Annotated in this window: 105 protein-coding genes and 4 tRNA genes (1 of these 109 running past the window's edge); 18 read left to right on the top strand and 91 right to left on the bottom strand. The window is 54.8% G+C overall.

Features of this window, described 5'->3' with window-relative positions; genetic code table 11:
- Positions 1-155 precede the first annotated feature (155 nt).
- Together PKY88_00005 and PKY88_00010 are read right to left on the bottom strand one after the other, a co-directional pair.
- Positions 156-467: a hypothetical protein gene (locus tag PKY88_00005; protein ID HOQ03584.1), complete on the bottom strand. Its 312-nt coding sequence runs from the start codon at positions 465-467 to the stop codon at positions 156-158.
- A 150-nt stretch (positions 468-617) separates the two neighbouring features.
- Positions 618-1,808: a saccharopine dehydrogenase family protein gene (locus PKY88_00010; GenBank protein HOQ03585.1), complete on the bottom strand. Its 1,191-nt coding sequence runs from the start codon at positions 1,806-1,808 to the stop codon at positions 618-620.
- A 159-nt stretch (positions 1,809-1,967) separates the two neighbouring features.
- Here PKY88_00010 and PKY88_00015 point away from each other — a divergent pair, with 159 nt between their 5' ends.
- Positions 1,968-2,393, top strand: coding sequence for a hypothetical protein (locus PKY88_00015; protein HOQ03586.1), 426 nt, complete (start codon positions 1,968-1,970; stop codon positions 2,391-2,393).
- Between the two features lie 26 nt (positions 2,394-2,419).
- Here the strand turns inward: PKY88_00015 and PKY88_00020 are convergent.
- From PKY88_00020 to PKY88_00030, 3 genes are all read right to left on the bottom strand, one after another.
- A tRNA-Ala gene (locus PKY88_00020) sits at positions 2,420-2,490 on the bottom strand.
- 42 nt (positions 2,491-2,532) lie between these two features.
- Positions 2,533-2,760 carry a hypothetical protein gene (locus PKY88_00025; GenBank protein ID HOQ03587.1) on the bottom strand — a complete coding sequence of 76 codons (228 nt, stop codon included), beginning with the start codon at positions 2,758-2,760 and terminating at the stop codon, positions 2,533-2,535.
- Positions 2,761-2,925: 165 nt separating this feature from the next.
- The gene (locus PKY88_00030; protein HOQ03588.1) at positions 2,926-3,438 is read right to left on the bottom strand and encodes a nitroreductase family protein; all 513 of its coding nucleotides are present in this window, start codon (positions 3,436-3,438) and stop codon (positions 2,926-2,928) included.
- A 145-nt stretch (positions 3,439-3,583) separates the two neighbouring features.
- Between PKY88_00030 and PKY88_00035 the strand changes: the two genes are divergently transcribed.
- Together PKY88_00035 and PKY88_00040 are read left to right on the top strand one after the other, a co-directional pair.
- Positions 3,584-4,699 carry an MraY family glycosyltransferase gene (locus PKY88_00035; GenBank protein ID HOQ03589.1) on the top strand — a complete coding sequence of 372 codons (1,116 nt, stop codon included), beginning with the start codon at positions 3,584-3,586 and terminating at the stop codon, positions 4,697-4,699.
- Positions 4,696-7,011, top strand: a complete 2,316-nt coding sequence (locus tag PKY88_00040; GenBank protein HOQ03590.1) for an O-antigen ligase family protein — start codon at positions 4,696-4,698, stop codon at positions 7,009-7,011. The genes PKY88_00035 and PKY88_00040 overlap by 4 nt, the downstream gene beginning before the upstream one ends.
- An 11-nt stretch (positions 7,012-7,022) precedes the next feature.
- Here PKY88_00040 and PKY88_00045 read toward each other — a convergent pair whose 3' ends face one another.
- The 11 genes from PKY88_00045 to PKY88_00095 all read right to left on the bottom strand — a co-directional run bounded on the left by PKY88_00045 (position 7,023) and on the right by PKY88_00095 (position 25,431).
- A complete protein-coding gene (locus tag PKY88_00045; protein ID HOQ03591.1) occupies positions 7,023-7,775 on the bottom strand; it encodes a YebC/PmpR family DNA-binding transcriptional regulator in 753 nt (250 codons plus the stop codon).
- Positions 7,776-7,816: 41 nt separating this feature from the next.
- The gene (gene hisG / locus PKY88_00050; protein HOQ03592.1) at positions 7,817-8,743 is read right to left on the bottom strand and encodes an ATP phosphoribosyltransferase; all 927 of its coding nucleotides are present in this window, start codon (positions 8,741-8,743) and stop codon (positions 7,817-7,819) included.
- Positions 8,740-9,438 carry a hypothetical protein gene (locus tag PKY88_00055; GenBank protein HOQ03593.1) on the bottom strand — a complete coding sequence of 233 codons (699 nt, stop codon included), beginning with the start codon at positions 9,436-9,438 and terminating at the stop codon, positions 8,740-8,742. Before PKY88_00055 ends, hisG begins: the two co-directional genes overlap by 4 nt.
- Positions 9,435-9,851: a 30S ribosome-binding factor RbfA gene (gene rbfA / locus PKY88_00060; GenBank protein HOQ03594.1), complete on the bottom strand. Its 417-nt coding sequence runs from the start codon at positions 9,849-9,851 to the stop codon at positions 9,435-9,437. The genes PKY88_00055 and rbfA overlap by 4 nt, the downstream gene beginning before the upstream one ends.
- Before the next feature lie 45 nt (positions 9,852-9,896).
- A complete protein-coding gene (infB, locus tag PKY88_00065) occupies positions 9,897-12,587 on the bottom strand; it encodes a translation initiation factor IF-2 (GenBank protein ID HOQ03595.1) in 2,691 nt (896 codons plus the stop codon).
- A gap of 63 nt (positions 12,588-12,650) precedes the next feature.
- Positions 12,651-13,880 carry a transcription termination factor NusA gene (gene nusA / locus PKY88_00070; GenBank protein ID HOQ03596.1) on the bottom strand — a complete coding sequence of 410 codons (1,230 nt, stop codon included), beginning with the start codon at positions 13,878-13,880 and terminating at the stop codon, positions 12,651-12,653.
- A 428-nt stretch (positions 13,881-14,308) separates the two neighbouring features.
- A complete protein-coding gene (locus tag PKY88_00075) occupies positions 14,309-17,764 on the bottom strand; it encodes a glycosyl hydrolase (GenBank protein HOQ03597.1) in 3,456 nt (1,151 codons plus the stop codon).
- 15 nt (positions 17,765-17,779) lie between these two features.
- Entirely contained in the window at positions 17,780-19,354 is a 1,575-nt protein-coding gene (locus PKY88_00080; GenBank protein ID HOQ03598.1) for a sialate O-acetylesterase, read from the bottom strand.
- On the bottom strand, positions 19,351-20,727 hold the full coding sequence (locus PKY88_00085; GenBank protein HOQ03599.1) for a glycoside hydrolase family 28 protein: 1,377 nt from the start codon (positions 20,725-20,727) through the stop codon (positions 19,351-19,353). Before PKY88_00085 ends, PKY88_00080 begins: the two co-directional genes overlap by 4 nt.
- 36 nt (positions 20,728-20,763) lie before the next feature.
- A complete protein-coding gene (locus tag PKY88_00090; GenBank protein HOQ03600.1) occupies positions 20,764-22,779 on the bottom strand; it encodes a hypothetical protein in 2,016 nt (671 codons plus the stop codon).
- 27 nt (positions 22,780-22,806) lie between these two features.
- Complete coding sequence (locus PKY88_00095) at positions 22,807-25,431, bottom strand: DUF5010 C-terminal domain-containing protein (protein ID HOQ03601.1); 2,625 nt, start codon at positions 25,429-25,431, stop codon at positions 22,807-22,809.
- A 393-nt stretch (positions 25,432-25,824) separates the two neighbouring features.
- Here PKY88_00095 and PKY88_00100 point away from each other — a divergent pair, with 393 nt between their 5' ends.
- The 7 genes from PKY88_00100 (at position 25,825) to PKY88_00130 (ending at position 33,894) form a co-directional block, all read left to right on the top strand.
- Positions 25,825-26,364 carry a sigma-70 family RNA polymerase sigma factor gene (locus PKY88_00100; GenBank protein HOQ03602.1) on the top strand — a complete coding sequence of 180 codons (540 nt, stop codon included), beginning with the start codon at positions 25,825-25,827 and terminating at the stop codon, positions 26,362-26,364.
- A 5-nt stretch (positions 26,365-26,369) separates the two neighbouring features.
- Positions 26,370-27,947: a FecR domain-containing protein gene (locus PKY88_00105; GenBank protein HOQ03603.1), complete on the top strand. Its 1,578-nt coding sequence runs from the start codon at positions 26,370-26,372 to the stop codon at positions 27,945-27,947.
- Positions 27,890-28,084: a hypothetical protein gene (locus PKY88_00110; protein ID HOQ03604.1), complete on the top strand. Its 195-nt coding sequence runs from the start codon at positions 27,890-27,892 to the stop codon at positions 28,082-28,084. The genes PKY88_00105 and PKY88_00110 overlap by 58 nt, the downstream gene beginning before the upstream one ends.
- A 10-nt stretch (positions 28,085-28,094) precedes the next feature.
- The gene (locus PKY88_00115) at positions 28,095-28,853 is read left to right on the top strand and encodes a type II secretion system protein (protein ID HOQ03605.1); all 759 of its coding nucleotides are present in this window, start codon (positions 28,095-28,097) and stop codon (positions 28,851-28,853) included.
- Between the two features lie 67 nt (positions 28,854-28,920).
- Positions 28,921-30,954: a DNRLRE domain-containing protein gene (locus PKY88_00120; protein HOQ03606.1), complete on the top strand. Its 2,034-nt coding sequence runs from the start codon at positions 28,921-28,923 to the stop codon at positions 30,952-30,954.
- 81 nt (positions 30,955-31,035) lie between these two features.
- Positions 31,036-33,024, top strand: a complete 1,989-nt coding sequence (locus tag PKY88_00125) for a hypothetical protein (protein HOQ03607.1) — start codon at positions 31,036-31,038, stop codon at positions 33,022-33,024.
- A 120-nt stretch (positions 33,025-33,144) separates the two neighbouring features.
- Positions 33,145-33,894, top strand: a complete 750-nt coding sequence (locus PKY88_00130) for a DNRLRE domain-containing protein (GenBank protein ID HOQ03608.1) — start codon at positions 33,145-33,147, stop codon at positions 33,892-33,894.
- A 78-nt stretch (positions 33,895-33,972) separates the two neighbouring features.
- Here the strand turns inward: PKY88_00130 and PKY88_00135 are convergent, their stop codons facing one another.
- A complete protein-coding gene (locus PKY88_00135) occupies positions 33,973-35,931 on the bottom strand; it encodes a glycoside hydrolase family 97 catalytic domain-containing protein (GenBank protein ID HOQ03609.1) in 1,959 nt (652 codons plus the stop codon).
- Positions 35,932-36,046: 115 nt separating this feature from the next.
- Positions 36,047-39,289 (bottom strand): discoidin domain-containing protein, encoded by a 3,243-nt coding sequence (locus PKY88_00140; GenBank protein ID HOQ03610.1) that lies wholly within the window; start codon positions 39,287-39,289, stop codon positions 36,047-36,049.
- Positions 39,290-39,590: 301 nt separating this feature from the next.
- Here PKY88_00140 and PKY88_00145 point away from each other — a divergent pair, with 301 nt between their 5' ends.
- Entirely contained in the window at positions 39,591-43,565 is a 3,975-nt protein-coding gene (locus PKY88_00145; GenBank protein HOQ03611.1) for a lamin tail domain-containing protein, read from the top strand.
- A gap of 219 nt (positions 43,566-43,784) precedes the next feature.
- Positions 43,785-45,890 carry a lamin tail domain-containing protein gene (locus PKY88_00150; protein ID HOQ03612.1) on the top strand — a complete coding sequence of 702 codons (2,106 nt, stop codon included), beginning with the start codon at positions 43,785-43,787 and terminating at the stop codon, positions 45,888-45,890.
- 6 nt (positions 45,891-45,896) lie between these two features.
- Here the strand turns inward: PKY88_00150 and PKY88_00155 are convergent, their stop codons facing one another.
- From PKY88_00155 to PKY88_00425, 55 genes are all read right to left on the bottom strand, one after another.
- Positions 45,897-50,480 (bottom strand): lamin tail domain-containing protein, encoded by a 4,584-nt coding sequence (locus PKY88_00155; GenBank protein HOQ03613.1) that lies wholly within the window; start codon positions 50,478-50,480, stop codon positions 45,897-45,899.
- Between the two features lie 29 nt (positions 50,481-50,509).
- Positions 50,510-52,096, bottom strand: coding sequence for a TolC family protein (locus PKY88_00160; GenBank protein ID HOQ03614.1), 1,587 nt, complete (start codon positions 52,094-52,096; stop codon positions 50,510-50,512).
- A 117-nt stretch (positions 52,097-52,213) separates the two neighbouring features.
- A complete protein-coding gene (locus PKY88_00165; GenBank protein HOQ03615.1) occupies positions 52,214-53,323 on the bottom strand; it encodes an HlyD family efflux transporter periplasmic adaptor subunit in 1,110 nt (369 codons plus the stop codon).
- A gap of 43 nt (positions 53,324-53,366) precedes the next feature.
- A complete protein-coding gene (locus tag PKY88_00170) occupies positions 53,367-54,065 on the bottom strand; it encodes a DUF4956 domain-containing protein (GenBank protein ID HOQ03616.1) in 699 nt (232 codons plus the stop codon).
- The gene (locus PKY88_00175; GenBank protein ID HOQ03617.1) at positions 54,062-54,826 is read right to left on the bottom strand and encodes a polyphosphate polymerase domain-containing protein; all 765 of its coding nucleotides are present in this window, start codon (positions 54,824-54,826) and stop codon (positions 54,062-54,064) included. Before PKY88_00175 ends, PKY88_00170 begins: the two co-directional genes overlap by 4 nt.
- A 477-nt stretch (positions 54,827-55,303) precedes the next feature.
- Positions 55,304-55,377: transfer RNA gene (locus tag PKY88_00180), tRNA-Met, on the bottom strand.
- A gap of 55 nt (positions 55,378-55,432) precedes the next feature.
- A complete protein-coding gene (locus PKY88_00185) occupies positions 55,433-55,849 on the bottom strand; it encodes an HIT family protein (protein HOQ03618.1) in 417 nt (138 codons plus the stop codon).
- Positions 55,850-55,917: 68 nt separating this feature from the next.
- Entirely contained in the window at positions 55,918-56,355 is a 438-nt protein-coding gene (gene rplQ / locus PKY88_00190) for a 50S ribosomal protein L17 (GenBank protein ID HOQ03619.1), read from the bottom strand.
- 40 nt (positions 56,356-56,395) lie between these two features.
- Positions 56,396-57,394 carry a DNA-directed RNA polymerase subunit alpha gene (locus tag PKY88_00195; protein HOQ03620.1) on the bottom strand — a complete coding sequence of 333 codons (999 nt, stop codon included), beginning with the start codon at positions 57,392-57,394 and terminating at the stop codon, positions 56,396-56,398.
- 102 nt (positions 57,395-57,496) lie between these two features.
- Positions 57,497-58,129 carry a 30S ribosomal protein S4 gene (gene rpsD, locus PKY88_00200; protein HOQ03621.1) on the bottom strand — a complete coding sequence of 211 codons (633 nt, stop codon included), beginning with the start codon at positions 58,127-58,129 and terminating at the stop codon, positions 57,497-57,499.
- A gap of 50 nt (positions 58,130-58,179) precedes the next feature.
- Positions 58,180-58,560 (bottom strand): 30S ribosomal protein S11, encoded by a 381-nt coding sequence (gene rpsK, locus PKY88_00205; protein ID HOQ03622.1) that lies wholly within the window; start codon positions 58,558-58,560, stop codon positions 58,180-58,182.
- A 46-nt stretch (positions 58,561-58,606) separates the two neighbouring features.
- Positions 58,607-58,990 carry a 30S ribosomal protein S13 gene (gene rpsM / locus PKY88_00210; GenBank protein HOQ03623.1) on the bottom strand — a complete coding sequence of 128 codons (384 nt, stop codon included), beginning with the start codon at positions 58,988-58,990 and terminating at the stop codon, positions 58,607-58,609.
- Between the two features lie 31 nt (positions 58,991-59,021).
- Positions 59,022-59,135, bottom strand: coding sequence for a 50S ribosomal protein L36 (rpmJ, locus tag PKY88_00215; GenBank protein HOQ03624.1), 114 nt, complete (start codon positions 59,133-59,135; stop codon positions 59,022-59,024).
- 25 nt (positions 59,136-59,160) lie between these two features.
- On the bottom strand, positions 59,161-59,376 hold the full coding sequence (infA, locus tag PKY88_00220; protein HOQ03625.1) for a translation initiation factor IF-1: 216 nt from the start codon (positions 59,374-59,376) through the stop codon (positions 59,161-59,163).
- 31 nt (positions 59,377-59,407) lie between these two features.
- Positions 59,408-60,199: a type I methionyl aminopeptidase gene (map, locus tag PKY88_00225; protein ID HOQ03626.1), complete on the bottom strand. Its 792-nt coding sequence runs from the start codon at positions 60,197-60,199 to the stop codon at positions 59,408-59,410.
- An 11-nt stretch (positions 60,200-60,210) separates the two neighbouring features.
- Positions 60,211-60,864, bottom strand: a complete 654-nt coding sequence (locus tag PKY88_00230; protein HOQ03627.1) for an adenylate kinase — start codon at positions 60,862-60,864, stop codon at positions 60,211-60,213.
- A complete protein-coding gene (secY, locus tag PKY88_00235; protein ID HOQ03628.1) occupies positions 60,861-62,225 on the bottom strand; it encodes a preprotein translocase subunit SecY in 1,365 nt (454 codons plus the stop codon). The genes PKY88_00230 and secY overlap by 4 nt, the downstream gene beginning before the upstream one ends.
- A gap of 26 nt (positions 62,226-62,251) precedes the next feature.
- A complete protein-coding gene (gene rplO / locus PKY88_00240) occupies positions 62,252-62,701 on the bottom strand; it encodes a 50S ribosomal protein L15 (GenBank protein ID HOQ03629.1) in 450 nt (149 codons plus the stop codon).
- 7 nt (positions 62,702-62,708) lie between these two features.
- Positions 62,709-63,200, bottom strand: a complete 492-nt coding sequence (gene rpsE, locus PKY88_00245) for a 30S ribosomal protein S5 (protein HOQ03630.1) — start codon at positions 63,198-63,200, stop codon at positions 62,709-62,711.
- Positions 63,201-63,266: 66 nt separating this feature from the next.
- A complete protein-coding gene (gene rplR, locus PKY88_00250) occupies positions 63,267-63,632 on the bottom strand; it encodes a 50S ribosomal protein L18 (GenBank protein ID HOQ03631.1) in 366 nt (121 codons plus the stop codon).
- 23 nt (positions 63,633-63,655) lie between these two features.
- Entirely contained in the window at positions 63,656-64,228 is a 573-nt protein-coding gene (gene rplF, locus PKY88_00255; protein HOQ03632.1) for a 50S ribosomal protein L6, read from the bottom strand.
- The gene (rpsH, locus tag PKY88_00260; GenBank protein ID HOQ03633.1) at positions 64,229-64,627 is read right to left on the bottom strand and encodes a 30S ribosomal protein S8; all 399 of its coding nucleotides are present in this window, start codon (positions 64,625-64,627) and stop codon (positions 64,229-64,231) included.
- A gap of 36 nt (positions 64,628-64,663) precedes the next feature.
- Positions 64,664-64,849 carry a type Z 30S ribosomal protein S14 gene (locus tag PKY88_00265; GenBank protein HOQ03634.1) on the bottom strand — a complete coding sequence of 62 codons (186 nt, stop codon included), beginning with the start codon at positions 64,847-64,849 and terminating at the stop codon, positions 64,664-64,666.
- 26 nt (positions 64,850-64,875) lie between these two features.
- Positions 64,876-65,415, bottom strand: a complete 540-nt coding sequence (gene rplE, locus PKY88_00270) for a 50S ribosomal protein L5 (GenBank protein HOQ03635.1) — start codon at positions 65,413-65,415, stop codon at positions 64,876-64,878.
- Positions 65,416-65,432: 17 nt separating this feature from the next.
- Positions 65,433-65,771 (bottom strand): 50S ribosomal protein L24, encoded by a 339-nt coding sequence (rplX, locus tag PKY88_00275; GenBank protein HOQ03636.1) that lies wholly within the window; start codon positions 65,769-65,771, stop codon positions 65,433-65,435.
- A gap of 23 nt (positions 65,772-65,794) precedes the next feature.
- On the bottom strand, positions 65,795-66,184 hold the full coding sequence (gene rplN, locus PKY88_00280) for a 50S ribosomal protein L14 (protein ID HOQ03637.1): 390 nt from the start codon (positions 66,182-66,184) through the stop codon (positions 65,795-65,797).
- Between the two features lie 11 nt (positions 66,185-66,195).
- A complete protein-coding gene (gene rpsQ, locus PKY88_00285) occupies positions 66,196-66,459 on the bottom strand; it encodes a 30S ribosomal protein S17 (GenBank protein HOQ03638.1) in 264 nt (87 codons plus the stop codon).
- Between the two features lie 6 nt (positions 66,460-66,465).
- Positions 66,466-66,663 carry a 50S ribosomal protein L29 gene (gene rpmC, locus PKY88_00290; GenBank protein ID HOQ03639.1) on the bottom strand — a complete coding sequence of 66 codons (198 nt, stop codon included), beginning with the start codon at positions 66,661-66,663 and terminating at the stop codon, positions 66,466-66,468.
- Positions 66,664-66,678: 15 nt separating this feature from the next.
- Positions 66,679-67,101: a 50S ribosomal protein L16 gene (gene rplP / locus PKY88_00295; GenBank protein ID HOQ03640.1), complete on the bottom strand. Its 423-nt coding sequence runs from the start codon at positions 67,099-67,101 to the stop codon at positions 66,679-66,681.
- A 30-nt stretch (positions 67,102-67,131) separates the two neighbouring features.
- Complete coding sequence (rpsC, locus tag PKY88_00300; protein ID HOQ03641.1) at positions 67,132-67,917, bottom strand: 30S ribosomal protein S3; 786 nt, start codon at positions 67,915-67,917, stop codon at positions 67,132-67,134.
- Between the two features lie 18 nt (positions 67,918-67,935).
- The gene (gene rplV / locus PKY88_00305; GenBank protein HOQ03642.1) at positions 67,936-68,484 is read right to left on the bottom strand and encodes a 50S ribosomal protein L22; all 549 of its coding nucleotides are present in this window, start codon (positions 68,482-68,484) and stop codon (positions 67,936-67,938) included.
- 55 nt (positions 68,485-68,539) lie between these two features.
- The gene (gene rpsS / locus PKY88_00310; protein HOQ03643.1) at positions 68,540-68,818 is read right to left on the bottom strand and encodes a 30S ribosomal protein S19; all 279 of its coding nucleotides are present in this window, start codon (positions 68,816-68,818) and stop codon (positions 68,540-68,542) included.
- A 42-nt stretch (positions 68,819-68,860) separates the two neighbouring features.
- Positions 68,861-69,715, bottom strand: coding sequence for a 50S ribosomal protein L2 (gene rplB, locus PKY88_00315; GenBank protein HOQ03644.1), 855 nt, complete (start codon positions 69,713-69,715; stop codon positions 68,861-68,863).
- A gap of 15 nt (positions 69,716-69,730) precedes the next feature.
- Positions 69,731-70,009, bottom strand: coding sequence for a 50S ribosomal protein L23 (rplW, locus tag PKY88_00320; GenBank protein HOQ03645.1), 279 nt, complete (start codon positions 70,007-70,009; stop codon positions 69,731-69,733).
- A gap of 12 nt (positions 70,010-70,021) precedes the next feature.
- Positions 70,022-70,654 (bottom strand): 50S ribosomal protein L4, encoded by a 633-nt coding sequence (gene rplD, locus PKY88_00325; protein ID HOQ03646.1) that lies wholly within the window; start codon positions 70,652-70,654, stop codon positions 70,022-70,024.
- 33 nt (positions 70,655-70,687) lie between these two features.
- Positions 70,688-71,338 (bottom strand): 50S ribosomal protein L3, encoded by a 651-nt coding sequence (gene rplC / locus PKY88_00330; GenBank protein HOQ03647.1) that lies wholly within the window; start codon positions 71,336-71,338, stop codon positions 70,688-70,690.
- 47 nt (positions 71,339-71,385) lie between these two features.
- Entirely contained in the window at positions 71,386-71,700 is a 315-nt protein-coding gene (gene rpsJ / locus PKY88_00335) for a 30S ribosomal protein S10 (protein ID HOQ03648.1), read from the bottom strand.
- 371 nt (positions 71,701-72,071) lie between these two features.
- Positions 72,072-74,153, bottom strand: a complete 2,082-nt coding sequence (fusA, locus tag PKY88_00340; GenBank protein HOQ03649.1) for an elongation factor G — start codon at positions 74,151-74,153, stop codon at positions 72,072-72,074.
- 113 nt (positions 74,154-74,266) lie between these two features.
- Complete coding sequence (gene rpsG, locus PKY88_00345; GenBank protein HOQ03650.1) at positions 74,267-74,740, bottom strand: 30S ribosomal protein S7; 474 nt, start codon at positions 74,738-74,740, stop codon at positions 74,267-74,269.
- 56 nt (positions 74,741-74,796) lie between these two features.
- Complete coding sequence (gene rpsL / locus PKY88_00350) at positions 74,797-75,162, bottom strand: 30S ribosomal protein S12 (GenBank protein HOQ03651.1); 366 nt, start codon at positions 75,160-75,162, stop codon at positions 74,797-74,799.
- 33 nt (positions 75,163-75,195) lie between these two features.
- Positions 75,196-79,464 carry a DNA-directed RNA polymerase subunit beta' gene (gene rpoC, locus PKY88_00355; protein ID HOQ03652.1) on the bottom strand — a complete coding sequence of 1,423 codons (4,269 nt, stop codon included), beginning with the start codon at positions 79,462-79,464 and terminating at the stop codon, positions 75,196-75,198.
- Positions 79,465-79,528: 64 nt separating this feature from the next.
- Positions 79,529-83,284: a DNA-directed RNA polymerase subunit beta gene (rpoB, locus tag PKY88_00360; protein HOQ03653.1), complete on the bottom strand. Its 3,756-nt coding sequence runs from the start codon at positions 83,282-83,284 to the stop codon at positions 79,529-79,531.
- 223 nt (positions 83,285-83,507) lie between these two features.
- Entirely contained in the window at positions 83,508-83,915 is a 408-nt protein-coding gene (gene rplL, locus PKY88_00365; protein ID HOQ03654.1) for a 50S ribosomal protein L7/L12, read from the bottom strand.
- 123 nt (positions 83,916-84,038) lie between these two features.
- Positions 84,039-84,566, bottom strand: a complete 528-nt coding sequence (gene rplJ, locus PKY88_00370) for a 50S ribosomal protein L10 (GenBank protein HOQ03655.1) — start codon at positions 84,564-84,566, stop codon at positions 84,039-84,041.
- A gap of 47 nt (positions 84,567-84,613) precedes the next feature.
- Entirely contained in the window at positions 84,614-85,294 is a 681-nt protein-coding gene (rplA, locus tag PKY88_00375) for a 50S ribosomal protein L1 (GenBank protein ID HOQ03656.1), read from the bottom strand.
- Between the two features lie 100 nt (positions 85,295-85,394).
- The gene (rplK, locus tag PKY88_00380; GenBank protein HOQ03657.1) at positions 85,395-85,820 is read right to left on the bottom strand and encodes a 50S ribosomal protein L11; all 426 of its coding nucleotides are present in this window, start codon (positions 85,818-85,820) and stop codon (positions 85,395-85,397) included.
- Between the two features lie 77 nt (positions 85,821-85,897).
- Complete coding sequence (gene nusG / locus PKY88_00385) at positions 85,898-86,437, bottom strand: transcription termination/antitermination protein NusG (GenBank protein HOQ03658.1); 540 nt, start codon at positions 86,435-86,437, stop codon at positions 85,898-85,900.
- Positions 86,438-86,463: 26 nt separating this feature from the next.
- Positions 86,464-86,850: a preprotein translocase subunit SecE gene (gene secE / locus PKY88_00390; GenBank protein HOQ03659.1), complete on the bottom strand. Its 387-nt coding sequence runs from the start codon at positions 86,848-86,850 to the stop codon at positions 86,464-86,466.
- A 63-nt stretch (positions 86,851-86,913) separates the two neighbouring features.
- Positions 86,914-86,986 (bottom strand) — tRNA-Trp (locus tag PKY88_00395).
- Positions 86,987-87,006: 20 nt separating this feature from the next.
- Positions 87,007-87,174, bottom strand: a complete 168-nt coding sequence (gene rpmG, locus PKY88_00400; GenBank protein ID HOQ03660.1) for a 50S ribosomal protein L33 — start codon at positions 87,172-87,174, stop codon at positions 87,007-87,009.
- A gap of 110 nt (positions 87,175-87,284) precedes the next feature.
- Positions 87,285-88,511: an elongation factor Tu gene (gene tuf / locus PKY88_00405; GenBank protein ID HOQ03661.1), complete on the bottom strand. Its 1,227-nt coding sequence runs from the start codon at positions 88,509-88,511 to the stop codon at positions 87,285-87,287.
- Positions 88,512-88,583: 72 nt separating this feature from the next.
- Positions 88,584-88,712 carry a hypothetical protein gene (locus tag PKY88_00410; protein HOQ03662.1) on the bottom strand — a complete coding sequence of 43 codons (129 nt, stop codon included), beginning with the start codon at positions 88,710-88,712 and terminating at the stop codon, positions 88,584-88,586.
- Positions 88,688-88,760: transfer RNA gene (locus PKY88_00415), tRNA-Thr, on the bottom strand. Before PKY88_00415 ends, PKY88_00410 begins: the two co-directional genes overlap by 25 nt.
- A gap of 236 nt (positions 88,761-88,996) precedes the next feature.
- Positions 88,997-91,246, bottom strand: coding sequence for a hypothetical protein (locus PKY88_00420; GenBank protein ID HOQ03663.1), 2,250 nt, complete (start codon positions 91,244-91,246; stop codon positions 88,997-88,999).
- Positions 91,247-91,488: 242 nt separating this feature from the next.
- Positions 91,489-91,818, bottom strand: coding sequence for a hypothetical protein (locus tag PKY88_00425; protein ID HOQ03664.1), 330 nt, complete (start codon positions 91,816-91,818; stop codon positions 91,489-91,491).
- Positions 91,819-91,976: 158 nt separating this feature from the next.
- On the opposite strand from PKY88_00425, the gene PKY88_00430 reads away from it, so the two are divergent.
- Together PKY88_00430 and PKY88_00435 are read left to right on the top strand one after the other, a co-directional pair.
- Positions 91,977-93,023 (top strand): hypothetical protein, encoded by a 1,047-nt coding sequence (locus tag PKY88_00430; protein HOQ03665.1) that lies wholly within the window; start codon positions 91,977-91,979, stop codon positions 93,021-93,023.
- On the top strand, positions 93,016-93,957 hold the full coding sequence (locus PKY88_00435) for an alpha-L-arabinofuranosidase C-terminal domain-containing protein (protein HOQ03666.1): 942 nt from the start codon (positions 93,016-93,018) through the stop codon (positions 93,955-93,957). Before PKY88_00430 ends, PKY88_00435 begins: the two co-directional genes overlap by 8 nt.
- 22 nt (positions 93,958-93,979) lie before the next feature.
- Here the strand turns inward: PKY88_00435 and PKY88_00440 are convergent, their stop codons facing one another.
- The 6 genes from PKY88_00440 to PKY88_00465 form a co-directional block, all read right to left on the bottom strand.
- Positions 93,980-94,672: an L-ribulose-5-phosphate 4-epimerase gene (locus PKY88_00440; protein ID HOQ03667.1), complete on the bottom strand. Its 693-nt coding sequence runs from the start codon at positions 94,670-94,672 to the stop codon at positions 93,980-93,982.
- A complete protein-coding gene (locus tag PKY88_00445; GenBank protein HOQ03668.1) occupies positions 94,669-96,345 on the bottom strand; it encodes a ribulokinase in 1,677 nt (558 codons plus the stop codon). The genes PKY88_00440 and PKY88_00445 overlap by 4 nt, the downstream gene beginning before the upstream one ends.
- A gap of 29 nt (positions 96,346-96,374) precedes the next feature.
- Positions 96,375-98,066: a sodium:solute symporter gene (locus PKY88_00450; GenBank protein HOQ03669.1), complete on the bottom strand. Its 1,692-nt coding sequence runs from the start codon at positions 98,064-98,066 to the stop codon at positions 96,375-96,377.
- A 37-nt stretch (positions 98,067-98,103) separates the two neighbouring features.
- The gene (locus PKY88_00455) at positions 98,104-99,273 is read right to left on the bottom strand and encodes an aldose epimerase family protein (protein HOQ03670.1); all 1,170 of its coding nucleotides are present in this window, start codon (positions 99,271-99,273) and stop codon (positions 98,104-98,106) included.
- Between the two features lie 264 nt (positions 99,274-99,537).
- Positions 99,538-100,200: a hypothetical protein gene (locus PKY88_00460; GenBank protein HOQ03671.1), complete on the bottom strand. Its 663-nt coding sequence runs from the start codon at positions 100,198-100,200 to the stop codon at positions 99,538-99,540.
- A 219-nt stretch (positions 100,201-100,419) separates the two neighbouring features.
- A complete protein-coding gene (locus PKY88_00465) occupies positions 100,420-100,581 on the bottom strand; it encodes a hypothetical protein (GenBank protein HOQ03672.1) in 162 nt (53 codons plus the stop codon).
- Positions 100,582-100,785: 204 nt separating this feature from the next.
- Here PKY88_00465 and PKY88_00470 point away from each other — a divergent pair, with 204 nt between their 5' ends.
- Complete coding sequence (locus PKY88_00470; protein HOQ03673.1) at positions 100,786-101,424, top strand: TlpA disulfide reductase family protein; 639 nt, start codon at positions 100,786-100,788, stop codon at positions 101,422-101,424.
- Between the two features lie 38 nt (positions 101,425-101,462).
- Positions 101,463-101,606: a hypothetical protein gene (locus PKY88_00475; protein HOQ03674.1), complete on the top strand. Its 144-nt coding sequence runs from the start codon at positions 101,463-101,465 to the stop codon at positions 101,604-101,606.
- Here the strand turns inward: PKY88_00475 and PKY88_00480 are convergent.
- From PKY88_00480 to PKY88_00495, 4 genes are all read right to left on the bottom strand, one after another.
- A complete protein-coding gene (locus PKY88_00480; GenBank protein ID HOQ03675.1) occupies positions 101,603-102,976 on the bottom strand; it encodes a right-handed parallel beta-helix repeat-containing protein in 1,374 nt (457 codons plus the stop codon). The two genes, PKY88_00475 and PKY88_00480, sit on opposite strands and share 4 nt — an antisense overlap.
- Before the next feature lie 135 nt (positions 102,977-103,111).
- On the bottom strand, positions 103,112-103,732 hold the full coding sequence (locus PKY88_00485) for a hypothetical protein (protein ID HOQ03676.1): 621 nt from the start codon (positions 103,730-103,732) through the stop codon (positions 103,112-103,114).
- Complete coding sequence (locus PKY88_00490) at positions 103,698-104,768, bottom strand: hypothetical protein (protein ID HOQ03677.1); 1,071 nt, start codon at positions 104,766-104,768, stop codon at positions 103,698-103,700. Before PKY88_00490 ends, PKY88_00485 begins: the two co-directional genes overlap by 35 nt.
- A gap of 178 nt (positions 104,769-104,946) precedes the next feature.
- Positions 104,947-105,117 carry a hypothetical protein gene (locus PKY88_00495; protein HOQ03678.1) on the bottom strand — a complete coding sequence of 57 codons (171 nt, stop codon included), beginning with the start codon at positions 105,115-105,117 and terminating at the stop codon, positions 104,947-104,949.
- 320 nt (positions 105,118-105,437) lie between these two features.
- Here PKY88_00495 and PKY88_00500 point away from each other — a divergent pair, with 320 nt between their 5' ends.
- On the top strand, positions 105,438-105,785 hold the full coding sequence (locus tag PKY88_00500; protein ID HOQ03679.1) for a hypothetical protein: 348 nt from the start codon (positions 105,438-105,440) through the stop codon (positions 105,783-105,785).
- A 59-nt stretch (positions 105,786-105,844) separates the two neighbouring features.
- Here the strand turns inward: PKY88_00500 and folP are convergent, their stop codons facing one another.
- From folP to PKY88_00515, 3 genes are read right to left on the bottom strand one after another with little or no spacing between them, the layout of a single operon-like run.
- A complete protein-coding gene (folP, locus tag PKY88_00505; protein HOQ03680.1) occupies positions 105,845-106,705 on the bottom strand; it encodes a dihydropteroate synthase in 861 nt (286 codons plus the stop codon).
- Complete coding sequence (locus PKY88_00510) at positions 106,684-107,871, bottom strand: 4-phosphoerythronate dehydrogenase (protein ID HOQ03681.1); 1,188 nt, start codon at positions 107,869-107,871, stop codon at positions 106,684-106,686. The genes folP and PKY88_00510 overlap by 22 nt, the downstream gene beginning before the upstream one ends.
- 7 nt (positions 107,872-107,878) lie before the next feature.
- A complete protein-coding gene (locus PKY88_00515) occupies positions 107,879-108,859 on the bottom strand; it encodes a magnesium transporter (protein ID HOQ03682.1) in 981 nt (326 codons plus the stop codon).
- 185 nt (positions 108,860-109,044) lie between these two features.
- On the opposite strand from PKY88_00515, the gene PKY88_00520 reads away from it, so the two are divergent.
- Positions 109,045-110,451, top strand: a complete 1,407-nt coding sequence (locus PKY88_00520; GenBank protein HOQ03683.1) for an MATE family efflux transporter — start codon at positions 109,045-109,047, stop codon at positions 110,449-110,451.
- Positions 110,452-110,468: 17 nt separating this feature from the next.
- Here PKY88_00520 and PKY88_00525 read toward each other — a convergent pair whose 3' ends face one another.
- From PKY88_00525 to PKY88_00545, 5 genes are all read right to left on the bottom strand, one after another.
- Positions 110,469-111,671: a glycosyltransferase family 4 protein gene (locus PKY88_00525; protein ID HOQ03684.1), complete on the bottom strand. Its 1,203-nt coding sequence runs from the start codon at positions 111,669-111,671 to the stop codon at positions 110,469-110,471.
- Between the two features lies 1 nt (position 111,672).
- Positions 111,673-112,416 (bottom strand): tRNA pseudouridine(38-40) synthase TruA, encoded by a 744-nt coding sequence (truA, locus tag PKY88_00530; GenBank protein ID HOQ03685.1) that lies wholly within the window; start codon positions 112,414-112,416, stop codon positions 111,673-111,675.
- Positions 112,417-112,474: 58 nt separating this feature from the next.
- Positions 112,475-113,476, bottom strand: a complete 1,002-nt coding sequence (locus PKY88_00535) for an aspartate-semialdehyde dehydrogenase (protein ID HOQ03686.1) — start codon at positions 113,474-113,476, stop codon at positions 112,475-112,477.
- Positions 113,477-113,609: 133 nt separating this feature from the next.
- On the bottom strand, positions 113,610-114,698 hold the full coding sequence (locus PKY88_00540) for an alanine--glyoxylate aminotransferase family protein (GenBank protein ID HOQ03687.1): 1,089 nt from the start codon (positions 114,696-114,698) through the stop codon (positions 113,610-113,612).
- Positions 114,695-115,343 carry the end of a DUF1015 domain-containing protein gene (locus PKY88_00545; GenBank protein ID HOQ03688.1) on the bottom strand. The gene runs 713 nt beyond the window's last position, so only the last 649 of its 1,362 coding nucleotides appear in the window; the start codon falls outside the window, past its right edge; the stop codon is at positions 114,695-114,697. Before PKY88_00545 ends, PKY88_00540 begins: the two co-directional genes overlap by 4 nt.

The raw sequence follows: 115,343 nt of genomic DNA on the forward strand, positions 1-115,343 counted from the left end.
GCTGATTGTAAATATTACCCCTTCCCCGTTTGTCTTTGTCAAGAAAAAACAAAAAAATTCGAGCCTTTTTTAGAAAACAGATATTCTCCCCTCCACGTATCCGTACTTTTCCGGATAAGGATTAAAGATTCGAAATGGTTTGACAAATGATGTGTTCAGGAAGGTTTTGCGGCTTCGAAGGCCGGACTGGGCAGCCCCTCCGGATGAAAATGCAGTCGAAGCAAGGCCGAAAGCATCATAAAGTCCAGATAATAGTCCAGCGCTTCCGGGTCGGCCTTCAGCCATTTTTCCAGCCGGCGGACAAAACGGTCCTCCAGCAGGCCGTCCTGCAGCTTCAGCAGCAAAATCCCCAACCGCTCCAGCCGCGGCGACGGCGGCGGTACAGGTTCAATCACCTCAGAAAGCAGATTGTTCAGCTCGTCAATCTGCGACTGAATCGACTGAAGTTTTTCCGATTCGTTTTCCAACCCCTTTTTCCTTTTTTTTGAATTCGAAAGCCGACTGATTCAGCCGGATACACTCCTTAGGTATTATCGGCTAACGAACCGCCCCTCTGAACCGAAAAGATAGACCGCAAACCAAGAACCGGACAATGTAAATCTGCTTTGCCTTCTTTTTCAGCCCTCCAGCGTCTTGCCGTCCAGCACCTTCCACGGCAGGCCGTAGCGGTTCAAATCCTCCATAAAGGGATCGGGGTCAAACTGCTCCATATTAAAGACCCCTGCTCCTTTCCACTTGCCCTCGAGCATCATCTTGGCTCCAATCATAGCGGGCACACCGGTTGTGTAGGACACCGCCTGCGCACCGACTTCGCGGTAGCATTCCGCGTGGTCACAAACATTGTAAATCATCATCTGACGGCGCTTGCCGCATTTAACCCCGTCGAAGATGCACCCGATGCAGGTCTTGCCCTTGTATGTAACGCCCAACGAGCCCGGGTCCGGCAAAACGGCCTTCAAGAACTGCAGCGGAATAATCTTGTGCCCTTCATACTCCACCGAGTCGATCCGCGTCATTCCGACATTCTGCAGCACCCGCAGATGCGTCAAATACTGCTCGCCGAAGGTCATCCAGAATCGAATCCGCTTGAGTCCTCGAATATGTCTGACCAGCGACTCCAGCTCCTCGTGATAGAGCAGATACGATGCCCGCGGCCCAACCTCCGGATAGTCGATATCTTTGCGGACGCTCATCGGCTCAATCTCAACCCACCGGCCGTTCTCCCAGTATTTGCCCTTCTGGGTAATCTCCCGAATATTAATCTCCGGATTGAAATTGGTTGCGAACGGATGTCCATGCTCGCCCGCATTGCAGTCCACAATATCCACGTAGTGAATCTCATCATAGAAATGCTTCTGGGCGTAGGCGCAGAAGACATTCGTCACGCCCGGGTCAAAGCCGCTGCCCAGCAGGGCCATAATGCCCGCCTGTGCATACCGGTCATGGTAGGCCCACTGCCATTTGTACTCGAACTTCGCCTCATCCTTCGGCTCATAGTTGGCCGTATCCAGATAATGGGTCCGCGTCGCCAGACACGCCTCCATAATCGGCAAATCCTGATACGGCAGCGCTACGTTAATCACCAGCTCCGGCTGATGCTTTTGAATAAGCGCCGCGACCTGTTTGGCGTCATCCGCATCCACCTGCTCGGTAACAATCGGACGGCTGACTTCCGAAGCAATCTTATCGCATTTGGCTTTGGTGCGGCTGGCCAGAACAATTTCGCTGAAAACCTGCGGCACCTGGGCACACTTTTTTACGACAACATTCCCCACTCCGCCGGCACCAATAATCAACACCTTCGCCATAAAAACCTCTTAAAAGCAATCCTAATTCCATTTATCTGCTTTTGTCTTTCCGAAAATATAACGCCATATAACGAAAAAGCCAGTTTTTTCCCATTGAACTTTTCTTCCTTAAACTTATCCTATAACCAAACTGCTTTGTTTGAAATCAGGGAGGACTGTATGAAAAAAGGATTGTTCCTTGTGCTGCTGATAGAGATTTACGGGTGTTCAAATTATCAGGCTGCGCGGGTTCCGCAACCCCCCGGGTTTTATATTCCGGCCATTTACGCGGCCGCCCAAATAAATGACAGTCCGACCCGCAACCAGGCCCTTCGCAATCTGGCTTACCGCAAAGACCTTACGGAAAAAGAATTGGAATACCTTGTGAATTTGCTCGCTATCCGAAAAGGAACCAGCCAACAGATAAAAGATGTGCTGCTGACCGTCCTGAACCATCCATCTGCAACACTCCAAACCAAACAAAGGATTTCGGTCGTGCTGCCGAACTTGGGACTTCTTCCGCTGGATCAAAAAGAAATCGTCGATGCTTTGGCGGCTAAAGCCGATAGAAAACAAGCTGCCGACGAGACCCTATCAAAGGATTAGAAAAACCATTTTCCTCTACTTGTGATTGGAGCTGGCGGGAATCGAACCCGCATCCCCGCGATGCGACCGCGGTGTACTCCCATTATACGACAGCCCCTCTGCCGACTTTGCTAACACTATACCAGAGCGATTCTTAAAATCAAATGCTTTTTCCCCTCCAATTCACCATTTGTAAAAGACCGGCAAAGAATCCCAAGCCGCTGTCAAACCCCAAACCTGAAACAGCAATCGGCGGCTGCGTGGGGTCTACCCACCTCAGCTGCAGCTGCAACATAATCGGGGGTTCATCCGCAAAGTTCAAAATCCGAAAAACATAACTGCCGGCGGCCGGCTCCATCATCACAATCAGCATCGGCGTAAACAGCATCAGATACGTAGACAGTTCATTGTCATCTCTCCAGAAATTGGTCTTGCTATGGAGGCAATCTCCTTTCGAATTTTTTAAGTTTTGTATAGCACTATAATTATTTCTAATAGTACACCCAAAAAAATATTTCTTTTCAGAAAAAAAGGCAAGAATAGGACGAGATGCCTAAAAACCCCACTTTTCAAAACAGACAATTTTCTCCAGCGAAAGCCGTTGGGGGCTCTTCCACTCATCCGCCGGATACCCGAGCGTCATCAATTCCACAAGTACTGCATCCGTAGGGATTTGCAAAATTCTGCGCACCTCGTGCGGCAGAAATGAACCAATCCAACACGTTGCCAGACCCAATTCGACCGCCTCCAGCGCTATATGCTCCAAGGCAATGGAGACATCAATCGGTGCAATGGGCTGGCCGCACCGCATCATATAGGAACTGACAGAGCAAGCCACTATCACGACCGGTGCCTGGGCCACAAAGGCCTGATTATAGGCCGCCTGGGCCAATTCTCTACGCTTTTGCTCCTCTGTAACAACGACAAAACGCCAATCCTGCAGATTGCGGGCAGACGGAGCCAGCCGTGCCGCATCCAAAATCCGCATCAGTTTCTCTTTTTCAACCGGTTTTGAAAGATAAGCCCTGCAGGAATAACGATTTTCAATCGCTTTCATCACGTCCATTTTTCTCCCTTTCTCAACAAAATCGGTTCTATTTTACCTCAACCAAATGAACCCCCAAAATACACCCAATCAAGAAACAATTTTTTCTTACAGAAAACCTTTTTTTGAAGTATCTTATCGGCTTAACAGCGAAGGAACAAGAACCATGAGTTTGTTTCTGCTTTTTGGAATACTTTTAGGCGTTCTTGCTTTCGGTCTGTCCGCGGGCCTTACAGCCGTAGTCCGGCGGCTGGCTATCCGCATCGGCTTTGCGGCATACCCGCAGGCAGACCGCTATCATCAGTCTGTCGTTGCCTTGGGGGGCGGAATTGCCATTTTCGGCACTCTGCTGCTCCTGCTCTCGGCCGCTCTCCTATTCATCCAGTTCGGCTCTTCCCAAATCAGCGGGGCTTTCCCTTCCCTTGTTCCTTATATAGAGGGGTTCCGGACCAAACGTGTCGATTTACTGCTCGTCCTTGCGTGTGCTTTTGTTTTACACATTTTGGGGCTGTGGGATGATAAAAAACGGCTGGGGCCTTTTTCGAAGCTGACCGTGCAAATCCTCGTTTCCGCCGCGGCCGCAACCCTGGCGGATATACGCCTGGAATTCTTCATCCAAAATCGACTGATTACGATTGTTCTGTCCGTACTGTGGATGGTCATTCTGATTAATGCCTTCAACTTTCTGGATAATATGGACGGCGTTTCCGCAGGCATTGCAGCCATTACAGCAGTCGTCCTGTTAACGGCCGCTATTCGAAGCGGACAGGTCTTTATCGGAGGATTGGCTGTTCTCCTTCTGGGAAGTCTGCTGGGATTCCTGGTCTTTAACTTCCCTCCCGCAACAATCTTTATGGGGGATGCCGGTTCGCTGGTTATCGGCTTTTTTGTGGCCGTACTGACTTTGCGGACAACCTATTATAATCCGGCCCTTGAACTGCACCTCAGTGCCGTTTTTATGCCGCTGATTGTTATGGCCGTTCCGTTGTATGATTTTGCCAGTGTGGTTTTTCTCCGCATCCGTCAGGGCAAAAACCCTCTGACTGGGGATACACAGCACTTTTCTCATCGACTCCGCCGGCGGGGACTGTCCGACAGGCAGGTGGCTTTGACGCTTTATCTGGCAACCCTGTGCACATCCGCCGGGGCCGTTGTCCTGCAGAAAACAGACTGGATGGGAGCTGTTTTGATTTTTCTTCAAACCCTGATGGTGCTTGGAGTCATCGCTGTTCTCGAAAGCAGCGGACAGATGAACGCGAATTCCTTCAGAGAAAGAAAATGAAGAAAGCGTCTCTTTCTGCAAAAGTGAAACCTTCGATTTTTTCGACTTTAGGGGAAAATACGGCTCTGATTCTGATTCTGGGGGTTTTGGTCCTTCGCTCCGTTTTTATCGAAATAACCTATTATTCCGCCCCCGTTACCCCTTCTCTTCTTCTCCCCGGGCCGGTAAACAGTCTGCTGATTTCTTTCCTTCTGCTCCTCATCTTTTTTGTGCATCAGGCCGCTCAGATTCTCCGCCCCCCCGACCGCCAAATCAGCGACCGGCTCACATTCGGAGCAATCCTTTTCATTTTACTGGGGCTGTTTTCCTTTTTCGCCGCATCGAACAAATGCGATGCATTGACGGAACTGACAACGTTGGCCGCACCGCTGCTGATTCTTCCGACGGCCTCCGAATTATTCCGAAAAACCGACCGCATTCTCCTCTTCCTGTGGGTCTTGACCGCTCTCGGGATCACCGCTGTCTATCAGTGCCGGGAACAGGCCATGACCGACAACGAAACCGTCCTGCGCAATTATGAGCAAAATCCGCAGAAGGTTTTGGAGGAACTGGGAATCGAGCCGGGTACTCTCAAACAATGGCAGTTTGAACATCGGCTCCGTTCCAAAGACGTCCGGGGGTTTCTGACCACAAGCAATTCAACCGGTTCTTTTCTGCTACTGTGCATATTCGGCGGTCTGGGGCTCCTGACGTATGCAAGGTACCAGCCCCCTTCTCAGGGACGACTCGTTCAGATTCTTCTGTACCTGCCGATCATCCTTCTTCTTGCCTACGGTCTGTTCCTATGCAGAAGCCGAGGAGCAATCACAGCGGGTCTCATCTGCCTTTTCGGCTGGATTTTCTGTGTTTGGCAGGGCAAGCGGATTTGGCCTCATCGAAAAAAACTGGTAGTCCTCGGGCTGTTTTGCGCAGCCGCAACCGTTCTTTCAGCCATTCTCTATGGAATCCGGCACGGCCGACTGCCGGGTCCCAATGCCATGCTGGTCCGCTGGCAGTACTGGGTCAGCACCCTTCAGATGATTGCGGAACATCCGCTGCGAGGGGTCGGCGGCGGCAACTTTACAATCTGGTATCCGCTGTATAAAATCCCGGCAGCTCCTGAACTCATCCGTGACCCGCACAATTTTCTTCTGTCGCTGGCCGCTCAATACGGCATTCCTGCAGCCCTGATTTTTACAGGCATTCTGCTCCTGCCGCTGTGGACAACCCTCCGGTCGGACCGTCCTTCTTGTGAACCTCAGACAACTAAGGGGCCTTCTCTGCCCACAGGGCTTCTTCTTCTGGCCTTTTCAGCCATAATGCTTCTGATAGTACGTCCTGGGGTAGCCGAACAAACCGATGCGGAAACAGACCCGTTCATTCGCGGGGCCTATTATCTGGTGTTTTATCTGGCTCCGGCCGGGGTCATGCTTCTGACTCTCGGCCTTTTGATTCTGGCCGGACGCGTACCGACAGATCAGCCGCTCCTGCGACGGGCTCTTCTGCCCGCTCTCGGATGGGGCATCTTGTCCGTTCTTATTCACAATTTGATTGATTTCGCTGTTTTCGAAACAGCCGTTTTGACCGCTTTGATGCTCTGTTTGGCCGCCGTCTGGGCGTTTACGGCTCCCTCCCGTCCCTTCCTGCTCGGGAATTTCCTCCGACGAGGGGGTCTTCTTGCCCTTCTGTCCGGCGCTTTTGCCGTCTCGTTCTATTGGGGGATGCTTCTTCCTTTCCGGGCGGGCTTACTCATCCAAGAAGCTTTTCGAAATCCCTCTGAAAGCATCCATCTGCTGCAGAAGGCCGAGGAAAAAGACCCGCTTTCTCCGCAGCCCGCATGGTATCAGGGGCAAATCCTTCTTCAGCAGGCGGAGAGCAGAATTATCGGCAAGCAGATGACTCTCGAAAAAGCTGAAAAAGCTTTTGCCCGTGCCCTAACCCGCAATCCGCACGACTATCGTCTGATGGAAGCGATAGGAGACTTGTTTCTCCTGCGTGCCGAATCCGAAAAATCGGAAGACCTCCAAAAACAATTCCGTCAAAAAAGTTATCACTGGACCCTGCAGGCATGGGAGCATTTCCCCGGGAGCGACCGGCTGGCCTACAAACTCGGACTGCTTTCCGAACAAAATGAACGTGCGGAAGAAGCCGTCGGCTGGTACGCTCTGGCAATAAAAATTGAAGAGGACTACCGCAGACAATTTCAGCAAATGTACCCGGAGTACCCAATATTCAGCCGGCTGGGGGAAGGCCGATATCACTATGCAAAAGCATTTGTTCAATCAAAAACAGAAAACCGTCCCGCACCGGAAACTCCGCCGCCCTCCCCGTAAATCATTCAGCTCTACGATTCAATCCGCCCCAGGATGCTGTCCGGAATGTCAAAATTGGCATAGACATTCTGCACATCATCGTGGTCTTCAATATCCTCCATCAGGCCGAGGATTTTTCGGGCTGTCTCCTCATCCGTCACCTGCACATGGGTTTGGGGTACCATGGCAATTTCTGCAGAAGACAGCGGGATATTCCGCGTCTGAAGAGCCTTCTTCAAGGACTCAAAAGCAGCCGGCGGACAGGTGATTTCATACAATCGTCCGGTGTTCTGCAAATCCTCCGCCCCCGCTGACAAGGCCAGTTCCAGAAGTTCATCTTCTCCGATAGCGGATGTATCGACGGTAATTAATCCTTTCTTCGAGAACATCCAGCTCACGCAGCCGCTGGCCCCCAGCGAACCGCCTCGTCTCTCAAAGATTTTCTTAATTTCGGGAGCCGTCCGATTGCGGTTATCTGTCAGTCCCTCAATCATCACCGCCACTCCGCCGGGTGCATAGCCCTCATACAGCACTTCTTCGTAATGCACGCCGCCCAGCTCACCCGTACCCTTTTTGATGGCCTTTTCAATCGTATCTTTTGGCATGTTGGCCGCTTTGGCTTTATCGATGGCGTATCGAAGAGGCAGATTGGCCTCCGGGTCTCCGCCGCCATTCTTGGCCGCCACAATAATCATTCGGGCAATTTTGCTCCAGAGCTTGCCGCGTTTGGCGTCATTGGCTGCCTTCTTATGCTTGATGCCTGCCCAGTGTGAATGTCCTGCCATATCCGTCTTCCCGCTTTGAATGGTTCCCTTATTTTCGCTGATTAATGAATCACTTTATTGAGAGAATAGGTGATGATCCCGGAAGCGCCCGCATATTTCAGCCGTGGAATCAGCTCACGTTCAACCTTTTCCTCCACCACAATTTCCACAGCCGCATAGTCCGAATCCGCCAGCGGGGAAACCGTCGGGCTCTTTTCCGCCGGAAGAATCTGCAGAACAGCCGGCAAATCCTTTTTGGCGACATTCATCTTCATTCCGACAAGAGTTTTTGCATTGATGGCTGCATTCAGGAGAATGGCCAGATTCTCAATTTTCTGCCTCTTGAACGAATCCTTCCACGCCTGCCGATTGGCGATAAAACGGGTCGTAGAGACCAGAACAGTATCCACAATGCGGAGGTTGTTGGCCCGCAGGGAAGAGCCCGTTTCCGTCAGTTCTACAATGCCGTTGACCAGCCGGGCCTTGACTTCCGTCGCTCCCCAGCTGAACTCCACCTTCACCCGAATTTTTTTACGGCGGAAATACCGCTGCGTGACACCGACCAGTTCCGTTGCAATAATGCCTCCTTCGAGGTCTTCGGGGTTTTGGACTTTCGATTCATTCGGAACAGCCAGAACCCAGCGGGCCGGTGCAGAAGTTGCCTTGCTGTATTCAAGCGGACAGACCTCGTGGACTTTGGAATTGTTTTCCATAATCCAGTCATAGCCGGTAAAGCCCGCATCCAGAACCCCGGCCTCCACATAACGGCTCATTTCCTGGGCCCGCAGCAGAATCGGCTGAATCTGAGGGTCATCGATCTGCGGAAAATAACTTCGATCCGCTCCCGTTATGGAAAACCCCGCCTTCGCAAACAGATCAATCGTGGCATTCTGCAGACTGCCCTTGGGAATTCCCAGTTTCAGAACGGGCTGGGACAGCTGGTTGTCTTTTGATGGATTTTTCATTTGCTCTGACTGTCGTGCACTCATTTTTTCGCTGAATCTTTCCGTTTGCTCTGTTTTGGTTTTTTCTTGTTCTTTGCATCCGAATCCGCAGAACGGCCTTTCTCAGCCGACGACAGAGTTCCCTCCGCCGCCGCCCGCAGAAGGGAATAAAACAGCCAGCCGTCCGCTGCGGCAATCTGACGTTCCAGAAATCCGTGGATCTCCTCTTCGGCGGCCTCCGGATGAATCATCTCTTCCCGAATCAGATACTCTTTCATCTTCCCCGTAAGAGGAATCGCGTGGCCTCCCAGTGCCGTTAAAAAGCAGTAGTCCGCCGCAAAACGGGTAACGCCTTCGATGTCTTCCACGGCCTTGCGCCCCTGCCGTTTGCCGAGATTGCGAAGAGAAATCAGACTCAGCGCATCATAACGGTCACAAACCTGATTCAGCATCCGCGTGAGGGTCTGCGCAGTGGTCTGCGCCTGCGGACTGTGATCGCCCATAACCTCAAGAATCTCCTCGCTGCGGGCGACCCGCAAGTCATTCAGGTCCACAAAGTGGCTCTGAATGCGTTTGTAAATCTTTTTGGCTTCCGCCTCCGGATACATTTCGCTGATCAGCCCCACAACAAGGGCCTCAATCGGGTCCTCATACGTCACAGATTCACAATCAGATCCCTGACGTTTCCAGCTCTGAAAGACTTTTTTCAGCTTGGTACCGTATTCTTTGCTGTTTTTCATAGCCGGGGCTCCTCTTGCGGCCCATTTTCTTCCGGGTTCTGCCTCTCCTCGTCCGTCTCATCCCACTGGCGGCGAATTTCCTCTATCAGCCGCAGCGTCTCCAGGGTCGTATGAAACTTTCGATCCATCTCAAAACGAAGATGGGGCACATATCGGCAGACCAGCACCCGCCCCAGCGCGGCCTGAAAAACTCCGGCCGCATGCCGGATGGCTTTTATCGTCAGTTCCTGGGCCGCTTCATCCACTCCGCTGACACTCAGATAAACGGTGGCCTGACGCAGGTCGGCTGTTACCTCCACTTCCGTTACAGTCACCAATCCCTGAATGCGAGGATCACTTAGACGTGTCAGAATCGTGGAGCTCACCGATTCACGAATCACTCCGGCTATTCGTTCCAGTCTGCGGCTTGCCATGAACATTTCCAACCTGTCTTTCCCAACAAAATCCGCTCGTCCTGCTTACAAATCGCGGGCGACCTGTACAATCTCATAAGCCTCCAGCACATCGCCGGTTTTGACGTCGTCGAAACCGACAATCTTAATTCCGCACTCCAGACCGGCCTTGACCTCCCGCACATCGTCTTTGAAATGCCGCAGCGATTCGATGGCGCAATTGTCCTTGACAACAATGTTGTTGCGAATCAGACGCAGCTTGGCATTTTTGGTAACCACGCCGTTTTCGACAAAGCATCCGGCCACCGTTCCCACTCCGGAAATCTTGAAGGTATTGCGGACAACCAGCCGGCCCAGCGTCTTTTCCTGCTCCACCGGCTCCAGAAGCCCTTTCATCGCTGCTTTCAAGTCCTCGGTAATGCGGTAAATCACATTGTACAGACGAATATCCACCCGGACCGCCTCCGCCATCTGCCGGACTCGGTCTTCCGGAACAACATTAAAACCGATGATGATGGCATCCGAGGCCTGGGCAAGCACCACATCGCCTTCCGTAATGCCGCCGACACCGGCATGAATCACTTTGACTTTCACCTCAGGAGTACTCAATTCCGTCAAATAGCGAACCAGTACATCCACCGAACCCTGCACATCCGCACGCACAATCAGATTCAGTTCCTTGATTTTGCCGGCTTCGATATGCTTGAACAGATTGTCCAGCGTCACCTGAGAACGCCGCGCCAGCGATTCTTCCCGGCTGAGCATCCGGATTTCCTCCGCCGCCTCCTGAGCCCGGTTGATGTCGGACAGACAATAGAACTTATCTCCCGCCTGCGGAACCCCGTCGAGCCCGGTAATCTCCACCGGCATAGAAGGAGTGGCTTTTTTAACGGCATGCCCCCAACTGTCGGTAATGGTACGGACCCGTCCGTAGGCCCCACCTGCCAGCACAATGTCGCCCTTTTTCAGCTCGCCTTCTTTGATCAGAAGCGTGGCCACCGCGCCGCGGCTGGGAGCCATCTTGGCCTCCACAACCCACCCTGTCGCCGGCAAGGTCGGGTCGGCCTGATAGTTCTTTAGCTCCGCAATATAATCCAGATGTTCAATCAAATCCTCAATACCCTGTCCGGTTACGGCACTGGTTTTGACAATCTCTGTATTTCCGCCCCATTCGGCAGGCGTCAGTTCATGCTCCGCCAGCTGCCCATAGATGCGGTGCAAATCAATCCCCGGCAGGTCGATTTTGTTCAGCGCCACCAGAATTTCAACACCGGCGGCCTTGGCGTGATGAATCGCCTCTACTGTCTGCGGCATCACCCCGTCATCCGCCGCCACAACCAGAACGACAATGTCGGTCATCTGCGCTCCGCGTGCCCGCATCGAAGTAAACGCTTCATGACCCGGCGTATCCAAAAACGTGATGCGCTTGCCGTTGATTTCCACCTGATAAGCGCCGATGTGCTGCGTAATCCCGCCGGCTTCTCCGGCCGCCACAGACGTCTTGCGAATCCGGTCCAGTAAACTGGTCTTGCCGTGGTCCACATGGCCGAGCATCGTGACAATCGGCGGACGCTTCTGCAGATGAAGTCTCGGACGCTGTTCAAATTCCTTTTCAATCTGCTCCAGAACGGTACGTTTCCGTTCTACGACCAGTTCTGTGCCGAACTCCATCGCAATCAGCTCGGCCGTATCAACAGAGATTGCCTGGTTGGCCGTCGCAATAACTCCTTCCGCCAGAAGCTTGGCGATAATATCACTGGTCTTTACACCCAAAGCAGCGGAAAGGTCTTTCACCAGAATCGGTTCGGTCACAACGGCCTTAGCGGGCCGCTCTACCGGCGGAGCCGCTTCCTCGGTCTTGGATTTGGTTTCAATCCGGCGAGGCGGACGGTTCCGAACCCATTCCCCTTCCGCAGCCGCCAGTCGAGCCCGCCGCTCCTCCAAATCCCGCTCCCGAATCCGCTTCGGCCCTCCTTTGAGCAGGCGTTCTTCCTCTTCATCGGCATGGTGCTTTCGGCGCCCATGCGTTTTGTCTTTGGGCTTTTTGGCGGTTGTGTCCGGTTCGTCTTCAACCGCTGGAATCAGCGGTTCTGCTATGGGTTTCACCGCTCCCTTCATCGGCGGACGCGGCCGCTTTCCGGCGAACCGGCGCGAATCAACTTCCGGTTTTTCAACCCGGATCACCGTCGGTCCGGTTAGCTGAGCAGGCGTGGGTTTCTCCAGTTTCGGACCGGCCGGCAGAATCGGCTCCGGAGGCGGGGGCGGAGGCGGCGGAGCAGCCATCGGTGTCTCCTGAACTTGCGGCGCAGGGGGCTCCGCCATAATTGTCGGCTCTGCCGAAGCCGCCGCTGCAGGAACGACAGGAGCCGCCTGTTCTGAAACCCCTGTCTCTGACACAGGGACCGTTTCCGTTTCCGGCATCTCTTTCGTTTCCGCCGGTGCTTCCGCTACTTGAACAGATTCAGAAGTCTCTGCAGGTGCAGCCGGAGCAGCTGCGGTCTCTTCCGTCGAAGCGGTACCTTTTTTTCGACGGGGCACCCGCACCTTTTCCAAATCGACTCGTTCGGCGGTCTCCACAGACGTCGTGTGTTCTCCCTCGCTGAACCACTCCCGGATGGTTGCTACCTGACCGGCCGTCAAAGGGGACATATGGGTTTTGATATCCAGCCCTTCGGCCTGACATTTGGCCACGATGGCCTGGCTTTTAACCCCCAACTCTTTCGCCAGAAGATAAACTTTTGTTACCGCCTTTGCCAATTTGGGTTCTCCTGTACAACCTTACGGAAGTCTTTCTCTGCCTTCCGAAAACGTGTACACCTTTTAACTCTTTCGTTTTCTTTCGCTGCGCGCCTTTTCCTGCATCAGCAAGCCTTCGGCCTGGGTCATTTTTTCTTCCGCCGCCATTTCTTTGGCGGCTGCTTCCGCGGCCTTAATAATCCGAAGAGCCAACTCACTCGAAATCTTCAGTTCCTCTACCAGCGGCTCTACCCCCACCTCTTCAAGATCCAAAACGGAAATAATTCCCAAGGCCAGCAACTTATCGACAAAAGAATCATCTACCCCCTCAACTTGACCGATGCAGGCCGAAAGCCGCTCCACCTCTCGGTTATACTCCGGAGGAGTTAAAATATCAATATCCCAGCTGGTCAAACGAGCGGCCAAACGCACATTTTGGCCGTGCTTGCCGATCGCCAAGCTTAACTGGTCTTCGGGTACAACCACCGTTGCTCGCCCCAGTTCAAAACAAATGGCGATTTCACTCACCTTAGCCGGACGAAGTGCGTTGGCAATGAAAACCTGAGAAGAATCACTCCAGGGCACAATGTCAATCTTTTCTCCACCAAGCTCATCGACAATATTTTTGATTCGGCTTCCCCGAACCCCAACACAAGCCCCTACCGGGTCCACTTTGTCATCCGTGGAATCCACGGCAATTTTGGTCCGATAGCCCGCCTCCCGGGCCAGGGCTTTTATCTCAATAATCCCTTCGCTCACCTCCGGTACCTCCAATTCAAAGAGACGGCGGATAAAATCCGGATGGGTTCGGGAAAGAATAATTTTCACCTGACTGGATACATCACGCACATCAAGAATCATCGCACGAATCCGCTCTCCGGGGTGATGCGTTTCCCCGCTGATTTGCTCGGATTTTGGCAAAATCGCCTCTACACGAGGACTTAGGTTCACAACCAGCACCCCGCCTTCAAAACGTGCTACAGTCCCGTTGACAATCTCACCTTTCCGCTGAACATACTCCGCGTAAATGCTCTCCCGTTCATCCGCGCGGAGTTTCTGAATCATCACCTGGCGCGCTGTCTGCGCCGAAATCCGCCCTAATCTTTGGATATCAATCGGACTGCCATCCTTAAAGGCGGAAATATCTCCCGTTTTGCGGTCGATATGAACGGTAATATCACTTTCCGGCGGAGCCCCGAAGTGCTTGCGCGCTGCCGAAACCATCGCGGCTTCAAGGTCCTGGAAGACAGACTCCTTATCAATACTTTTGTCTCGTGAAATACTGTCAACGATTCGTAATACATCCTGATTCATAAAATCCGCATCCTTAATCCAATAAAAACAAAAAAGTGGAAACCTTCAGGTTACCACTTTTTCCCGCAATCCCACGGCCCATTTTTCAATTCCGAACTCACAGTTTCGGGCCGACAAAATTTTTTTCTTTTAGTCGGCCATAACTTCTGTTCTCCAGAATCGCCGCCGTTTCTGCAGGTTCCCTGAAGAATCATTTTCTATAGCAACAAGCCGTCCGTGCACCCTGCACCGCTGCATCACACAGGATGTAATTCTATGCAAACGCACGACTTATATTTCCTCTAACAACCATAACTCACCCTTTCCGCCTATAAATCCAGCGTCGGTTAATACGAATTATAGAACGCTTCAGTCAAAAGTCAAGAAGTGTTTGTATTCTTAAAAAAGAGAAATGATAATATAAGGATATATTCTATCTTGTTATATATTTATTTCAAATAATGCCGAAGTTGGCAGTCTTCTATTTTTCGGATTCCTTCTACCACCATAAGGGCATTCAAACGGGCACCCGCCGATGTCGTATGAGTGTGGTCCTCCAAAAAGTATTCCTGCGTGACCTTCTCCTGTCCCTGCTGTTCATAAACACGGGCAATCGACTCATTTAAATTGATGAAAGGAACCCCCTCGGCCTGTGCAACCTGTGCCGCCCAGGCAGCATAATCGGAACCGGCCCTTGTTAACTTGCCGTCCTTCCAGATGTTGCGAGGAACCGGCGATAAAAGAATCGGCTGAACCCCCTTCTCTTTCGCTTCGCGAATGTATTTTCGCAGGTACCACCCATAGGTATGAACGACCTCTTTCTGCCCCGTTGCTTCTAATACAACTTCTTCCGTCTCCTCGCCGATTCCCTTCAGGGAAGCGCGAGCCCTGCCTGTCCCCAGCGGCCCGCTGTCGTTATGCCCAAACTGAATCATAAGAAAATCGCCCTCCTTCATCTCCTCCAATACCTTCTGCCATCGCCCTTCCGTGAAAAAGGTGCGGCTGCTTCGCCCGCCGATAGCCCGATTTTGGACAGATATCTTCGATAAATCGAAAAAGTCCGCAATCGGGTCCCCCCATCCCTGCAAGCCGCGGGTATTGTTTTTCACGGTGGAATCCCCTATTATAAAAAGAGTCGGCTTATCCGAAATTCGGTTCGGCTCCGTCAGGGGATTCAAACCCCTTGCCGGAATCAGGCGAACCGGCCCCAACAGACCCGAATCTCGAAGCGGCCAGTCTGCCGCATTGAACGGTTTATAGTCGATATTCACTACATTAATATCGTAGAAATATTTCCACCGAATCTGCCGCCTGTCCAAATCCCGGATGCGGTTAGCCGCCAGGTTTGTCACATCAATCTCCAGCTTATTGTGACTTTCACGAAGCAGTCCGCCGATTCGGCACACATACGGCGGCGTCCAGAGAGTTCCCACTTCCTTTCCATTCAGCCGAACCCGTGCGCTCTCGCAAACCGTCCCCAAATCGAGAATCCAATCCTCGGCAGTGCCGGCGGGCTTTTCAAACTCGAGCGTATAACGAGCCGTCCCCGCAAACCGCTCGGTTTCCTCATCACCCCATCGAGTCCAGGAATCCAGCCGCTCAATGTGACACGGCTTCGGCAGAGAAGGGCCGCCCTGGATAAACTCAACCATCCATCGCCCTTCTAAAGAAACCGAACCCGGGCCCAAGCGAAGATACGTCCATTCAGGGCCCTTCGGCAGCTCTTTGGAGAATGTTTTCAAAATCAGCGATTGTCCCGCCGTCATCTGGATGTACACCTGCGTTTGTCCGCCTTCGCTGCGAACAGCCGCCAGACCCACCCACTCCGAATGGAGGGGGTCCATCAAAACAGCGGAACGGGCTGGCCTGCCCAGCGGTATCCACCGCTCCAGCGGTTTTTGGCTCTGATTCACCAGAAAGTAATAGTACCCCTCCGAATGGCTCCTTCGAACGACCTGGATACCCGTATCTGTGCACGCTTCCCGGCCAATCCCGACGGACTGGAGCATCGGCTCGATATTTCCAACCAAAATCTTTCCTTTCCTGCGCACACAAGATCGGAAGGAACCCGCTGCCTCCTCCCGGAAAGCAAGCGATTGCAGAGTGTTGTTCAGCTTCTCCCGTCTCTTCTGCCAATCCTTCAGTCCGGGAACATCCGAAGGCAGACCCGAATCGAACAAAATCACGGCTCCCTTGTCGGCCAGTTTCAGCAGCGTCTCCAGTGTCTCCGTCGGCATCAGGCGGCAGGCCGGAATCAAAACCGCCGAATAGGAATTGCCTCCGAGAACAATTTTTCCATCCCGAACGGTGCTCTTTTGGAGAAACCTGTCGGAAACGGCATCATATCCGTATCCTCGGTTCCACAGGTCCATCGCTGTCTTATAGAAAGAACTGTCATAAAACCACTGTTCCTGATTGTGAATGCGAAAGGCCTGATAGAAGCCCTTTGAATCCTGCCACAAATCATAGACCGGCCAGTACAGCAGAATCTCATTATCCGGCCGGCCCGCCTGGAGGATCGACTGACAGCGGGTCAGGTAGTCCGTAAACGCCGGCAGGTCCTGCCACAGTCCGCCGCCGGGCCCGAAATTGACCGAGGCATAAAACTGCCAGCCCGGCCAGGGGGCCTCCTGCGGCGAATACGGAATCCCGTGAAAGAAAAGGTGATTGACGCCGGACAAAAACAGAAAATCCGCCGCCGCTTTGGCATCCGCCAGTGAGGCCTGAAAATGCTCTTTGAGCCATGTAAAAGACTCGGCGGAGGTCAGGGTCTGCCCTTTCAAATGGGCCGCCGAAGAGGCCATCTTCATCATCGGAATCTGCCGGTTATCCACGGAACGGAAGATTTCGGTTTCCGGAATATCCGCCGCGGCATACAAATCAATCAGATTGGCCGGCGCCCCGTGGGCCTGATTGCGGGAGAGCCCCTTGTATCGATGACACCACTGCGTCCAGTGCTCGATATAGGCAATATGCAGCTCGGAAAGCGTCCGGCGGCAGTCGCACTTCACGCGGGCGGCTGTTTCGGATGAATCCTCTCCGAACAAAAACTCAACATAGTCCCTCAGGTCATAGCCCCGCCGCTTCTGAAACTCCCGTAAGAACTCCGCCGTCCAGTCCGCTTCAAAGTACTCAAACGAATCGTGGAAATGGGCCCGCGGCATCCGTCCGCCGTACCCCGCAAAGGCCTTGTCAAAAGCAGCCAGGTATTTTTCAAGAGCCGACACCGAAAACGGGTCCACGACGTTCCCCGCACCGCCCGGAGCGGCGCGCTTAACCTTCTGCACCGGACGCCGTCCCGCCAATTCATAAATTGTCCAGCTGCCCTGCGGCACTTCCCAGCGGAGTCTGCCGTCTTTGACCTTTGCCGTCAAATCCATCCGGCGTCCATCCGCCGCAACGGCAATCAGGGCCATCAGATAAGCCCTCGGATTTTTCGGAACAGACGCTTCAAAGACCTGCCCGCCGGAGACCGAATACCGCTCGCAAAGCACCTTCATTGAGGCCAGCTCATCCGGCACATACGGTCCGCCGAACGGCCAGCCGGTCCCCGTGGTCAAATCCACCCCCATTCCAAGCCGCTGGGCCTCCGCTGTCGTGTGGGCCAGCATCTTCATCCACTTCGGCGAAAGAAAATCAATAAACTGCTCCTCGTATCCCTTGACGCCGTAAATCGGACAGATTTCGACCCCTCCGATGCCTGCCCGGCTGTACTCTTCCAGCAAAAACGACAAATCGGCTTCGTTGACCGCACTGCCCAGCCACCACCATCGCGTCCACGGCTTGTTCTCCGCCGTCGGTGTCGGCCAGCCAATCGGCGTTTGTGCGGCAAAAACCCATCCGGACAATCCGAGTGCAACCAGCAGCCCGGCCGCCTGCCGAGCCAATCGGTCCCATCGATTCATTTCTTGCTCCTGTTTCTATTCAAAAGAATCTGTACGAAACGGAACGGCGGGCAGTCCTTCCGCGTTATACAAGCTCACAACAGGAAAATCATCCCACGCATAGCGGACCGCCAGCGGTTCCCGGACCTGCGGGGAACAGACTACTATTGTATCGCCGTCAATTCGGACATCCGCCCAAAAAAACGTTCGGTCCGGACCTGCAATCGCAAAGCCGCTCGGGCTGCCTTCTTTCAAAACCAGCCCGCCTCCGATATGTGTAAAAGACAGACGAATGCAATTGTCTTCCACCACCATACTTTCAAAGACGGGACCGGAATATTCTATTGTTTCCCCATAAGCCAGCGAGCGGGCCGCCAGTGCCAAACGTCTGCCGACTTCCTGTTTATTCTTGGGATGAATATTGTCCGACTCACCGATATCGACCGCCGTAACCATCGCAACATTGGGGAGATTGCGATTTTTTGCCTGGGCTTCCCTTACCCGTGTTGTGCCTCCGCCTCGGCAGGGCTCCGCCGGCGGCTTGCCGTAGCCGGCCAGCTGCACATACACAAACGGAAAATCCCCCTGTCCCCAGCGGCTTCTCCAGTCCCGGATGAGCGTTTCCATAATCCGGTCATACACCGCCGCCGTCGGAATATTGGATTCCCCCTGATACCACAAGGTCCCGCGAATTGCATAGGGAATCAGCGGCGAAACCATCGCATTAAAAAGCACGCAGGGGCTGTGCTGGTCCAGATGCGGATTCTTCACAGCGGCGGGTTTTCGCGGCGGTTTTTGTCCGGCAGATTCGGCCTTGGCGGAGGCCTCTTTCCACGCGGCCAAATCCGCTTCATACTTCTTTTGAGCCGCCCCGCTGTCATACTCCTGACATTTTCGGGCGTACTCCTCCAGCAGAAAGTGCAGGTCCGTTTCGGCCTCGAGGGCTTTTCGGCTGATCCAGGCCTCGGCGGTACTGCCCCCGTAAGCCGTTGTAATCAGCCCGACCGGCACATTCAGTTTTTTATGAATCTCGCGGGCGAAAAAATACGCCGCCGCCGAAAAATGCCCGACCGTCACCGGGGAACAGACCTCCCAGCGGCCCTCCACATTATCAAGGGGCTCATCACGAGTGCCGAACGGCACATCAAAGACCCGAATGCCCGGCCAGTTGGCCGCCGCCACCTCCGCCTCCTCGTTGAGCACGCCGCACCAATACCGGTCCTCTCGAGCGACCGTCATATCCATATTCGATTGGCCCGAGCAAAGCCACACCTCACCGAGCCAGACATCCACAAACGTTCGGGTTTCGTGCTTCCCGGAAACCGTCATTTCATACGGCCCGCCGGCCAGCATCGGTTCCAGCACAATCCGCCACCGGCCCGAAGCATCCGCCAGCACGCTTTTGTCCTGCCCGGCCAGCCGCACAGTGATTTCCTCCCCCGAAGCCGCCTTCCCCCAGACCGGAATCGGCCGGCCCTGCTGAAGCACCATCGAATCGCCGAAAATCCCGCACACCTCCAGGGCAAGTGCCGGAGCGGAAAGAACGAAAAGAATCCAAAGGAGGACCGCTGTTCTGTGCGCCGTCCTGCAAAAGAGCGCTGCTGTTTTCATTCAAGCCCCGTCATACTGCGGCAGTTTTCAAACCGAACCTTTGAGCCGTCATCCGCCTGAATTCGGACATTCCGAAAGACCCAGTTTTCCGCATTCTTAATGATGCCCGCCTTTTTGGCGGTGATGTCAATGTTTTCCAGTAAAAAGGAACCGGCCGGCTGATTTTTGCGTCCGCTGACGGAAATCGCCGTTTCCGAATCCACCCCCTTGATGTTGCGAATGGTAATATCCCGAATATAGGGCGTCCCCAAATCCTCCGGCACCTGCTGAAGCAGCGCCTTCCAATGTTTGGGAAATTCCCGGCCTTCTGCCTCCAGCTGTTTGCGCACTTCGTCCGGCACGGTGTTGTACGCCGGATACCAGTCATAATCCAGCTTGATGGCCTCGCGGACATTGTGCATCTGGATGTCGTGAATATAGGCATCGCGCACCGTACCGCCTCGGCCCTGCGTGGATTTGAACCGAATGCCGGTGCTGGTTCCGTAGGCCTTCAGATTGTACGCTTCCACATTGTAGATGCCGCCGGAGGTCTCGCTGCCGAAGGTAATCAGGCCGTGTCCGCGGCGGGCGATGCAGTCCCGAATCACCACATTGTACGTCGGACGGTTCACCCGCAGCCCGTCGGCATCCCGTCCGGCCTTCAGGCAGAAATTGTCATCGTTGCAGTCAATATCGCAGTTCTGCACCAGCACGTTGGAGGACGAATCGATGTCAATCCCGTCTGAACTGGGGCCGACCCGCTCATCGAGGTTGGCCCGAATCGTCAGCCCGTCCACGACAACATTGGTGCTGTAGCAGATATGCACCGTCCAGAAGCCCGGCTCCTGAAGCGTCAGGCCCTCCAGCTTCACATTGGACGCATTGTAAATCAGAATCAGCCGCGGCCGCTTGCAGTCGTAATCCACTACCCAGCGCAGGCCCTTGGGGTCATACTCCCGCCGCATCGTCCAGTATTTATCCCACCACATCGAGCCGGATCCGTCGATGGTTCCCTTGCCGTATATCCGCACGTTGGACACGTTGTGGGCATTAATCAGCGCTGCGGGCCAGTCCGTCTCAATCCCCGCCACGCGTGTATAGATTTCCGGATACTCCGACTCATCCTGAACCCCCTTAATCAGGACCCCTTCGTCCACCCGCAAATCCACCCGCTCTTTGAGAAAAATCGAACCGGTCAGATAGGTACCGGGCGAAAACATCACCGTCCCGCCGCCCGCCTGTGCGCAGGCATCGATCGCTTTCTGAATGGCCCTGGTATTGACCGTTTTGCCGTCCGGCACCGCCCCGTACTCGCAGGCGTTAAACTCTTTGGCCGCGGCCGCCGCTGAAATCCCCAGCAACCCCAGAAACACAACCATTCTTTGCAAATTCATAAAAACTCCTCTGCACAGTTTCCCTATCAGTACGGTTTACGGTTCCGTCGTCTTTTTCAGGTCTTTCGATGCCGCCAAGGCAATCGCCCGGCCCTTCTGGCCGACCGCACAGTAAAAATGATAAACGATTCCGTTCCAATAGACAACCCAGGGCTTGTGGGCATACGTCTCGTCCCACGGTTCGGAGGAGGCAATCAAATCCGGGCCGTCCCACTTGGTCCAGTGCACCAAATCATACGAGCAGGCAAAGGTATCAAAAGCCCCCGGCCGCCAGAACGCCCCGAAATAAAACATCACCCACAGGTCGCCGATTTTGGCAATCTGCGGGTCCCCGCTGATGCCGGGCTTTCCGGCGGGCGATCGGTTTTCCAGAACCGGCCCCGGCCCGAACCGTTTCCACTGCACCATATCGTGCGAAACGGCCATTCCGATCCGCTCTCCGCCTTCGCGGGCGGCCGCATTGTAAAACATCACATACGGCGCCCCAACCGTCTGCTGCGGGTCATAAAGGACATGGCTCTTAAACAGCGTCCTCCTCTCAAAAAGGCGTGCATCCGAGTCTGAAGGACGCAGGACAGGTTCGGACAGACGCTGCCAGGGTTTGGCCGCCGACGGGTCATCCGTCCAGGCCAGCCCGATGGACAGCGGCGGCGTTTCGTATCCTTCCTTTTCTCCGCCCAGATAAGACAGCCAGTATTTGCCGTCATGGGTATGCAGTCCATAGTCCCCTCCCCACCGATAATCGTAGAGGGCAATGCCGCCGGCGGCCTGCGCCCAGTCCCAGGCTCCCTCCTGCCCGTGCGGCAGAATCACCCCCTGCGGGCTCCAGTGCACCAAATCATCGCTCACCGCCAGATGGGTGGTATAACCGGCGGGCTTGTCTTCCATCTGAAAATAAATCATATACCAGCGGCCCTGATGGCGAAAGACTGTCGGGCCGTCCACCATCCTGCCCGCAGGCGGCTCAATCACCACCCCGTATTTATACGGTGTCTTGACCTGCTCATAGACCGCCTGCATGTCCCGGCGGCTTACGGAAGTTCCTTTCAGTTCAATTCTCACCGGCTGGTTGCGGTCGCAGAAAAGCCAGCCGTCTTTCTCAACAAGTTCAGCAACCTGAATCGAGCTGCGCCGCTGTTCAAACCCGTCTTTTCGGACATCCTCTCCCCGCCGGCCGGGATGCGTGAAATAAAACACAAATGCCCGGTCGCCGCTGACCACCACATCCGGATGGCCGCCTTTAACCTGGTCATCCGTACCCATCCCCGGTTCCCGGAGCAGGTTGTCCTTCTGCCGCTCCCAGTTCAAAGCATCAGACGAGCGGTACACCCCCAGCCCGTCCCAGACATCCACCAGCATCCAATAGAACCCCCTCCACCAGAAGACCTTCGGCCCTTCGCCCCGCCACTGTCCGGGCACTTTTCCTTTATCCTCCCACCGATACAAATCCCGGCTGTCCGCATAATAAATGGACTTGCCGTCGCGTTCGTTGTTGTACCACATCCGCCAGGTGCCGTTAGGCAGACGATAGACACAGGCATCAATCACCCGGTCGGAGGAAAGCGAAAGGGTGGATTGATATTCCCAGTCGATTAAGTTCCGGCTGGTCAGATGAAGAATCTCCCGCGGATGGTTCCAGTCGCGGAAAATCCCCGGCACATAGGTCAGATACATATGCCAGGTGCCTTCGTGCTCGACAATCTCCGGGGCCCAGTAGGTATCGTCTCCTTTTTTGTAACCGATATTGGCCGTGCCCCGATAGGTCCAGGTCGCCCCGCCGTCAGCGGATTCAGCAATCCCGATCGGTGTTCCATGCACCCAGCTGACGCCTTCGGCATCGGCGGCGCTGGCCCGGCGGTTGGTATAAAACATCAGCCATTTCTTTTCATCCGGATGCCAGACCAGCACCGGGTCCGCCGCCCCGTCATAAACGGGGTCCCGATACAGGGGTTTGGCGGCCATTTTCTCTTCTCTTGCTCCAGCCGGAGCCTGTGCATTTGCAAGGGCGGCCGCCCAAACACCCAACACCCAAATCCATCGAAATCCTCTCATGCCTGTCCTCCCTGACAAAGACCTTTTCTATGAACCCGGCAGAGGTGAAACCCCTGTCACCGACATCCAGTCGATGTTGGCCAGACCTTCCGACTTTTCCGCAATCAGCCGAATGCGGTTGCTGCCGGCCGACAAAGGCACGGGAACGGCAGCCGTCGTCGTCCAGGTTGTCCACCCGCCGGTGCTCGGAAAACTGACATTCGTCGCCCGAGTCACCCCGCTGACACTCACGGCCCCGGTTCGGTTGCTGGTGCTGCCGTTGGCATACCGCCACTGCAGCTCGTACGTTCCCGCCGAGGCCGCATACACGGACCATTCAATATACATCCCGACGGCGTTGGCTGTATTGGCAAAACCGGTTCCTGTAAAGCCCGCGTTGTTGCTGTCAATCGTCCCCGTAAAGACTCCGATAAAACCCGGCTCATTTTCCTGAATGACAATCGTGGTAATGCTGTCCGGTGCCGCAATGACTTCACTCGAATACGCCGACTCATTGAGCAGGTTGTCCACCGCCGTCACCACATAATAATACGTCAACCCATTCTGGACGGACGTATCGACATACGCCGAAGCCGTCAGCGGCTCCGGATTGAGCAGGATATATCCGCTGCCGGATGTCTCCGAGCGATACACATTATACCCGAGCAGGTCGGATTCCGTATTGTCCGCCCAGTCCAGCGTCACCATTCCGTCGCCGGCCCAGGCCAGCAGGCCCGTCGGAACCGCCGGCGGAATCCGCTCCGGCCCTTCCCAATTTTCGGCAAAAACAGCAAACTCATAATAATTAATCCGGCAGTCCTCATTCAAATCCAGGCCTGGGGTCAGGCCGCAATCATTCAGAAGCCAGATGTCCGCAAACGAAGGCAAATCATCCAGATTCACGACATCGTCATTCGTAAAATCGCCGTACACCCAAATGTCGCCGGCCAAAATGATATCCGGCACCGGCGGAGACGCCATCCCGTCGCCCAGATAAAACCCCGGATGCGGCGGCTGATTGTAAGCCACATTCTGCCAGGCAATCGCCAACCGATACTGGGGGTCATGCATCAGCGTATAGAACCGATAGCCGGCCACGGCTGTGGTTGTATAAATCCGCAATGCCGCATTGTCGTTCGTCCGCCAAATGACTTCCTCCCGCCAGTCGCCGAAGATGTCGGCCGACAGACACGGGGTCGACTTGCTCCCGTTGTTGGCCGAACAACCCGTGGCCGTAAGCAGCGTGCCGACGCCGTATTTGCTGATGACATTGCTGTCAAGAAATTCCCGCAATAAATCCCCATCCCACCAGACCATAAAATTGATGGGGTTGGAGTGACTGCCTAAGTTTACTCCGGTACACGTTGATAACGGTACACCGGTGGAAGCCCAGACCTCGTATCCTCGATAATCCGCCCGGATGTCGCCGGCACAGGCCCGGCCTGTATCCCCGCTGGCCGTATAGCGGAAAATAACCTGACCCGTTGCGGCATCCCGGAAAGAAGCCCCGTAAGGCGAACTCTCGTGGCACTGCCAGACCTCCAGCCCCGGCCGGTCCGGGTCCATATCCGATACATGGAGGGCATCCCCATGACCGAGCCCCGTTGAATACAACCCCTTTCCATTATGGTCAATCGTACAGGAGCCGTAAACAATCTCGTCAAAACCGTCGCCGTCCACATCGGCCACACTCAAGTTGTGATTGCCCTGTCCCATATAAGAGGAATAGCCGTTGTTGGTATCAAATACCCACCGCTGCGTCAACTGACCGTCCCGCCAGTCCCAGGCGGCCAGCACTGCCCGCGTATAATACCCTCGGCACATCACTAGACTGGGCCGCTGACCGTCCAGATAGGCCACACACGCCAGAAACCGGTCCACCCGGTTGCCGTAGGAATCCCCCCAGCTACTCACATTCCCCCGAGGCGGAACATAATAAGTTGTCGCCAGTTCCGCGCCCGTCAATCCGTCAAAAATCGTCAAATACTCGGGGCCGGAAAGGATATAGCCGCTGCTGTTGCGGTAATCCGCCAGCACATCACCGGGCATCAGGACATAATTGCCCTGTCCATCCACTGTATAAGGAGCCGTTTTACAGGCTACCTCCGCCCGTCCATCACTGTCCAAGTCATAGACCATGAACTGAGTGTAGTGGGCCCCGGCTCGGATATTTATCCCCAAATCAATCCGCCACAAAAAGGTGCCGTTCAGTTTATAGGCATCCAGATAAACATTTCCTGTATAACCTGAAACAGAATTGTCTTTGGAATTATCCGGGTCCCATTTGACGATAATCTCATACTGGCCGTCCCCGTCCAGGTCGCCGACACTGCAATCGTTTGGACTGTAGGTGCAGGTATAGCCGTCCGGTGTCGTTACACCGGAAGGCACCTGAAGAGGAATCGTCAGATAAGGCGTGGACCAAACGCTCACCGGCTCCGTGGCCTTCCGCTCAATCCCGTTAATCACCGGAACAATTCGATACGTGCTCGAAAGGGTCCCGCCCGTATCTAAATAATTGGTGGAGTTGGTGATGGGGGTGGAATTCAGTTTGACGGAATCGCGATAGACATTAAATCCGATATCCGCCGGATCTGTTCCAAACAATCTCCATCCGATATAATTGGAATTGCCCGACCGGACAGCAATCACCCCCCTGTCGAGTTTTTCCATATATCGGGGATCTGAAAATCCAGTCGAAGCAAGGATAACAAAAACGACAGCATATGCATAGAAAGTTCCCCTGTGCTCTCTCATAAAACCCCCAGTTGATTGTTTTCGCTGCAGCCAAAACGTATATTCAGGACAAATTAGATATATTATTGTTTTAAACCTACCCCATATACTGGGCTTGTCTGTTAGGGAAATAGAACAGAAATCTTTTTTTTGCCTATTTTTTTGAGAAAAAAGCGAAAAATCCGCCCTAAATACTCCATTTTCTATGCGGGAGTATATCGTGTTTCTATCTCAAAGCAAAAAATGGGTAATTTTTTAAAAAAACCTCTAATTTTTTCGGAAAACTTCTATATCCAAGAACGGATGAATCTCTATGGAACTGGAGTAAATATGCCGGAAGAAAGAAAAAATCTGACATCGGAAGACTACCGGCTTTTTATCAAGCTCTATCTGGCCAACGAACGCCGGCTCTATGGGTTTGTACGGGCCCTGATTCCAAACTGGTCAGATGTAGATGATGTCATCCAGGAAACGGCTGCCGTCCTTTGGTCCAAGTTTGACCAATTTGACAAATCCACAAATTTCTCCGCATGGGCCCTGAAAATAGCCCATTTCCAGATCCTGAATTACTATAAAAATCAGAAAAAGGACAAGGTTTACTTCAGCGAAGATATGCTCAATCTTCTCGCAGAGAAAAACCTCGAATACCCCAATGCGGATGAACGGCTTCCGATTCTGAAAAAATGCCTTCAGCAGCTGAAGGCCTATGAGCTGTCGCTGATTCAGATGCGCTACGAGCCGGGCAGCTCGACACGCCGGGTCGCCGAACAGACCGGCAAGGAGCTCCACGTGCTCTATCGAATGTTCAACAAAATCCATGCAAAACTCCTGCTGTGCATTCGCCGGAATCTTCGGGAGGTGTATTCATAAATCTTATGGAACTTTCCAATATCCAGCTGAATCGTCTGTTTACGCTCCTCGGAGCTTTGCGGGATGAAGTCATTACCCAGGAAGAGTTCGAGGAATTAAGCACTCTTTTAAAAAATTATCCGCAGGCACAAGAGCTTTACATTGACTACGTCTATTTGTGCACCGACTTGTGCAACCTGCAGGCCGCAATTCGCCATACACCGGTCTTGGCCTCGCCGCTGTCCTGCGGAGATGAAGAACCGAACGATTCCGGTGCGCCTCTGACTCTCGAATTCCTTCAGATTTTAGGGGATTATGAAAAAGAAGTCGAGGCCGTCGAACTGCCGCCCGTGGAGATGCCGTCTCCGCAGGTCCCGCGTCCTGCAATTGCCGCCAAATCCAGACCGCAGGTATCCAAGCTGTCCTTGTTCGCTCTCTTCGCTTCGATGGCAGCCCTTTTGATGATTCTGATTTATCCGCTGGTTTTCCCAGCCCCCCAGTCGGGTGTGGCTTCCGTCAGCGACACCCTCGGTGCCGCCTGGTCGTCCCGCGAACCCCTCGAAAAAGGCACTCGTCTGTCGGCCGGAGCCGCTCCGGTTCAGCTGATCAAAGGACTAGTCAAGATTCAAACCGACAACGGTGTGCATCTGGTCATTGAAGCTCCTGCGGAATTCCGCTTCGTGAACTCCGATGAGCTCTCGATGACCTACGGACGGGTTTTTGTCAATATTCGACAGGCCCCCAACGGATTTGCCGTACAGACCCAAAAATCCAAAATTATCGATATGGGCACTCAGTTCGGAGTCTATACCGACATGCGGGGGGATATTGAACTGCACGTCTTTGAGGGCAAAACCGTTCTGATTGCCGGATTGAGCAACAAAACCAAACAAGTCCTGGATGTGATTGCCGGCCAGGCCAAACGCTTCGGAGAATCCGGCACCGAAGTGCAGTCCATCCGGCTCAGTGAGCAGTTCTTCGCCAGGGATATCCAGTCCCAGAACAACCTCATCTGGCGTCAGGAAAAACAAATCGACCTGGCGGATATTGTGGGCGGCGGCACCGGATTAGGCACCGGCCAAAAAGAAACCGGCATCAATCCGTCCAACCGCCCGGCGGATGTCCCCGGTGAAATGCGAGACCGCCGCAGCGGCAATGCATATAACAAAGTCCCCGGCAATCCGTATATCGACGGCGTTTTCGTGCCGAACGGAACCAGCCCGCAGGTGGTCAGCTCCGCCGGCCATCTTTTCCGTGAATGCCCGGTCACCAGCGGGTACTTCTTCGCCGACATCCTTCATTCTCCCGCAGAGAAGCTGCTGCAAAACAGCCAAAAAAATTCCGCTTCTCTGCAGCTCGGTTCGGTCGATTACAATAACCCGGAAAAAACGTTCCTGTGCATGCACGCCAACAGCGGCATTACCTTTGACCTGAATGCCATTCGAAGCCGCCTGCAAACGCCGATTCGGCGATTCACAGCCCAGGCGGGTTTGCTGGACTTTGCCCCCCGCATTTGGACGCCGGCTATGCGGAATGCTGGGTCCTGGTGGACGGCCGAGTCCGTCATCACGCTGCTTTGGCCGCCGGCCGGACCGAAAATATAGAAATCGAACTGTCAGAAACTGACCGTTTCCTGACTCTGATTGCCACCGACGGCGGCAGCCGCGATCCTGAACTGGACCGCAATGCCATCGGATATGACTGGTGCATCTTCGGACAACCCAAACTGATTCTGGAGTAAACGCATCCCTATGAAAAAGGCCTTTACACTCATCGAACTGCTTGTCGTGATTGCCATTATCGCTCTGCTGCTGAGCATTGTGATGCCCTCCCTGAAAATGGCCAAGGAGCATGCCGGACGGCTGGCCTGTGCCGACCACCTGAAAATTATCGGTCAGGTGCTTCACCTCTATACGCAGGCGAACACTGACTCCCTGCCGGAGGCGTACTACACGGAAACGCGAACAGGCGGAGCGGCGACCTACTTCATTTTCAATGTGGACCCGACCAAGCCGCCGCAGACCCGCATCACCGGTACCTTCAACCTGGCTCCCCTGTGGACCCGCGGGTATATCGATGATGGAGCCGTTTTCTACTGCCCGAGCAATAAACGGACGGCCTTCAGTTATGAGGCCTATCTGGGGCCGCAGGACTGGCCTTCCGTGGACCCGGCGTATGTCAACCCGAGCAATCCCAACTCGGTCCGAATCAGCTTTTCGTATCTGCCGCAGTCTTCGCAGCGGAAAATGACTGTCGGCACCAAACAATTCCCCGCCGTAGCCAAGAAGCTTTCCCAGACGCACCCCAGCCGCTCTATCTGCCTGGATGTGCTCCAGGCCCGCGAACGGATGTCTCATCGGCGGGGAGGATATGCCGGAGCCAACCTGCTTTACTCAGACGCCAGCGTAAAATTCCGCCAAAACCCCCAAGTGCTGGATCAGCAGGTGTACGGTTCCGACCCGATGCAGGACCCGGAATTGTGGAGAACCATTGTACAGGGACTGGAATAAAGAAAAGCGTAAATAGGGATGGGTAAGTAAATTTCATCTTATTAACTTTATTGTGGAGGATTTGGTTATGAAAGCAGGTATTGTATGGGTCGCAATTATCTTGTGCATGTTCGGCCTCGCTGCCCGCGCAGCCGTGGTCGTCACGACCGAGGTTGGTCAGGGAGCCGATACCTATCTGACCAATGACAGCCAGCAAGGTCCGACGGTTAACGTCGCCGGGGAGGAGCGAATCCGTGCCTTCCGTCAGCTGGCAAATACTCGCTCTAAAACCGGTTTCATCCGCTTCGATTTAAGCGGCATTGACGGCGACCTCGAGGGCGCCTTTATTACCTTTGACGCCACCTATGTAAAAGGCGGCGAGAAATCCGTCACGGTCTATGGACTGGTTGACGGGCCGATGGATGTCTGGAACGAAAGCACCATCACTTACAACACGGCCCCCTGCATGGTCCCCAATCCGCCGACAACGCTTGGGAATTACCAGTTTGTCGCCAACGCAACGACCCAGCTGGGCACGTTAACCACACCGGCTGCGCCGGCAGACCCAATCACATATCCCATCACCTTCTCTTCGAATCCGACAGCCCTGCCTTTGAAGGATTTCCTCTCCAAAGACACCAACGGCCTGGTTACCCTGATTTTTATCGGGGGCGACAATGAAGTGGAAGTCGCTTCCAAAGAACACGCCACGTTCAATCCGCCGATGCTCACTTTCCCAAATGCCTATGCGGTCAGACGGGCGTCCAGTCCTGTGCCGGCCAATAATGCCAAAATAATAATCAGCGACTATCAAACCCTCAGCTGGACCAATCCGGAACCGAACCTTCCGCAGGGAATCATCACCTGCGATGTGTACTTCGGCGAAACAGAGCCCAACGCCCTGCTGCCGAACTACGGCCTGACCCTGCTGGCCTCCGGCGTCACAGGCAATTCCGTTCCGATGCCGCAGCTGGTACCCTATAAGACCTATTACTGGGTCGTGAACACCAATGACACCAGCCGCCAGCCGTCCTATGTTCAGGGAAAGGTGTGGACCTTCAACACCAACAACAGCGCCCCGGTTGTCAACGCCGGTGCGGACCAGTTTGTCTGGCTGACTCGAACGATTGTAGATACCACAACAGAGTCTGACACCTATCTTCGGGACGCCACCGTTTACGGCGGGCTTGAATATATGGACGTCCGAGGCGGCAGTGTGGATCATGCCAGCTATTTGCGGTTTAATCTTTCCGAACTGGCCGCTCTGGGTCCGGGAACGGTCAAAGACGTAACCTTAACCCTCCGAAAAGTGGCCGGAACCCGGAACGATATAATCAATAATGCACGGTTCTCTCTGCACGGGCTCAACAATGTACCCGGCAATACACCTCAGAACTGGAGTGAAGCAACCCTGACGGAAAACGGCGCCGTTGCAGCCGGCCAGGAATGGAATGGTGCTGTTCCGATGACCACGGCTATCACGAACGGCTGGATCACTGACCTGGATGACAATGTGCCGGGCATTTCGGAGGTTATCGCCAGCGACGTGATTACCATTACCGGTCCGGCCCTGGAAGCATTCATTCAAAGTCGAGTTCAGAATGGCGGGCTGGTTACCTTCATTATTGGCTGCGAAGACTCCAATGACCGCGGGTATGGAATTGCAACAAAAGAGAATTCGAACCCTGCCTACCGTCCCCGTCTGCAGCTGACCTACCTGCTGGAAGGGGCGACCGGAAACGGTGATGCCGTGGTGACCCTGGTCGGAACCGTGACGGATGACGGTCTCCCCGGTGGTCCGGTCACCGTTCAGTGGACGCAGGTCAGCGGCCCTGAAAACTCGGCTCCGGTCGTAATTGACCCCGATGATCAGCTGGAAACCACGGTTACACTGGCATTCGCCGGCTGGTATGAATTTCAGCTGGAAGCCAGCGACGGAGAGCTGAACAGCACCGACAATGTCCGCGTCTATGTCGGCATCAATCCCTGCGATGCAGCCCACCAAGTCCCCGGCTATACGCGGCTGCTCTCTGATTTGAACGATGACTGCTTCGTGAACCTCAAAGACGTGGCGTTTTTCGCTTCTCAGTGGCTGGACTGCACAAGTTTGGTTTGTCCCTAATTGATAACGAATGAACTACTGTCTCCGGGCGGGTCACCCTGACCCGCTCGGATTATTAACATCTATTAGGAGGATTTAGTCATGAAAAGGTTCAAGATGTGCGGAGGACTCATCCTGTTGGCTGCACTGGGATTGACAGCTCGCGCAGAGGTCATCCGGACAACCGCCTTCGGCCGCGGAGCGGACACATACCTGACCAATGACAGTCAGCAGGGGCCGAACACCAATACGGGTACAGAAGTTCGTATGCGGGCCTGGCGGCAGCTGGCCAACACCCGCTGCAAAATCGGCTACATCCGTTTCGACATCGAGGGGGTTGCCGGTGATTTCAGCAATTCTACGCTGACGCTGCACTATACGTATATGAAGGGCTCACAAAGCACCATTACGGTGTACGGGGTGAAGGACGGACCGGATGATTTCTGGATTGAAAGCGGGACCGGCGGCATCACATATAATACCGCTCCGGGCCTTCTTGCCACCACACTCGGAAATTATTCAATCGACACCAACAAGGCCGTTCAGCTGGGAACTTTTATCAGCCCGGGTGTTCAAACCCTGCCGTTTTCCGTAACAACCAACCCGTCCACTCTGAATTTGTCCTCTTTCCTGGCATCCGACACAAACGGTCTGGTCACGTTCTTCTTCATCGGTCCGGATGACGAAGACGAAATCGCCACGAAAGAACGCACGGACGGAACGCCGCCTCCCTCGCTGAATATGCCCAACGCTTCTTTGGGCAAGGCCATCAATCCCAATCCGGATCATGATTCCTATGTCAACCGTTTCTCACTGACCCAGCTGCAGTGGGAGCTTCTGCCGGGAGTGGGCAAATGCGATGTTTATTTCGGAACAGATCCGAATACGGCCACAATGAGCAAGCTGACCTTTGCGCCGGCTGTAACATCCGTGAACATCAATTCCTTCGCCGGCTACAGCGTTCCGCTGGCGGAGAGAAGTTATTACTGGCGAGTGGACTGCTACGATACCCATCCGACGGACCCGAACAAATTTGTCGGACCGTTCTGGAAATTCACCGCCACCGCCGCCCCGATCTTTGTGAGCATCTCTCCGGCTTATCAGGCCAAGTTTGTCGGCGAAACGGCGGACGTCATCACGGCCAGCTTTTCCAGCGGCTCCTCGATGACATACACCTGGTACAGAAGTGCCGACAACGCCACCAACACCGCGGCAGATGACGTAGTCGTAGGAACAAATTCGAACACCCTTGCCCTCGGAACTCTCGCCAAGAGCCATGCCGGCTGGTATTACTGCGTGGCCTCCGGTACGGGCGGTCAGACAGCCAGCAGCACCGTTCGGGTTTCCATCAAGCAGCAGATTGCCTATTACACCTTTGACGGGAATGCGAATGATTCCTCCGGCAACAACCTGCACGGAACCCTCATGGGTGAACCGACGTTTGCCGCCGGCATCTTCGGACAGGCCCTGTTGTTTGACGGCATCGATGATTATGTCCAGCTGCCCGCCGGCTTTGATGACTTCTCGCCGGGCATCACCATCTCCGTCTGGGCCAGACCCGCTGCTGTGACCAACTGGGCCCGGTTTGTGGACCTGGGCAACGGCGCCGCCAGCGACAACATCTATCTGAGCCGAAACAGCACCTCGACAAACCTGACATACAGCCACTATCGGGCCGCTATCAGCGCCGGGGCTGTGACCGCCGCAGGCGCACTGAACCTGAATGAATGGCAGATGTATGCAGCCGTGATGGATTCGAGTGGGAATGTGACCCTGTACCGCAACGGCATACCGGTGCAGACAGGTGCCATTCCCCAGATGCCGAATATTCTTGTCCGCAACAACAACTACATCGGCGAAAGCAACTGGGCGGATGACGCGTTCTACAGCGGCCTGATGGATGATGTCCAGATTTGGAACTATCCGCTGACGGCCGACCAGATTGCCGACATGTATGCCGCCGGCGCCGGCAGCTTCTGCCGGTTCCGTCCGCAGCTGGACTACAGCGGCAACTGCCGTGTGGACCTGGCTGACCTGGCTGTCTTCGCTCAAAGCTGGCTCCAGTGCGGTATCCATCCGGACTGCCAGTAAGAAAAGATTTCTTCTCAGGGCAGGTCTTTCCGGCCTGCCCTGAGAAGATTTGTGTGTGGAGTGTGTGAAAGAAAAACCGTTCGGAATACAAAAAAACGAAAACTTTTTTGGAGGTTGGTTATGGAAAGGAAAATCTTTTATCTGCTCTTAATGCTTTTGTTTTTTGTGCCCTCTTCTCGGGCTCTGGTCATTACCACAGAATACGGCAACGGAGCCGATGCGTATATCGGCAATGACAGCCAGGTAAGTTCTACTTCAACAGCCGGGACAGCTGCAACGGAACTTCGCTCCCGCTACAACGGCGGCGGTTCCCGGTTCCAGTGCACCTATCTTCGCTTTGACCTGAGTGAAATGACAAACGAAACATTTGTCGGCGCCGTCCTGCAGCTGCAAGCCACATACATCAAAAGCTCAACCGGACGCCGACTGGATGTCTACGGTCTGACTGACGAGACGCTGGACAGCTGGACAGAATCGACCCTCTGCTATCAGAACGCCCCCGGAATGCTTCAGCCGTCGCAGGGCTGGAACACCGGGTATTATCTGATTGATGAAACCAAGCTGGTCTGGCTCGGCTTCCTGAACACCCCCGGAACCGGTGGGCAAACCCCCACGTATCCCATCACGTTCAGTTCCAACACCAACGATTTGGGAACCGCATTCAGCAATTTCCTGGCTTCGGACACCAACAAACTGGTCACTTTGGTGATTATCAACTCGACCGGCACCTCTTCGATCAACTGTGAAGACCGCTTCGCCTCCAAAGAACATGCAACCTTCACAGCACCGGCACTGGTTCTTGTACCGGAACCGGCAACACTGGCATTGGTAGGTTTGGGCGGTTTGATTACACTTCGGCGACGCGGATAACCCACCCGCGTGCAGAAAAAAGGGGAACCCGTCGAGAAACGGATTCCCCTTTTCTTTTTAAAGTAGTTTGCAAAGAACCTATCGGGGCTTTGAATACAGCACAAATCCGCCCTGCGGCGGCAGGGAAACGGTCAGTTTCCGCACATCCGCCGCGGAAACGGTTTTGGACTCCAACTGGTCCGGCTGGGCACCGTCGGTTATCAGAATTCCCTGAAAATTCTTCGGCAGGAAAGACAGGTCCAGCGTCAGGGTTTTGGCGGTCTTTTCCCCGTTGATACCCGCCGCAAACCATTGTTTGCCTTTCCGCCGGGCCAGCACAACCTCCTTGGCCGGATAACCGGATACAAAACGCGTCTCATCCCATGTGGTCGGTACCGCCTTAAAATAGTCCACCGCAAATGCCGGCAGGGCCTCCGCCTCAAACGGGGCCAGCCCGAAATGCTGAATCCCCGACTCAAAGATAACCGGCAGGGCCATCTCAAACGCCGGTGTGGTCCGACGCTGCACCCCGCGAATCCGGCGGCTCATCACCACCGGCGTAAAATCCATCGGAGCAACGACATTTCGCGTAAACGGCAGAATACAGCTGTGCTCGGCCTGCCGGTCAGCGTTGCGCTGGTCAAACGTGCAGTATTCCATCCCCATCACCGCCTCGGTCGTCACCAGATTGGGCCAGGTGCGGTGCCAGCCGCGCGGCAGCGTCGCCCCGTGGAAATTGGCCAGCAGCTGATACTCCGCTGCATCCCGCAGAATATCCTGATACAGCTGCATCGCGGCCTGCTTGTCGCCGCCGAAGAAATCCACCTTGATCCCCCGAATGCCCATTTGGCGGAGCCGTGCAAACTCCTCCCGCCGCACGTCCGGCAGATGTACCCGGTTTTTCGGCGTCATCGGCGCCGTATTCCACTCGCCGTTGGAGTTGTACCACAAAATCAGCTCCACACCCTTTTGCCTCGCCTGCCGGGCCAGCTCGGCAATCTTCTCATAACCGACCAGACGGTCCCAATCGGCATCCACCAGCATATATTCCCAGCCGAGTTTGCCGGCCATCTCCAAATACTCCTGCAGATACGGCAGTTTCGTCCCCTCTGAATCATACCGCAACCAGCTCCAGGCCGCCCGGCCCGGCCGAACGAAAGACAGATCTTTGACCTTCGATGGTTCCGCCACATCCGTCGCGAGGGTAGACTCTACAATAGCTCCCAAATCCCGCCCGACGATAACCAGCCGCCAGGGAGTGGAAAACGGGATGACGGCCGAAGGAGCAACCGGGTCCTGGGGGCCGCGGTGCTCATTGACCTGCGGAAAGGCAATCCGATAGACGCCGCCGTCCGAATGCTGCGCCAGCCGGCAGCCGCAGTAATTCTCATCCACCGCCGTCTCACTCAATAAAACCCAGCCGGCCTGCCCCACCCGAAACAGCGCCGGAAATACCCAGCCGGCCGAATACGGTGAAGGAAGCCCGACGGGTTTTTCAATCTCATAGTGGGCCTCATAGGACGGTTGGGTCTTCTCCCAGCCCGTTTTGGCATCATGCATCGGATGCAGCCAGCTGACCGTTCCGGACGGAAAGGCAAAACCGGTCTGTTCGGCCTCCACCGAAACCTTCAGGCCGCTCGGCTCCGGAAAATGATAGCGGAATGCCAGCCCGTCATCGGAGACCTGAAAGACAATCTGAATAAGCTGTCCCTGCGGATTGGCCAGGGTTGCCGTCCGCCGGTTGGCCCGATAGGCAATCCGGCTCTGCTTGCCGTGCGGCATCGTATAATTATCCGATACCTTTTCCGTTTTGGAAAAACGCTGCAGCGTCAGCTGCCCGGTAAAATCCGCATCGCTTCGCCTGACCCCCAGCGGCGATTTCTCCAGCAGAACCTCTTTTCCCAGCCGGACGGAATAAAACGCTCTGCCCTCTTCCATCAGAAAGTCCACTTGAATACGCCCGTCCGGACTCTGAATTGTATGGCTCCGTTCCATGGCATACCCCATCTGAAACAAAGCAGCCCCCAAAAACAAACACACCACCAACCGCAATTTCATACAGACTCCTTTCTTAAAAAAGCCCAATCGATTCATTCTCCCGCCCATCTCCCGCCGTATTCGCAAAAGGAGAAAAGCGGGAATTCAACCCTTTCAGCACAGTTTCATCAGCCCTTTAATCAACCCCTTCAAACATCTCTTCCGTAGCCGTCCGGACCCTTTGATACACTCCTGTCTGCGAGGGCTGCCCGGACTGCGGCATTTCATCGGCAATCACGGCAATTTCGGCAACCGAAGCCGTCAGGTCATCCCCAAAGCCCGACAAGGCCCGAATCTTCATTCTTTGGGCACAAACCGTCCCGCTGAAATCAATTTGCTGCGGATGAAACGTGGATTCCAGACGGCCCTTCAGCGGCTCCGACCATTCCTGCCCGTCCTCGCTGAAGCAGATTTCGTACTCGCGAACATCCCCTTCGTGCCCGCGATGGTCCTGCCGATTCATCCATACCAGTCCCTTCATTCGGACCGACTGTTCAAACTGAATCGTCAGTTCAAACGGATGGCGTCTTTCCCGGCTCGCCCGCCCCGTAAACCAGTATGTATTGGGATTGCCGTCAATGGCATTAGCGGCCGCATTGCGTCCATCCTCCCACTGGGTCTGAATCTTCGCACCCAATTTTTTCATAATTTGGTTGTCAAAAATCAGGCCTCGCAGCTGCTCGACACTGACAGCAGTCTTTGGAGCAAAGCGTTCGCTGTTCATATAGGTCAGCAGACTGGAGCGCAGCTGCCGGGCCGCCGGACGTTCGGAAAGGTTGGTCTCTAAATCCGCCGCACAAACCAGAAGTTTCCCCTCACCGACCCGGCATTCAAAAATCGCCGCCAATTTATAATTCCGATGCCAGTCATCAATCACCTGAACAATCGGCTCCAGTTCCGCCGGCATATCCGCCAGATTCAGTACCCGGCAGGCGGGCTGGAAAACCTGCTCCCATTGCCAGTCATAATAGAACTCCGTCGCAAAGCCCGCAAGGGCCGGATGGCTCGGCTCACAGACGATCCCCAGAAACCGCTCCCAATTCGGCCCCATCAGCCGATTCCAGAATATCGGCAGCCGGCCGATCGGCGGACAATCCCACCGCAGGCGGTTATAATGCGGCATCCAGAGCACCCTGCCGCCCGCCTGAAGCCGTTCAAAGGCCTCCTGTTCCGAACGGGTTATCAGAATATCCGCTCCGGCCGGCTCCGGCAACCCCTTCGGATACACCCAGAAATTCCAGTCATTCTCAAACGGCGTCCCCGTCAGCCCGACTATCAGCCGATACATCGCCGGGGCGGGCAAATCAGCCAAATCCGTTCGGACCCGCCCGAGCGGCAGAGCGCTGCCCAGCTCGACGGCATCCACTCTCCAGCCGCCCTGGCGAACGACGCGTCCGGTCCTGTCAGCAATGCGCCAATAGACCTCCGTCTTGCCCATCGGTTTTGCCCCGTAATGAGCGATTCGAATCTCCGGCTCAAACAGCTCATCCTGCGTAAACGTGCGCTTTTTCAGCACTGCCAGCGGCACCGTCGTTGTGCAGAACCGCCGCCACTGCCGTGCCGAAACATACCCCTTCTCCTCCCAGAAGGCATCCAGCACTCCTACCAGAGCCGTACCCTGCCCGAGGTAGTCATGCAAATCCAGCAGCTGAAAGCCCGCCAGACCGGGTGTTCGCAGGTTGGCTTCAATTTCCTCCTTATAACAGGCCGTCTGAAACTTCCCGCTGGCCAGGGCAAATTGCTTATTTTTGGCCAGCAGTCCGGCCGCCGCTGCAGACTCCCGGAAAATCTCATAATTGCCCGGCCGCAGATACCCCGTAAACTTCCGAATGATGTCGAAATCCGGATACGCGCACCACTGCCCCAGTTCGTGAACGATAATCGGAACATCCACCCCCTCAATCGAGGACAGATAATCGCCGCCGAACCAGGCCCGATTGCCCCGCACCGGCCGCAAACCGACTCGGTGCACAGCCAGAAAATCCGCCCCCTTCACAGGCCCCGGCTCATCAATCAGCGGCCAGCCCGTACCCATCGTATAAAGCCGGCGCGGGTCTTTTTGGCGGTAATACTCCACCCACTTCGGCAGAGACTCCTTCCAGCGTCCGGCCGGCTCGTTGCTCGGGGAACACAGCACAAACGACGGATGATTCCCATACGCCCGAATCATCCGCTCCGTTTCCTCGTACAATCTTGCCTCCATCGCCGTGCCCGGGCTGATGGCGTTCCACATCCCCGCCTCCGGCTGCAGATAAAAGCCCAGCTCATCCGCCGCTTCAAACGCCGCTTCAGGCGGACAGAATGAATGGAACCGCATATGGTTTAAGCCCCATTCCCGGCAAGTCTTAAACAGATTCCGCCAATACGCCAAATCCGTCGCCGGATAGCCCGTCATCGGAAAGTCGCCGCCTGAATGCGTCCCCCGAAAATGACTCCTGTGTCCGTTGACCAGCAGATTGGGGCCGTCCGTAGTGATCTGCCGAAGCCCGATGCGAATCTCCCTGCGGTCATCCGCCCCTCTGCCTTTCAATTCCACCGTCAGCCGATGCAGCACCGGCTCAAATTCATCCCAAAGCCGGGCATTTTTCCCCAACGATACCATCAGCTCGGCTTCTCCGCCTTCCGACGTCCAGGAAACAGGCACATGAACTTTGCCTGCCTTGAGCGTCCCTTTTCCCGCCTGCCCTGTGCTGTTCCCGATTTGCACGTGAACCCGCACCGTCTTGTCCTGAATATCCGGGTAAACCTGCACATCCTCCAGCCAGACCGGCGACGTGGACATCAGTTCTATCCGTCCGACAATCCCGTTCCATGTGCTGCCCAGAGAATCCGAAACACTGTGGGCATCCGGCCGATAATCCATCAGCATTCGATTGTCCAGCCGAATCGTCAGCCGATATCGGCCGGGTTCCAAAATCCCCAAATCAAATATATGCGGCGCCACAAGCGAATTGTCCGACCCGACCTGCCGCTCATTCAGCCAGACCGTCGAAAGCCACCGTGTCCGCTCCAAAAACAGCACCACCCGCCGGCCCTTCCAGTTTTTGGGGATTTCAATGTCCCGCTGATACCAGGCGGGTCCCAGATAATGCCGCGGCGGCTGGGAAAGAAACGGAACCTTCACATCCCCTTCCGCATAGGGCTGATACTCCTTCCTCAGATACCAAAACTTGTCATACAAAGACAACACCCAGGGCATGTCCTTGCTGATTGGGTTGCCGTATCCCTGGGCCTGGAGAACACCGGGCAGCCGAATTTCATCCGAAAGGTCTTTTCGAAACCACTGCTCCCGCAAACCGGCATCCTGCGGGTCCAAAGCAAACCTCCATCTTCCGGATAAATCAAGGGATGTTTGGGCCGCTTGAAGAATTCCTGTCATTATCAAGAGAAAAAGAACAAAATATCTCTTGATTGCCGCCTTCTTGAACAACATTACGACCATCCTTTCCCTCACAAAAATCCTTATTCCCTTTCAAAAGGACCCATTGTATTCAAAAACAGCAGAAAAGCCAGTGAAGGATTTTTCTCTTTTATTCCTTCTTAAAAAAAGGTATAATTTTATAGGACGAAAAAGAACAATTCTGAATGGGGATTTATTTCGTCGTAAACATAGATATTTGTTTTTCCGATGAACCCCATATGTTGGGAAAAAAGGGATATTTCTTAAAATCGGAGGTCTTGTGAAAAGAACTTTCTTCTGTCTTCTCGGAATGCTTTTTTCCGCATACACACCGGCCGAAATGGTTCACCGCTATTCTTTCAACACCAACGCCGATGATTTGGTGGGCTCTGCTCACGGTGTACTGAAAGGTACAGCCGCCGTATCCGGCGGTGCACTGGTTCTGGACGGCTCCAATGCCTGGCTCGAACTTCCCCCTGCCGTCATCGGCATCAACAAATACCACAGCATTACCATAGAGGCTTGGTTTACCCTGAATGTCTCAACGGGCTGGAATCGGCTCTTTGATTTTGGAGACACATACGCCGATCAGGGCGGTTACTATCTTTTTTACAGCCCTTCCGCTGGCGGAAGCGGTTCTCGGTTTTGCATTTCGACAACCGGCTATCCGGGATATTCAACCGGGGAACAATCCGTCGATTCCTCTCTGATCTCTTCAGGAACAAAAACACAGATTGTCTGCGTTTATGACGGGATTAACCGTCAGATGAGAATTTACAAAAACGGCTACCTGGCCGCCTCCGCAAGCAATATCACACACTTACTGACCGATGTTCATCCGGCCTTTGCCTTCATCGGAAAATCCTGCTATACATGGGACCCCCTTCTGAACGGGTCCGTCGATGAATTTCGCATCTACAATATTCCATTTGATGCATCCATGGTCTTGGCCAGTTATCAGGCAGGTCCCAACTCTCCGACGACGGTTTACTCAGTCCCGTCCAATCCGAGCCCGGCTGACGGACAAAACGCCGGAATCCTGCCGACCCTCACCTGGAACGCAGACCCCAACCCAGCCATTTTGTATCACCGGGTTTACTTGGGAACAGACTACCGAACCGTTTTGACCGCTACGACTACTACTGCCGGCGTGTACCAGACCACCAAACCCTCAACGGACAGGACATTTACCCCCTCCGCTCCTCTCGAAAGAGACCAGCTCTATTATTGGCGCATCGAAGAGGTCACTTCCTCCGGATACATTTTCAGCGGCCCGGTGTGGAGTTTTCTGGCAGTCAATCCAAAAGCCAATAACCCCAGCCCTGTACCCGGCACAATCGGAGTTTCTCCGGCCGGAGTGACCCTGCAGTGGCAGGCCGGCTATCAGGCCGCAGGCCATCGCATTTTGCTGGGAACCTCTCCTTCCACGCTGCAGGTGCTGCAGGAAAATTACCCGGACACGAGCTACTGGGTTGGCCCCTTAGAGCCCGGACGTGATTATTTCTGGCGAGTGGATGAACACACTGCCTCCGGACCGGATGTAGAAGGCGACCTCTGGTCCTTTTCAACCAGTGATTCGATTCCTGCCTGCTTGCCGGGAGATTTGGACGGAAACTGCCTGGTCGATCTGAACGACCTGGTTGTTTTTGCTGTCCAGTGGATGCAATCCGTAAACTGCAGCGGATATGATTGTGCTGACTTTGATAAAAGCCGATTTGTGGACTTGGCGGATTTCTCCACACTAGCCGCCGGCTGGCAGGAAACCGCAACCCCCCTGATTGTCATCAATGAAATCCATTATCACCCGGACTCCAACAAGGAACCGGTGGAGTTTATCGAACTGTACAACGCCGGCGCCCAAACCATCGACCTGAACGGCTGGTCCCTCGAAGACGCCGTAGAATATCGTTTTACGTCATCCTATCCGTTTGCCCCGGGCGATTTCGTCGTCATCGCCGCCAATCCGGCCGCTGTGAATCAGAAATTCGGAGTCTCCGCTTTCGGCCCCTGGCAGGGCAAACTCAGCAATGAAGGAGAACGGATTATTCTTCAGGACCCGCTGGGGCAAAAAATCGATGAAGTCAATTACGGTCCCTCCTTCCCGTGGCCGACAGCCGCCGACGGAGAAGGAGCATCGATGGAACTGCTCAATCCCTATCTGGATAATGATTTAGGAGGCAGCTGGCGAAGCTCCGGCTTTCTGCCGACAGCCGCACGCCCGGAGGAGGCCTTTGGGGCCCCCACACCCGGCCGCATCAACAGTGTCTTTACCAGCAATGTCCCGCCGCAAATCCGTCAGGTCAAGCATCAACCGAATGAACCCAAATCCACAGACCCCATCACCATTACCGCCAAAATCACCGACCCGGACGGTGTTGCATCCGTCAACCTGAAAGTCCAAATTGTTCTGCCCGGACAGTACATCCCTGCTTATCTGCCGATTCCTATTTCCTCCCTGCTGGCCAATCCGCACCAGATTCAGCCGCAAAATCCGGCGTTTGAAGACCCCGCCAACTGGCAGACCTATCCGATGCGGGATGACGGAACCGGCGGAGATGCCGTTGCCGGAGATTCGATTTACACCGCGGTTCTGCCGGCCCAAAGCAACAGAACCCTCGTGCGGTATCGCATCGAAGCGGCCGACAACACCGGCCGCTCCGTTCGCACCCCGTATGCCGATGACGCCTCGCTGAACTTCGCCTGTTTTGTGTACAACGGCGTGCCCCCCTACGTAGCAAGCAAAGACACTGTGCAGTCCTCCGGTCCGGGCTATACATACAGCTCCGAGATTCTCACCTCCGTGCCCGTCTATCATCTGATTACACGGGCAGAGGACTTCTTCCAGAGCCACGGCTACAACAGCGCCGACCGAATCGAACAGGGCACCACCAACTACAACAATCAGGAGGCCGGCAAGGTCTATAACTGGTCGGGAACCCTCGTCTATGACGGCGAAGTCTATGACAACATCGGCTATCGCCTGCGCGGCGGAAACGGCCGCTACAACTACGGGCAAGGCGGAAAACGCTCCATGAAATTCCGCTTCAACCGCGGTCATTATTTCCAGGCCCGCGACCTGTACGGAAACAAGTTTCCCGCCCGCTGGCAGCATCTGGTCACCGCCAAAATGTTCGGCAACCGCCTCCAGGGCCGATACGCCATCAACGAAATGCTCGATATGATGCTCTGGAATCAGGTCGGTGTACCGGCACCGATGGGCTGGTGGTTCCACTTCCGCGTCATCGACGGCCCCGACGAAGCCCCCAATACCCTCAACGGCCAGTACGAAGGCGACTTCTGGGGACTCTACCTCGCCTGGGAAGATTATGATGGGGCCTTTTTGGACAACCACGATATGCCCAAGGGAAATCTGTATAAATTGTCCGACAAGATCTACGAAGGCCTCCGGCAGCTGCGGTATCAGGGCCCCGATGCGGTGGATGATGCCTCCGATTATGAAAATATCCGATGGAACCTGAACGCCAATGCCACCGCTGCGCAGGTCCTGGCCTGGCTCGATACGGACATGTGGATTCGCTACCATACCATCGTAGAGGCCGTTCGGCATTACGATGTCTTCTCCGGACCGACTTGTTTCCACTGTCTGAAAAACGCCGCGTGGTATTTCTACCCCGACTATAAGCCGGAAAATCAGTACTGGGGCCGTCTGTGGATTCTGCCCTTTGATGTAGATGACACCTGGGGGCCCTTCTTCAATCAGGGAATCGACCACGGAGCGGCAGCTGTTTTTGACCAATACTATGTCACAGAAGGGCAGCCGGTTCAGATGACCATCCAGCCGGCCAAAGCCCCCATCAAACAGGCCTATCGAAACTTTATCCGCGAGTTCCTCGATTTGCACTGGAAGCCGGAAATTATCAACGGAATGATTGACGAACTGGCCTATCATATCTCTGAACTGGTGCCGGCAGACCGTGACCGATGGCGTTTGAATCCGCTTGCAGAGGGCGCCCGGGACGACGGTCCCCTGAGCAATGTAGTGGCGGATTTGAAAAAATTCGCCTGGCAGGGCGGAAGCTGGACAGGCGACCCGTGGTTTGGCGACCCGTCCTGGCCGGGTACTGTGGCCAACCTCGAAGCCCTCGCCGGGGCCGAAGGCGATTCTACCTCGATTCCTTATACGCCGACGATTTCCTACATCGGCACCGCCGGGTATCCAGTCAATGACCTGCGTTTTCAAACCAGCGCATTCAGCGACCCGCAGGGAAGCGGCACGTTCGGCGCCGCCCAGTAGCGAATTGCAGAATATCGCCTCAACTTTTCGCTTCCCCCCACATCAACGGAACTGACCCTCATTGCTCCTGCAAGCCAGTGGCGATACTTCAAGGGCACCCGAGAGCCCTCCAGTGTTTTTGGAGAATGGAGACAGCTTTCCTTCAATGATCAGGATTGGCTGCTCGGACAGACAGCTCTCGGCTACGGAGACAGCGACCTCAATACCATCCTGTCGGATATGAAAAACAGCTATTACACCGTTTATCTTCGCAAAAAATTTGAAATTCCCGACAAAAATCTAATTCAGTCCTTGAAACTTCGCATCCGTATCGATGACGGCTGCATCATCTGGATTAACGGCGTCGAAGTCGCCCGTCTGTACTGCACCGCCGGGGACAAATACTACAACAGTCTGACGGGCACAACGAATCACGAGGCAGACAACGCGAACGCCTACGAAGAGATTGCCCTGTCAGGACCTTATGACTATCTGATAACCGGCGACAATGTGATGGCTGTCCATGCACTCCAGGCATCAACAACCAGCAGTGATTTCTCCGTTGATGTCGCTCTTATCGCCCAAACCACAGAGCCGGTGAAAACCGGTCTGGCTTCCGAGTCGAACAAATATGAAATCCAGCCGACCTGGCTGAGTGATGAAATCACCGACCCGGCCAATCGAACCATCCAGATTCCCGGTTCGGTCGTCCGGACTGGCTGCACCTACCGAGTCCGCTGCCGGATGAAAGACGACACCGGTCGCTGGAGTCACTGGTCCGAGCCGATCGAATTTACAGCCGGAGAACCCATCGGAGCCGACTTGTTAAATTATCTTCGTGTCAGCGAACTGATGTATCATCCGGCCCCGGACCCCTTCGGCCGCTACGACAAAGAAGAGTTTGAATTTCTTGAACTGACCAACACCAGTACCGGCAAAACGCTGGATTTAAGCACCGTTTCCATCAGCAATGGGATCATCTTCTCCTTTGCCGGTTCTCCCCTCACAACCCTGGCCCCCGGCGAATTTGTTCTGATTGTCCGCAATCAGACAGCCTTCAGCCTGCGGTACCCCGGCCTGTCTTCAAAAATAGCCGGACAGTATTCCGGAAAACTGAACAATGACGGAGAAACAATCGACATCTCCGACACATGGAACGGTGTAATTGTATCCTTCACCTACAACGACGGATTCGGCTGGCCCCAGGCCGCAGACGGCGGCGGTCATTCCCTTGTGCCGGTCGGCTGGTGGACGATGGAAGACCAGCAGGCCGGAATCCTTGACTACGGCACCAGCTGGCGCCAGAGTGCTTATATCGGCGGCTCGCCCGGCGCAGCAGACCCAACCCCGGCCGCGTCAATCGTCCTGAACGAGTTTATGGCCCATACCGATTTCAGCGACCCGCTGTATCCGGGCTATGACAGCAATGACTGGATTGAATTATACAATCCCACTGCATCCCCTATTGCACTGGACGGAAACTGGTATTTGAGTGATGACATCACCAACCTGAAAAAATGGGCAATTCCATCCATAACCGTTCCGGCATCCGGCTTTGTCAGTTTTGATGAAATCTCCGGTTTTCACAATCCTCTGACCAGCGGATTCGGCCTCGACAAAGCGGGTGAGACAATCTTCCTCTCCTATCTGCCGGGAACTGCAGGCACGGACCGAATCGTGGACTGCATCCGCTTCAAAGGGCAGGAAAACAGCATCTCAATGGGACGGTACCCAAACGGCGGTGCCTACTGGTTCCGAATGACCGGCACACGAGGGACATCCAACGCTGTTCCCCTGGCAGGCATCGTCATTTCTGAACTGATGTACAATCCGCCGAACACCACGGGGGCGGAAGAATACATTGAACTGTTCAACCCAACCGGCTTGAGTGTTTCCCTAACCAGTCCCGACGGCTCCGGCAATTGGCGGCTGGACAATGCCGTATCGTTTACATTCCCATCCGGCCTGATTATGGCACCCGGGGCCAAAATAGTCATCGTCCCCTTTGACCCGGTGCTCGAATCCGGACGGCTGAATGCCTTCAATGCTTACTACAACTGCTCCCTGACCCCCGGCGTAAATGTCTTCGGCCCCTGGAGCGGCAATTTGTCCAATGGAGGCGAACGGCTGGCCCTCGAAAAACCGCAGGCGTCCGATATTCCGGGCGATCCGTCGGCAATCTCCTGGGTTGTGATGGACCAGGTCACCTACAGCGATTATACCCCATGGCCGGCGGGTGCCGACGGCTTAGGATACTCCCTGACTCGACTGTATCCTTCCAATCCGTCAAAGTCGGGCGACGACCCGACAAACTGGACGGCCGTTTCGCCGACGCCTGGTTTCTAAAAGCGGCTAATAGCCGGGACTCGGGCTTCCGCCCAGCCAGTTGACAACGTCATCCCCGTACTGGGCGGGATGAATCCGGTGCAGGGAATGTCCGCCGCCGTCCGCGCTGCTCGGCCAGGGAGAGACATCATCATACGAAATCTCTTCCGCGGGAATCCAGAAACGCTCTAACCCATACTCCTGGTCTCCCGGCCGAGCCAGACGAACCGTCTCGCCCCCATTATCCAGTTTTGTTCCATTCGCAAACGGCCCGAAAACCTGCACTCCCGAAGGCATCGAACCGTAATAAGCCGCAAAGGCAGTTGGATTTTCCGCCACAATCAGAATTCCGCCGGCGGGAATTGTCGTGCCGGCCGGAAAGACAAAATCGATTCCTTTATCAAACCGCCACGGAACCGACTCAGTGATAAAATTGCCGGGGGAAATTTCGGTCGAGACCTCATCCTGCAAAACAACCGGCTGTGAACTGATATTGCGAAGCTCCAGATACTCCCCGCCTGTATTAGCGGCAGACGGATGGTACTGAATCTCTGAAATCACAACCGGACCGACCAGCGGATACGCATTGGCGGCCCCCGGTGTCGGACTGCTCATCGCCGTAAAAGCCGTGCCCCCGTCCAGCGCGCTTTTCTGATACCGCCCGAAGGAAACCCCTGTGGCGGAGGCCCCGAAACTCTGTGCCGCCTCATAGCCGCCGATTACGCCGTTTAGACCGCTTCGCAGATAAACGGTTTCGCCGCCTTCACTCAGGGCAAAAGGAATATGAACCCCGGGAGCAGAGGGACTCCCGAAATGCTGATCTTCATAAAAGACAACATATCCCCCCGCCGGAATTATAGTCCCGAGCGGAATTTCATATTTCTTAATACTGACCTCGTCTCCGGCAGCATCACTGAGAAACCAGCCGCCGATGGCAATCGGCTGCGATGTCGTATTGTACAATTCAATCCAGTCGGCGTTCCCTCCATGAGAGTGCGCCAGCAGCTCATTGAACACTATCGCCCCCGGTTCAGGCACCAGCCCCGTATCGTCCGTTCCCGGCGAACCTCCGGCAAATGCACTGGCCCGCCATCCGTCCTTTCGGCTCCACGCCCCCAAATCGGACCCAGCGGGATTGCGGACCGTCAGCGAAAACCCCTGCCCGTCCGTAATCGGATACCAGCCGTCCTTGTAGGCAAACTCCTGAATCACCGCCCCCAGTGCATCCTCCAGACGAATCGTCTCTCCGGCATTGTCCAGCCGGCCTGTATATTCGCCGGCAATCCGGCTGCTGAACGAAGGATACCGCTGGAGAAAAGCCGCCTGATTGACAACGGCGACAATCCGCTCCCCGGGAGCAAGCGTCTGGGCCCCAAAGACAAAATCAACCCCCTTTGTAAATCGAACCAGATTCAGATTGATGGTCTCCAGACCGATATTGACCAGTTCGATGAATTCGTGATTCGGGTCCGGCGGATTGTACATCAGTTCCGAAATCCGCAGGTTCTGTTTGACCGGTCCGATGGCATAAACCGCTTCACTGAGCACACTCCATTGACCTGTGCCGCTTCGAATCCTTGCCTTGACGGGGACGCTGGCCGTCAGCGGGATTGGACCGGTATAGACTGCCGCCGTCGGAGAAATGCCCGCCGGAATGGTTGTATAAACGGAAGGTGCTTCCAATTCCGCCGAAATCAGAAAATCAGAACTGGTAGTGTTTACATTCAGGCCGTGAATGGCCAGAATATTCGTCCCGGCCCGCAGCGCGCTTTTATACGCGGAAATGTCAAAGGAATCCCACGCGGAGGATGCCTCTCGGTTGGCGGCGGCCGCCGAGTTCCAGCTTAGGGCAGAAGGGGCATTTACCCGCTTGACTTCCGTTCCGTTCAAAAAAGCGACAAAACCGTCATCATAGCGGACGCGCAGCGTCAGCGTGGTATAATGCGGCAGTGCAGCGCCATCCAGGCTGAACGGAATGCGGATATAACAGGTCGCATTCTTGTTATACATCGCCGCCCCAACATCAATCCCGATCATGCTCTCATAGCCGGTCTGCTGTTCGTAGCCGACCCCGCCCGTGCCGCCGGTCCAGCCGGCATCGTTGAATGGTTCGCTGCTGCCCCGCCAGGCCGTCCCGATATCCCCTGTGGGGACCAGCACTTTCTTGGGGGCGCTGTCGGGCACGACAAATCCCTGCGCAACCAGTTGGGTGGAAGCAGGCATGCGAGGGTCTGTCCCGTCCATCGTATAATACAGAGTGCCCGAAGGGGTGGACTGGGTTATCGTCAGAATCGAACCCGAAGCCGCATACCCGCCGTGCTGATAGACCCCGTTGATTTGGAAAATCGGATAGCCGAAACTCGTATCGAACAGATTATTATTCGCAAACGACGTCAGCACATACGGTTCACGCCTGGGGATAAAAACATCCGGCACGTAGCGCACCGGAAAAGCCGTTTTTTCCGGCAACACGGCGGATACCTCACCGAAGACCTCCCACCACTTCGACAGGAGATTGGCCTGAGTCAGAACTCCGCCGTTTCGAAAATGACGGTGCACACGATCCGCAAAGGCCAGCCGAAACTCCGGATTGTTCCGCAGGGCCCGGTACAGCTGGGAAATCGGACACCAGGACAGATTGTTCAGACCCGTCGGAGAAGCCCAGCTGGGAAAATCTTCAAAGGAATTTTTCTGCAGATTCTCCCCGTTGTTTCCAAATATCCACGTTTCCGCCAGCCCTTCGGCATCCCAGATGCTGAATGCAAATTTTCCGTCCGGAGTCCTTCGCCGATGCACATCCCAGTTGTTGCCGGGCCAGTCAAAATTGCCGATGTAATTCTGAAGAATCAGCAGGTCGATGAAGGCGGGAATGTCCAGCCGGCTCGCTACATACTCATAATCCGCCATATTGCTCAGATTGCGGCTGTTGGCATAACTGAGCAGAGCATTCCAGGCGAGATCATCTCCGTCCCTCACACCCGCCTGCGTAATCACATCAAACTCATCCTCCGTGTCATACCACTCCTGATAAAACTCCTTATCCCCCCGAGCCGTCGGATTGTAATAACCGCGGTAAACCCCATTGATATACAGATTCACAAAAATACCGGTTACCTGGGCATGTCCCATCTGGCAGAACAGCCGTCGAGCCCACTCATCCTTCATAAACGGTGTGCAGGCGTCATTATGGCCGGCCCGCAGGACGATGCTCTCAAACGAATCAGCCCCAATAAACGGAAACAGCGGATAGTCCAGACGTCCCCCTTCATATTCATCCCGAAACCAGAGATTCAGGCTGAACTTGTTGCTGTTCCAATTCGGCCATCCATTCCAGCATGTCACCCAATCCTCTCCCCGGGTGTAGCGAGGCCTCGTATAATCACTGCCATGAACCCGGATGCCGCAATCCTGCTGAAAGGCCGCTCCGGTCTCCAAATCCATGTATTCAAATGAGACCGGACGCTCATAATTTCGCCCCCGCTGCAGCGGATTGTTGTAGCTGCCGGCGCCGCTGGACTGCCAGACGCCGCTGCTGTCATAATAACCGCCGACAATCGCCATCACACCGTCCGGTTCATAAAGCGACTTCTGCGGGTCCCCGACGATGGAAATCATCGGCATCGAACGCACCGCGGCGGAAGCCCCGAAAATATAGGTTTGAGTATCAATATTGCTCGGTTTCCAGCCGGTTTTTATCGCCGCCGCACGGATACAGGCGGTAGAGGAAATGGAAATCGGACCTGTGTACCGCACAGCCGCCGCCGTCGGAACTTCGTTTTCAATCGGAGCACTGCCGTTGGTTGTATAATAAATCGTCACCCCGGGGGTATCACAGCTTAAGGTCAAACTGAACGGGGCATCATAAAACCCTCGCTTATGGCTGAATTGGGTATCCTCCGCAAGCCCCAGATACCCCCCGTTGTTCACCGCACCCGGGGTCGGAACAGCAAAAAATCTCCACCCCGCCCCGCCGTCAGGCCATCGGCCGTATGAAAGATTAGCTTGCTGACTGGAAAAGGACAGCGAATCAATCCGCCGGCCGTTCCCATCATACAATCCGATTTCCTCTCCATCCGCGCGAAGACTGAAAGATGCGTGCAGTCCGGGAGTGTCTTTCACATCCCCATCCGCCCAGACAATCAAATAGCCGTAAGGCGGAATCGTGGTCTCTCCAGGCCTGTCCGTCGGAAATCGCCATGCCGTCGGATTGCCCAAATCATCCGTCAGATACATCCCCGCCGTATCAACGGCTGTATCGCCGGCATTATAAATCTCAATCCAGTCGTCAAACTCCGCCTGGGGGTCCGCTATGCCGCTTTCGCTGGTGTTGGAGGCCGAAAACTCATTGATAAACAGCAAAGGACGGTTCTCATCCGCCAGCCAGTTGGAAGCCATCAGGAAAAAATCAGACAGCGTGACCCCGGAAAGACTGTCAATCTCCGCACAATAAATCCCTGAGCAATCCACGTCCTCCAGCCAATGCTCCCCCAAAATCGCCAGGTCAGCCAAGTCTACCCGGCGGTCCTGATTGAGGTCGCCGATTGGATACGTTGTATCCGCCCGGCTCAGAGAAAAAACCGCCAGCATCAGCCACCACAATTTGATTTTCACGCCTCCGCCTTTCTCTCCTTCTGTTCCGGCTACTGTTCAGCACCGCCGGAAGATGCCGTTCGAATTTCCCATTCTCCCTTCGACTTCACCCAAAGCATTCCTGTATCCCGGTACATCTCCAATAGAGCCGTCGAATAGGTAAACACAGACTCTGCAAAGGCCTGCCGGGCCTGATAATAATCCTTTTGAGCATCCAGCACATCCCGGCTGTTGGCCCTGGCGGCCTGCATCAGGTCGAGCGTTTTGTCCAGCCGCTCCCGAGCCAGCTGCCAGGCCTCTTTCTGGACCTGATAACGCTCCCGGGCTTTCTGGCAATCCCGATAGGCCTTGCGCACTTCCAGCACAATCTGGTCCGTCAGTTTCTGATGATTCCTCTGCTGCTGAGCCAGGGCAATCAGAGCCCGTTTGTAATTATTCTTCTCCATCTCCCGATCCAGCGGCAGGTCGAGCCGGAGGGTGGCTTCATAGCGGTCGCGAACCCGCTGCAAATCACCCGGCTCGGCCCCAAACGCATAGCGCCGATTCCCGTCATTGGCGGGACTGTACAGACCGACAAAGGTCAAATCCGCCTTCAGTGCATCCGCCGCTGTTTCCACATGGCGCTGCGCATCGAGGGTGCGGTCATACGCATTCGCCAAATCCAGACGCTGATTCAGTGCGGCCTCGACCGCCTGTTCCTCCGTAAAAGGCAGCTCTTTCAGCCCTTCCTCCAGAGCCGCCCATTCGTTTTCATCCGGTTCTACAGCGGTCTCCTGCGGAATATTCAGCATCAGCTTCAGGGCATCCTGATGAGTCTCGTACAGCTGTTTGGCCTGAAGGTAGCTGTCCCATGCACGAATTTTGTCCTGCCGGGCCTGCTCCAGCTCAAAAGCGGGCAGGCGGCCGGCCTGGACCAAAGGAGCCATCTTGTCATAAATCGAAAGCATCTGAAGATAATGCTCTCGGCTGTTCTTCATCTGAATCTGATAAAGAAGCAGCCGATAATACTCGGTTACAATGGAAACCAGAAAGGTTTGACGAAAACGATTGAAGTCCCGAATGGCGTACAGGGTGTTCTGCTCGGCCTGCGTCAGCGCCTCCAGAACGACCTTCCGATTCGCCCCGCGAAGAAGCGGCTGAGTAATCGCTGTCTGAAAGATTGTCTGCAACCCGCTCCGAAAATCCCCCGATAAAACATCCATATACCCGACTGACAAGCCGGACGTAATCACAGTTCCGCTTGCCAGCAGTTTGCTGATTCCCCCCTCTCCCGCAGCCCCTGCCCCCTCCCGTCCGCCTTCTCCGTCCCGATCTCCTTCTTTGGCATATCCCCCTGTTGCCCGCGCAAACGGCGTCCACTCATACAGATGCTGCACATCCCGTAAATCCAGAGCCGTCAGATAAAGCTGCTCCTTGGCCTGCTGATACTCGTGGGTATTGGTCACCGCAAGTTCCGCCGCCTTGGCCAGTGTGAGCACAGAACCGCCTTCTAATTCTTTCAGATGCTGCTGACGCATCTGCGGCGAAAAGGGCTCAATCTGATACTCCTCCGCACGGCCAAAAGATTCATCCCAGCGGTTTTCCAGAAGAGAATAAACTTTGTCATCTGTTTGTCGGCCGGCCTTTTCAGGGTTCACGGCACATCCGACAAGTCCTGCTGTCAGAAGGAGGACAAAACAAAAACCTCCGGAGATTAGGAACAAACTTTTTTTCATTTGTTTTCGGAGGCCCTTTTCCATGAAAAAGAACGGCGGTTAAATGCCCCGAATCCCCACCAATTCATTCGGAATCAGCTGCATCTCCGGATGCACCGGGATCCGAACAGGCCTTCCCCATTCCGGAATAGAGGGATTCTTCCACAATCGCTCCGGCATCAGTTCCACCATCGGCCCCATTTCTGCTACTTCGGAACGCAGCACCTTCCGAGGAGAGGACATCTTGATGATTTCGACCGGCTGATGCAGCGTGACGGAACCGCTTTGCTCCTGAGGAACCCAGGCCGTCACAAAATCGGCGGATGGAGCCGCCAGCGTAAGAATCGGCATATCCTTGCTGACGGTCTGGCCGACGGCGCAGCCGATGGAGGCAACAATCCCGTCAAAGGGAGCTTCCAGCACCACATCAAAATCAATCGCCGAAAGTTCCTCCAGACGTTTTTCCTGAAGCGCAATGGCCTTCTGAAGCGGTTCCAAAGAAAGCATCTGTTCCGAAGAAAACCGTGAAGAAGCGCGGAAGGCCTCCAGGCGACTTTGGATCGCCTCCAAATCCTGCCTGGCCTCAACCAGCTGCCGTTCATCCTGAGCAATCTGAGCCGCAAGGGCCTCCGCCTGAACCGTGACCTTCTGCAGTTCATACGGCTCAATGGCTTTTTTCGCCAGCAGGTTTTCCAAAACCTTTTTCTCTGTTTCAAGGTCTTTCAATTGAATCCTGGCCGGCTCAAGGCGGGATTGAATTTCAAGAATCAACAAGCGGGTTTTCTCTGCATCAAGAGCTACTTGATGCTCCCGATACAGCTGCTCCATTTGCTCTCGAGATTGGTCGCCGGCCAGCTGACGGAGCATTTGCTCAACCTGAATTTTCCGATATTCCAGCTCCGCCAGAACCGCTGCCTTTTCCGCTTCGACTTGGGCTCGCGTTCGTTCAATTTCTGCCGGCGGGACCAGCCGCAAAACCGCCAGCGGCTGCCCCTGATGAACCTGCTGATACAAATGTACCGGCATGGAAATCAGCCACCCGGAATCAGGCGCCGTAAAAACACATGTCTGCGCATCGGCAATTCCAACCGTCGTAAAACGGGAATTTCGATAAACAAAAAGAAAACAAACAGCCCCTACAGCCGCCAGCCACACCAGAACCGGCAGCATACCGCTCAGGACTCGTCCTGTCCTTTTCTGAAATGACATCCTGTCAGAGTTCAAGGATTTGCTCCTGAATCGCCAGACTCAGATTTTCAATTCCTTCTATCTTCCGCAGTTCGGAAAGCATCTGCTGATTCAGGGACGCTTTCCGCAAAGTTATCTGATACGCATAATCCATCCGGGAACGATCCGGCCCGCGGCTTTGAGAAGACGTCAGGACAATCGTTCGGCAAAATCGCCGAAGCACCTTAAAAAGCGGATGGTCTGCATTCAGCTCCCCCTGAAAGGTAAACCGAAGCAGCGCATTGCTCGAATGAAACGCTCCGAAATCCGCCCAGTACAGATACAGCAGCACCAGTCCGAGGACTGCCGTGCCGATGACGGCAATCGCATAGCGGCCCGACCCGCAGGCCATTCCGACCACAAGAGCGCAGAACAAAAAAGCAATGTCCCGCGTGTCCTTAATCATATTTCGAAACCGGATAATCGAAAGCGCCCCCATCAGCCCGACCGCCACCACAAAACTGCCCGCAATGGTCGTCATCACAAGAGCAACCACCATCGTAATCACAATCAAAGACTGCACAAAGGATTTGGAATACGACAGCCCGTGATGAGTAAACGAATAAATCCACGCCAGGACTTGCCCGAGTACAAAGGCCAGCAGAAGAGACAGAACAACCGTCGCCGCATCCATTCCAGCCGGAGAGGAGTAATCATTCAGCAAATGTTTCAGATTCTCCATCATTCCAAAAGCCCCTGTGAAAAGCAAGACACCGACGAAACATACTTAGACATTGACGATAAATTCAGATTAAACAGACGAATCATCTCCTCCAGCCATGCCGGATAATGATCCGTAAACTTGATTTCCAAAACCACGTACGGCAGCGGAATTGCCTGCCATCCCTGTCCGTTCAGAGTTACTTCCATCCCGAAGGGCTTCCGAAATTCCAGCTGCCGGTCAAACGTAACCCGAACTCGGTTTTGTCCTTCTCCTTCAAAAGGCTCCCGCATATATCGAACCAGCACAACCGGCTGGGCCCCAAGTGCCTGCTTGTAAAACAAAAACTGCTTCAGCGCCTGGCGGTCTTTCTCCGAACGTCCATGCAGCTCCAGCGTGCCCTCCAAGGCCGCCTGAAGCTCCGACCGTTCAATGCGAGCCCGGCTCTTGACAATCACCTTATTCACCCGCCGTTTTACTTCCAAAAACAGCGGACTTTTCGGCAAATCACTGTAAGTCCGGATTCGCAGTTTGAAACGATTGGATTTGCCGGTAAGAGTTTCCCGGCACAAACACAAATCCGGTGAATCCAGGTAGAGACTTGAAATGGGATATTGTCGGTCCGGATACATCAGCGCATATTTGTCCACCGACAAATAATGCTGAACATAATCTCGAATAGCTTGGGCCTTACTTTCGGAAATTCGATACTTCAGCTCATAACGGCAACAGGTTAAATCTGTTCCTTGCCGGCAAACCGGCTCACGTGCTCCCTCCTCTATCACCCGATGCTCTGGAAATGTTTCTGAATCCGTCAGAAGAGAATGTTCGGCTGTATCATTTGTGAGCCCGCCCTTGGCAGGGTTCCTCCTGACCGGCTCATACCCCGAACTCCCTTTTCTCCTTTTCAGAAAACCTTTGAACATCTTTTTGAATCAGCCGGAATAATTTGTTTTACGAAACAAATCAAATTCGGATAAATTTTGTCATCATCCCTTTAAGTCTCTGCCGCACCCCGCCTATCGAATGCAAGAAGAACCGCCCCTCTTGTAAAAAAATTTTAATTTAATTCTAACTGAATTATAACAGAAACCTCAAAAATGTCAACTTTTAATAGGAAGAATATTATAGAATAAAAGGATGGTGTTTAAAAGTAATTTCCCGAATAAAAATGTCGTGTACCTTCCATGAATACGGATATTCAAAAATCATCCCTTATAAAGAAAAAAAGCCGGTCTTATCGGACCGACTTTGCTCTTCAATGGCGGGGGGAGGATTCGAACCTCCGACCTCCGGGTTATGAGCCCGACGAGCTACCAGACTGCTCTACCCCGCGATCAAATTTTATCTCCTATACCACAGTTTCCGGCGTTGTGCAACCGCTCATCCAATTATTTTTCGAGCATCCGGCGGATTTGTTCGGCTATCTGATCGGCCTTTCCTTCCGGATAGGAATACGACGGCCAGTTCCGAAACAGCCCATCCCCCGTCTTTCTGGGAATAATGTGAAAATGCAGATGCTCAACAATCTGTCCGGCCGCTCGGCCGTTATTGCAAAGGACATTGTATCCATCCGCTTTCATTGCCTTTTGGACGGCCCCGGCCGTCCGAGACAAAACAGCCGCCAGACTCGATAGCGTCTGAGCCGGGCATTCATCCAGTCGGCAGTAATGCCGCCTGGGGATTACCAGCGTATGCCCATCTGATACCGGACCAATATCCAGAAAAGCCAGAACCTCCTCGTTTTCGAATATTTTCGCAGAGGGAATCTTCCCTGCGGCTATTCGGCAAAAAACACATTCGTCCATTTGAATCCTCCCGCCTGTACCGACAAAAAAAGCGGACGCAGTGCCGCCGCCCGCTTTGGAAAATCCGTTTAGGACTTCTTGGAGGTCTTTTCCGGTTCCGATTTGCCCTGCTCAACCAATTGAAGCAGAACCAGACGTCCGTTGTCGCCGAGCCGGTGCTTGGGCAGGCGAATGATTCGCGTATAGCCGCCCGGCCGGTCCAGAAAACGGGGCCCGATGTCGCTGAAAAGCTTGCCAATTACGGTGCCGACCTTGACCATTCGGCCGTCCTCTTCCTTGTAAATCGCCCGGTCATTCAGCAAACGAAGCGCCTGCCGACGAGCGTGAAGATTTCCCTTCTTGGCCAGCGTAATCAGCTTCTCGGCAAATCCGCGGACCTCTTTGGCCTTCTCCAGCGTCGTCGAAATCGTTTCATGCTCAAACAGCGAAGCCGCCAGATTCCGACGCAAGGCCAGTCGATGTTCGCTGGTTCTCCCCAATTGTCTTCCTGCTATCCGATGACGCATATTCAATCACCTCAATTCTATCTTCGTTTCCCGCTTTCTTTCAGACCCCGGTCATTCCCAGGGACAATCCGAGTTCCGCCAGCTTCCGCTTGACTTCATGCAGACTGGTTTTCCCGAAACTGCGAATCTTCAGCAGGTCCGCTTCGGTCATTTTCACCAGCTGGCCGACGGTCTGAATATTGTTCGATTCCAGACAATTGCTCGAGCGGACCGTCAGTTCCAGCTGCTCAATCGGCATCGCCAGTTTGGCCGCCAATTCCTCATTGACTGCCTTGGACGGCTGCGGTTCGGCCTGGACAGTTTCTTCCACCGTCTCCTTGCCCAGCTGATCATACTGAACAATCGGATTGATGTACTTGCGGAGAATCTTGCCTGCTTCCACCAGAGCCATCTCCGGCGTAACGGTTCCGTCCGTCCAGATTTCCAGAATCAGCTTGTCATAGTTGGTCCGCTGGCCGACACGCGTATCCTCTGTCTTATAACGCACCCGCAGAACCGGCGAATAAATCGCATCTACCTCAATCCGGCCGATTTCCTGCTCTGCCCGGTCAACCGTGGCGATACGCTCAGAAGCCGGCGAATACCCGCGGCCGTTTCCCACAACCATTTCCATTTCAAAATGCACGTTTTCCGTCAGCGTCGCCAGAACCAAATCTTTGTTGATGACTTCAATCGCCGGGTCGCATTCAATCATCCTCGCCGTCACCGGACCGGCCTGGTTCGCCTGCACCTTCATCGTCCGCCGCTGGTCCCCCTGCATCCGAACGACCAGACGCTTGACATTCAAAACAATATCCGTCACGTCCTCCATCACACCCGGGATAGACGTAAATTCGTGCGTAACATTCTGAATCTTGATGGATTCAACAGCACTGCCCTCCAGCGAGGAAAGCAGAATCCGGCGAAGACTGTTCCCAATCGTCGTACCGAACCCCCGCTCAAACGGCTCGATAATAAACCGACCGTACCGATCCGTGGACACGTCTGTGTCCTTCTGCACCCGCGTCGGCAGTTCCAAACCTCTCCAGGTAATTCTCATACAATGGCCTCCAGCAGCAGGCGAATGTTCTCAGTGTTTTTCTTCGGGCCGAAAGGAGAAGAAATCCACTCTCTGGAATTCGCCCGGTTTTCGAAAGGGTCTTTATTTTGAACAGAACTCCACAACCAAATGTTCTTCAATCGCCAATTGGACATCCTCACGCGAAGGCAAAGCCACCACCGTCGCCGCCGGCTTGGAGGCATCCAGCTGAAGCCAGCCCTGAACCTGAAAATTCGGATTGGCCTCCAGCTGGGCCTTGACCAGCTTGCGGGTCCGTTCTGAGTTTTTCAGGGTAATCTTGTCGCCGATATTGACCAGCCGATCCGGAATATCCACCCGTCGGCCGTTCAGATAAATATGCCCATGCGCAATCAGCTGCCGGGCCGCCCTGCGGGAGGGCGCAAAATTCAATTTAAATACCACATTATCCAAACGCCGTTCGAGAAGCTCCAGCAGCGTACGTCCCGTATTGCCCTTCCGGCGGGCGGCCTCGCGGAAAATGCTCATAAACTGCTTTTCCATCAGCCCGTAATAGCGCTTCACCTTCTGCTTTTCCCGAAGCCGAACCCCGTAATCGCTGTAGCGGCCTCTCCGCCAGCCGTGCATCCCGGGAGCCATGCTTTTCTCCCGCCGTTCAATCGCACACTTGGCGGTCTCGCACCGCGTGCCTTTCAGCATCAGCTTCATTCCTTCTCGCCGGCATAACCGACATGTAGGTTCAAGATAACGTGCCATATTCTGCCAACTTCCTCTATGTAAGGTTCAAAGTCTTTTTCAATGCCCGGTTATACACGCCGACGCTTGCGCGGACGGCATCCGTTATGCGGTATCGGCGTCACATCCTCGATGGAGGCAATCCGAAGGCCCGCCTGCTGAATGGCGGCTATCGCCGATTCCCGGCCCGACCCGGGGCCCTTCACGCGGATTTCCACCTCGCGCAGGCCGCTGCGCATCGCCGTACGGGCCGCCTTTTCCGCCGCACGCTGCGCTGCAAACGGCGTACTCTTCCGAGAGCCCTTAAAGCCCACGCTGCCGCCGGAGTCCTGGCAAATCGTATCGCCGTCCATATCCGTCACTGTAATCAGAGTGTTGTTAAACGTCGCCGTGATATGAACAATCCCGCGAACCACATTTTTCCGAACTTTTCGTTTTACGCTCTTGGCCATAAACAATTAACTCCTCTATTCCGTCTCCGCTGCGACGGCTTAGCGCTTACCGCATCTCTTTGACGCTCTTCTTGCCGGCCACGGTTTTCCGTTTGCCTTTCCGCGTACGGGCGTTGCTTTGCGTCTGCTGACCGCGAACCGGAAGACCGCGGCGGTGACGAATGCCCCGATAGCAGCCGATTTCCTTCAGACGGGCAATATCCTGCGAAACCTTTCTCCGCAGCTGCCCTTCCACCAGGTAGTCCCGGTCGATAATCTGGGTGATTCGGCTCACCTCATCTTCCGTCAATTGACCGGCCCGCACCTGCGGATTGATCTTGGCTTCCGCCAGAATCTTGCAGGCCAGATAGCGTCCGATACCGTGGATGTAGCTTAAGGCAATCCACGCCGGCTTGTTATTCGGTACATCTACTCCTATGATACGGGGCATATCAACTCCTGTCGCTTAGAAAGACTCATTATCAGCCCTGACGCTGCTTATGACGGGGATTCGAGCAAATCACTCGCAAAACCCCTTTGCGTCGGACCAACTTGCAGTTTTCACAAATTCGTTTTACGGAACTTCGTACTTTCATACCTGTTTCCCTGTCAAACCGGGTGTTAACTTCTCGTAATAATCCGTCCTCGCGTCAAATCATAAGGACTCATCTCCACCAGCACCTTATCTCCCGGCAGGATCCGGATAAAATGCATTCGCATCTTCCCGGACACATGGGCCAGGATGCGATGGCCGTTCTGCAGCTCCACCCGAAACATTGCATTCGGAAGAGCTTCCACGACCGTCGCTTCCAGTCTGATGGCATCTTTTTTCGCCATATCCCTTGTCTTGTTTTCTCCCGACGGCTGACTACACAGCTTTTTCATCAAGCGTTAACACTTCACAGCCGCCTTTCACCACCGCTATTGTATGTTCAAAATGAGCCGAATACTGCCGGTCTTTTGTCACAACGGTCCAACCGTCTTTCAGCGTTCGGACACCCGGCTTGCCCATATTGACCATCGGTTCCACCGCCAAGACCATCCCTTCCTGAAGAACAATATCCTCCCGAAGCAGCTCCGGGCTGACAAAATTCGGCACCTTGGGTTCCTCATGCATCTCCGTGCCGATGCCGTGCCCGACATAATCCTTCACCACGGAGAATCCGGCTTCTTTCGCACAGGCCTCCATCTGGGCCGCTATTGTACTCCACCGAACCCCCGGCGCCATCCGCTCGATCGCAATCTGAAGCATCCGCTCCGTCACATCCAGCAACCGCTGATGCGCAGGAGCAATGGAGCCGATTCCAATTGTAAACGCTGCATCGCCGCAATACCCGTCCAGTTTGACCCCAAAATCAACGCTCAAAATATCCCCCGGCCGCAATACCACATCCGGCGAAGGAATCCCGTGCACCAGCTGCTCATTAATGGACGTGCATACGGCACCAGGAAACGGCCTGCCACCGGAAGGATTCGGAACTCCTTCAAACAGGGCAGTTGCTCCGGCCTCCCGGGTCAGCCGGCGGGCAACGGCATCCAGATATGCCGTGCTGACGCCTGGTCTGGCTTCCTCTTTGAGTTTTGAAAGAACCTTCGCCACGACCTGTCCGGCCCGGCGTATTTTCTCAATTTCCCGGCGGCTTTTCAGCTTAATCGCCATAACGGCTCAACTTAACGTCCCAGCCGCCCAAGCGCTGTAAAAATTGCCTGACTCACTTCATCAATCGGCTGGTCGGCATTAATTTGGATAATTCTGCTCCGATTCCGCTGATAATATCCGAGTACTGCCGCCGTCTGCTCATGATACGTTTTAAGCCGATTGGACACCACTTCCGGACTGTCGTCCTTCCGCTGCATCAAAGGGCCGCACCCTTTGTCGCATTGTCCGTCCACCTTCGGCTTCAAATTGACAATATGATAAACGGCTCCGCACTTCGGACAGCTGCGCCGGCCGGTCATCCGGTCCAGAATCGCCTCATCCGGAACCTCCAGCGAAACAATCGCATCGATTCGTTCCCCGGCCTTTTTCAGGGCCGCATCCAGCCCCTCCGCCTGAACAACCGTACGGGGAAAGCCGTCCAGCACATAACCTTTGGCGCCGGCTTTTTTAATCGCCCCAATCATCATATCGATAATCAAATCATCCGGCACCAATCCCCCGGAATCCATATAGGACTGCGCCTTGCGTCCCAATTCCGTTCCGGCCGCCCGCTCGGCTCGAAGAATATCCCCGCTGGACAGATGCGCCAGTCCGTACTTCTCCGTAATTCGCTTGCATTGAGTCCCTTTGCCGGCCCCAGGCGGTCCCAGAAGAATCAGCTTCATATCCGCGCCCCCCGAATCCGGCCGGCGGAAGAAAACCCTTCATAGTTTCGCATCAGCAGATTCGCTTCAATCCGCTGCACCAGGTCCAGCGAGACGCTCACTACAATCAAAAGTCCGGTTCCTCCGAGGAAGGATGACGCCGTATAGTCCACGCCGAACATCTGCGTCACCAGACTGGGCACCACCGCGATAACCGCCAGAAAGGCCGCTCCGAAGAAGGTGATCCGAATCATCACGGTTTCCAGATATTCCGCCGTCCGATGACCGGGACGCAGACCCGGAATAAAGCTGCCGCGGTCCCGAAGGTTTTTGGCCATATCCTTCGGCTGAAACTGGACCGTCGTCCAGAAATAAGCAAACACAAAAATCAGAATAATATAAAGCAGGTTGTAGGTATAAGCCATCGGGCGAAATGCTTCAATCAGCATCCGCATAATCGGCGAAGCCCCTAATGCCGAGATATGAGTCGCCAGCTGCTGAAGGATAATCGGCGGAAACATCATCAGCGACGAGGCAAAAATAATCGGCATCACACCGCCGTGATTGACCCGAAGCGGCAGATAATGCTTAGCTCCGCCGTACATCCGGTGCCCCCGCATCTGCTTGGCCTGCTGAATCGGTATCCGCCGCTGTCCCTGGGTAATCAGAATCGTCCCGGCAACGACGAACACAAAGGCCAGAATCAAAAAGACAATCGTCAGAATCCCATAGGTTCCCGGCTCCGCACTGACCCGAAGGTCCGTCTTTTCAATCACGCCGATAATCGCCGCAGGCATGCGGGCCAAAATCCCCGCCATAATAATCAGGCTGATGCCGTTTCCAATTCCGTACTCATCAATCTGCTCCCCAAGCCACATCAAAAAGATGGTGCCGGCCGTCATCCCCACCACGCCCATAAAAATGGCGCGGCCGTGCATGCCGGGATAGGTAAAACCGTCCAACGCCGCCATCCGCATAAACATCAGCGCCTGTATCACACACAGCGGAACCGTCAGATAACGCGTATATTCCTGAATTTTTTTATAGCCGGTAGCTCCTTCCTGACGAAGCTTTCTCAGCGGCGGATAAATTTCTCCGAGGAGCATCAAGATAATTGAGGCCGAAATATAGGGCATAATCCCCAGCCCGAACAGACTGCTTTGGCTGAGTGTCCCGCCGGTAAACATCTGCAGGGTTTCTGCGGCACGCCCGAACGGCGTTTCTCTGTCCCGACTGGCCGCCTGTTTGGTAATCTGCTCCTGGTCAAAGCCGGGAACCGGAATATGATAACCGATCCGGTAAATCACCAGCAGGGCCAGCGTGAACAAAATCTTGTTCCGCAGGTCCGGAATCTTAAAGATGTTGACAAATGTCGCCAGCATGTTGTTGGTCCTTCCGTGTTCCTACCTCAGGCCACCACTTTCGCCGTCCCGCCGCAGCCGGAAATCTTCTGTTCGGCGCTCTTGCTGAACTTATGGGCCGAAACGACAAGCTTTTTGGTCAGCTCGCCGTCCCCCAAAATCTTGACCCGGCTTTGACAGCTTCGGACAAGTCCGACACCGGCCAGCTCCTTGACACCGATGGAATCGCCATCGCGGAAATACCGCTCCAGCTGCGAGACATTGACAATTTCATATCGCTCGGAAAACGGAGCATTGCTGAAGCCCCGCTTGGCCAGCCGGCGGAACAGCGGCATCTGACCGCCTTCAAACGCCGGATGCAGCGAGAACCCGGAACGGCTCCGGTCGCCTTTGTGACCCCGTCCGGCTGTTTTGCCGTGTCCGCTGCCGGGACCTCGGCCGACTCGTTTCCGCTTCTTATTTGCCCCGACTAACGCTGTAATTTCATCACTTCGCATGGTTGACTCACCACCTTTTGACTGCTTCCACCGCGACCCCGCGGATTGATTCGATGGTTTCCTTATCCCGCAACTGCAGCAATCCATTCATCACGGCCTTGACAACATTCTTGGCCGAGCGGCTGCCGTTGATTTTCGTCAGCACATTCCGAATCCCGGCATACTCCAAGACCGCACGGGCGCTCGAACCGGCAATCACACCGGTACCCGGACTGGCCGGAATCATCGTAATCTGCGTCGCCCGGCTCTTTCCGATCACTTCGTGCGGAATCGTGCCGCCGACAACCGGAATCCGCTTCAGATTCTTTTTGGCGTCTTTGATGGCCTTCTCAACAGCCGGCGGAACCTCATTGGCCTTGCCGTATCCGACCCCGACTGTTCCATTCCGGTCTCCGACAACCACCAGGGCCGAAAAACTGAATCGTCGCCCGCCTTTGACCACCTTGGCGTTCCGAAACACCTTCACCACCGTATCTTCCAGCGGCTGTTCGCCCTGCATTGTAAGTCTGGTTTCTTCAGCCAACTCTGTTCTCCGTTTCTGCAGGTTTCTTGCTTCCTGTCATTCCTAAAACTTCAGGCCCGCTTCGCGTGCTGCATCGGCCAGGGCCTTGACTCGGCCGTGATATTTATATCCGTTTCGGTCAAAACAGACCGCTCTGATTCCGATGTCCATCGCCTGTTTGGCCAGTGCGGTGCCGATGATTTTGGCCGCCTCCCGATTGCCCCCGCTCTTGAGCTGTCCCCGAAGAGCCCGACTCATCGTGCTCGAGGAGGCCAGCGTCACCCCCGCTACATCATCAATAATCTGAGCGTAAATATGCCGGCTGGACCGAAATACCACCAGACGAGGACGCTCCGGCGTCCCGAAAATTTTTCTCCGCGACCGAAAATTACGCCGCAGCCGCGTTCGTTCGATTCGTTCTCTCTGCATCCAACTACTCCTGACCCGTTCAATTACCCGCCGGAGGCAAAGGCCTTGCCTTCCTTGCGGATAACATGTTCGTCCGCATACCGTATTCCCTTGCCCTGATAGGGCTCCGGCGGTTTGACTCTGCGAATTTCCGCCGCAAACTGTCCGAGAACCTGCTTGTTGGCGCTGGACAGCACAAACACCGCCGGCGTCTCATTTCCTTTGGTCGCCGGCGTTTTGATTTCCACCTTCACTTCTTTCGGAATCGGCAGCTCCGCCGGCTTGGCGTATCCGACGGATAAAATCAGCTTGCCGCCCTGTTCCTTCACACTGTAGCCGGTTCCGTAAATCAGCATTTCCTTTTGGAATCCCTGACTGACCCCCTTGACCATGTTGTTCAGCAGAGCACGGGTCGTTCCGTGAAGGGCTTTCTTCTGCCGATTTTCCGGCTCCGGATTGCTCACTTCAATTTTCCCGTCCGCAATCCGAACCTGGATTTCCGGCCGACACTGCATTTGAAGAGTTCCCTTCGGACCGCTGACCTTGATCAGCAGCCCCGACTGCTCCACCTTCACCCCGCTGGGAATCTGAATTGCCTTTTTTCCGATTCGACTCATTTAGCTCACCATGCAAAGTAATTCGCCGCCGATATGGTCCCGACGGCAGACTCGATCGCTTACCACACCTCGACTCGTGGATAAAATCGATATGCCCATCCCATTCAGAACAACAGGCAAATCGTCCACACCGCAATATCTCCGGCGCCCGGGCGTGCTGACCCGCTTAATCATCTGAATGACGGGCCTGCCGTCCGGGGTATATTTCAGAAAGACCCGAAGCAGTCCCTGCTTGCCGTCATCAATCCGATCATAATCCCGAATATAACCTTCCTCTTTCAGAACCGCCGCAATCCCTTCGCATACCTTGGAGGCCTTCACCTGAACCTGCGAACGGCCGACTCGCGACGCGTTCCGTATCCTGGTTAACATATCAGCTATCGGATCACCTAAACTCATGAATCTCTCCAAAAAAAACGTCCGGTCTGCCGCCGTTTACCAGCTGGCCTTCTTGACGCCCGGAATCTTCCCTTCGTTGGCCAATTTCCGAAAACAAATCCGGCAAATCTTAAACTTTCGATAAACCGCCCGAGCCCGCCCGCAGATTTGACACCGCGTATAAGCACGGCTCCGAAATTTCGGTTTCTTTCTCGCCTTGTTTTCCAGTGCCTTGGTGGACATATCCGTCTCCCGCGCTCTTCGTATTCTTACGACCGAAACGGCATCCCGAACAGCCGCAGCAGCTCACGGCCTTCTTCATCCGTCTTGGCGCTCGTTACAAATGTAATATTCATCCCCTGATTCACCTCAATCCGGGCCGCATCAATTTCCGGAAAGACGCTCTGCTCATCCAGACCCATCGAATAATTCCCATGGCCGTCAAATCCGTTGGGATTCAGCCCGCGAAAGTCTTTCACCCGCGGAATAGCCAGGTTAATCAGGCGGTCCAGAAACTCATACATCCGCTCCCGGCGAAGGGTCACCTTCAGGCCCGTCTTGTCTCCCTGACGCACCTTAAAGTTCGAAACACTCTTCTTCGCCGCACAGATCAGCGGTTTCTGCCCGGTTATCACCGTCAAATCCCGCATCGCCATATCCAGAAACTTCTTGTCCTGCGTGGCTTTTCCGACACCCATCGAAACCACAATCTTTTCCAGACGCGGAACAGCCATCGGCGTCGTGTATCCAAACTTCTCTTTCAGCGCCGGAACAATCTTCGATTTATATAAAACCTTCAAACGAGCCATATTCACTTCACCTTACGTTATTTCTGCTTGGCTTTCCGCACAATTCCGATTTCCGTTCCGTCCGCGGCCGTCCGCTTCTTGACACCCTTCGAATCCGAAACAAACCGAACCCGAGTCCCTTTGTTGGTCTTGGGATGCACCGGCAGCAGATTGCTCAGATGAATCGGACGCTCTATCCGAATTCGTCCGCCCTGCGGGTTCTTTTGCGAAGGCCGGACATGCTTGTAAACCAGGTTGACCCCTTCCACCAGCGCCTGTTCCTTGCCCGGTATCACCCGAATCACCCGGCCGGTTACACCCTTCTGGTCCCCGGAAATCACCTGCACCATATCGCCTTTTTTAATATGTCTTGCCATATCCGTTCTCGGCTTTCCTCACACTAAACCACTTCACTGGCCAGCGAGATAATTTTCATAAAGTTTTTCTCGCGAAGTTCCCGAGCCACCGCCCCGAAAATTCTCGTCCCGATCGGATTATTCTCATTGTCAATAATCACCGCCGCATTGCTGTCAAACCGAACATAGCTGCCGTCCGGGCGCCGGACCGGATACTTCGTGCGGATAATCACGCACTTGTACACCTTCTTGCGGTCCAGCTGACAGCTGGGCAAGTGCTTCTTAATCGCCACGCACACGATATCCCCGATGCTGGCCGTTACCCGGGTGTACTTGCCTTTTCGGGCACTGCTCTTGCCCAGCACTCGAATACACTGAGCTGTTTTGACGCCGCTGTTGTCGGCGATTTCCAACATGGTTTCCTGCTGTATCACGGCTGCATCCTTTACTCTTTGACCGCTTTCTGCAATATCTTCACCAGCCGCCAGCTCTTGCGCTTGCTGATGGGGCGGCAGGGAGTAATTTCCACAAAATCGCCTACGCCGGCCTCGTTGGCCGGGTCGTGAACCGCCAGCTTCGTGCGGCGGCGGATATATTTTTCATACTGCGGATGCTTCATCAGATAATCAATCCGCACCACAATGCTCTTGTCTCCGCTGCGGCTGACGACTGTCCCGCATTTTTTCTGAATCTTTTTCACTGGTTCCATATCCACTTACCGGGTCTTCCGTTCTTCCTCGCGCAGTACCGTTTTGATGCGGGCAATATCCCGACGGATATTGCGAATCACATGACGGTTCTGCAAATTTTCCGTCACCGCCTGACAGCGAAGTTCAAAAACCTTCCGCTGCAGTTCCTGAAGCTTTTCCAGGCGTTCATCCGTTCGCAGTTCTCGTATTTCCGATATCTTCATAGGTGCATCCCTTTTTTATCCGAGCGAGTGACGACGGGTGACAAAGCGGCACCGAATCGGCATCTTGTGCGCCACACGCAGCAGCGCTTCTTTGGCAACGCTTTCCTCCACGCCGCCGATTTCAAACAGAATCGTCCCCGGCTTTACACGCGCCACCCAGCCGGCCACCTCAGCTTTCCCTTTTCCCATTCGGGTTTCCAGCGGCTTGGCCGTATAGGAGTGATCCGGGAAGATTCGAATATACACCTTTCCTTCACGGTGAAGGTAATGAGTCGCCGCCACACGGCCGGCCTCAATCTGTCGTCCCGTAATCCAGTGCGCCGAAAGGGCCTGAAGACCGTATTCTCCGAACGCCACGTAATTTTTTCGGGTTGCAACTCCTTTCAGCGTTCCTCGCTGATGCTTGCGGTATTTAACTCGTTTGGGCATTAAGGCCATAAGCAAACCACCTCTTTCAGCAATCTGTCCTTATGCTTCCTGACTCATATTCTCCGCCGGGCTGTCTGTCACGGCGGAAGACTCCTCGGAAACCGGCGACTCCCCTGCACGTTCGCGAGGACCCCGACGAGGCCGGCCGGCCCGACGCGGCTTTACCGGAGCCTTGGCAATCGCCTCTTCCCCGAATTTCCCTTTATAAATCCATACTTTAATTCCAATTGTACCATAGGTCGTGCGAGCAACCGCCAGACCGTAATCCACATTCGCATCCAGCGTCTGCAGCGGAATCGAGCCCATCTTCTGGGTTTCACTGCGGGCAATTTCCGCCCCCGCCAGACGCCCGCTGCAGATAATCTTGACCCCCAGTGCGCCGGCATTCATCACATTCTCACAGGCCGTCTTCATTGCACGCCGATACGCCGCCCGTTTCTTAATCTGTTCTGAAATGCTCTCCGCGACCAGCGTCGCATCCAGATTCGGCTCTTTGATTTCAATCACATTGATGCTCACCTTGCGGTCGATCAGCGCCTCGAGTTCCTCACGCAGTTTGTCAACTTCCGTACCTCTTGGACCAATCACCATTCCCGGTCGGGCCGTATGAAGGGTTACCTTGACTTCATTGCGGGTTCGGGCAATCTCCACCTTCGAGACCGCTGCGTACGGGGGCTGACGGTTGAATTTCTTGTCCACGTACTCCCGCAATTTGTAATCCTCAATCAAAAACTCCCCGTAGTTGGCCTTCGGAGCAAACCACGTGCTCTGCCACGGCAGCGTGATACCTGTTCGAAACCCGATCGGCGATGTCTTTTGACCCATAAATGCCTCAATTTCCGATTATTGCTGGGATACAGAAACAATAATATGACTGGCCTCTTTGCGAATCGGATGAGCACGACCGCGGTCTTTGGCCCGCCATGCTTTGGTGCCGATTCGACGCCCTGCCGGATCGACCCTCGCTTCCGACACAACCAGATTCTCCACATCCGCCTCCTGTTCATCCGCATTGGCAATGGCGCTCTGCAGGACCTTTCGAACCGCTTCCGCCGCGCGCTTCCGAGTGAACTGGAGGATATCCAGCGCCTCCTGAACCTCACGCCCCTGAATCAGCTGTGTAACCAAATGCACCTTGCGGGGCGACATCGGAGCATAGCGGTACATCGCCCGCCACTGAGAAATATCCTGGACTTCCACCCCCAGGGCTTCCGCCAGCCGGCGGACGTCTTCTGAAGTAGGCGTCGGTGTCAGAAATCCCTTCCGCCAGTTTCGAAGCGCCCGAACCGCATCCTGCTCGCTGCGGCCGCCGCGGGCCAGATGACCCGCCAGCTGCTGGAGCGTCATCTTCCGCTGCCGGCAAATCTGATTGAATTTCTTTACATTCAGCATAAGTTCACAACCTTATTGGGTCGATTTTCCTTCCTGATTCACACGTTGAAAAAACTTATTTGGCCTCTTCTTTCTTGGCTCCGGAGTGACCGCGGAACGTGCGGGTCATTGAAAATTCTCCCAGTTTATGGCCCACCATATCTTCTGTAATAAAAACTTTATGGAACATCTTTCCGTTGTGGACCAAAAAAGTATACCCGACAAACTCCGGTATCACCGTGCAGGCACGAGCCCATGTCTTAATCGGTTCTTTGCTGCCCGTTTCCATCTGACGACGGACCTTCAGATACAACTTCTCATCGACATACGGCCCTTTTTTTCGCGAGCGTCCCATTCAACTACCTCTTTGTTTTCTGTTGCTCTTGCCTCATCCGGCCTACAGCACTAACTGAACACCCTGATTGCTCTTGCGGCGGCGAATAATCCGTCGGCTGCTCACCTTGCGCGGATTCCGTGTCTTGCCGCCCTTGGCCAGCACACCCGTCGGAGAACACGGATGCCGACCGCCGTTGGCACGGCCCTCACCGCCGCCCAGCGGGTGCGCTACCGGGTTCATTGCTTTTCCGCGAACATGCGGGCGAATTCCCTTATGACGATTCCGGCCGGCCTTGCCGACCTTGACGTTCTGATAATCCGAATTGCTCAGCTGCCCGATGGTCGCCCGGCATTCCTTGCGAACCATTCTCATTTCACCGCTGGGCAGAATAATCGTCACCCAGTCCCCTTCCTTGGCCATCACACGGGCGACACCCCCGGCCGTGCGAACCAGTTTGCCGCCCTGACCTGCCTCCAGCTCAATATTGTGAATCTCCACACCCACCGGAATAAACTCCAGCGGCATTGCATTGCCGACTTTCGGCTCCACCGAAGGGCCGCTTTCGACCGTCTGCCCCACCTGAATACCCTGCGGAGCCAGAATGTAGCGTTTCTCACCGTCTTCGTACTGCACCAGCGAGATAAAGCAGTTGCGGTTCGGGTCATACTCAATCGTCAGAACCTTCGCCGGCATATTGTCCTTATTCCGCTTGAAATCGATAATCCGGTAAATCCGGCGCCCGCCGCCCCCGCGGAACCGAACTGTCGTCTCTCCGGTATTGTTTCGGCCGCCGCTCTTTTTGATGCGGACACACAAACTCTTCTCCGGACGAAACGCCGTCAATTCCTTCTTATAATCAATCACCGAAGCATTGCGGCGCCCGGGACTGGTCGGTCTATAAACTCGAATGGCCATAGTGCATTCCCTTATTTAGTACAAATCAATCCGATACTCATCCTGCAGCACAACCCAGGCCTTTTTCCAGGCCTTGGTATGGGTGAAGAAACGCCCGCGGCGGCGGGGTTTCCCCTTCACATGGGCCGTGCGGACATCCCGAACCTTCACGTTGTAAATCTTCTCAATCGCCTGGCGAATCTGAACCTTGTTGGCTTTCGGATTCACCTCAAACGCATACACATTCCGCGCATTGGCAAAGTGAATGCTTTGTTCCGTAATAATCGGCCGAACTATAATCGCATATTCATTCACGGCTGTTCCCCGTTAATTCGTATTGGTCTGTCGATTTACGACGGACAGAAACGCCTCTTTCGTAAAAAGCATCTTCTGCTTATTGCAGATATCGCCGGCATTCAGGTCCGAAACCACCATCACATCCACTTTCGGAACATTCCGTGCGGATTTGTACAAATTCTCATCCAGCTTCGGAATCGTCACCAGACAGCTGCGGTCAATCTTCAGATTCTTCAGTACCCGGGCAAATTCCTTCGTCTTGGGTTCGGAAAACGCCAGCTCATCCACCACAACCACCTGCCCGCTCTGCAACTTGGCCAGAATCGCCGAATCCCGCGCCAGCTGACGCTGCTTCTTGGGCATCCGCTGGCTGAAATCCCGGGGCAGCTTGGCAAACGCCACACCGCCGCCCCGACGCGAACAGGTTCGAATCGTACCCATTCGGGCGTTTCCGGTCCCCTTCTGCCGATACAGCTTTCGGGTGGACCCTTCCACACGGCCGCGGTTTTTCGTCGCCGCCGTCCCTACACGCCGATTGGCGTGATACATCACTATCGCCTGCTTCAGCAGGGCCGCTCGAACATGACCGCCCAAGACGTCTTCATTGACCTGAATCCGGTCAACTTCCTGCCCTTCTCGATTGTAAACTGCTACATCAATCATTGCTCTTACCAGCCTTCCATTCTGAAAGGGCTTTTACTTCTTTGTCTTCGCTGTTCGGATTTCCACATACCCGCCGGCGGGCCCAGGAACCGGACCTTTCACCGCCAACAGGTTGTTTTCTGCATCAATCCAGACCAGTTTATGATTGCGGCTGGTGACGCGGTCCATCCCCATATGACCGGCCATCCGCTTGCCTTTCTTGATATTCCCGCCGTGACCGCGGTCGCTGCCGTGTCCGCTCAAAGACCCGGGCGAACGGTGCTTGCGCTCCGTTCCGTGAGAGGCCGGCTGTCCGCCGAACCCGTGCCGCTTCATCACGCCGGCAAATCCCTTGCCTTTGCTGATGCCGCTGACATCCACATACTGAACCCCTTCAAAAATCTTCACATCCAGCAAAGACCCCGGTTTATACTCCTCTTTCGGCTGCTCCGATAGACGCCATTCCCGAACAAAACGCTTTACCGCCGTGCCCGCCTTGTCCGCATGCCCTTTTTGCGGTTTCTTAACCCGAGAGGGCTTCACATCATCAAACCCGAGCTGCAGAGCACAATATCCGTCTTTCTCCGGCGTTTTCACCTGAAGAATCGTGCACGGACCGGCCTGGAGAACTGTCACAGGCGTCATCCGCCCTGCATCATCATAGACCTGAGTCATTCCTACTTTTTTACCGAGCAACATCACCATTGTCGAAATCCTTATTGGGTCGCAATCCACTCCTGCGGCAGCCGTCATCAAGCCTTTATCTTGACAAAAACGCTCGCAGGGACAACAAGCCGGTTCAGGGCTTCCACCGTGCGGGCATTGGCATCATAGATATCGATCAGACGCTTATGCGTGCGCATCTCAAACTGTTCCCGAGATTTCTTGTCCACATGGGGACTGCGAAGAACGGTATACCGCTCAATCCGGGTCGGCAACGGAATCGGACCGCTCACCAAAGCATTGGTACGCCGGGCCTGCTCCACGATTTCCTTGGCGGAACTGTCCAATGCCCGATGGTCATAGGCCTCCATCCGGATACGAATTCGTTCTGTTTCGCTTGCCATGACTGTCCCTTATTCTTTGTCTACCTTCAATGTCCTTATTATTGAAAGCGGAACAAAATAACCGCTTCTTTCTTGTAAAACAAGAAAATTTTCAGGCAAAAAACGGTTTAAATACAAAAAAACCGCTTTTTGACCTTTTTAGGCAGGTAAGGCACTCTTTCGGGCCTCCCTTAGATCAGACGCCTTCCTTCAGACGCCTTTGAACAGGACATATCAAGTCCATTTACCCTGTTCTCGCTGCCCTTTTGGGCTTTCTACCATCCATGCACTTGTTTTTCGACATGTGCGGCTCCAACTCGGTACGCAAAGAAGTCCCTTCTCTGCTCGCTAAGCCGCAAAACCAACCTATATAACTTTTCCGGAAAATTCTGTCAATATCCTAAAAGAATTTTTTCTGAAATTTGTTCCGGCACCCGTTCGTAGGTCAGCGGTTCCATTGTAAAACTTCCCCGTCCGGCCGTTGCCCCGCGAAGTTCCCCCGAATAGCCGAACATTTCCGCCAGTGGCACTCGGGCATCAATCACCCGCGTTGTCCCGTGCAGCTCCGTGTTCGTAATCACTCCTCGTCGGGAAATCAGATTGCCCTGAACCGCCCCAAAATACTGGTCCGGGATAATAATCTGCACCCGCATAATCGGCTCCAGCAGAATCGGCTGGGCCTTCGAAAGGGCATCTCGAATCGCCAGCACACCGGCCTGTTCAAACGCCAAATCCGATGAATCCACAGAATGATAGGAGCCGTCTAATAACGTAACCTTAACGCCTACAACAGGATAGCCCGCCAGCGGCCCGCTGCCCAATCCCTCATGGATGCCGCTTTCAGCAGCCGGAATATATTCTTTGGGGACTGTTCCGCCGATGACAGCATTCACGAAAACATTTTCTCTGCACAGATTGCCGTTCTCATCCAGATTCGGCTCCACTCGGATAATCACATGACCGTACTGCCCTCGCCCGCCTGTTTGCTTGACAAACTTGCCTTCCCCTTCGGCAGGCACACTGATAGTCTCTTTATAGGCAACACGCGGCTTCCCAACCCGGACATCCACACCCAAATCCCGGATTAATTTATGCTGAAGAATCTCCAAATGCAGTTCTCCCATCCCGCTGATTAAGGTCTGGCCGGTCTCTTCATCATAGGTATGGTCAAACGTCGGGTCTTCACGGCGCAGAATCCGAAGCGCCTCACCGAGTTTGGTTCGGTCCGCCGCCGACTTCGGCTCAATCGACATACTGATCACTGTTTCCGGAAAACGAATGCTTTCCAGCTGCACCGGATAATGCGTATCCGTCAGCGTATCCCCCGTCAGAGTCTCTTTGAGTCCCACAACCGCCACAATTTCTCCGGCCCTCGCCTCATCCAGCAGAAACCGTTCATTGGCATGCATCTCAAAAATCCGCGTAATATTCTCCTTGCGGTTTCGGTTGGTATTCAGGACCCGGCTGCCCTTCCGCAGCGTTCCCTGATAAATCCGCAGAAAATACAAATCCCCGTGCTTATCCGCCGTAATCTTAAACGCCAGCGCCACAAACGGCTTTTTCTCATCCGGAACAATTTCCACCTTCTGTTCCTGCTTTTCCCCCCGAAAAGCAATCGCCGGCGGACGGTCCAGCGGCGAAGGCAGGAAATCACACACCGCATTCAAAAGCCGCCGAATCCCCATATTCCGCAGCGCCGCCCCAACCAGAACCGGATGCAGCCTTCCCTCCACAGTTCCCTTGCGAATCGCCCGATACAGCTGCTGGGCCGACACCGGACGGTCATGCAGGTACGCATCCAGAAGCTCTTCATCAAATTCCGCCGCCGCCTCAATCAAATCATGACGCGCCACCTGCGCATGGTCTTTCAGCGAATCGGGTATCGGCTCCTCCCGCCAGTCCGCCCCTACCTCCAGCTGGTCATAAAAGAACGCCTTCTCTTCAATCAAATCCACCAGCCCGACAAAATCGCTTTCCGCCCCGATGGGAATCTGAATCGGGACCGGATGGGCCTGCAGCTTCTCCCGAATGCTGGCCACACACATATCAAAATCCGCCCCGATTTTGTCCATCTTATTAACAAAGCACAGACACGGCAGTCCGTACTTCTTCCCCTGCCTCCAGACCGTCTCGCTCTGCGCCTGAACCCCTTCGGATGCATCAAATACTGCTATCGCCCCATCCAAAACCCGCAAAGACCGCTCGACTTCCGCCGTAAAATCCACATGCCCCGGCGTATCAATCAGATTGATGATATGACCGTTCCAGAAACATTTGGTGGCCGCCGAGGTGATCGTAATACCCCGTTTCTGCTCCTCCTCCAGATAATCCATTACGGCGGTTCCTTCATGAACTTCGCCGATTTTATAGGTCTTTCCGGAAAAGTACAAAATCCGCTCACTGACGGTCGTTTTGCCCGCGTCAATGTGAGCCATAATCCCGATATTTCTCAGTTTTTTCAGTCGTTCGCTCATCGTTAGACGTTGATTCCTTTTCGGACATTTCCGAATGTCTATCCTGTTTTAGAATAAAAAAACTGCCACGGTTTTTCTGTTCAAAAACCGTGGCAGTTTATTTCCTGCGACTACTAGGCAAAGTGAGCAAAGGCCTTGTTGGCCTCGGCCATTCGATGCACGTTCTCGCGGGTCGTAATGGCGGTTCCCTCCTTCTTATAGGCATCCATCAGTTCGGAAGCCAGCCGGATATGCATCGGCTTTCCGCCCTTGCCGCGGGCCGCCGCAATAATCCACCGAAAGGCCAGCGACTGCTGACGCGCAGGACGCACCTGCATCGGCACCTGATAGCTGGCACCGCCGACTCGCTTGCTGCGAACCTCCAAGATCGGCTTGACGTTTTCCACTGCCGTTTCAAACACCTCCAGCGGCGGGACATCCGGCATTTTCTCCTGGATTATCTTCATTGCCTCATAAAAAATCTTGCTGGCCTTGCTCTTCTTGCCTTCCCACATCAGGCAGTTGATAAACTTCGAGACGGTCTTGCTGTGATAAACCGGATCCGGTTTTAACATTTCGTAGGAAGCTGTAAACTTTTTTGTTGCCATACATTCACCTTTGCTCTTGTCTTATCGCTCCAAAACGGTTTGAAAAAACCGGTTCCTTAGGCCTTCTTGGCTCCGTACTTGCTGCGTCCCTGCTTGCGTCCGGCCACACCGGCGGCATCCAGCACGCCGCGAATGATATGATAGCGAACACCGGGCAGGTCGTGAACACGCCCGCCTCGAATCAGCACTGTACTGTGTTCCTGTAGATTGTGGTCAATCCCCGGAATATACGCCGTCACTTCTTTGCCGTTGGTCAGACGCACACGGGCAATCTTCCGCAAAGCCGAGTTCGGCTTTTTGGGGGTCTGGGTTCGAACAATCAGACAGACCCCCCGCTTCTGCGGGCTGCCGCTGATATCGGAAATTCTCTTTTTGCCTTTTTTGCTCCGGCCTTTTCTTACCAACTGGTTAATTGTAGGCATTTTAACTCCAAATAAAGTCTTTTTTCACACTTCCTATTCAAGACCCAACGCCGCCTTGACCGCTCGATCTTTGGCCGCTTCGGCCTCTTTGGCCTCACGAAGTTCCTCAAGCTGCTTGGGCACAGGCGGCTCGGCCAAATGCTTGATTCGAATATCCAAATGACGCTTGAACGCCGTCCCTGCCGGGATCAAATGTCCCAAAATCACATTTTCCTTCAAACCCAGCAAATAGTCTACTTTACCCGCCAGCGCCGCCTCTGTCAAGACCTTTGTCGTTTCCTGGAAGCTGGCTGCAGAAATGAAGCTTTCCGACTGCAGCGAGGCCTTCGTGATGCCCAGCAGCAGCGTATTAGCCGTAGCCGGACGCGGCTTTTTGCCCTTGGCGGGCGTTCCGCCCAGCATCGCCGCCTTTTCATTGGCCGCCTCCAGAACTTCCTTGGATACCAACTGGCCTTCCTGCAGGTCTGTATCGCCTTTTTCCACAACACGCAGACTCTTGCTCAATTCCGCATTGACCCGGCGGAACTCCGTCTTATCCACCACTTCGCCGGGCAGGAAGGGACTGTCGCCCACCGAATCAATCTCCACCTTGTTCATCATCTGGGCAATGATGATTTCAATGTGTTTATCATTAATGTTCACACTCTGCGCTCGGTACACATTCTGAATCTCCCGCAGGAGATACCGCTGCAGGGCTTCTTCTCCCTTAATCCGCAGAATATCATGCGGAACCAGCGGCCCGTCCGTCAGGGCATCCCCGGCTTGAACATGGTCTCCGGTGTGGAAGTTCAAATGACGGTCGCGCGGAACATGGTGTTCCTTTTCCATTCCGCTTTCATTGCGGATAATAATGGTCATCTTGCCGCGTCGCTTGTCGGTCTTCAGCTCCACCACACCGCTGATTTCCGCCATCGCCGCCGGTTCTTTGGGCTTGCGGGCCTCAAAGATTTCCGTCACACGAGGCAGGCCGCCGGTAATATCCTGCGTCCCGCTGGAACTGCGAGGCAGACGAGCCAGCAGAGCCCCTGCCTTGACTTCCTGTCCCTCTTCGACCTCCACGCGGGCCTTGGCCGGCAGATAGTGCACGTCCAAAATCTTGCCGTCTTTATCTTCAATAATCACCTGCGGGTGCTTGTCGCCTTTGTGTTCAATAATCACCGGCTTGCCGCGCTGGCCCTTGCGCTCTTCTTCCAGACGCATCGTCTCGCCTTCGATGACATCCACCAGCCGAACCATGCCGGCCACCTCGGCCAGAATCGGCACACGGTGCGGGTCCCAGGCAAACAAACGCTCGCCCTTCTTGACCCGCTGGCCTTCCTGCACCAGAATCGTCCCGCCGTACGGCACCTTAAACCGCTCCAACTCACGGTCTTTTTCATCCACCAGCAGCATTTCGCCGCTGCGCTTCAGAGCAATCAGCACCTTTTGCCCTTCGACTTCCGTCTCCACTGCATTCAGGTCCAGATATTTGACAATGCCGTCACGCGGGGCTTTCTGATCCGTTTCAATCAGAGACACCGCCGCAATCCCGCCGGTGTGGAAGGTTCTCATTGTCAGCTGGGTTCCCGGCTCCCCGATCGACTGAGCGGCAATGATGCCCACCGCCAGGCCTTCCTCCGCCAGCTGGCCTGTGCTCAAATCCCACCCATAGCACTTGGCACACACCCCCAGCGGACTTTCGCAGGTCAGCGGGCTCCGGACGCGAATCGCCTCCAGACCCAGCTGCTCAATCTTCTCCGCCGCTTCCGGCGTAATCACCTCGTTTTCACGAACAATCATCTCGTCCGTAATCGGGTTGCGGATGTTGTCGCGGGCCGTGCGGCCGATAATCAGCTGCTTGAGCGGCACGTCCACGGTCTCACCTTTGTACACCGTCGATTTTGTAATCCCCTGCAGCGTGCCGCAGTCATGTTCCCGGATAATCACATTCTGGGCCACATCCGCCAGCTTTCGCGTCAGATAGCCCGAGTCGGCCGTCTTCAGAGCCGTATCCGCCAGACCCTTGCGGGCCCCGTGCGTCGAGCTGAAGTATTCCAGCACGTTCAGACCTTCGCGAAAGTTTGACTTAATCGGCGTTTCAATAATTTCGCCGCTGGGTTTGGCCATCAGAGTACGCATGCCGGCCAGCTGCTGAATCTGGTCGATGCTGCCGCGGGCGCCCGAGTGACGCATCACCCAAATCGGGTTCAGATAGGGCTTGCCGTCGCGTACGTCGTTCTGCATCGCCCGCATCATCGCATTGGTCACCTGCACGCGGGCATGGGTCCAGGCGTCAATAATCTGGTTGTAACGCTCCCCTTCCGTCAGAACACCCGCATTGAAGTTCTTCATAATGCGGTCCACCTTTTTCTGGGTCGCTTCGATAATCGCCTGCTTCTCCGGCGGAATCCGCAGGTCCATCAGGCCGAAACTCATCCCCGACAGGGTCGCCTGCTTGAAGCCCAATTCCTTGATGTCATCCAGCAGGTTAATTGTCGCCCGGCAGCCGGCCTTTTTATAGGCGTCTTCAATCACCTGGCCCAGCCGTTTCTTGTCCATCACAATGTTGTAGAACGGCAGTTCCGGCGGCAGAATGTCATTAAACAGACACCGCCCGGGCGTCGTCTCAATCACCGGCCCTTTTTCCCGGCCCCGCTCGCCCAGCACCTCTTTGCTCTCCGGCAGACGAACCTTGACCCGCGCGTGTGGGCTTACAACGCCCAGATTCAGAGCCGTAATCGCCTCCATCGGGTCGCGGAAGCACATCCCCTCGCCCTTCTGCTTGTCCGCCATATAGGTGATGTAGAAGTTGCCCAGCACGATATCCTGCGAAGCGTTGAGCATCGGCGAACCGTTGGCGGGCGAGAAAATGTTGTTCGTGGACATAATCAGTGTATGCGCTTCCACCTGCGCTTCAATACTCAGCGGCAGATGCACCGCCATCTGGTCGCCGTCAAAGTCCGCATTAAAGCCGCCGCAGACCAGCGGGTGAAGCATAATCGCGTTTCCTTCCACCAGCACCGGTTCAAAGGCCTGAATGCCCATCCGGTGCAGCGTCGGGGCCCGGTTCAGCAAAACCGGATGCTGATGAATCACTTCCTCCAGAATATCCCACACCTGCTCATCCCGCCGCTCAAGCATCCGTTTGGCGCTTTTGATGGTATCGGCCAGACCCCGCTCCTTGAGTTTGCGGATGATAAACGGCTGATACAGCTCCAGCGCAATCTTCTTGGGCAGACCGCACTGATACAGCTTCAGGTGCGGCCCCACCACAATCACCGACCGGGCCGAATAGTCCACTCGCTTGCCCAGCAGGTTCTCGCGGAAGCGCCCCTGCTTGCCCTTGATCATATCCGTCAGGCTCTTGAGCGGACGGTTGTTGCTGCCCAGCACCGGCCGACGGCACCGCCCGTTGTCCAGCAGCGAATCCACCGCCTGCTGAAGCATCCGCTTCTCGTTGCGGATAATCACTTCCGGCGCATTCAGGTCAATCAGCTTCTTCAGACGGTTGTTGCGGTTGATAATCCGCCGATACAAATCGTTCAGGTCGCTGGTCGCAAAATTGCCGCTCTCGAGCATCACCAGAGGCCGCAAATCCGGCGGAATCACCGGAATCACCTCCAGCACCATCCACTCCGGCTTGTTTTCGCTGGCCCGAATCGCATTCACCAGCTTCAGACGCTTGGTCAGGTCTTTAATCTTCTGCTTGCTGGTCGTCTCATTGATCGCCGCCCGCAGTTCTTCACTCAACGCCGCCAAATCCAGCTTGCTGAGCAGTTCCTTAATCGCCTCCGCCCCCATCGAGGCCTTAAAACAGTTGCCGTATTTGCTGAGGGCATCCCGATATTCATCCTCCGTCAGCAGCTGCTTGGCCTTCAGCGGGCTCTGCCCCGGGTCCGTAACCACATAGTCCTGGAAGTACACAATCTTTTCAATGTCTGTGGTTTTCATCCCCAGCAGTGTGCTCAGCCGGCTCGGCATCGCTTTGAAAAACCAGATATGAACCACCGGTGCTGCCAGGTTGATATGCCCCATCCGCTTGCGCCGCACCCGGCTGTGCGTTACCTTCACCCCGCACCGGTCGCAGATAATCCCCTTAAACTTCGTCCCCTTGTATTTGCCGCAGGCGCACTCCCAGTCCCGTTCCGGACCGAAAATCCGCTCACAGAACAATCCGTCCTTTTCCGGCCGATAGGTTCGGTAGTTAATGGTCTCGGGCTTGCGGACCTCCCCAAACGACCAGCTCCGAATATCGTTCGGACTGGCCAGCGAAATCTTCACCGAACCGTAATCATTGATTCGATCGTAAATCGTCTCTGCCATAATAGGACCCGCTCCGTTTTATATCCTGTTTTCGTTTGTTTTCGCACCAAAAAAAGTTCCCCGCTTACAGCGGCACTGCACCGAGCCGTTTTTTCTCCAGCTGAATATTCAGACCCAGACCGCGGATTTCGTTGCAGAGCACATCAAAGGAAATCGGGGTGCCCGCCTCGAGCGTATTGGTACCCTTGACCATCGACTCATAAATCTTGGTGCGCCCTTCAATATCATCGCTCTTAACCGTCAGCAGCTCCTGCAGCGTATAGGCCGCCCCGTACGCCTCCAGCGCCCAGACTTCCATTTCACCGAACCGCTGGCCGCCCGTGCGGGCCTTGCCGCCCAGCGGCTGCTGCGTAATCAGACTGTACGGTCCCGTCGAGCGGGCGTGAATCTTGTCATCCACCAGATGATGCAGCTTCATCATATAGATGTAGCCGATGGTCACTTCCTGGTCAAACGGCTCGCCGGTCCGCCCGTCATAAATCCGCGCCTTCAGCATCGGCGGGATCTGCGTAAACAGCTCCTCCGCCGGCGGAGCCTGCTTCTTCTCCTCAATCTCCTTGATGCGGCTGCGGACATGCTGGTTGGCCTCTTCAATAACCGCCCGAATGTCCTCTTCCGTCGCTCCGTCAAACACCGGGGTAATCGCATCAAAGCCCAGCACCTTGGCCGCCCAGCCCAGATGCGTCTCCAGAATCTGTCCGACGTTCATACGGCTGGGAACACCCAGCGGATTCAGACAAATATCCACCGGCGTTCCGTCTTCAAGGAACGGCATATCTTCCACCGGCATAATCTTGGCGATGACGCCCTTATTTCCGTGACGACCGGCCATTTTGTCGCCGACCGAAAGCGTCCGCTTGGTCGCCACATACACCTTGACCATCTCCAGCACCCCGCTGGGCAGTTCATCGCCGTGTTTGAGCCGGTCCAGTTCATGCTTCTTCTCTTCCTGCAGGGCTACTATGTTCGGCCAGTACCGGTCCACAATCTTCTGGGCATCCTCCCGTACTTTAGCCGGCTTGATCCAGGAAATATCAAAGTTCTCGACCTGCTCATACAGCACGTCAATATTATCACTGACACCGACCCGCTGCTTGGTGTTCGGGTCCACCACTTCAATGCCCAGCTCCCGGTGAATCTCCTCCATCATCTTCCGGAAGACGGCGCATTCCTTGGCAACCATTTCTTCTTCATATTTCTTCATCTTCTGCTTCTGCTGCTTGCGCTGTTCTTCCGTCCCCCCGCCGCGGCGCATAAAGTGGCGGGTTTTAATCACCACGCCTTCAAACCCGCTGGGAACCTCCAGCGAATCATTTTTCACATCTTCGCCGGCCCGCCCGAAAATCGCGTGCAGCAGCTTTTCTTCCGGCGTCAGTTCCGTCTTGCTCTTGGGCGAAACCTTGCCCACCAGAATGTCGCCCGGTCCGACACGCGTGCCTTCGCGGACAATGCCGTTTTCATCCAGATTGCGGAGGGCCTTTTCACTCACATTGGGAATATCCCGCGTAAACTCCTCGCGGCCCAGCTTGGTTTCACGCACTTCGACCGTAAACTCATCAATATGAATGCTCGTATATACATCATCCTGCACCAGCCGCTCGCTGATGAGAATAGCGTCTTCAAAGTTGTATCCGTCAAACGGAACAAACGCCGCCAGCACGTTGCGCCCCAGCGCCAGCACGCCCTGGCTGGTGCCGCCGCCGTCAGCAATAATCTGTCCCTTCTTGACCTTCTCGCCGAGTTTGACAATCGGTTTCTGATTCAGACAGGTCCGCTCGTTGAGCCCCACAAACTTGTGCAGCCGATATTCGTCCGTCCCGTTGATGACAATCCGCATCGCATCGACGGCTGTCACCGTTCCGCTCTGACGGGCACGAACCACCATACTTGAGTTCTGCGCCACCGGCTCTTCCATTCCGGTCCCCACCAGCGGCGGCTCCGTCACCAGAAGCGGCACCGCCTGCCGCTGCATGTTCGAACCCATCAGCGCCCGGTTGGCGTCGTCGTGTTCCAGGAACGGAATCAGCGCCGCCGAAACCCCGACAATCTGCCGCGGGGAAACGTCCACGTAATTGACCAGCGAACTGTCCACCTGCGTCAGGTCGCCCTTCTCCCGGGCCAGCACCAACCCGTCCCGCAGCTTCATCGTCGCCGGGTCAATCATGCTCGGCGGAGCAAAAATCGCCTCCATCTCCTCATCCGCCCGCAGATACACGATTTCATCCGTTACCTTCTTGTCCTTGACCTTCCGGTACGGCGTCACCAGAAAGCCGTATTCATCCACCTTGGCAAAAATGCCCAGCGAGACAATCAGACCGATGTTCGTGCCTTCCGGCGTTTCAATCGGACAGACGCGCCCGTAATGGCTGATGTGCACGTCGCGCACTTCAAAGCCCGCCCGTTTGCGGTTCAGACCGCCGGGTCCCAGCGCACTCAGACGCCGCTCATGCGTCAGCTGGCTGAGCGCGTTGGTCTGGTCCACCACCTGGCTCAGTTCGCCCCGCCCGAAGAAAAACTCCACGCTGCTGGAGACGCTCTTGCTGTTCACCAGGTCGGCAATCCGCTCAATCTCCTCCGGCGACTTCATGCTCATCCGCTCCTGGACCGTCCGCCAAAGCTTCAGCAGCCCCTTGCGAATCTCCGAGGCCGCCAGCTCATCAATCGTCCGCAGACGCCGGTTGCCCAGATGGTCAATGTCATCCACTTGACCTTTATTGCTGCGAAGGTCCAGAATATACCGAATCGTATTGATGAAGTCCTCCGCCCGAAGTGTCATCTCCCGCTCATCCACATTCTGATGGAACTTGCGGTTCAGGCGGAAACGCCCCACCGCCCCCAGCCGGTAGCGGTTCGTATCAAAGAACTTCTCCTCAAACAGCGCCTTGGCCTTTTCAATCTGGGCCGGATTGCCCGGACGCAGCCGGGCATACAGCTTCAGCAGCGCCTCTTCATGGCTGTCGCAGCCGTCCTTCGCAATCGTATTGAGAATCAGCGGGTCGGATGCCTCGCGAATCACCTCGACAGTTTCCAGGGAGCTGGCCTGAATCGCCGTCACCGCATCGCCCAGCTGGGCGCCGGCTTCGACGAGAATCTCCCCCGTCTCCGTGTCCACAATCGGACCGACCGCCCACATCGTCGGCTCCAGCTTTTTGACCTTGACCGTCTCGGTCTTGTAAAACAGCCGCAGCAGGTCTTCGGTCTTGCTGTATCTCTCATCCATTGCCCGCAGGAAGGTCGTCGCCGGAATCTTGCCAGACTGGTCAATCCGAATCACCAGCACATCCTTCTTGGTCACCGACATCTCGATCCAGCTGCCCCGTTCGGGAATAATCCGCGCCCCGTGCAGAATCCGGTCGCCGTCCTTGCTGTCAATCACAAAATCCACACCCGGACTTCGATGCAGCTGATTGACAATCACTCGCTCGGCCCCGTTGATGATAAATTCTCCGCCGCCGATCATCACCGGAATCTCGCCCAGGTAAATCCCCTGCTCGGCCACCACACCGGCGTCCTTGCGTTTCAGGCGGCAGTGAATCTTCAGCGGATACCCGTAGGTCAGCCGCAGTTCCCGGCACTGTTCAATCGTATAACGCGGCTTTTCCAATTCGTAGCCCAGATATTCCAGCTCCATCGTCTTGTCATAGCTGACGATGGGAAAGATCTCCCGGAAGAGGGCCTCCAGACCGATGTCCTTCCGTTTGGACATCGGCACATCCGCCTGCAGAAACCGTTCATAACTGGCAATCTGCACTTCAATCAGATTCGGAATCGGCACCGCATCTCCGATTTTCCCGAAAACCCGGACATTTCGTGATTTCATTCGACCTTATCTCCCTTAGGATCTTCTGAACCCGCCTTGGGCTGTCGGTTTTCCCAAACCAAACACCGCCTTCAGTTCATTCGGAGCATTCTCCGCTCCGTGCGCAATAAACCAGCAGCAGGTTCGACCCTCCGGCCCTCGCCGGATTCGTCGAACCTGTCTGCACTCGTCTGTTCTCGATGAACCGTCGAAAACGTTTCCGCCGACACGTCGGCAAACTTCCTTACTGAATTTCCACAACCGCACCGGCCGCTTCCAGCTGCTTGCGAGCCGCTTCGGCTTCTTCCTTGCTCACATTTTCCTTTACCGGCTTCGGCACGCCGTCCACCAGATCCTTGGCTTCTTTCAGGCCCAGACCCGTCAGGGCGCGGACTTCCTTGATGACCTGAATCTTCTGGTCGCCGAACGACTTTAAAATCACGGTAAAGCTGGTCTTTTCTGCCGGGGCAGCGGCCGCCGCTCCACCGCCTGCCGCCGCAGGGCCGGCCACCATCACCGCACCGCCGGCGGCGGGCTCGATTCCGTGAACCTCTTTCAGATAATCCGCCAATTCCTTGGCCTGCAGCAGCGTTAAGCCGACAATCTTATCCCCCAGTTCCTTGATCTCCTGGCTGAATGTTCTCTCTGACATCGTTTCAAACTCCTGTATTTCCAGCGGCCACCGGTAGCGGGACTCCGCCGTCCCATTTAACCCGCTGGGCGGGACAACCGGTCGGCCAAACCTTCATTGATTTCATGCGTTCAGAAACGGCTTTTACGCCGCCTTTTCCTTTTTCTCGATCAGGCTCTTGATGCAGCCGGCAATCACGCCGCCCGGTCCCAGCATGGCGCCGACCGTCCGGCCCGCCGGTCCAAGAATGCTCTGAACCACCCGGCCCTGAAGCTCCCGACGATTGGGCATCTTGGCCAGTTCCGAAACGCCCGAAGCATCCAGCACACGGCCGTCCACAAAGGCACCCTTAAACTTCAGGACCTCCAGCTTCTTGGTCCACTCCACCAGCTCCTTGGCTACATCCACAACGCTGTCGCCGCCCCAGGCCAGCGTGCAGGGCCCTTCCTGAAACAGCTGCGCACCGGCCGCACGGCCCAGCGACTCCAGCGCCCGCCGCATCAGCGAATTTTTCACCACCATCAGATGGATGCCCTTCTCCAGCAGCGCTCCCCGAAGGCGGTTGTTGTCAATCCCGTTCAGTCCGATGGTCTGAAGCACCACAAAATCCGGCGCTTCGGACAATCGCCGTTCATACTCTTTCTGAATTAATCCCTTTACATAGTAGGTCATAATCGCTCCTCAGCATCAAACCGGCCCTCGGCCGGATGGATTCCCTTTTACTCAACCGCCAGCTGCACACTCGGACTCATCGTGGCGCTCAGGCAGACTTTCTTAATATAAGTGCCCTTCATCGAGGTCGGACGAAGCCGCTTGATATGGTTGATAAACGCATCGATGTTCTCGGCCAGCTTCGCTTCGTCAAAACTGAGCTTGCCGACGACCGCGTGCACATTTCCGCCCGCGTCGTTGCGAAACTCCACCTTGCCGGCCGTAAATTCCTTCACGGCCTGCACCACATCCGGTGTGACGGTCCCGTTCTTGGGCGAGGGCATCTTGCCCTGCGGTCCCAGCACCCGGCCAAGCTTGCCGACCTTGCCCATCACCTTCGGCGAGGCAATCGCCACGTCAAAATCCGTCCAGCCGTCCATCACCTTGGCGATCAGCTCATCCGCTCCGGCCTCCACAGCACCGGCCGCCTTAGCCGCCGCTGCATCCGACTCTTCACAGAACGCAATCACCCGGCGGGCCTTGCCGATGCCGTGCGGAAGACTCACCGCCCCGCGTACCGCCTGCTCGGCCTGCTTCGTATCAATCCCCAGGTGCATTGCAATTTCGACCGACTGGTCAAACTTGGTCGAGGCGAAACTCTTGAGCTTCTTGACCGCCTCCGCCAGCGGCAGCGGTGTCTGAACCGCCTTTTTGGCTTCGTTTTGATACCGTTTGCTTCGTTTTCTCATAGTTTTCCTCGCGAAAAAAAGGTTCGCTCCCACTGTCAAGCCGTGGTCCGCTTTTCAGTTATTCCGTATGTTTCGGGACAACCTCTGATGCCGCGCCCGCTCAGTCCACCACTTCCACACCCATACTGCGGGCTGTTCCCTCAATAATCTTCTCGGCCTTCTCCAGCGAGTAGGCATTCAGGTCTTTCATCTTGGTCTGGGCAATCTTGCGAATCTGCGCCCGCGTGACCTTGCCGACCTTTTCCTTGTTCGGAACGCCGCTGCCCTTGGCCAGTCCGGCCTCCTGTTTGAGAAGCACAGCCGCCGGCGGACTCTTGATGATAAACTCAAAACTCCGGTCCGTATAAACTGTTATCTCCACCGGAACGATTGTCCCGTTAAACTCCCGTGTCCGCTCGTTAAACTGAGAAACAAACTGACCGATATTCACGCCATGCTGACCGAGGGCCGGACCGATTGGAGGGGCCGGTGTGGCCTGTCCGCCCGGCGCCTGCAGCTTAATAACCGTTTTTACTTCTTTCGCCATAAATGCTTCCTGTTCTTCTCACTTTCCGGTTGTTCCCCCCTGTCCTGCCTTGAGGGGAAACACTCTCTTTGCTTTGTTCAGACCTTTTCAATCTGCCAGTATTCAATATCCAGCGGGGTGCTGCGGCCGAATATCGTCACAATCACCCGCACAATCCCCCGCTCGGTATCAATCGAATCCACCGTGCCTTCAAAGTTCTCAAACGCTCCTTCTCGAATCTTCACTACATCCCCTTTGGAGAATTCCACCTTGATATTCGGAACATCTTCGGGCTTGTCCGCTTCCTTGAGCATCTTGGCCACATCCGTGTCCCGCATCGGCGTCGGAACGCCTTCCGTCCCGATAAAATCCCCCACGCCCATCGTCTCTTTAATCACATACCACACATCATCCGGAATCCGCCCGTCTTCCTTGGGCTCCAGCTCCATAAACACATAGCCCGGATACAGCTTGCGCTTCTGCACACGCTGCTTGCCGCCCCGGATTCGCTTAATCTGTTCGGTCGGAACCAGAATCCGGCCCACAGAGCGAACCCCTTCTATCTTCAGCTTCCGCTCCAGTGCATCGCGGACCTGTTCTTCTTTATTCGAAGCAACTCGCAATACAAACCACTGCATCCATGGACCCTTTCCGGCTTGCCCGGTTAAAACAATCCAATCAAGCCGCCGAATATCCAGTTAAAAAACAAATCCACAACCGCCAGACCAATGGACATCAAAATCACCACCGTAATCACCACCATTGTGGAGACCGCAATTTCGTGGCGGGTGGACCAGCTGACCTTTTTAATCTCCCCTTCGGCCGCAATCAGAAAATCCGACACCGCCGGTTTGTTGATCACCCAGAACGTCAGCCAGCTCAGGACCACACAAACCGCCGCAGGCACCAGCGTCTGAACCAGAATCGACTGATTCGCCAGATGCTGATACAGCACCGCACATCCGATTAGAATCAGAACAAAAACCCCGATGCCGGTCCCCAGCCGCGTATACGTCGCCTGCCCGCGCTTGTAAATTCGATTGATGCTCATTGTTTTTCCTTTTTCGGCCTTCTATCCGTCTCCCTTCGGCCTTCGCCGAATGACAAAATCCTACAGGCCAGGAGGGATTTGAACCCCCAACCTGCGGTTTTGGAGACCGCTGCTCTGCCAATTGAGCTACTGGCCTTTCTCGAATCGCCCGTTCGCCTATTTGCGGCGAAGCTTATGCAGCGTGTGCTTCCGCTCCCGCTTGCAGAACTTCATCAGTTCGAGCTTCGGAGTCCCGCCCTGCACGTTGATTTCCGTTCGATAATTGCGGTCTCCGCACTCCTTGCATTCCAGCCAAACATATTCTCGTTTAATCGCCTTTGCCATAAAAACCTCGACACCCTCTGATTCTGCACGGCCTGCAAATCCGGGGCAAAAAAGGGAAAGAAGGTGCCGCATATAACTCGGCGGCACCCCCTGAATTCTTCTGTATCCTGCTACGCCAGAATCTTGGTCACCACACCGGCGCCGACAGTCCGGCCGCCTTCACGAATCGCAAAACGAAGCCCTTCTTCCATCGCAATCGGAGAGATAATCTCCACACTCATTTCGATGTTGTCGCCGGGCATGCACATCTCGACCGGCTTGCCTTCACGGCTCTTGATTTCCTTAATCGTTCCGGTCACGTCCGTCGTCCGGAAGAAGAACTGCGGACGATAGCCGGCAAAGAACGGCGTATGACGGCCGCCTTCCTCTTTCGTCAGCACGTACACTTCCGCGTTAAACTGCGTGTGCGGCGTAATCGTTCCCGGCTTGGCCAGAACCTGTCCGCGCTCCAGCTCCTTCTTTTCAACGCCCCGCAGCAGCAGACCGACGTTATCACCCGCCTGCCCTTCATCCAGCGTCTTGTTGAACATTTCCACACCCGTGACCGTCGTCTTGCGGGTTTCTTTGGCCAGACCGACGATTTCCACTTCATCACCGACCCGCACAACACCGCGCTCAATACGGCCGGTGCCGACGGTGCCGCGCCCCTTAATGCTGAACACATCTTCCACCGGCATCAGGAACGGCTTGTCGATTTCACGCTGCGGAATCGGAATATATTCATCCATCACCTTCAGAAGCTCAAGAATCGGCTTGCAGGCAGGATCATCCAGAGACTGAGCCCGCATCGCCTGGTTGGCCACACCCCGAATAATCGGCGTGTCATCACCCGGGAAGTTGTATTTGTTCAGAAGCTCGCGAAGCTCCATCTCCACCAAATCCAGCAGTTCCGGGTCATCCACCAAATCCACCTTGTTCAGGAAGACCACAATTCTCGGCACGTTTACCTGACGGGCCAGAAGAATATGCTCACGGGTCTGCGGCATCGGGCCGTCGCTGGCCGAAACCACCAGAATCGCCCCGTCCATCTGAGCAGCCCCCGTAATCATGTTCTTCACATAGTCCGCATGTCCCGGGCAGTCCACGTGGGCATAGTGGCGAGTTTCCGTTTCATATTCCACGTGAGCCGTAGCAATCGTCAGAATCTTCGTCTCGTCACGGCGGCCCTGCGATTCAGACGCCTTGGCAATATCATCATACGACTTAAACTTTGACCAGCCGCACAATTCGCAGACACGCGTAATCGCCGCTGTCAAGGTCGTCTTGCCGTGGTCTACATGTCCAATCGTTCCCACATTAATATGCGGTTTCTTTCGTTCAAATACTGCCTTCGCCATGTCTTGAGTCTCCTGTTTCTGAAGTCCTTTTTCCTGCTCAGGGAAGGATTCTTGAATCTCCCATTTTATTAATCACATTGACGTTTTATCATCTCCGGCCCGCAAGGACCAGCCCGACGCCGCCTCTGATGCAAACAACGCAGCATAAGGCCCCTTCGGCCAATGCCTGATTTTCCAGCTGCTGATGGGATTTGAACCCATGACCTCGTCCTTACCAAGGACGCGCTCTACCGGCTGAGCTACAGCAGCAAACCGGTTCCCTTCCAGCCCTTACCGAACTCGGTACAAAAAATAATCCTCTTGTTCCGGCCTGAAAAACCAATGACCAGACAAGAATCTTTAGACAATCTCTCTGTGTTAATGGTTTTTGTAAAAGGGAGAGTATATACAGAGCCAAATAGAAGTGCAAATACAAAAAACTAATTTTTTTTAAGATTTTTTCGCTTTTTTTCAAAATACAAGACAAGGCATATCTTTTTTCGCCTTTAGAGCGTAGAATTTGTTGCCGGCTTTTCTTCTCCCTTTGGATAATATTTTTCATACCACAATTGAATCTGCGATGACCATTCAGGATTATTCGGATAATTATTATACTTTTCTTTCAAGTTCTCAAGAAAACTCTTTTTTTCCTCCTCTTTTCCCTCAGATGCACTTAAATATTCTTCAATTATACCGGATATCGGATGTCCCCTTCCAACATCTCCTTTTCCCAAAGTCTCTTTCAAAATCGATTCCGTCAGATTCTTTTGCTGGGAAAACAAGGCAGCACGAAGCAACACAGGATTAACCGAATCCACAAACTCCGGACGAGGATTCCCCGCTTTAATCCTTTTTCCAATCTCTATTATTTGGGCATAATCTTTCCCTGCCTCCGCAAGTTTCAAAAGATTCGACCAAATCTCCTCCAACAGCTGCCCCGAAGACTCCGCCGTTGCTTTTTGTTCGGCCGTCTCCCATATCAAACGCGTCCGTTCCGGCAGAAATCCCCCTTCCGCCCCTTTTTTAGCCCAATAGATACAAACGTCCGCCGTCTGCCTTTGTAAAACAGCCCGAAATGCCTGCCAGGCACCATCCGATGTCCCGTTCCCTCCTGTATAGGCAGAGAGCCATTCAAGGTCTTCTTTGGTCCCAATTTGTCCGGCCAGTTCAAAAACCACTTGACGAATCCCGGAATTGGAATCCGACGCAAGCCCCTTTTCCTTAAAAATCCGGAAGGCCTCGTTTTTATCGATTCCTATCAACCCCGTCGCTGCTGCCAAGCGGACTTCAGGACTGTTTGTATCTGATACGGCCTCTATGAAAACCTGATGGAAAAGATGTCCTGCCGGCTCCCTCTGATACCCCTGTGCAGCCAACCGGGCCATAATCATCAGCAAATCGCCCGGCAAGGTTCCGCTTTTGCCGCCCGCAGCAGACTGACGATACCGTTCCACCAGCGATGTCAAATAGACCGTCGCCTGAAATGAATCCACCTGAACCCGCTCCAGCAGCTTGCGAAGAACCTCAGCACCCAATTTGGCCGCTGCCGGCTGCTCATTCTTCAAATATTGTAAAGACAATTCAAGCACTTCATTCGGCATTGACTCCGGCAGAGTGATATTCGAGCCGGGCGATAAGGCAAAGTAACAGGCCTCGCCCAATGCTTCAAAGAGAGCCATCGAAACCTGCGAATCTGTCTCCTTCTTATGCTGTTCCAGAAGTTTTTCCGCCGGGTTCAGGGCACTCATTGTTGTCAGCACGCGGGCCGCCTGGAAACGAACATCCCGATCGGAATCCCCGACAAGAGCCAAAAGCCGTTCCCGCAAAGACGGCTCGATGTCCCCGCTGAGTCGATTGATTTTCCGAAGTGCCCACAGCCGAATCGGTGCCAAATCCGAATTCAGACGTTCCAGCAAATATTTTCCGCGTACTTCCGGCGGCTGAATTTCAAATTCATTATCCAGCGCCGACAAATAAAGTCGCTGCCAGCGGTCCCGTTCCTCCTGAACCTCCCGGAGACGCATTTCCTGCCGAAGAAGCCGTTCTCGACGAATATCTTCAGGGCTTTTCTGGCGAAGCTGTTCTAAAATTGCCGTCCAAACCTGACGACCTGTCCCAATCGGAATCCCAAACGATTCCTGAAGGGAACGCTCGGCGGCCTGCTGAATTTCCGGATTCGAGTCATCCAGTAATTGAATCAAAAGCCGAAAGGCTTGCGGCTCTGTGCGAACCTGCAGCGCATAAATCCCCTTCAGACGTATCTTTAGATCCCGCTGACCGTCTTTTACGACAGAAGTCAACGGGGACTCAATATCGGAAAAACGATAGATTAAAAGTGCTTCAGCCGCCAGCTTCGATACCGCATCGTCCGCACCGATTAAAACCTCAATCAGCGGTTCGACAAAAAGTTCGGCGGGCACGACATTCGCCCCCAACCCCCGACTGCGAATCAGCGCCCGACAAACCGCCGCTCGAGCAGGAGAATTATCGGACGCTCGCAAGGCCTTTATCAAAACCTCCCGCCCTGCCGCATCCTGTCTTAACAGCAAACCAATCGCCGCATCAACCCGCACTTCATCGCTGCTGCCCTGCAAAAGGGCTTCGCTGTAAACACGAAGCTGACGACCCGACTCCTCTTGTGCACCCAAAAGAACCGTTCCGCCGGCCCCTCCTGCCCCCGCAGAATACCTCACATCCGATAGTGCAGCAGCCGCCGCCGACAGCACAACCACTACTCTGAACAAAACCTTTTGCACATGCAATCCTGCTTCTTGTCCCTTAGTGATTCTACTCCGAATTATTCTTCGGCTAAAACAGCTCTATCCTAACAGAAATCTCTATCCGGTCAAACGCTGTAAACAGAAATAGCGGCCCTATAAATGGACGATAAGCACGCCCTTTTTATTACTGAAAATCTGAAAAGATTGTTCAGCAAGACCGAAATGAAAAACAGCTTTCCTCTCCCCGCGCCTCCTGTGGGGAAAGATGTCTGTCGAAATCACTGCGGCTGGGGCGTTTGTTCCGGCAGCGGCTGCCCCGCCTTGCACGCCTCCAGCTGGGCGGTAAGATCCGCCACAATCTCCAGCATCTTCGCATAGGTCTGGCCGTGCGTCTCTTCCGTCTTCCGGGCCTGCTCCTGAAGGGCTTCAATCTCCTTCTTCAGCCGCTCAATCTCCCGCTCCTTTTCCTGAATCTGCTTTTTGAGCTGCAGATTTTCCTGTCCGACCAGCTGGGCCCTTCGATCGGTCTTTCGTCCGCTTTCCTGGCACCCTGTCCCCAGCATCAGCACCGCCAGCACTGCACAACAGACTCGAATTGGTGTGGCCATCCTGCACGCTCCGATTCAAAAAGATTCTTCCTGTCCGCAAACTCCAAAACACATTATACTCCCATTTGCCGCAGAATCAATCTGAACCCAAGAAAAGTCCCCTTGACGGACCTTCCTCTCGGCGATACGTTGGGTGAAAAACGGAGGAGTGCACAGACATGCGGCTTTTCCAACACCTCGTTCTGTCGGCCGTTTGGGCTCTTTGGACCTTTTTTTCGTCCGCTCAGGCACTGACCTTAACCATTCGGACCGATTCCCCCGGCAAACCCATCAGCCCGATGCTGTTCGGAATCTTTTTCGAAGACCTCAACTATGCCGCCGACGGGGGCTTATATGCAGAACTGGTTCAGAATCGCTCCTTTGAATATTCCGCCCTCGACAGACCCGACTGGAATGCCCTGACCGGCTGGCAGCTGCTCAAACGCGGCTCCGGCGACGGCACCGCCTATATCGGCGATGCCCGCCCGCTCGGTCCCAACAATTCCTGCTATCTGGAGCTTCACTGCCGCGCCGGGCGGGAAGGAAGCGCTGTCGGCCTGTCCAACAGCGGCTTCGACGGCATTGTCTTCAAGGCCGGCGAATCGTATGACTTTTCCGTCTTCGCCCGACAGCAGCCCGGCCGAAATTTCTCCTGGCAGGTCTGCCTCGAATCCCGCGACGGAACCATTTTGGACAGCCGCGACCTGCCGCCCCTGAGCCCCGACTGGAAACAGTATTCCGCCGTCCTGCATCCCAAAGAAACCACAGACAGCGGCCGAATCGTCCTCTGGATTCACGGAGACGGCGTCATCTATCTCGATATGGTCTCGCTGTTTCCGCAAAACACATTCAAAAACCGCAAAAACGGCCTCCGCCGCGACCTGGCGGAAATAATTGCCGACTTAAAACCCCGCTTCGTCCGCTTCCCCGGGGGCTGCCTGGTTCACGGCGACGGGCTCAGCAATCTTTACCGCTGGAAAGACACCATCGGCCCCGTGGAGCTGCGAAAAGCTCAAAAAAACATCTGGCGCTATCATCAAACCGTCGAACTGGGCTATTTTGAATACTTCCAATTCTGCGAGGACATCGGCGCTGAACCGGTTCCGGTCGTGGCCGCCGGCGTGTCCTGCCAAAACACCGACCGGTACTGGGGTGTCGGCCAGCAGGCCGTCCCCCTCGAGAAAATGCCCGAGTACATCCAGGAGGTACTGGACCTGATTGAATGAATGGGCCAACGGTGCTCCGGACTCGACCTGGGGCCGTCTGCGAGCCCAGGCCGGACATCCCGAACCCTTCCACCTCAAATATCTGGGCATCGGAAACGAAGATGCCATGACACCCGCTTTCCGTGAACGCTTCGAAATGCTCTATCGGGCCGTCAAAGCCAAATACCCCGACATTACTGTCATCGGCACCGTCGGGCCGAACCCCGAAGGATTCGACTATGAAGAAGGCTGGAAATTTGCCGACGCCCTCAACCTCGAAATGGTCGATGAACACGGCTACAAAGCCCCCCAATGGTTCTGGAGCAACCTGAAACGATATGACCGATACGACCGCGCCAAATCAAAAGTCTATTTGGGGGAATACGCCGCCCATGAACCCGACCGTCGAAACACCCTCCGTTCCGCCCTGGCCGAAGCCGCCTATATGACCGCCCTCGAACGAAACGGAGACCTGGTCCGAATGGCCTCTTATGCCCCCTTGCTCGGCAAACACGGAAATACCCAGTGGAACCCAAATCTTATCTATTTTACCAACACAGAGGTCCTTCGGACCGCCAACTACTACGTCCAGATGCTCTTCAGCAACCATACAGGCAACCGATACCTGCCGGCAGACCTCGACCAGATGCTGCCGGATGAAAAACGCTTCGCCTTCTCCGCTGTCCGAGACAGCCGAAACGGAGATATTCTTGTGAAAATGATCAATGGAGATGCTCAATCCCTTACGCTCACTCTGAATCTGCAGGGCCTGCCTCAAACGGAAACTGCGGCAATCCAGACCCTTCTGACCGCTGACACGCCGGATGCCTGCAATACCTTCCGCTCCCCGAACGACGTCGCCCCCAAAACCACCCCCGTAACCCTGCGTGACAAACAGTCCTTCACCGCCGCCCCCTATTCCCTGACGGTCCTTCGGATTCGAGGCAAAAACTGACAGGCCGATTTTCGCCGCCTGATTATTTCTGTCCGTAGTAGGCGTTCTTGCCGTGTTTGCGGAGGTAGTGCTTGTCCAGCAAAACGCGGGAAATCTCCAGCTGTTCCGGGTTCAGCTGCAGTGTTCCCAGAGCCATCTGCGCACACTGCTCCAGCACCACGGCGTTCTCCACCGCTTTTTCCGCATTCGGCCCCCAGGTAAACGGCCCGTGATTGGCCACCAGAACCGCCGGCACCTGCATCGGGTCCAGCCCGGCAAACCGCCGCACAATCACCTTGCCTGTATTCAGCTCATAATCCCCCTCAATCTCCTCCGGCTGCATCGGGTCCGTCACCGGCACCGGCCCGTAAAAATTATCCGCATGTGTTGTGCCGAAACAGGGGATTTCCCAGCAGGCCTGCGCCCAGATTGTCGCATAGAGCGAATGCGTATGGCAGATTCCGCCGACCTTCTCAAACCGCCGATACAATTCCAGATGAGTCGGCGTATCCGAGGAAGGCCGCAGCGAACCCTCCACGACCCGGCCTTCCAAATCCAGCGCCACCAGGTCCTCCGGACGCAGCGCATCGTAATCCACCCCGCTGGGCTTAATCAGCACAATCCCTTTGGCCCGGTCAATCCCGCTCACATTCCCCCAGCTGTAAATCACCAGATTGTGGATTTTCAGCTGGAGATTGGCCTGCCAGACCTGCTCTCGCAGTTCTTTGAGCATCATTGTTTGAGAACCTCTTCTTTAATCTTCAGCAGGTCTTTCATCACATTGTACAGCGACTGGTTGTATCCTTTGGTCCCGAAGGCATCATGCAGCTGCTTATAAAGCCCATAGAGCCGCTTATACACCGCATGATTTGCCGCAATGGGCTTGAAGGTCTTGGCCTTCACCCCGCACATCGCCTTCTGCGCCGAGGCAAAGTCGGGGTACGCCCCGCCCACAACCGCTCCGCAGATGGCCGCCCCCAGCGCACAGGTCTGGGGTGAACGGGAAATCTTCATCTCCCGGCCCGTCACATCGGCATAAATCTGCATAATCATCGGGTTTTTCTCGGAGATGCCGCCGCAGTTGATAATCTGCTCAATCTTCACGCCGTACTCTTCGAACCGGTTGATAATCGTCAGCGCCCCGAAGGCCGTCGCCTCGACCAGCGCCCGGTAAATCTCCTCCGGACGCGTATGAAGCGTCTGGCCCACCAGAAGTCCCGTCAGCCGCTGGTCCACCAGAATCGTCCGGTTGCCGTTGTTCCAGTCCAGTGCCAAAAGCCCCGATTGTCCGGGCTTGAGTTTGGAGGCCTTGGCCGTCAGCGCTGCATGGTCGCCTTCTTTCTTTCCGCCGGGCTGAATGTAGTTGACAAACCAGTTGAAAATATCGCCCACGGCGGACTGGCCCGCTTCCAGACCGAAATACCCCGGCAGAATCGAGCCGTCCACAATCCCGCAGATGCCCGGAATATCCGGCAGCTTTTCCGTATTCGGTGCTACCGCCATATCGCAGGTGCTCGTGCCGATGATTTTCACCAGCGTTCCCGGCCCGATGCCCGACCCGACACCGCCCAGATGCGCATCAAACGCCCCCATCGCCACCGGAATCCCCGGCTTTAAGCCCAGCCGTTTGGCCCACTCTTCCGTCAGGTCGCCCGCTTTCTGATCCACCGTCTGGGTCGTGGCCGTCAGGGTATCCCGAAGCGCCCCCAGTTTCGGGTCCAGTTTGGACAGAAACTCTTTGGCCGGATAGCCGCCCCAGGCCTCATTAAACATCGCCTTATGGCCTGCCGCACACCGGCACCGTTTCAGTTTGGACGGATGGTCCGTTCCTGTCAGCACCGCCGGAATCCAGTCTGCATGCTCCACCCACGTATAGGCCGCATCAAACACCTTCGGGTCCGTCCGCAGGCAGTGCAGAATCTTGCTGAAAAACCACTCCGACGAATACGTTCCGCCGCACTTGGCCAGATACTCCGGATGCTCCCGCGCCGCCAGTTCCGTAATCTCGGCCGCCTCTGCATAGCCCGTGTGGTCTTTCCACAGCCACACATAGGCATTCAGATTCTTCCTGAACTCCTTTTTCATCGCCAGCGGCACACCGTCCTTATCCACTGGAATCGGCGTCGAGCCGGTCGTATCCACTCCGATGCCTACAATCTGGTCAGCCCGGAATTTCTTGTCGTTCTTCCTGGCCTGAGCCAGAGACTTCTTAATCGTCACCTCCAGCCCTTCCAGATAGTCCGCCGGATTCTGCCGGGCCACATTGTGGTCTTTGCGGTCCAGCAGAATCCCCATCTCGCCGGACGGGTAGTTGTAAACCGCCGTGCCGACTTCCTTTCCGTTCGCCGTATTGACAATCACACACCGGACCGAATTGGTCCCGTAGTCCAAACCGATTGCATAGGCCATAACCAAACCCTCTCTCAAAGCACTCCCGATTACCAGAAATAGATATAGAACGCGACAATCACACCCAGAATAATCAGCGTGTGAATGACATCCCACTTATTCCAGCTGGCTCGTGTGGCGGCCTTTTCTTCCGGCGTAGCGGCATAGTACGTATACCGGATCTGCTGGGAAGACGGCGGCGGGGTCATCAGACTCACAAGAACCGTCACCGTCACACAAAGGACAAACAGAAATTCACAATAATGCAGCCAGTTGACATTGGCTGCCCAATACAGGAATGTGCCTTCCGTCAAATGGCCTTTCATTACATCCAGCGTCAGACGGAACATCCCGAGAACAAACCCGACCACCAGACCCCAGAAACCGCCCATCGCCGTGGCACGCTTCCAGAATACACCCATCACAAACGCCGCGGCTATCGCCGGAGCCAGCAGCCCCTGAACCGCCTGCAGATACCGGTAAAGCACATTCCCCATCCCCTTCATCACCGGAATCCAGACAATTCCGAGAATCACCACGGTAGCCGTCGCAATACGCCCGACTACCACCAGGTGCTTCTCGCTGGCATTCGGACGAAGCTTCTTGTAAAAATCGCCCACAAACAGCGCCGCCGAGGAGTTAAACAGCGAGGCCAGCGAACTCATCAGGGCCGCCAGCAGACCGCACACCACAAAGCCCTTAAACCCAATCGGCAGCAGCTGGGACACCAGCGTCGAAAAGGCCGCGTCCGCATCCGGCTTGCCCTCCGCCGTCAGCGGCATATTCAAAAGCCCTTTCTGCGTCAGAGCATACGCAATCATCCCGGGCACCAGGAAAATAAACACCGGCAGCAGCTTAAAATACCCCGCCAGAATCGTCCCGCGGCGGGCTTCCCGCTGGTTCTTGCCCGAAAGAACACGCTGGACGATATACTGGTCCGTGCACCAGTACCAGAACCCGATAATCATCGAACCGAAGAGCACGCCCGTCCACGGAAACTCCGGGTCCGAAGCCGGCCGAACCAGTTTCAGGTTCGGCCCGCAAATCCGCTCGACCTCACCCCAGCCGCCGACGCGCATCAGTCCGACAATCAGAATCACAATTGAACCAATCAGCAGAACCGGCGTCTGCAGAACCGATGTGTACATCACGGCCTTCATCCCGCCCATCACCGTGTACAAACCGGTAATCACGACCAGCCCGATGGCCGACACCCAGAACATATCCATCCCGCCGATCAGCGGCACATTGTCCGGAACGCGGGTGATCCCGAACACCGTCCCGAACACCACACCGCCGGAATACACCGTTACGGCCACCTTCGTCAGAACATAACTGACCAGTGAAATCAGCGACAGAATCGAACGCGAACCCGGCGAAAACCGATGCTCCAGATATTCCGGCATCGTAAAAATCTTAATCCGGTCATAAAACGGCACAAACACCCACCCGAGCACCAGAATCAGCCATGCATGCATCTCCCAGTGGGCCATCGCCATCCCGCTCACAAAGCCCACGCCCGACAGTCCGACCAGGTGCTCGGAGCCGATGTTCGAGGCAAAAATCGAAGAGCCGATGGATACCCAGCCCGCATTCCGGCCGGCCAGAAAATAATCCTGCGATGTTTCCTCTTTCTGCATCAGCACCCAGATAATAATCCCAATCAGCCCTGCAAAGAAAGCAATCAAAATGGTCGTATCCAGACCGCTCCAGGCGGATACGGCTAACAATCCTGTTTCCATAGCTGTCTCCTTTTGAGGGATTCCCTAAACCGATTCGTTATCGAGTCGAAAACTTGTGAATGGTTGTGGTCTGATACACCTGTCCCGGGCGAAGAACCGTGGACGGGAACTGGGCCTTGTTGGGCGAATCGGGAAAATGCTGCGTCTCCAGACAGAAGGCATACCGATGCTGATACACCTTGCCGCCCTTGCCGCGGATGGTACCGTCCAGGAAATTGCCCGCATAGAACTGAATCCCCGGCTCCACCGTCCAGATTTCCATCACACGCCCGCTGGTCGGCTCATAGACCTTCGCCGCCAGAGACATCTCGTTGCCCTTCTTGTCCAGCACCCAGTTGTGGTCATAGCCCTTGCCGTATTTCAGCTGGTCATAATCGGCATTGATGCGAGCCCCAATCGCCGTCGGTGTCGTAAAGTCCATCGGCGTGCCCTTCACCGGACGAATCTCTCCGGTCGGAATCAGCCCTTCATCCACCGGCGTAAAGAACGGTGCATTGATCATCAGCTCATGCCCCAAAATGTCTCCCTTGCCCTGACCGGCCAGATTGAAATACATATGATTGGTCAGGTTGCAAACCGTGGGCTTGTCCGTCGTCGCCTTATAATCAATCTGCAGCTGATTGTCATCCGTCAGCGTATAAATCACCGTCACCTTGAGTGTGCCCGGATACCCTTCCTCCATATCCTTGCTCACATAGGACAGTTCCACGCCCGCTGTATTCTTTGTTGTAAACGGCTTGGCCGTCCAAAGCCGCCGGTCAAATCCGTCCACTCCGCCGTGCAGATGATTCGCCCCGTCATTGGCCGCCAGTTTGTACTCCTTGCCGTCCAGCGTAAACTTCGCCTGTCCGATTCGGTTGCCGTACCGTCCGATGATGCACCCAAAATACGGATTGGTCTTGCGTTCCAGATATCCCTTCAGCTCATCATGACCGAGCAGAATATCCTCCAGTTTGCCGTTTCGGTCCGGCACATACAGCGCCACCACATGCCCGCCGTAGTTGGTTATCTTGGCCGTCATTCCGCTGCTGTTTTTCAGGATATACAGGTCCGCACTCCGCCCGTCCGGAAGAACGCCGAACGGCTCTTTCTGAACACTCATTCTTGCACTCTCCTTTCCTTGAAGCCGCCAAATCTGCCAATTGCAGGCCCCCGCAAAAAGCATCAATCCCGCTGTCAATCCAACCAGCCCATTCCGTTTCTTCATAGCGATTGTCTCCCTTCAATTCGTTAAGGATTTCTGGCAAATGCGTCGAGGGCAAACCGGAAAAGTGCGACCCTTCCCGCCAAGTCCGAAACAGACGACAACCCCCAACCGGTCCCGGCTTGCTGATATCGCAGGTTTCCGAAAGTCCTCTCCCAACCTCAAAACTCCCTGAAGACGACTGTCCTGTGTTCAACAATTAAAGAAATGAAGGTAAAAAATGCCCCCCTTCCTGTCAAGCATATTTTTCCCTGAACCTGGGGCTGCTTATAAGTCCGGAATCACCTCCGCCCAGAAAGCCCCCGTACTGCTGAGCTTAAAGACATAAATCAGCCCCGGACGCATTTGCCGATAGACCGCATTGCCGTAAACCGCACGGATCCCCAGCGATTCCAACCGCTTGGGCTGATTGGACAAACTCCAGATTTCCTGCCAAAACAGCTGCCGGTCTTTCATCGACAGTCTCCTGCAAATGGCTGCATAGGGGGCGGGCTCCGTCCCTTCCGTCTGAATCACAAATCCATCCTCCGGCCGCATCTTCTCCCCGTAAATCCGCCGCCAAAGCCCAATCGCCCGCTCCCGGCCGTCCATCACAAGCTGCTTATCAAAACAGACAATCAGCATGTCAAAATGGGCAATATCGCCCTCGATTTCGACCTCTTTGCGAAGAACCTGCTCGGACGCATCCTCCGACAGGGTCTGAACAAACAAAATCTTTGTAAAAAGCCTCCCGTCCCGCGTCTCCTGCTCCGTCACTTTGGCATACCCAACCTGCTGCTCAAACGCCAGATTAGCAAGGGCCTCCTGCAGCTGCTTATTTTCAGCGAGCAGATGCTGAATCGTCCGCTGTGTTTCTGTGGTCTTCCACCAATACACCCCGCTGGCTGCCAGTACCGCCCCCAATACCAAAATGCTTAAAAATCGTTTCATATCCCTTTTATCGTTTATCCCGACAGGAAAGATTGACTTTTTATTTTGCCTCCTTCGCCATCCCCCCACCTTTTGTCATCTCCGTGCATCCCCCATCATTCTGTTCACTGATGACTGATGCATTCCCTTTTTTCCCCGGGCTTTGCGCCAGGGGCTAATTTCCACACTGGCTGATTCGAATCCCGACGGCTTATTCTTTGGAGCCTGCGTCAGCAGGCGTCATCCGATAGCCCCGCCCGCAAGGGCGAGGAAAAAAGAGAACAAAAGCCCCATCTCCCCCGGGCTTGCGCCCGGGGCTATTTCCCATGTCAATTCCCAAGTATCCCCCGTCATTCCCATAAAGGCCCCCGTCATTCCCATAAAGGCCCCCGTCATTCCCATAAAGGCCCCCGTCATTCCCGCGCAGGCGGGAATCCATTTTTTTTCTGAAAGCAGCCAGTGGCCAGACTCCGGCAGCCAGCCGCTTTTTCCGTTATCTGGCCAATCCCTGATAACTGATGACTATTGACTGATTATTGTTTTTTTCTTGAAACAGCAAACAATCAGGATTAGTCTATTTTATGTACGCAGAAAAGGAGACCTTTTATGAAAAGCACGCAGATTATCATCATCTTCCTCCTAATCTTGAGCATTCTTCTCCAGTTTTACCTGTGTGTTATCCTGACCGTCACGCTCTTGCCCAATAGCAATCAGCGGCCGTTTTTCCAAAGACCTGCTGCTGAGGCACTTCCGCCCTCTCCTAAGCCCCTGATGAAAGGTGTTGTCCGGGAAGGGTTGACGTTTCCCCCGCTCGAATTTACTGACCTCGAAGGCAAAACCCACAATATCCAGGACTACCGCGGCAAGGTCGTCGTCATTGATTTCTGGGCAACCTGGTGCGGCCCCTGCAGGGCGGCAACCCCTCACCTGCTCGAAACCTACCACGCTTTCAAGGACAAGGGGCTGGTCATCCTGGGCATCTCGCTGGACAGCGACAAAAAGGCCCTGATCGATTATCTAAAGGCGCACGAAATCCCCTGGCCGCAGTACTTTGACGGCCTGGGCTGGGAAAACAAAATCTGGCAGCGGCTGGGTTCCGGCAGCATCCCCCTGATTATCGTCATTGACCGGCAGGGTATAGTCCGACATTCCGACATCAATCCCGGCCAGCTGAAAGACGCCGTCCAGCGCCTTCTCGAAAATGCCCCCGCTGCTCCCTCCGACGAACAGACATCCGGCTCCTGAGGCCAACCCGGAGAAATCCTACTATTAAAAAGTCTTTCGTGTTTGACAAACAAACACGCACCTGTCGAATCCTTCCCTTCGACCAAATCGGCCCGATGGCCGTTTCCTGGGATGGAAAACGCATGATTCGCTTTGACGCATCCTCCTTCTCCATCGTCGAGTTCTCCCTGCCTGCTCTTTAATAATTGTCTCTGAGCCAATACGAAGCCGCCTTCTTCCAGTCAGACAGGTTCACAGACCCGCTCCCGTTGAAATCCGCTCCCCCGCATCGTCCGCATGCCCCCATCAGCCACCATTCCGCCAGCCGTTCAACATCCAGCAAATCCACCCGCCCGTCCGCGGCACAGTCTCCCGGAATAAACTCAAAAGCCCCCAAATCCGGCCCCGCCTCCAGATACGCCAGTCCCACAACCGCCCCGGCATCGATCACTGCACTGCCGGCACGAAGACGGGCGAAACTGAGCCGCGGCAGAGAACCGTCCGCCTCGCGCGGACCATCGGCCTCCGCCGAATCCAGTCCAGCAAAATCGTCATCTGTCAGCACAAACCCATTCCACGAATTGAACTGATCATCAATCTCCTCATACATCAAAACCGACCCCAGATGCGACAGATTGTTCCGAAGCACATGCGCAGAATTATGCTCATCAAAATAAAAATTCCGGCCGCCGTTTCGAATCCCGCTGCACTGATAGACGGTCACGCCGGTAATATTCCCATTTACGTCAATACCGTGATGGGGGTTGTCGAAAGCCGCACAATACACCAAAAAATGCCCGCCGGAACCGGCTCCCAGCTTAAATCCGTTCCCATCCCCGGCAAAGGCGGCATCTCCCCAAAGATTGATTCCGTTTCGAAAGGCCCAGCATCGCTCAAATGTGACGGCCTGACTCGGCGGGTCTGTATTCCAGCAGTCATACCCGTCATCCGAATTGCTCCACGCCCGACACCCCTGAAGAATATTGCCCGCCCCGACCCCGAATTTGACGGCAAATCCGTCCGCATTTTCTCCATGATTGGCCGGGTCATAATTCTCATACGAATCGCAGTTCAGGAGCAGATTATAGGCCGCACCGGTATGCAGCTGAATGCCCGAATCTTCATTCCAGCGGGCTGTAATCCGCTCAATCTGATTATATCCGCCGGTAATGTACAGTGCATTATCGCCGGCATTCTGAATGACAAAATCGTAAAACACCCAATAGCTGCCGCTCAGTTCAATCCCGCGAGTTCCCGTGGGAGTGCCGGAAAAATCAAGAACAACCGTTTCACCGGGATAAGAACGCAGGGTGATTGGATTCAGCGAAGTTCCGCTTTTGCTGATGGAAACTTTTGCGGAATAAGGATGCTGTCCGCCTCGAAGGAAAATCGTATCCCCCGCTGAGGCCGCCGTAACGGCCCGGCCGATTGTTTTGAAAGGACTGCTGACGGTGCCGCTGTTGGTATCGCTGCCGGCGGGGCTCACATAATACTCCGCCGCCCAAACCCAAACCGGCCATCCAACCGCCAGCCAGACAAAAACCCCGCCTCCCCGCAAAAAGCTTCTCATCATCACACCCCCTAAACCGAAAATATCCCGCTTTTTAACCAAATCAGATATATTTTAACCGCAACTTCCCCGTCCTGTCAAGGAATCTATCCGGTTTTCCTCCCAAAACAAGGATTTCTGGACGCTTCTCCGCTCACGTTAAGGAGTCGAATTATAAAAAGTACAATCACACGTTTCTTCACACGCAGTACAAAGGAGATTGCCGCACTGGCCACACGGAGTTAATGCCGCTCCGCATTCAGGACAGTCAGGCCCGCGGAAAGACTGTACTGTATTCTGACCGGTTTTTTTCAGAATGCTGTTTACAAGAAGAGGAATGTCTTTTTGGATGTCTACCGTTGCTAAATATCTCCTCAGATTTTGAATAGCAACAGTTTTCTCCTGAGATATCTGAATAATCGAGGGGTCAACCCTTCCGCCTCTTCCGGCAAAGTCCCGAAGCGATGCATTTAACCTCGCCCAAGGCACAAAAGGCTTAATAATGTCACCCAGATTATTCTTTTGCAGCCAGCCAAACAAATCGTCGTCTGCAAGGTCCGCCTGTCTTTTATAGACAGATTTTAGAACACATTGCACATACAGCCCGTTGGGAAATGTAATTTGTTCGGCATCTCTTTTTTGAAGGGCTTCATGCAGTTCCGCCTTCTTCCTTTTTAAAAGTTCCTTCCATTGATTGATTTGGTTTTCCAGCAGACTAATTTCCTTCTGCAGAAGAACTATGTCTTCAACGCTCTTTTGCAAATCGTTTTTCGCCGCCACAGCTTTTGACTCCCAAGTTTCCGCTCTGATAATTTTTCAGATAAATAAGATCCTTCTCCTGCTCTTTTTTTTCTGAAATCAGCACCCATATCTTATTGTTGCGCAGCGAACAATAGAGCCTCCATTGCTTCCCGAGATGCCGTTCGTACCAGTCCTCCGCAGCATGAAGTTTTTTCCACTGCTTTTTCCAATTGTCCGGCCTTTCGCGGATTTCTTTAATATGCTGCCAAACTTTAAAAATGAAATCGGAAGGTAATTCCTTGTAAAGAACATCCCAGGAACCGTGGAGCAGTTCTACACCGTCCAGCAGAATTTCCACGGTCCGGCGATAAACAGAAAAAGTATCACTGGAATTCACATAGACGGACGATTCTGAAGTGAAAACGGACGCCTTCTGTGCAAAAGAAGCCAATTCATACTGTAATCTGGAACATTGGTTCTCCAGCCCCCTCTTTTCTTCCTCGAGTCTCTCAATCTCCTCCCCATAGAATTCTTCTAAATCTTTCGTTTGTTTTCTGAGCCGCTCGTTCTCCTCCTTGTATAACTCGAGCATCTCGGATGTCTCCAGCACTATTCCGCTGCGGAGCTGTTCAATTTCAGAATATTTCTCCTGCAGCTGCTTCTGCAGCTCCGCAATCTTTTTCTTGTGCCGGATGTTGTACTGTTTCCAGACGGACGCCTGTCTGGCAAGGCGTTCATAATCCTCTCTTTTGATGCCTTTTTCGTCGGCAGTTTTTGCTGTCAAAACCCTGCAGGAAGAAAGGGCATTTTTAATCGATTCTCTGTTCTCGTCCGAAATCCGGATATACCAGTCATACTGCAGGCCGTTGGAAGCCGGCCGAAAACTTTTATTGAAACGGAGAACCTTGACGCCGTTTTTCTGAAGCAGCTCAAGAACCATATTGCGAACCCGCAGAGACCCATTCAAAAGCAGATAATGATAGTACCCCTTATCATCATAATACCACTGACAGGTATTCATAAACAACGAAGATGATTCTCTTTTTGGGTAGGCAGCAAACTTGTCGCGTTCCATAGGGTCGCTCGTTCCCTTTAGGATGCAGGTGCAGATTACAAATGCATATCACAAGCAGATAATGCAGCAAAGCCGAAAAAACCAATCCCTTGTTCAGACCTCGACTTCGTCTGAAAAACTCACCCGTCCCTTTACAGAAAAAAGACCTGCCAAAGGGATGCGTTATGGGGGAACTTGTCTACGAAAGGTCTTCCTCGGGAAATTCGTCCTCTAAATCCGGCTCACCCTCCCCGCTCTCTTGCTCGGACCGCTCTTCGGCCATACTGAAATATTCTTCCCAATCCTCCGGCCCCCAATCTTCATAGTCCTTCGATTCTTCCTCCTCTTCATCCCAGAAGAAGCCGAACATAAGATCACCCCTTCCATGCAATCGAATCTTCGTCTAAAGTTTTCTAAAAATCTCCTAAGAACAAAAAATTCTGTCAGCATTTTTACAAAAATAATGCATCCTGTCAAAAAATTTCTGGCGGTCGGTTTTTGAATTTCGTGCTTCAAATTTTTCCTGACTCTGGTTGCTGGAAGCTGGTTTCCGGCTTCCGGAAACTCAACTCCATTCTTCGACACGGCCGCTCCCGCAGCTCCCTCAATCTCTCAAACCGTAAAATCCTCTTGACCTGCTTTCGAATCGACGAATAATATCGGAAAGACCCCATGAAAAGGAGAGAAAATATGAGAAGGCAAAATGTCGTGCGGCTCACATTAGGAATTTTGTTAACGGCAGGCGGGTGCTCGGTATACAGGCCGACTCCAAAAGAACTCCCGAGCTGCGCCAAGGCGGTCGGCGGCGGTCTGAAAATCTCCTATGAAGCGCCGGAAGACGGCGTCTGCTATCTTGTGGACCAAAGACTGTACCGGCTTCTTATAACAGAAACAATCGAGACAGGCAGTACCTTTGAATTTGACGTATCCGAAACCGATCCGGAAACGCTGAAACGATATGAAATTGAGCCCGCCTCAAAACTTGTTCTGTATTTTGCTCCGAAATCCTGTCTGACCGGCCAGAAGAAACAGCCCTGAACGCCTTCCGGAGCGGCTGCACAAAACGGCCGAATAAGACCGCCGGAACCGCCGGACTGTCAGACAGAGGATTCCGCAGCGGCAACCGCATAGGCGACCCTGACGACATCGGCCATCGGGCCGACATCGTGAACGCGCAGGATCGAAGCCCCTTTGGCCGCCGCAAGGGCGACGGCGGCGGCGGTGCCGAACAGCCGTTCTTTGGGGTTCTCCCGGCCGGTAAGCTGACCGATAAACCGCTTGCGGCTGACACCGACCAGTACCCGATACCCCAGACCGACGAACTCCTCCAGATGCCCCAGCAGAAGAAGATTATGTTCCGTCGTCTTGCCGAAGCCGATGCCTGGGTCGAGGAAAATCCGTTCGCGGCGGATACCAACAGATTCGGCATATGCCGCCCGGCTCAGCAGGTACTCTTTCACCTCCGCAACCACATCGTCGTAGTGCGGCTTCTGCTGCATCGTTTCCGGGGTGCCCTGCATATGCATCAGGACAACCGGCAGCTGTCTGTCGGCAGCCAGGCGGGCCATTCGCTCGTCCGCCAGAGCAGTGATGTCGTTGAGGATAGAGGCCCCCGCCCGGACAGCCGCCTGGGCAACGTCAGGGTCTCTGGTGTCAATGCTGATGGGAATGCTCACCCCGCGGGCCAGTGCTTCAATGACAGGGACAGCCCGTCGAATCTGCTCGTCGGCAGGAACAGGCCGAGAGCCCGGCCGTGTGGATTCCGCCCCGACATCCAGAATGGCCGCCCCCTGCTGCGCCATTTGAACTCCGGCAGCAACGGCCTTGTCCGGTTCGAAAAAATCCCCCCCGTCGCTGAACGAGTCCGGCGTGACGTTCAGAATCCCCATCACCAGCGGGCCGGCGGAGAAATCCAGCCGACCGGCGGGCCAGACAACTACCTGCGGAAGAGATTCCATCGTGATTTTTCCATCTCCACCTGAAACCCGATGCCGGTCAGTTTGGCGGCCAGCGTATCAGCCCCTTTGGGCAGCTTGACCAGAGTATTCTGAAACTCCCTGCGAACAGGATAGTCCCTGCGGAGGCGGTCAAAGAAGGCCCCCTGCTGCTCGGCGGGCACCTGCAGGATTTCCCGCATATTGAAATCGTCACGCCCGATGGGATAGACCTGCTGGACGATTTCGTGCAGGAGGACCTCTTCAGATGCCGACTGAATCTGCTCCGGGGTGATTTCGATTTGCGGCACAGCCGGCGGCGGCAGAAAATCCTTTTCTGTATACTGGGGGTCCACATTCAGGAACTTGCAGGCGGCCCGGTAAATCATCAAAAGACCGTTTACCTTGCCGTCAAACGAGTAGCCCGCGATATGAGGTGTAGAGATGTCCACATGACGAACCAGCCAGGGGTCGGGCGTCGGCTCGTTCTCCCAGACATCGAGAATAACCGCCGAGGTTTTGCCGGTTTCCATCGCCTTTTTCAGGGCGGCGGTTTCCATCACACCTCCCCGGGCGGTATTGATAAAGACAGCGCCTTTCCTGAGAGCGGAAAAGAAGATTTCGTCAGCCAGGTGGTATGTGGCATCGGGTCCGTCTTCCGTAAGCGGGGTATGCAGCGTGATAATATCGCAGGCCAGGGCTTCTTCCAGAGGCCGATATTTGCTGTCGGCGGTGATGCGGGCCAGCGGCGGGTCGTTCAGGACGGTTTCCATCCCGAGGGCCCGACATTTGGCATCCACCCGAGAGCCGACATTGCCGACCCCGATAATGCCGATGCGTTTGCCATCAAGGGTAAACCGACGGCGTTTGGCAACCAGCAGCAAGGCGGCAACAACATATTCGGCAACACTGTTGGCGTTGGACCCGGGGGCGGAGGCAAAAGCAATTTTGGCCCGCTGGAGATAATCGGTATCCACATGGTCGGTGCCGATGGTAGCCGTGGCGACAAACCGCACGCGGCTGCCGCCCAGTAGGACCTCGTTGACAGGCGTAATGCTCCGCACCAGCAGCAGGTCGGCATCGCGAACAACCTCCGGCGTAATCTGCCTGCCGGAGCAGACATAAACGTCACCAAGCGACGAGAAACATTCCTTAACAAACGGAATATTTTGGTCTGCAACAATCTTCACAAGAACCTCACAAAAGAATAGACGCCAGCGTAAAATAAATCAGAATGGTAAAGATATCCGCCAATGCCAGCGTAATCGGGCCGGCGGCGACTTTGGGGTCCAGTTTCAGGGCGTGCAGGAGGGCCGGAATGCTCAAGCCGAGAAAACAAGCCGTAGAAAGCGACAGAAGGATGCTGCCGCCGATAACCAAGGCCGGCAGTCCGGCACCGCGCCAAAGCCAGACAATCATTCCCACGGCCAGCCCGCAGGCCGCCCCGAGCAGAAGGGATGTGCCCGCCTCACGAACCAGCGAAGACAGATACCAGCGAAGGGTCGGACGCATCGAACGCAGGGCCTGGATGGTGACCGTCATCGACTGCATGCTCACACTCTCGCCCAGCCCCAGCACAAGGGTCAAAAAGAAGGCCAGCACAAGAGTCTTGGCCAACGTCAGTTCATACACACCAACCAGCAGGGCACAAATCGTACCGCTGGCGATGGTGGCCGTCAGCCAGGGAAAGCGAACCCGAAAGGCCCGAAGCGGGGAGGCATTCCGCAGCTGCGAGACCCGAAAGCCGATGATTTCGAAGACTTCGGCAATCCGCTCGCGTTCCGCCACGCTAAAGATTTCGTCCGTAAACATGCCGACGTCCACTACCCCGACAATCTGCTGTTTGTCGTTAACCACCGGAAGGGCCAGAAACCGATGAATCGCAAACAGCTCACAGGCATCAAAAACCGTCGCCGTATGCGGAATCGTTATGACATCGCGAATCATAATTTCAGACAGCCGTTCCTCCAGCGGCGCTGTCAGGAGCCGCCGGGTTGGAATCACACCAACCAGGCGTCGGTCCGCATCCACCACATAAAAATACATAATTCGGTCGCCCAGCTGACGGCTTCGGATGTCCTCCAGCGCCTGCCGAACGGTCCATTTCTCATGCAGTTCGGTAATGTCCCGCCCGGCAATCGTCATCACAGAATGATAAATGGGGTCTTTGGGTTCCATTTCTGTCGCTCTGCTGAACCGTCGTTTTCCAAAAGCATCAGTGTAAAAGGCCGGACAGCAGAGGGCAAGGACAAATTCAGCATACAAACGGGATGTCGGGCTTCTGCTCTTTTTGATTGCGATTCGGCCCGGGCCTGTTTATTCTGTTTTGTTTTGGAATCGGCAAAAACGAATGGTATCAGCAAATGGCGGACAGCGAATCCTACTCCATCGAACAGCCCGTTGAACGGCTGAACCTGCGTCTGCGGGATTTGAACCGTACGCTGGCGGCGCTGGCAGGCCCGGCTGTCTTTGAAAACCTGCTGTTCTCGCTGGTGTTTTTCGTGGACACCCTGATTGTCGGCTGGCTCCGGAACGAAAACTTCCTGGCGGCATCCGCCCTGGCGGGGCTGGCTATGTTCTTCATCAACGCCCCGTATATCGCCCTGGCAATTTCCACAGCATCGATTGTCTCGCGTTCGTGGGGCGAAGGCGATCGGCAGACGGCTTGCCGCTATGCCGCCCTGTCCCTGACCATTTCGTTTGCCACGGCGGCGGGGATTGCCGCCGTCGGCTATTGGCTTTCAGAACCAATCATTCGCCTGCTGGGGGCCTCAGAGGTGGTCCTGCCCGCCGGAAGCCGCTATCTGAAGATTCTGATGCTCTCCTGTGTGTTCGGGCTGCCGCTGTTTACCAGCAACAGCATCCACCGCAGCAAAGGCGATGTGATGCGGGCGATGTGGATTTCGGTCCTGATGAACATTGTAAATCTGGTTTCCAGCGTGGTTTTGGCGTTCGGTGTGGGAGTGCCGAAAATGGGCTTTTACGGGGTAGCCTGGGGAACGGTGCTGGCACGAACGACCGGGGCGGCGGTCTCCTTGGGAACCCTGTTTTCCCGCCGCAGCATTGGTTTGAGCTGGGATCATTTCCTCAAACCGACTCAGGTTATGCTGCGACGGCTGTGGTATCTGGCGGCTCCGGCCCTAGCGGAACGCCTGTCCAATACTTTTATCTATGTGCTGTTTATGCGGCTGGTGGCGATGCTGGGAACAACCGCTTTGGCTTCGCATCAGCTGGCCGTCCAGATGGAATCATTCGCGTATATGCCGGTTTGGGGGCTGGCGGTGGCGGCGACAACCCTGGTCGGGCAGGCGGTCGGGGCGCAGCTGGAGCATATTGCGGAATTCGCCGTCCGGCGGATGCTGGCGGTCTCGGCGGTCTTTATGGGGATATTAAGCATCGTCTTTGCCCTGTGGGGACCGCAGCTGGTTCGAATATTCGGGTCAACACCGCAGGTGCTGGACGGTGCGGGAACAGCGCTGCGGATAGCCGGGCTGGAGCTTCCGTTTATGGCGTTTACCTTTATTTTTATCGGAGCCCTGCGCGGGGCGGGCGATACCAAGTCAGCCCTGTATGTCGGGTTGGTCAGCACCGTGATTTTCCGGCTGGGAGGAACCTGGCTGCTGGCCTTTTCCCTCGGCTGGGGGCTGGCAGGTGTCTGGACGGCAACAGCCGCCGACTGGGCCGTCCGGGCGGCCGCCCTCTTCTTCTTTTTCCGAACAGGTGTGTGGAAAAAACTGCACCAGATCGAGAAGGCACGGTTCAGAGAATAGAAAGACACCCGTCTGACTTATCGGCGTTTCTGCGATAGTTCGCTGAACAGTTCCTGATAGACGGACTCGATGGTATTGACCATCGTTTCGGGGGCGAATTTGCCCAGAACAGAACGGCGGGCATTTTGTCCCAGCTGCATCCGCAGGGCGGGATTGTCAATCAGCTGCCGGCAGGCATATATGAGCTGCTGGACATTTTCGGGTTCAATGAGAAATCCGGTGGAGGGATTGACCACCTCGCGGGCCCCGTCAATGTCGAAACTGACGACGGGTTTGCCGCAGAGCATCGCCTGGGGCAGGACACGGGCCAGCCCTTCCCGCAGCGAGCAGTGCACAAGGAAATCGGAGGCATGGATGGCCAGCGGAATCCGAGAAGGAGGCAGAAGACCGGTAAAACGAAACCGTCCTTCCAGACCGGCACGTCGGATTTCCTCTTTCCGCTGTTCGGTCAGGATGCCGTCGCCGACGAAAAGCCAATAAACATTCGGACAGGCCCGAGCGAGAGTCTGGGCGGAACGAATGACATATTCGTGTCCCTTGAGGTGGAAGAGCCGGGCGATTTTAACAATAACAATCGCCTCAGCGGGCAGGTTGTACTGCCGACGAAAGGCCGCCTTGGCTTCCTCGGAAGGCGAATTGACAAACGGCTCTTCTTCAATGGCCGAATAGGCGGTCGTCCAGGGTTTGTCCAGGCCGATGCCGGCGGCTTTGGCCTGAGCCGTCATTGCATCCGCCACGGTCAGAAAGGCATCGGTTCGGCGGGCGGCAGCTTTTTCAACGGCAATATAAAAGCGATTCAGGAGACGGCTTTGATACGGATGAAACGCAAGCCCGTGAACGGTATGAACCACGAATGGACGAGCGGGATTTGCATCGGCAAGTCTGCCCTTTAAGGCCCAGCCGGCCCAGCGGCCCAGAATGCCCGCCTTGGCCGAGTGGGTATGGACAATATCCGGATTCAGACGGCGCAGAAGCCGCTTGAGCTTCCCATAAGCAGATAGATCCTTCATCGGAGAGATTTCCCGACAAAGTTCATCCAAGAGGACGATTTCGTATCCGTCTTTGCGGACCTCTTCAAAGAGAGCCCCTTCCGGACCGACAGCCGGCCCTGTAATCAGCACGACCTCATGACCGCGACGGGCCAGAAGACGGCAGGTAATGAGGGTGTTTTCCTGCGCCCCGCCGACAATCAGACGTGTGATAACGTGAACAACTTTCATTTCAGTAAAAAATCTCCATCAGACAAAGCCCGGCGGGCGGAGCGATAGGCCCCGCAGCGGCACGGTCTTTGGCCTCCAGAATCCGGTCCATATCCTCCGGCCGCCAGCGCCCGCGTCCGATTTCCACAAGGGTGCCGACAATGTTGCGAACCATATTATACAGAAAGCCGTCGGCGGCGATATCCAGCGTAATCCAGGGCGGGTCGCTCTGAACCCGGCAAAGCGTAACGGTTCGCACAGAAGACAGCCGCTGATCGCCTGCCGAGGCAAATGACTTAAAATCGCGGGTGCCCAAAAGCCGTTCGGCGGCCCGCTGCATTGCCTCGATATCCAGCGGATAGGGATAATGCCAGCAGCGGTGAATCTCGAGCACCGGGCGAATGGAGCCGTTGTGGATGGTATAACGGTATCGTTTGCTTCGCGTATCGGAGACGGCATCAAAAGAATCGGGCACCTCTTCCACAGCCGCCACGGCGATGTCCTCGGGCAGAAGCCGATTCAGGGCTTTTTGAAGATTGGCGGTCGGGACGGGACAGTCCGCCAGAACCGCATGAGCAACCTGACCGAGCGCATGAACGCCGGCATCTGTACGCGAGGAGCCGACAACCTCAACCTTTTGTCCGCACAGTTTTTCGAAGGCCTCCTCGATGGTGCCCTGAATGGTGGGCAGCCCCGGCTGGGCGGCCCAGCCGTGAAAGCGGCTACCATTGTACTGAATCGTCAGTTTGATCTTTCTTCTTTCCATCGCATAAAAAAAGGCCGGTTAAAAACCGGCCTATAGAGTACCTAAAAGGTGCCTGCTGTTAAAGCAGTTTCTCGGCGATTTGGACGGCGTTGAGGGCCGCACCCTTGCGGATTTGGTCGCCGGAAACCCACAGGTTGATGCCGCGGTTGTCCGGAATGGATTCATCCTGGCGAATGCGTCCGACAAATACCTCATCCTTGCCCGTGGCATCCAGCGGCATCGGGAACCGATTGTTGGCCCGGTCATCGATGATTTTTACACCCGGGGCCGTGCTCAGGAGCTGGCGGACTTCATCCGGTGTAATCGGATGGGTAAACTCAAGATTGATGCTCTCGCTGTGGGCCCGCAGGACCGGAACACGCACGCAGGTGCCCGTAATCGCAATATCCGGACAATGGAAGATTTTGCGGGTCTCGTTGACCAGTTTCATTTCTTCCTCGTTGTAGCCGTTGGGACCGATTTTCGAGTCGTGGCAATACACATTGAAGGCCAGCTGGTACTTGAGATTCTTGACGGTGACGGGTTTGCCGTCGAGAACCTCGCGGGCCTGCTGAAGCAGTTCGAGCATGGCGGACTGGCCCGCCCCGCTGGCGGCCTGATAACTGCTGACAACCATGCGTTTGACGGGGTTGGCCTTGTGCAGCGGCCAGACAACGACAATCGCAATAATGGTTGTGCAGTTCGGGTTGGCGATAATCCCTTTGTGCTTGTAAATATCCTGCGGATTGATTTCCGGCACAACCAGCGGCACATCGGGGTCCATCCGGAAGGCCGAGGAGTTGTCCACCACGACCGCACCGGCCTTGACGGCGGAAGGAGCAAATTCCTTGCTGCGCGCCCCGCCGGCGGAAAACAGGGCAATATCCACCCCCTTGAAACTGTCGTGTTTGAGTTCCTCGACGGTATATTCTTTGCCCTTGAGGGTGACTTTTTTGCCGACAGAGCGGCTGGAAGCGAGCATTTTGCACTGGTTAAAGGGGAAATTGCGTTCCTCGAGGATTCTCAGGAACTCCTGCCCGACCGCACCGGTTACCCCGGCAATTGCAATGTTTTTTGCCATTGTGTTTACTCCTGATTCTTTCTGGTTGTTTGAGCAGACTAATATATCTTTTACGTCTCCAAAAAGCAACAGATTCCAAAAAAAAGGCCTGCCGAAGGGTTCGACAGGCCTTGAAAATTGCGGCGAAATCCGGTTATTTGATTTCGTCCTCAATCCAGGCCAGCACCTGCTTGAGGTCCTCGAGAGTGATGTCGCCCATATGGGCCACCCGGAAGGTCTCATTCTTGAGCTTGCCGTAGCCGTTGCCGAAAAGGACATTGTGCTTGGCCTGAACGTTCTTAATCACCGTCGGAATATCAATACCGCGTGTATTTTTGACCGTGGTAAGGGTATTAGAAGCGTATTTTTCCTCACAGAAGAGCGCAAAGTGCTCCTTGGCCCATGCTCGGGCATATTCCCCCATTTTCTTGTGGCGTTTCCAGACATTCTCCATCCCTTCAGCCAGCAGACGTGTACACTGATAATGCAGAGCCATAATATGCGGAATTGACGGGGTTGTCGGCGTCTGGTCTTTTTCTGCCGACTTGGCAAAGGCCTGGAAATCAAAGTAATATCCCCGCTCGGGGACGGACTTGCTCTTTTCGAGGGCCCGTTTGCTGACGGCCGTTACAGTAAATCCCGGCGGAATCGCAAAGGCCTTCTGGACGGAGGCGAAAACCACATCCCAGCCGAGCTGGTCGAAATGAATGGGCAGACCGACCATGCCGCTGACGGCATCCACAAAAACCAGCACATCCGGGTATTTCTTTTTCATCATCTCGCTGATTTCATAAACCGGATTGGTCAGGCCGGTACTGGTTTCATTATAAACCAAAGTAATCGCAGCGTATTTCTTGGCCGAGAGGGCCTTGTCAATCAGTTCAGGCGTTGTGGCCTGTCCCCACTCAACCTTCAGCTCATCCACGATTCGTCCGCAGGAGCGGGCGACATCGGCCCATTTATCACTGAACGCCCCGCACATGGTGCACAGGACGGGTTCGTCCTTCTTGACACAGTTGCGGATACTGGCCTCCCAGATGCCCGACGCCGAGGAGGTGCACAGAAAGACATGCTGCTCCGTAAAGAGGATTTTCTTGAGCATGTCCACGGTTTCTTTGTGGAGCTGGGAGTATTCCTTGTTGCGGTGTCCCAGCGTCGGACGGGCCAGCTGCTGGAGGACTTCCGGCAGAACATGAACCGGGCCCGGGATAAAGAGTTTGGGGGGATTTTTCCAGTCTGTCATCGTGAACACTCCTGTTTTAAAGACCGTTGAACCGTTTTTTGCGGAACGGCACCGACCACATAAATCGTCAGGCCGCTGAACACTTTGGGATAGAAGAAGGTGGATTTTTGGGGCATTTTTTCGCCGGCTTCCGCCACAGCCCGGACATGGCTCATCGGGGTCGGATTCAAAAAGAAAACTGCCTGGGCCTGTCCGCTGTCAATGCGTTCAATCGAACGTTCGATGGCATCGCCTAAATCTTTGATGTAATCAATATGGGCTTGGCGGGCCAGCTTTTCATCGTTGATGTGAAGATGCTGTTCCAGAATAAGCCGATGGAGGATATTCACATCCAGCCGCCGAGAGGCATCGCTCATCTGAGGTGCAATGCGTATCATAGCCGGGGGATTTGTGAACGTGAGGACATAAAAAGCATTGCCGGCATAAAATCCGAAGGCGGATTTCTCCTGCGTCTGAAGCGTCTTCATTTGTTCGAACATCTTGGCGCAGGCCTGCTTTTTCTGGTGTACATCAGTCCATTCGAATCGGTCGATTTGAAAATCGGTTTTGAGGCCATCAAGCAGAGCCGATGCGGAAAAATCGGGCAGGCCCCACAGGAGCCGATGTGTCGGCTGAATGACAAGCCCTTCATTATAGGTATTCACA

This window comes from Anaerohalosphaeraceae bacterium (genome assembly GCA_035378985.1).
Classification (GTDB): Bacteria; Planctomycetota; Phycisphaerae; order Sedimentisphaerales; family Anaerohalosphaeraceae; genus JAHDQI01.

Bases quoted from the DNA above. Each gene is read 5' to 3' on its own strand.
- PKY88_00010 (HOQ03585.1), bottom strand. From the start codon at position 1,808: ATGGCGAAGGTGTTGATTATTGGTGCCGGCGGAGTGGGGAATGTTGTC.
- PKY88_00015 (HOQ03586.1), top strand. From the start codon at position 1,968: ATGAAAAAAGGATTGTTCCTTGTGCTGCTGATAGAGATTTACGGGTGT.
- PKY88_00025 (HOQ03587.1), bottom strand. From the start codon at position 2,760: ATGCTGTTTACGCCGATGCTGATTGTGATGATGGAGCCGGCCGCCGGC.
- PKY88_00030 (HOQ03588.1), bottom strand. From the start codon at position 3,438: ATGGACGTGATGAAAGCGATTGAAAATCGTTATTCCTGCAGGGCTTAT.
- PKY88_00035 (HOQ03589.1), top strand. From the start codon at position 3,584: ATGAGTTTGTTTCTGCTTTTTGGAATACTTTTAGGCGTTCTTGCTTTC.
- PKY88_00040 (HOQ03590.1), top strand. From the start codon at position 4,696: ATGAAGAAAGCGTCTCTTTCTGCAAAAGTGAAACCTTCGATTTTTTCG.
- PKY88_00045 (HOQ03591.1), bottom strand. From the start codon at position 7,775: ATGGCAGGACATTCACACTGGGCAGGCATCAAGCATAAGAAGGCAGCC.
- hisG (HOQ03592.1), bottom strand. From the start codon at position 8,743: ATGAGTGCACGACAGTCAGAGCAAATGAAAAATCCATCAAAAGACAAC.
- PKY88_00055 (HOQ03593.1), bottom strand. From the start codon at position 9,438: ATGAAAAACAGCAAAGAATACGGTACCAAGCTGAAAAAAGTCTTTCAG.
- rbfA (HOQ03594.1), bottom strand. From the start codon at position 9,851: ATGGCAAGCCGCAGACTGGAACGAATAGCCGGAGTGATTCGTGAATCG.
- nusA (HOQ03596.1), bottom strand. From the start codon at position 13,880: ATGAATCAGGATGTATTACGAATCGTTGACAGTATTTCACGAGACAAA.
- PKY88_00075 (HOQ03597.1), bottom strand. From the start codon at position 17,764: ATGAATCGATGGGACCGATTGGCTCGGCAGGCGGCCGGGCTGCTGGTT.
- PKY88_00080 (HOQ03598.1), bottom strand. From the start codon at position 19,354: ATGAAAACAGCAGCGCTCTTTTGCAGGACGGCGCACAGAACAGCGGTC.
- PKY88_00085 (HOQ03599.1), bottom strand. From the start codon at position 20,727: ATGAATTTGCAAAGAATGGTTGTGTTTCTGGGGTTGCTGGGGATTTCA.
- PKY88_00090 (HOQ03600.1), bottom strand. From the start codon at position 22,779: ATGAGAGGATTTCGATGGATTTGGGTGTTGGGTGTTTGGGCGGCCGCC.
- PKY88_00095 (HOQ03601.1), bottom strand. From the start codon at position 25,431: ATGGAAAAACTCGACAGGGGGGTGATTGCTGTCCGGTCGGGCAATTCC.
- PKY88_00100 (HOQ03602.1), top strand. From the start codon at position 25,825: ATGCCGGAAGAAAGAAAAAATCTGACATCGGAAGACTACCGGCTTTTT.
- PKY88_00105 (HOQ03603.1), top strand. From the start codon at position 26,370: ATGGAACTTTCCAATATCCAGCTGAATCGTCTGTTTACGCTCCTCGGA.
- PKY88_00115 (HOQ03605.1), top strand. From the start codon at position 28,095: ATGAAAAAGGCCTTTACACTCATCGAACTGCTTGTCGTGATTGCCATT.
- PKY88_00120 (HOQ03606.1), top strand. From the start codon at position 28,921: ATGAAAGCAGGTATTGTATGGGTCGCAATTATCTTGTGCATGTTCGGC.
- PKY88_00125 (HOQ03607.1), top strand. From the start codon at position 31,036: ATGAAAAGGTTCAAGATGTGCGGAGGACTCATCCTGTTGGCTGCACTG.
- PKY88_00130 (HOQ03608.1), top strand. From the start codon at position 33,145: ATGGAAAGGAAAATCTTTTATCTGCTCTTAATGCTTTTGTTTTTTGTG.
- PKY88_00135 (HOQ03609.1), bottom strand. From the start codon at position 35,931: ATGAAATTGCGGTTGGTGGTGTGTTTGTTTTTGGGGGCTGCTTTGTTT.
- PKY88_00140 (HOQ03610.1), bottom strand. From the start codon at position 39,289: ATGACAGGAATTCTTCAAGCGGCCCAAACATCCCTTGATTTATCCGGA.
- PKY88_00150 (HOQ03612.1), top strand. From the start codon at position 43,785: ATGAAAAACAGCTATTACACCGTTTATCTTCGCAAAAAATTTGAAATT.
- PKY88_00165 (HOQ03615.1), bottom strand. From the start codon at position 53,323: ATGCTGCCGGTTCTGGTGTGGCTGGCGGCTGTAGGGGCTGTTTGTTTT.
- PKY88_00170 (HOQ03616.1), bottom strand. From the start codon at position 54,065: ATGATGGAGAATCTGAAACATTTGCTGAATGATTACTCCTCTCCGGCT.
- PKY88_00185 (HOQ03618.1), bottom strand. From the start codon at position 55,849: ATGGACGAATGTGTTTTTTGCCGAATAGCCGCAGGGAAGATTCCCTCT.
- rplQ (HOQ03619.1), bottom strand. From the start codon at position 56,355: ATGCGTCATCGGATAGCAGGAAGACAATTGGGGAGAACCAGCGAACAT.
- PKY88_00195 (HOQ03620.1), bottom strand. From the start codon at position 57,394: ATGAGAATTACCTGGAGAGGTTTGGAACTGCCGACGCGGGTGCAGAAG.
- rpsD (HOQ03621.1), bottom strand. From the start codon at position 58,129: ATGGCACGTTATCTTGAACCTACATGTCGGTTATGCCGGCGAGAAGGA.
- rpsK (HOQ03622.1), bottom strand. From the start codon at position 58,560: ATGGCCAAGAGCGTAAAACGAAAAGTTCGGAAAAATGTGGTTCGCGGG.
- rpsM (HOQ03623.1), bottom strand. From the start codon at position 58,990: ATGCCCCGTATCATAGGAGTAGATGTACCGAATAACAAGCCGGCGTGG.
- rpmJ (HOQ03624.1), bottom strand. From the start codon at position 59,135: ATGAAAGTACGAAGTTCCGTAAAACGAATTTGTGAAAACTGCAAGTTG.
- infA (HOQ03625.1), bottom strand. From the start codon at position 59,376: ATGGCGAAAAAAGATGCCATCAGACTGGAAGCGACGGTCGTGGAAGCT.
- map (HOQ03626.1), bottom strand. From the start codon at position 60,199: ATGGCGATTAAGCTGAAAAGCCGCCGGGAAATTGAGAAAATACGCCGG.
- PKY88_00230 (HOQ03627.1), bottom strand. From the start codon at position 60,864: ATGAAGCTGATTCTTCTGGGACCGCCTGGGGCCGGCAAAGGGACTCAA.
- secY (HOQ03628.1), bottom strand. From the start codon at position 62,225: ATGCTGGCGACATTTGTCAACATCTTTAAGATTCCGGACCTGCGGAAC.
- rplO (HOQ03629.1), bottom strand. From the start codon at position 62,701: ATGCGAAGTGATGAAATTACAGCGTTAGTCGGGGCAAATAAGAAGCGG.
- rpsE (HOQ03630.1), bottom strand. From the start codon at position 63,200: ATGCAGGGCGAACAGCCGCTGGAAGATACGGTGGTGAAGGTGTTTCGG.
- rplR (HOQ03631.1), bottom strand. From the start codon at position 63,632: ATGCAGAGAGAACGAATCGAACGAACGCGGCTGCGGCGTAATTTTCGG.
- rplF (HOQ03632.1), bottom strand. From the start codon at position 64,228: ATGAGTCGAATCGGAAAAAAGGCAATTCAGATTCCCAGCGGGGTGAAG.
- rpsH (HOQ03633.1), bottom strand. From the start codon at position 64,627: ATGAGTTTAGGTGATCCGATAGCTGATATGTTAACCAGGATACGGAAC.
- PKY88_00265 (HOQ03634.1), bottom strand. From the start codon at position 64,849: ATGTCCACCAAGGCACTGGAAAACAAGGCGAGAAAGAAACCGAAATTT.
- rplE (HOQ03635.1), bottom strand. From the start codon at position 65,415: ATGGCTCGTTTGAAGGTTTTATATAAATCGAAGATTGTTCCGGCGCTG.
- rplX (HOQ03636.1), bottom strand. From the start codon at position 65,771: ATGGCAAGACATATTAAAAAAGGCGATATGGTGCAGGTGATTTCCGGG.
- rpsQ (HOQ03638.1), bottom strand. From the start codon at position 66,459: ATGGAACCAGTGAAAAAGATTCAGAAAAAATGCGGGACAGTCGTCAGC.
- rpmC (HOQ03639.1), bottom strand. From the start codon at position 66,663: ATGAAGATATCGGAAATACGAGAACTGCGAACGGATGAACGCCTGGAA.
- rplP (HOQ03640.1), bottom strand. From the start codon at position 67,101: ATGGCCTTAATGCCCAAACGAGTTAAATACCGCAAGCATCAGCGAGGA.
- rpsC (HOQ03641.1), bottom strand. From the start codon at position 67,917: ATGGGTCAAAAGACATCGCCGATCGGGTTTCGAACAGGTATCACGCTG.
- rplV (HOQ03642.1), bottom strand. From the start codon at position 68,484: ATGCTGAATGTAAAGAAATTCAATCAGATTTGCCGGCAGCGGAAGATG.
- rpsS (HOQ03643.1), bottom strand. From the start codon at position 68,818: ATGGGACGCTCGCGAAAAAAAGGGCCGTATGTCGATGAGAAGTTGTAT.
- rplB (HOQ03644.1), bottom strand. From the start codon at position 69,715: ATGGCCATTCGAGTTTATAGACCGACCAGTCCCGGGCGCCGCAATGCT.
- rplD (HOQ03646.1), bottom strand. From the start codon at position 70,654: ATGATTGATGTAGCAGTTTACAATCGAGAAGGGCAGGAAGTTGACCGG.
- rplC (HOQ03647.1), bottom strand. From the start codon at position 71,338: ATGGTGATGTTGCTCGGTAAAAAAGTAGGAATGACTCAGGTCTATGAT.
- rpsJ (HOQ03648.1), bottom strand. From the start codon at position 71,700: ATGGCAAGCGAAACAGAACGAATTCGTATCCGGATGGAGGCCTATGAC.
- fusA (HOQ03649.1), bottom strand. From the start codon at position 74,153: ATGAGCGAACGACTGAAAAAACTGAGAAATATCGGGATTATGGCTCAC.
- rpsG (HOQ03650.1), bottom strand. From the start codon at position 74,740: ATGGCAACAAAAAAGTTTACAGCTTCCTACGAAATGTTAAAACCGGAT.
- rpsL (HOQ03651.1), bottom strand. From the start codon at position 75,162: ATGCCTACAATTAACCAGTTGGTAAGAAAAGGCCGGAGCAAAAAAGGC.
- rpoC (HOQ03652.1), bottom strand. From the start codon at position 79,464: ATGGCAGAGACGATTTACGATCGAATCAATGATTACGGTTCGGTGAAG.
- rpoB (HOQ03653.1), bottom strand. From the start codon at position 83,284: ATGAAATCACGAAATGTCCGGGTTTTCGGGAAAATCGGAGATGCGGTG.
- rplL (HOQ03654.1), bottom strand. From the start codon at position 83,915: ATGTCAGAGAGAACATTCAGCCAGGAGATCAAGGAACTGGGGGATAAG.
- rplJ (HOQ03655.1), bottom strand. From the start codon at position 84,566: ATGACCTACTATGTAAAGGGATTAATTCAGAAAGAGTATGAACGGCGA.
- rplA (HOQ03656.1), bottom strand. From the start codon at position 85,294: ATGAGAAAACGAAGCAAACGGTATCAAAACGAAGCCAAAAAGGCGGTT.
- rplK (HOQ03657.1), bottom strand. From the start codon at position 85,820: ATGGCGAAAGAAGTAAAAACGGTTATTAAGCTGCAGGCGCCGGGCGGA.
- nusG (HOQ03658.1), bottom strand. From the start codon at position 86,437: ATGCAGTGGTTTGTATTGCGAGTTGCTTCGAATAAAGAAGAACAGGTC.
- secE (HOQ03659.1), bottom strand. From the start codon at position 86,850: ATGAGCATCAATCGAATTTACAAGCGCGGGCAGGCGACGTATACGCGG.
- rpmG (HOQ03660.1), bottom strand. From the start codon at position 87,174: ATGGCAAAGGCGATTAAACGAGAATATGTTTGGCTGGAATGCAAGGAG.
- tuf (HOQ03661.1), bottom strand. From the start codon at position 88,511: ATGGCGAAGGCAGTATTTGAACGAAAGAAACCGCATATTAATGTGGGA.
- PKY88_00410 (HOQ03662.1), bottom strand. From the start codon at position 88,712: ATGGGTTCAAATCCCATCAGCAGCTGGAAAATCAGGCATTGGCCGAAG.
- PKY88_00425 (HOQ03664.1), bottom strand. From the start codon at position 91,818: ATGGCCACACCAATTCGAGTCTGTTGTGCAGTGCTGGCGGTGCTGATG.
- PKY88_00430 (HOQ03665.1), top strand. From the start codon at position 91,977: ATGCGGCTTTTCCAACACCTCGTTCTGTCGGCCGTTTGGGCTCTTTGG.
- PKY88_00440 (HOQ03667.1), bottom strand. From the start codon at position 94,672: ATGATGCTCAAAGAACTGCGAGAGCAGGTCTGGCAGGCCAATCTCCAG.
- PKY88_00445 (HOQ03668.1), bottom strand. From the start codon at position 96,345: ATGGCCTATGCAATCGGTTTGGACTACGGGACCAATTCGGTCCGGTGT.
- PKY88_00450 (HOQ03669.1), bottom strand. From the start codon at position 98,066: ATGGAAACAGGATTGTTAGCCGTATCCGCCTGGAGCGGTCTGGATACG.
- PKY88_00455 (HOQ03670.1), bottom strand. From the start codon at position 99,273: ATGAAGAAACGGAATGGGCTGGTTGGATTGACAGCGGGATTGATGCTT.
- PKY88_00460 (HOQ03671.1), bottom strand. From the start codon at position 100,200: ATGAAACGATTTTTAAGCATTTTGGTATTGGGGGCGGTACTGGCAGCC.
- PKY88_00465 (HOQ03672.1), bottom strand. From the start codon at position 100,581: ATGGGAATGACGGGGGCCTTTATGGGAATGACGGGGGCCTTTATGGGA.
- PKY88_00470 (HOQ03673.1), top strand. From the start codon at position 100,786: ATGAAAAGCACGCAGATTATCATCATCTTCCTCCTAATCTTGAGCATT.
- PKY88_00480 (HOQ03675.1), bottom strand. From the start codon at position 102,976: ATGATGAGAAGCTTTTTGCGGGGAGGCGGGGTTTTTGTCTGGCTGGCG.
- PKY88_00490 (HOQ03677.1), bottom strand. From the start codon at position 104,768: ATGGAACGCGACAAGTTTGCTGCCTACCCAAAAAGAGAATCATCTTCG.
- PKY88_00495 (HOQ03678.1), bottom strand. From the start codon at position 105,117: ATGTTCGGCTTCTTCTGGGATGAAGAGGAGGAAGAATCGAAGGACTAT.
- PKY88_00500 (HOQ03679.1), top strand. From the start codon at position 105,438: ATGAGAAGGCAAAATGTCGTGCGGCTCACATTAGGAATTTTGTTAACG.
- folP (HOQ03680.1), bottom strand. From the start codon at position 106,705: ATGGAATCTCTTCCGCAGGTAGTTGTCTGGCCCGCCGGTCGGCTGGAT.
- PKY88_00515 (HOQ03682.1), bottom strand. From the start codon at position 108,859: ATGGAACCCAAAGACCCCATTTATCATTCTGTGATGACGATTGCCGGG.
- PKY88_00520 (HOQ03683.1), top strand. From the start codon at position 109,045: ATGGCGGACAGCGAATCCTACTCCATCGAACAGCCCGTTGAACGGCTG.
- PKY88_00525 (HOQ03684.1), bottom strand. From the start codon at position 111,671: ATGAAAGTTGTTCACGTTATCACACGTCTGATTGTCGGCGGGGCGCAG.
- truA (HOQ03685.1), bottom strand. From the start codon at position 112,416: ATGGAAAGAAGAAAGATCAAACTGACGATTCAGTACAATGGTAGCCGC.
- PKY88_00535 (HOQ03686.1), bottom strand. From the start codon at position 113,476: ATGGCAAAAAACATTGCAATTGCCGGGGTAACCGGTGCGGTCGGGCAG.
- PKY88_00540 (HOQ03687.1), bottom strand. From the start codon at position 114,698: ATGACAGACTGGAAAAATCCCCCCAAACTCTTTATCCCGGGCCCGGTT.